Below are 115343 nucleotides of genomic sequence, written 5' to 3'. Positions count from 1 at the left end.
AGTCACCTCGTACACGGGCACCGAGCGACCCGCACGCTCCACGTCGGCCACGGACTCGCTGTGGTGCCGTTCGACCACGGCCAGCTCCCGACGCGCCCACCGCCGCGCCGGCCGCGGCGACAACGAGTGCCGACGCCACCAGTACAGCTCGCCGGCGCCGTACTGCGCCACGCCCGGAGACCACGGGCCCCCGGGCCGACGCTGCACCGAGCAACGGAACGAACCCACCCTCCGGTCCAGGGTGTGCGTCCGGGACAACCACAGCCCGGCCGCGAGCAGCACGACCAGGGCGACGCCGCACACCAGGACGATGGTCAGCCCGCGCACCGGACGGCAGACCTCAGTGCGTCCGGTGGGAGGCGGGCGTCGCCTCGTCCACGACGACCGTCACCTGGTCGGAGTCGACGGACAGGAACCCGCCGTCCACGTGCCACCGCATCGGCTCGCCGCCGTCGGTCGGCTGCACGCGCACCTCACCGGCGCGCAGCACCGACAGGATCGGGGTGTGCCCGATCAGGATGCCGATCTCACCGTCGGCCGCCGGCGCCGAGACCCGGCGAGCCGGACCCGACCAGACCTTGCCGCCGGCGGCGACGAGGTCGACCTCGAGATGTGCCACGGGAATCCTCCTGGACGTTCACGACGGCCCGGCGGGAGCCGGGACGGATCAGGGACGGGTCGGACGACGGATCAGACGCCGTAGTCCTTCTGGATCCGCGCCCAGTTCCGCTCGAGGTCCTCCAGACCACCGATGTTGAAGAACGCCTGCTCGGCCATGTGGTCGAACTCGCCGTCGGCGATCCGCTTGAAGGCCTCGACGGTCTCCGCGACCGGCACGGTCGAACCGGACACACCGGTGAACTTCTCGGCCATGTACGTGTTCTGCGAGAGGAACTGCTGGATGCGACGCGCACGCGCCACGACCGTCTTGTCCTCCTCGCTGAGCTCGTCCACACCGAGGATCGCGATGATGTCCTGCAGCTCCTTGTTGCGCTGCAGGATCGACTTCACGCGCGTGGCCACGTCGTAGTGCTCCTGGCCCACGTACCGCGGGTCGAGGATGCGCGACGTCGAGGCCAGCGGGTCCACGGCCGGGTACAGACCGCGCGAGGCGATCTCGCGGGACAGCTCGGTCGTGGCGTCCAGGTGCGCGAACGTCGTGGCCGGGGCCGGGTCGGTGTAGTCGTCGGCGGGCACGTAGATGGCCTGCAGCGACGTGATCGAGTGACCGCGCGTGGAGGTGATGCGCTCCTGCAGCAGACCCATCTCGTCGGCGAGGTTCGGCTGGTAGCCCACCGCGGACGGCATGCGACCGAGCAGCGTGGAGACCTCGGAGCCTGCCTGCGTGAACCGGAAGATGTTGTCGATGAACAGCAGCACGTCCTGCTTCTGCACGTCGCGGAAGTACTCCGCCATGGTCAGCGCCGACAGGGCGACGCGCAGACGCGTGCCCGGCGGCTCGTCCATCTGGCCGAAGACCAGGGCGGTCTTGTCGAAGACACCCGCCTCCTCCATCTCGACGATGAGGTCGTTGCCCTCACGCGTGCGCTCACCGACACCGGCGAACACCGACACACCGCCGTGGTCCTGCGCAACGCGCTGGATCATCTCCTGGATGAGGACCGTCTTGCCGACGCCCGCACCGCCGAACAGGCCGATCTTCCCGCCCAGCACGTACGGCGTCAGCAGGTCGATGACCTTGATGCCGGTCTCGAACATCTGCGTCTTCGACTCGAGCTGGTCGAAGGCCGGCGGCTTGCGGTGGATCGGCCAGCGCTCGGTGACCTCGAACTTCTCACCCGGCTGGAGGTTGAGCACGTCACCGGTCACGTTGAACACGTGGCCCTTGGTCACGTCTCCGACCGGCACCGAGATCGGCGCGCCCGTGTCGGTGACCTGCGCGCCACGGACCAGGCCGTCGGTCGGCTTGAGCGCGATGGCCCGCACGAGCGAGTCGCCCAGGTGCTGGGCGACCTCGAGCGTCATCGTGAACGAGTTCTCGTCCTCGCCCTGGCCGGACAGGTCGATGTCGACGTGGAGGGCGTTGTAGAGCTCGGGGATCTGGTCCGCCGGGAACTCGATGTCCACGATCGGACCGATGACCCGGGCGACCCGACCCACGCCGGGCGTGCCGGCGGTGCTGGCCGTCGCGTCGACGGTGGTGGCGGTCATGTGTGGCCTCGCTTCACTCGTCCGGAGCGGCGCCCCGGCGTGGTCGGTGTCGTGCTGAGCTGCGTGCTGTGCAGAGGTGCAGGTTCAGGAGGCGAGCGCGTCGGCGCCCGACACGATCTCGCTGATCTCCTGGGTGATCTCGCCCTGACGGGCCTGGTTGGCCAACCGGGTGAACGTGCGGATGAGGTCCTCGGCGTTCTCCGTCGCGGTGTGCATCGCCCGCTGCCGGGCCGCCAGCTCGGAGGCGGCGGCCTGGAGCAACGAGGCGTGGATCCGGCTGCGCACGTACCGCGGCAGCAGCGCGTCCAGAACCACCTCGGGGCTGGGCTCGAAGTCGTACAACGGCAGGGTCTCGTGCTCGCCGGCCTCGGCGACGCCCTCCACGACCTCGAGCGGGAGCATCCGCACGACGCGCGGACGCTGCGTCACCATGTTGACGAACTGCGTGTACACCACGTGCAGCTCGCCCACGCCGCCGTCGGCGACGTCCGCGGTGAAGGCCGACAGCAGGGTCTCGGCGATCTCGTCCGCGATCTCCACGGTCGGGGCGTCCGAGTGACCCACCCACACCCCGGCCAGCTCACGCTGCCGGAACGTGTAGAAGGACACGGCACGACGCCCCGAGACGTACAGGACGACCTCCTTGCCCTGCCCCTCCAGACGCTCGATGAGCCGCTCCGTCTCACGAATGACGCTCGCCGAGTAGGCACCGGCCATGCCGCGGTCCGAGGCGACCAGCAGAACGGCCACCCGGTTGGTGTCGTTGCGCTCGGACAGGAACGGGTGCGAGATGTCGGAGTGCGTGGCGACCGCCGAGACGGCGCGGGTGATCGCCCGCGAGTACGGCGAGGCCATCGAGACCCGGTCGCGGGCGCGCCCGATGCGCGAGGCGGCGATCAGCTCCTGGGCGCGGAACATCTTCTTCAGCGCCTGGGTGGACTTGATCCGCGCCTTGTAGACGCGCTGCTGACCGGCCATCGTCAGGCCTTCTTCTGCCGGACGATCTGCTCCTGCTCGACGACGACCTCACCGGACTCGTCCTCGGCGGCGATCAGCGGGGTGCCGTCGGCCTTGAGGAACCCGGCGCGGAACTCGTCGACCGCAGAGGTCAGGGCCGCCTCGGTCTCCGACTCGAGCTTGCCCGTCGACGCGATGGTCGCCAGGACCTCCGTGTTGCGGCGCAGGTGGTCCAGCAGCTCGGTCTCGAACCGGCGCACGTCCTCGACCGGGACGTCGTCGAGCTTGCCCTTGGTGCCGGCCCAGATCGAGGCGACCTGGTCCTCGACCGGGTACGGGCTGTACTGGCCCTGCTTCAGCAGCTCCATGAGCCGCGCACCGCGGGTCAGCTGGGCACGCGAGGCGGCGTCCAGGTCGGAGGCGAACATCGCGAACGCCTCGAGCGAACGGAACTGAGCCAGGTCGAGCTTCAACGTGCCCGAGACCTGCTTCATGGCCTTGACCTGCGCGGCGCCACCGACGCGCGACACCGAGATGCCCACGTCGACGGCCGGACGCTGGTCGGCGTTGAACAGGTCCGACTGCAGGAAGATCTGCCCGTCGGTGATCGAGATGACGTTGGTCGGGATGTACGCCGAGACGTCGTTGGCCTTGGTCTCGATGACGGGAAGGCCCGTCATCGAGCCGGCACCGAGCTCGTCCGACAGCTTCGCGCAACGCTCCAGCAGGCGGGAGTGCAGGTAGAAGACGTCACCGGGGTAGGCCTCGCGGCCCGGCGGGCGACGCAGCAGCAGCGAGACGGCACGGTAGGCCTCGGCCTGCTTCGACAGGTCGTCGAACACGATGAGGACGTGCTTGCCGCCGTACATCCAGTGCTGGCCGATGGCCGAGCCGGTGTAGGGGGCCAGGTACTTGAAGCCGGCCGGGTCGGAGGCCGGGGCGGCGACGATGGTCGTGTACTCCAGGGCGCCGGACTCCTCGAGCGCGCCGCGCACGGCCGCGATGGTCGAGCCCTTCTGCCCGATCGCGACGTAGATGCAGCGGACCTGCTTGGACGGGTCGCCCGACTCCCAGTTGGCCTTCTGGTTGATGATCGTGTCGATCGCGATGGCCGTCTTGCCGGTCTGGCGGTCGCCGATGATCAGCTGACGCTGGCCCCGGCCGATCGGGATCATCGAGTCGATGGCCTTCAGGCCGGTCTGCAGCGGCTCGTGCACCGACTTGCGGGCCATGACACCCGGCGCCTGCAGCTCGAGGGCACGGCGGCCCTCGGTGGCGATGTCGCCGAGCCCGTCGATCGGCTGGCCGAGCGGGTCGACCACGCGGCCGAGGTACCCGTCGCCGACCGGCACGGAGAGCACCTCGCCGGTGCGGCGGACCTCCTGGCCCTCCTCGATGCCGGTGAACTCGCCGAGGACGACCACACCGATCTCGCGCACGTCCAGGTTCAGCGCCAGGCCCAGCGTGCCGTCCTCGAAGCGCAGCAGCTCGTTGGCCATGGCGCCCGGGAGGCCCTCGACCTGGGCGATGCCGTCGGCGGCGAGGGTGACGCGGCCGACCTCCTCCGCCACGGCACCGGACGGCTCGTAGGACTTCACGAAGCTGTCCAGCGCGGCGCGGATCTCCTCCGGCCGGATCGTCAGCTCAGCCATTGCTTCTCTCCTGTCGTGACGCACGCGGTGCGTGCGGTCTCACACGTGTGGGGTGGACGGGCGCCGGGCGGGCCGGCGCCACGTCAGCTGGCAAGTCGTCGTCGTGCATCCATCAGGCGCGACAGCATCGTCGAGTCGACGACCTGCGCACCGACCTGCACCCGCAGGCCGCCGAGCACGTCGGGGTCGACGATCACGTTGACCTGGACCGCGCTGCCGTACGCCTGCTCGAGGATCCGCCCGAGACGGTCGCGCTGGGCGTCCGACAGGGGCTGCGCACTGGTCACCGTGGCGACCTGGCGGCTGCGTCGCTCGGCGACCAGGTCCGACAGCCGCACCAGGGCGGCCACGTACCGCCGGCCGCGCGGGGCGGTGGCGGCACGGCGGGCCAGCTGGGCGGTGGCCGGGGTGGCCCGTCCGCCGAGGATCGCGTCGATCAGGCTGCCGCGGGCCTCCGCCGGCACCGTGGTGTCGACGAGGGTCCGCCGGACCTCCCGCTGAGGGATCAGCGCGCGGTTCAGGCGGAACAGCTCGTCCTCGACCGCAGGCAGGTCGCCCTCGTGCTGCGCCGAGGCGAGCACGGCGTCCAGGCCCACGGTCTCGACCGCATCGGCCAGGTCGACGTCCGCCGACCAGCGCTGGCGGACGAGGTCCTGCGCCACGGCGACGGTCCGCGGGTCGGCGGCGGCCAGCACCTGGGCGACGACCGTCGCCTTGGCCTCGGCCTCGACCGACGGGTCGGCCAGGACGCGACGCAACGAGCCGGAGCCGTCCAGCGCGTCGACGAGCGCGAACAGCTGTGCGCCCAGCGCCGCGGACTGCGCCCCGGCGGCGGTCAGGACCGGCTCGAACCGCTCCCGCACACCCGCCAACGACGCCCGACTCGTGCCCCGCATCAGTTCCCCTTACCCGCGTTCGCCGTGGTGGTGGCCTCGAGGTCGTCCAGGAAGCGCTCGACGACGCGCGAACGGCGCGCCTCGTCCTCCAGGGACTCCCCCACGATCTTCGAGGCGAGCTCGGTGGCCAGCGTGCCGACGTCGGCCTTGAGCGTGACGGCCGCCTGCTGGCGCTCCGCCTCGATCTGCCGCTGTGCCGTCTCCGCGATCCGCGCCGCGTCCTCGTTCGCCTTGGCACGCAGCTCGGCGACGATCTGCCCACCCTCGACACGTGCATCCTCGCGGATGCGCGCGGCCTCGGTGCGGGCGTCCTGCAGCTGCTGGTGGTACTCCGCCAGTGCGGCGGCCGCCTCCGCCTGCGCAGTCTCGGCCTGCGCCAGACCACCCTCGATCTTGGCCGTCCGCTCGTCCAGGACGGCCTGGAACTTCGGCAGCACGAAGCGGTAGAACGCCACGGCGATCACCACCAGGACCACGGTCGACCAGAAGAGGTCGTACGTCTCCGGCAGCAGGAGCCGGACGCCCTCGATCTCCTCCGACCCGGACTCCGCGGCGGTCAGGACGGCCGCGGTCAGCGCGGCCGTGGTCACGAGAAGAGGAACCCGGTGATGAGGCCGAGGAGGCCGAGGACCTCGACGAAGCCGATACCGATGAACATGGTGGTGCGCAGCTGGCCGGCGACCTCGGGCTGGCGAGCCATGCCCTCGAGCGTCTTGCCGATGAGGATGCCCAGACCGATGCCCGGGCCGAGCACGGCGAGGCCGTATCCAACGGTCGCGATGTTGCCCGAGACCGCGTCGGCTGCGGCGAGGATCATGGTGGTGTCTGCCACGGTGGCTCGTTCCTTCCGTTGTGCACCAGGCCGGTCGACCGGGTGCTCGATCGTGGGCGGGAGCCGGACGGCCCCCGCGCTTGCGCTGTCAGTGCTCGTCGCTGATCGACAGGCTCAGGTAGACCGCTGCCAGGACGACGAAGATGTACGCCTGCAGTGCGGCGACGAACATCTCGAACAAGGTGATGGCGAAGCCACCCACGAGGGTCAGGGCGCCGAACGCCTTCATCGCCGGTGCGGCCTCGACCAGGAAGTACTGCGTCGCCGAGAAGCACAGGACGAGCATGAGGTGCCCGGCGACCATGTTCGCCATGAGTCGGATGGCAAGCGTCGCGGGCCGGATGATGAAGACGGTCAGGAACTCGACCGGCGTCAGCAGCACGTAGAGGAACGGCGGCACCCCGGGCGGGAACAGGCTCGCCTTGAGGAAGCCGCCCACGCCGTGCGCCTTGACGCCCGCGCCCAGGTACATCACGTACACCCACAGTGCGAGCATCACCGGAAGCCCGACGAGCGAGGTGCCGGCGATGTTCAGGCCGGGGATGATCCCGGTGATGTTGAACGCGAGCACCGCGCAGAACACCGTGGTGAGCATCGGGACGTACTTGTGCCCCTTGTCCTTGCCGATGATGTCCTCGGCCACGTTCACGCGGACGAAGTCGAGGAGCATCTCGATCGCGCCCTGGAACCGGCCGGGCACCAGCTTGGCCCGACGGGCCGCCATGACGAACAGCACGATGAGCGCGAGCGCCGCGACGAAACGGACCAGCTGCAGCCGGTTCAGCTCGAAGAAGGTGCCCTCGAACAGGACGGGCGGCGGGAAGAAGTCGGCGATCGTCGGAGCGTGGAATCCGCCGCCCTCGTCACTGGAGAGCGGCAGGATCATCGCGAGGCTGGACAGTGCGAGCTCCTGTGGTCGAAGGGGCCGGGAACCGCGTCGTCGCGTGCAGGCAGGAGGGACCCGGGCCGTCTTGGATGGCGAAAGCCTAACCTATGCATCCGGAGGGTCCTGACGTCGTGTCGGCTCGATGTACGGGATCCGACCGGAGGCCACCGCACGGTAGTCGAGCAGCGCCGAGCCGATGGTACCGGCGGCCACGACGACCAGCAGGACGACCCGGTCGTAGAAGGTCTGGCCGCGCAGCACGGCCAGGACGACCATCACGACGACCAGCTTGGCCAGCCACGAACCCATCACCGCCACGGCCATGGTCTGCGGGTTCGCGTGCGCGGTACGCAGCATCACGACCACCGTCGTGCCGCAGAACACGAGCGCGAAGCCCACGCCGATCAGCGCACCCCACACGCCGGGCGTGCCGGCGAGCAGCGCACCGAGCCCCACCCCCAGCACGGTCAGCGCCGCCAGGAGCAGCAGGGTGTCGCGCAGCGCGCGCCGGAACACCGCGTCGACGGCGGTGCCCGTCGCGGTGGGCCCGCTCGTGGGGTCGACCGGGGACGACGGGTCTGCAGCGCCGGCGGTGCCGGCCGGGTCGGTCGTCATACGGTCGTCTCCCGTGTCGGGGCGGGGGCAGGTGCCGGGGCAGGTGTCGGACCGGGCGCCCCGGGTCCGGCCGCGCCGGGCGGGCCCTCCTCGGGCAGACCGGCACGCAGCGGCCCGAGGGTCAGGGCCGTCGCGACGAGCACGCCGACACCGGTGAGCACCAGGGCCGTGGTCGTCGAGACGACGACCAGCGAGGCGACACCGTACGCCGCCACGGCGGTCCACACGTACATGATGGCCACGGCGCGTCGGTGCGAGTGCCCGATGGCCAGCAACCGGTGGTGCAGGTGCATCCGGTCGGGGTGGAACGGCGAGTGCCCCTTGCTCAGCCGTCGGAACACCGCGAGCGTCATGTCCAGCAGCGGCAGCACGATCACCGCGAGGGGCAGCAGCACGGGGACGAACGCCGGGAAGCGCTGACGATCGGTCACGGCCTGCGGGTCGATCTGCCCGGTGACGATGATCGCGGCCACCGCGATCATGAAGCCGAGCAGCAGGGCACCGGAGTCCCCCATGAAGATGCGCGCCGGGTACCAGTTGTGCGGGAGGAACCCCAGGCACGCACCGACGAGCACCGCCATGACGAGCGTCGCCAGGCTCGCGTAGTCGCCGTTGCCGCCCTGGCGGGCCAGCAGGTACGTGTACAGGAAGAACGCCGATCCGCCGATGGCCAGCACACCCGCGGCCAGGCCGTCGAGACCGTCGACGAAGTTCACCGCGTTCATCGCCACCACGACCGTGACGATCGTGAGGAACGTCCAGATGCGCGTGGACCCCAGGGTCACGCCACCCAACGGCAGCTGGTACAGCTGCACGCCCTGCCAGGCCAGGAACCCGGCGGCCAGCACCTGCCCCATGAGCTTGGTCAGCCAGTCGAGGTCCCAGATGTCGTCCGCGACACCCAGCGCGCACACCAGACCCGCACCACCGAGGATGCCGATGATCGGGCGCGGGTTCTCGTACACCCCGGCCAGGAACGGCAACCGACTGGCCAGAAGGATCGCCACCGTCATGCCGGCGAACATGGCCATCCCGCCCAGCCGGGGCGTGGGGATCGCATGCACGTCCCGGTCGCGCACCGCCGTGATGGCACCCCACCGCAGTGCGCACCACCGGGCCAGGGGCGTGGCCAGGAACGCGACGAGCGCCGAGACGAGCAGGACGAGCAGGTAGACCCTCACCGGCCCGATCCGCCCTCCGCCGCAGGGGCCACCACGGGCGCCACCTCGCGCAGGCGTTCCAGGGTGATCGCCCCGGCGCGCACGAGCCGCAGCACCTCGCCCGTCGCGTCGACGATGGTCGAGGCGACCTGACCGGGTGCATCCCCCGCATCGAGGTACACGGCGACCGACGCGGCCAGCTGCTCGTACGCGTCGGTGGCGCTCACCGCGGCCGCACGACCGGTCAGGTTCGCGCTCGAGACGGCCAAGGGACCCGTGCGACGCAGCAGCGCGAGGGCCGCCGGATGGTCGGGCATGCGCAACGCGACCGTGCCGTGCGTCTCGCCGAGGTCCCAGGCCAAGGACGGCTGCGCGTCGAGGATGAGCGTGAGCCCCCCGGGCCAGAACGCCTCGGCCAGCGCACGGGCCCCCTCGGGCACGTGCGTGGCCAGACCGTCGAGCGTGCGCACGTCGGGGATCAGCACCGGTGGGGGCATCTGGCGACCACGACCCTTGGCATCGAGCAGCGCCTGCACCGCGGTCGGCGCGAACGCATCGGCGCCGATGCCGTACACGGTGTCGGTCGGCAGCACCACGAGCTCGCCGCGCGACAACGCGTGCACCGCCTCGTCGATGGCCGGCCCCCAGGTCGCCGGGTCGGTCGCGTCCTTGATGCGGTCCACGCTCACGGCTGCGAGTCTCCCACGCGTCGGGCCACCAGCATGCGCGCCCGACCCGTCAGATCCGGCGCGGTGCCGATGGCGGTGAACGCACCGGTCGCCGCGGCCGCCGCGCGGGCCGACTCGGCCTGCACCTCGGCGTGCTCCATCACCAGCAGGCCCCCCGGTCGCAGCAGTCGTGCCGCTGCCTGCAGCACCGCGCGGGGCACGTCCAGACCGTCGGCTCCCCCGCCGTAGAGCGCCAGGTCGGGGTCGTGGTCACGGACCTCCGGGTCGACCGGCACCGCGTCGGGCGGGATGTACGGCGGGTTGGAGACGAGCACGTCGACCTGCGCGTCGAGGTCGGCCAGCAGGTCCGGGTCACGCACGTCGGCCAGCTCGACGCGCAGCGCAGGCCCGTCGACCGGGTGCGCCGCGTGGTTGGCCGACGTCAGCGCGACGGCCTCCGGCGAGGCGTCCACGGCGACCACGCGCGAGGACGGCACCTCGGTGTCGACCGCCAGAGCGATCCCCCCGGCCCCGCAGCACAGGTCCACCACCAGCGGCTGGTGCCCGGCACGCACCAGACGGACCGCCTCGTCGACGGCCACCTGGGCGACCATCTCGGTCTCGGGGCGCGGCACGAAGACGCCCGGCCGGACCTCGAGGGTCAGGTACCGGAACGTGGTGCGCCCCACGATGTGCTGCAGCGGCTCACGGCGACGGCGACGGTCCACCACCACGGCGTACCGCGCGGCGAAGTCGTCCGGGAGCGCCGGGGGCAGCGCGAGCTCGAGCCGGTCGACGCCGAGCACCGACGCGGCCAGCGCCGTCGCGTCGTGGCGTGCGGAGGGCACACCCGCCTCGTCGAGGAGCCTGGCTGCCGCCTCGACGGCCGCCCGCAGCGTGAGCGCCGGACGCGCCGGGCCGCTCACGCCTCGCCTGCCGCCGCCAGGCGTGCGGCCTCGTCCGCGTCGATCGCCGACTGCACGACCGGGCCGAGGTCACCCCCGAGCACCGCGTCGAGGTTGTACGCCTTGTACCCGGTCCGGTGGTCCGCGATGCGGTTCTCGGGGAAGTTGTAGGTGCGGATGCGCTCGGACCGGTCGACCGTGCGCACCTGAGAGCGACGGGCCTGGCTGGCCGCCGCGGCGGCCTCCTCCTGGCGTGCGGCCAGCAGCCGGGCGCGCAGCACGCGCATCGCCTGCTCGCGGTTCTGCAGCTGGGACTTCTCGTTCTGCATCGACACGACGATGCCGGTGGGCAGGTGCGTGATGCGCACCGCCGAGTCCGTCGTGTTGACGGACTGCCCACCGGGGCCCGACGAGCGATAGACGTCGATGCGCAGGTCGTTCGGGTCGATCTCGACCTCGCCGGCGTCCTCGACCTCGGGGAACACCAGCACGCCCGCGGCCGAGGTGTGGATGCGACCCGCCGACTCGGTGACGGGGACACGCTGCACGCGGTGCACGCCGCCCTCGTACTTCAGGTGCGCCCACACGCCGTCCTCGGGCGGTCCGGCCGTACGCGCCTTGACGGCGACCTGCACGTCCTTGTAGCCGCCCAGGTCGGACTCGGTGGCCTCGAGCACCTGCGTGGACCAGCCCTGCCGCTCGGCGTACCGCAGGTACATGCGCAGCAGGTCGCCGGCGAACAGTGCCGACTCCTCCCCGCCCTCGCCGGCCTTGATCTCCAGGATCACGTCACGCGCGTCGTCCGGGTCACGCGGCACCAGCACGCGGCGCAGGCGCTCGGCGGCCAGCGCCGCCGCCTCGACCAGCGCGGGCAGCTCGGCGGCGAAGGACGCGTCGTCCTGCGCCAGCTCGGAGGCCGCCTCGGCGTCGTCCTGCGCGGTGTGCCATGCGCGGTACGCGGCGACGACCTGGCCCAGCTCGGCGTAGCGACGTCCGAGGCGACGAGCCCGGTCGGCGTCGGCATGCACCCCCGGGTCGGCCAGCTGCGTCTCGATCAGCGCGTGCTCGTCGAGCAGCGGCCTCGCGGCGTCGAACGCCTCGCTCATGGGTCCTCGTTCCGGCGGGGTGCGGGGTCGCGGTGCCGGCGGGACGGGCCCGCACCACGGCGTGGGAACGACACAGCGCCGGTACCGGGCGCGACCACTGCCATGGAGGGCAGTCGGCCGCACCGGTACCGGCGCTGCGAAGGTGCTACTGGGGCTTCTTGCCGTAGCGGGCCTCGAACCGGGCCACGCGGCCACCGGTGTCGAGGATCTTCTGCTTGCCCGTGTAGAACGGGTGGCAGGCGCTGCAGACGTCGGCGCGGATCTCGCCGGACGTCACGGTCGAGCGCGTGACGAACGTGCTGCCACAGGTACAGGTCACCTCGGTGACCACGTACTGCGGGTGGATGTCAGCCTTCACGGGGGTTCTCCTTCAGGGATGTCTCCGGGTCGTGCGACGGATGGCGCACGTGAACCGCAGACCAGCAGGACATTGTGCCAGAACCACGGCGAGGTCCGAAATCATCCGCGGCTCCTCCGATCTGCCGAGCTGCCGACGCACTGCCTACGCTCTCCCCATGTCACGGTCCGAGCAACCCGCCACCGCCACCAGGACGAACACGGACCGCGGGTTCGCCGGACCGCCGGCCACGGAGGTCGGCGTGCCGGCAGCGGTGGCACGCTTCACGGTCGGCGCGCCGCTGGAGCCGGTGTGGCAGAACCAGGCCGGCGGGCTGACCTGGCGCTCGCTCGGCCCGGACGGACGCGCCCACCTGTACCTCAAGTGGTCGCCCACCGGCGGCCCGGACCTGCACGAGGAGCTGCAGCGACTGGCCTGGGCGGCCGGACGCGTCCCGGTCCCGCCGGTCGTCGCACACGGTCAGGACGGCGACGGGCAGTGGCTCGTCACGCGCGCCCTGGACGCCCGCTCCGCCGTCGACGCACGGTGGCTGCGCGAGCCCCGGACCGCGGCGCGGGCCATCGGGACAGGTCTGCGCCGGCTGCACGAGGAGCTGCCCGTGGCCGACTGCCCCTTCTCGTGGTCCGTCGAGGAGCGCACCCGGCGCGCCAGGGCGCACCTCGACGCCGGCGACGGGCCGGCGGCCTGGCAACCCGAGCACCGCGCGCTGAGCCCGGCGGACGTGCTGGACCTGCTCGGCGAGGCACCCGCGGCGGACCTGGTCGTCTGCCACGGCGACGCGTGCGCACCGAACACGCTGCTCGACGACGACGGAGAGTGGGCAGGGATCGTCGACCTGGGTCGGCTCGGCGTCGCGGACCGGTGGGCCGACCTCGCGGTGGCCACCTGGTCGCTCGCGTGGAACTACGGCCCCGACACGGCCGATCTGGAGACCGAGCTGCTCGACGCGTACGGGATCGAGCCCGACCCCACCAAGATCGCGTACTACCGCCTGCTGTGGGACGTCAGCTGACGCGCACCGCCGTCGGCGGACGCACACGCAGCGACGGCCCCGGCTCCCGAAGGGGCGCAGGGCCGTCGCACCCCACCGGGGAGCATGGACCGATCAGATGACGACGCGGCCGGACTTCTCGTCCGCGCCCGGCCCGCTCGGGGTCGTCTTCTGCACCTGGAGCAGGAACTCCACGTTGGACTTCGTGTCGCGCAGCTTGCCGATCAGCAGCTCGATCGCCTGCTGCTGGTCCAGCGCACCCATGACCCGGCGCAGCTTCCACACGATCTTCAGCTCGTCGGGCGCGATGAGGATCTCCTCGCGGCGCGTGCCGGACGCGTTGACGTCGACCGCAGGGAAGATCCGCTTGTCGGCCAGGGACCGCGACAGGCGCAGCTCCATGTTCCCGGTGCCCTTGAACTCCTCGAAGATGACCTCGTCCATCTTGGAGCCCGTCTCCACGAGCGCCGAGGCCAGGATCGTCAACGAGCCACCGTGCTCGATGTTGCGCGCCGCACCGAAGAACCGCTTGGGCGGGTACAGCGCCGAGGCGTCCACACCACCGGACAGGATGCGGCCCGAGGCGGGCGCGGCCAGGTTGTAGGCCCGCGACAGACGCGTCAGCGAGTCGAGCAGCACCACGACGTCCTGACCGAGCTCGACCAGGCGCTTGGCACGCTCGATGGCCAGCTCGGCGACGATCGTGTGGTCCGAGGCGGGGCGGTCGAACGTCGAGGCGATGACCTCGCCCTTGACCGTCCGCTCCATGTCGGTGACCTCTTCGGGCCGCTCGTCGACCAGCACGACCATGAGGTGGACCTCAGGGTTGTTGGTCGTGATGGCGTTCGCGATCTGCTGCATGATGATCGTCTTGCCGGCCTTGGGCGGCGCGACGATGAGGCCGCGCTGACCCTTGCCGATCGGCGCCACGATGTCGATCACGCGCGGTGTCAGACGGGTCGGGTCGCTCTCCAGGCGCAGACGCTCCTGCGGGTAGAGCGGCGTGAGCTTGGTGAACTCCGGGCGGGTGCGCGCCTCCTCCGGCGTCTGACCGTTCACCGAGTCCAGGCGCACCAGCGCGTTGAACTTGCTCGGCCGGTTGCCCTGCTGCGGCGCGGGCTGCTCACCCTCGCGCGGCTGGCGCACCGCACCGGTGATCGCGTCACCGCGGCGCAGACCGGCCTTCTTCACCTGGCCGAGCGAGACGTAGACGTCGTTCGCCCCGGGCAGGTAGCCGGACGTACGCACGAACGCGTACGAGTCGAGCACGTCGAGGATGCCCGCGACGGGCAGCAGGATGTCGTCCTCGGCGACCTCGATCTCGTCCAGACCGGCCAGGTCGGGTCCCGTGCGTCCACCACGGCCGCGCTTGCGGTCACGGTCACGGTCACGGAACCGGTCGCGCGAGCGACGACGACGGCCACCGCGCTCGTCGTCCTCGTAGCCACCCTGCGGCGCGGCACCCGCCTGGGTCGCCCCCGGCTGGGTCTGGCCGCCCTGGTTCGACTGCCCGGCCTGCGCCGAGCCCTGGCGCGAGGCGTCACGGGGCGGGCGCTGCTCGCGCGAGCCACGCCCCTCCCCCTGCTCGTCACCGCGCACGGGCGCCGACGGCTCGGTCTGCTCGCCCTCGCCCCTCGGCGCGAGCGGGGCACCGACACCACGGCCGGCCCGACGCGAACGACGCTCACCGGTCACGGAGCCGACCGCCTCGGCCGCACGCGCGGCCCGGTCGTCCTCGCGGCGCTCGCCGCCCTCGGAGGTGCGGGCGTCCAGCGCGGCCTCGAGACCGGCCAGGACGTCACCGCGGCCCGCCGTGGCCCGGGTGCGCTGCGGCACGAGGACCTCGTCGGCGACGAGGCGCTCGGAGGCGACCGTGCGCTCCGGCTCGGCGGTGCGCTCGGGTACGGCAGCGGCCTGCTCAGCTGCGGCACTCACCGCACGACGGGAGGTGCGCGGTGCGCGTTCCTGCGCGGGGGCGTCCGCCTCCGCCGCGGCGACGGGCGCCTGTGCCCGGGTGCGCGTGCGGCCGGTCGTCTCGGCGACGGCCACGGTCTCGCCGGTGCGTCGCGGCTCGAGCGCCTGCGGGCGCGAACCGCCCCGCGCGGCGGCGATGGCCTGCACGAGGTCGCCCTTGCGCATCTTGGAGGTGCCCTTCACGCCCAGCTGGGACGCGAGCGCCTGCAGCTCCGGCAGGCGCATGGCGGCGACGGAGCCGCCCTGGGCGGAGCCACCGGAGGTGCTCACGGTGGGCTCGATGGTGTCAGTCACGAAGGACCCTTCCCTCGTCGGAGGCACGCGCCCTGCCTGGGCGGCGGCCTGACCTCGGAATGGTCCGAGGTGGTGTTGGGGGCCCGGGTGCGGCGTACGTCGTCCACGCACACGGGCTGGGATGCTCCCGGCTGGTCAGCTCTCACTGGTCCACCGTCCCGGACACGGGCGACGCGAGTCGGCCAGCGGGAGGAGGGGCGCAGGGACAACGCGAGCCCCGGGGAACGCCCCGACAATAGCACCGCCGCGCACGCGATCGGTCAGCCGACCACGTGGGCCTGCGCGCCCGTCTGGTCGACAGGCAGCGGCAGGATCTGCCATCCGGCCATCACCCCGCCGAACGCCTCGGACAGCGCCGAGTCCGCGTCGGTCAGCGGTGTGCCGTCCGGCGCAGTCCCCGTGCGACGGGCCAGGACGAGGACCGTCGGGCCGGCACCCGAGACGACCGCGGCGACCTCGTGCCGCCGCAGCGTGTCGACCAGGGCGAGCGAGTCGGGCATGACCGCGCGGCGGTACTCCTGGTGCAGGCGGTCCTGCGTGGCGGGCAGCAGCAGGTCGGGGCGTCGTCCGAGCGCCTCGACCAGCAGCGCCGAGCGGGCAGCCTGGAACGCGGCGTCGACGTGCGGCACCGAGGCGGGCAGCACGCCGCGGGCCGTCCGGGTCGACAGGTGCACCGAGGGCACCACCGCGATCGGCACGATGTCGGGGTGCACCGTCAGCGCTGCCGCGCGCACCTGCGCGGTGGGCGCCGAGCCGCCCGCGGACTCCTGCGTCCAGGCCAGCGTGGCGCCGCCGAGCAGCGCCGGTGCGGCGTTGTCGGGGTGACCCTCCATCGCGGTGGCCAGCTGCAGCACGACGTCGTCGTCGAGAGCGCCGGGCTCGCTGACCAGCGCACGCGCGGCCACCAGCCCGGCGACCACCGCGGCGGCCGACGAACCCAGTCCCCGACCGTGCGGGATGCGGTTGTGGCAGATCAGGTGCAGGCCCGCCTGGGGTGCCCCCACGTGGTCGAGGGCCGTGCGCAGGGCACGCACGACCAGGTGCTGCTCGTCGTCGGGCACCTGACCGGCACCCTCGCCGGTCACCTCGACGCGCACACCCATCGTGCCCAGCGCCCGCACCTCGAGGTCGTCGTGCAGGCCCAGGGCCAGGCCGAGGGCGTCGAAGCCCGGGCCGAGGTTGGCGCTGGTCGCCGGGACGCGGACGCGGACGTGGTCCGCACGCAGCCGCACCGCGGGCCGCCCTACAGACCGAGCGCGTCGGCGATGGACACGACGTCCGCCGTGACACGCACCGGGGTGACCTCGCTGCCGTCGGGCGTGCGCAGCGCCCACTGCGGGTCCTTCAGGCCGTGCCCCGTCACCGTGATGACGATGCGCGCACCGGAGGGCACCCGGCCCTCGTCCGACAGGCGCAGCAGACCCGCCACGCCGGCGGCGGACGCCGGTTCGACGAACACGCCCTCCTGGGCGGACAGCACCCGGTGCGCGGCGAGGATCTCCTCGTCGGTGACGGCCTCGATGAGGCCACCGGAGACGTCCCGCGCCTGCTCGGCCTGCTCCCACGAGGCGGGGTTGCCGATGCGGATGGCCGTGGCGATGGTCTCCGGCTCGGTGATCGGGTGACCGGCGACGATCGGCGCCGCACCGGCCGCCTGGAAGCCCCACATGATCGGGGTCCGCGTCGACACGGCGGCATGCGCGGCACCCGCGTCGAGGCCCGCGTACTCGCGGTAGCCGCGCCAGTACGCCGTGATGTTGCCGGCGTTGCCGACCGGCAGCACGTGGATGTCGGGGGCGTCGCCGAGTGCGTCGACGACCTCGAACGAGGCGGTCTTCTGGCCCTCGATGCGGTCGGGGTTGACCGAGTTGACCAGCTCGACCGGGTACGCCTCGGCGAGCTTGCGGGCCGCGACCAGGCAGTCGTCGAAGTTGCCGTCGACCTGCAACAGGCGGGCACCGTGCGCGACGGCCTGGCTGAGCTTGCCCATGGCGATCTTGCCGTCGGGCACCAGCACCGCGCAGACCATGCCGGCGCGCGTGGCGTACGCGGCGGCGGACGCCGAGGTGTTGCCCGTCGAGGCGCACACCACCGCCCGCGCCCCGCGGTCGGCCGCGGCCGAGATCGCCGTCGTCATGCCGCGGTCCTTGAACGAGCCGGTCGGGTTCATGCCCTCGACCTTGAGGAACACCTGCGCACCCGTGCGCTGCGACAGCACCGGTGCGGGTACGAGCGGCGTGCCGCCCTCCCCCAACGTCACCACGGTGCGGCGGACGTGCTCGGGCAGGCGGTCGGCGTACTCGGCGATGATGCCGCGCCACTGGTGGGCCATCAGGCTCCTTCGACTCGCAGGACGGAGAGGACGCGACGCACGACGTCGAGCCCCTCGATCGACTCGACCGTGCCGCGCAGCGCGCGTTCGGTCGCGGCATGCGTGGTGATGACCAGGCGGGCGACGTCCCCGGCGGCCAGGGAGTTCTCGAGCGGGTCGTCGCCCACGGGCGTCTGGCGCACCGCCTCGATCGACACCCCGTGCTCGGCCAGCACCGCGGCGACCTGCGCGAGCACGCCCGGGCGGTCGACCACGTCGAGACGCATCTGGTAGCGGGTGCGGGCCGCCTCGGCCGGCAGGACGGGCAGGTCGGCGTACGACGACTCGACCGGCCCCCGACCGCCGAGCACACGGTGACGGGCGACCGAGACGACATCGCCGAGCACCGCCGACGCGGTCGGGGCACCGCCTGCCCCACGGCCGTAGAACATGAGCTCGCCGGCGGCCTCGGCCTCGACGAACACCGCGTTGAAGGCGCCGCGCACACCGGCCAGCGGGTGCGAGGCGGGGACCAGCGCGGGGTGCACCCTGACCTGCACACCCGGGGTGCCGTCCTCGGCCTGACCACGCTCGGCGATGGCCAGCAGCTTGAGCACGTGCCCGGTGCGGGCCGCCCAGGCGACGTCGTCGGCCGTCAGGGCGGTGATGCCCTCGCGGTCGACGTCGTCGAGCGAGACGCGCGTGTGGAACGCGAGCGAGGCGAGGATCGCGGCCTTGGCCGCCGCGTCGTAGCCCTCGACGTCCGCCGTGGGGTCGGCCTCGGCGTAGCCGAGCGCCTGCGCCTCCTTGACGGCCTGCTCCAGGTCGAGGCCCTCGGTGGCCATCTTGTCCAGCACGTAGTTGGTGGTGCCGTTGACGATGCCGAGCACGCGGCGGATCTTGTCGCCGACGAGCGACTCGCGCACGGGGCGCACGATCGGGATGGCCCCGGCGACAGCCGCCTCGAAGTACAGGTCCACTCCGGCGGCGTCGGCTGCGGCGTACAGCGTGGGGCCGTCCTGCGCGAGCAGCGCCTTGTTGGCCGTGACGACCGCGGCACCGTGCTCGATGGCCCGCAGGATCAGGGACCGGGCCGGCTCGATGCCGCCCAGGACCTCCACGACGACGTCGGCCCGGGTGACGAGCTCGGCGGCGTCGGCGGTCAGCAGCGCCGGGTCGACGACCGGGTCGCGCTCGACGGTGGTGTCGCGCACGGCCACGCCGACCAGCTGCAGCGGTGCACCCACACGGGCGGCCAGGTCCTCGGCCTGCGTCGTCAGCAGCCGCACGACCTCGGTCCCGACGACACCGCAGCCGAGCACGGCGACGCGCAGCGGCGCGTGACGATCACCCTGGGGGGCGGTGGCGGTCACAGGGGGCCCTCTCGACGACGGATCTCACGCACGGCGGGCCCGGACGCGGGGTCGACGGGTGCCGGGGCAAGGATAGAGCGCGAGCCCCGCCGGCGCGGGCGTGTCCGGTCGATGGGCGCGGGTGCGCCCTGCCTGCTCAGCGACGCCGCACCCGGGCGAGGACGCGGGGGCCGAGGAGTGCGCCGACGACCACGAGGAGCACGAGCACCACGGCGCTCCACGGCACGGCCCAGGTGCCGGCCTCTGACTGCACGGCCCGACCGGCGGTCTCACCGATGCCGACGGCCTGCGGCACGAGCTCGACCCGCGCGTGCAGCCGACCCAGCGGCCACACCCCGGCCACCTCGACCTGCTGGGTGTGCACGGAACCCGGCAGCAGCTCGGGCAGGGCGGCCGCACTCACCTGCACCGGGGCGAGACCCCCGGGCCCGGCCAGGACGACCCGCACCGCCGCGGTGGTACGGGCGTTGCCGGTGTTCTCGACCGTGAACGTCACGGTCGACGAGCCGCTGCGGAACGGGTCGAGCCCGCCGTGGTGCACGACCTGCACGTCGCCGACCGCGAGCGCGGGGTGCAGCTCGCCCTGAACGCGCACGTGCATGCGCGAGCCGAGCCGGCGGTCGAGCACCACGGTGGAGCCGGCCCCGGCCGTGCTGACGGAGGTGACGACGCCGCCGGTGTGGTCGCCGGGAGCGGCGTCGGCGGGCACGGTGAGGGTGAACGGCACGACAGCGACCTCGCCGGGTTGCAGCGTCAGCTCGGTGCGCTCGAGCGTCACCCAGGTGCCGACGTCGGTCGAGGGTTCGCCTGCGGCGAGCAGGTCGAGCTGCCCCTCGGGCGTGGTGAAGCCGTCGGCGGCGTACAGCCGCAGGGTGAGCGGTGTCGCACCGTGGTTGGTCACCTCGAACCCGTCGTGGACCACGTCGCCGGCCGCGAGCGCGTACTGGTAGTTGGGGCGCGCGGTGCCCTGCTCGCCGTCGGCGGGGCGCACGCTCCAGCTGAGGGTGTCGTCGGCCGTCGCGGCGGGCATCGTCGGTCCGAGCAGGCCCACCAGGGCCAGGGCGAGGACGGCGAGCGTGCGCCGGGTGCGCGGTCGGGTCACGGTGCGGGGCATGCGGGTCCTTCGGTGCGTGCCGAGTCCCCCGGCCGCCAGACCGGGGGACTCGACGTGTGCGGGGCGTCGGGGTCAGCCGAGCGCCGTGAGGGTGAGCGTGGCCGTGTAGGCGCCCGCGGGGGTGTCCGCCGGGGCGAGCAGGGACAGTGCGGCGTCGACCGCCACGGTGCCCTTGGCGTGCCCGGCGGCGGCGGAGACGAGCGTGCGCGAGGGTGCCAGGCCGTCGTCGGTGCCGACGCCCGGGGCGACGCTCGCTCCGGCGACCGCTCCGACGGTGTTCTGCGTCAGGGCGGGGGCCCAGCCCAGGGACTGGCCGCCGAACTGCTGACCGCCGGTGGCCGTGAACGCGCCGACCTGACCGGTGAGGGTCCAGGCCGGGGTGTCCGCGCGGGTGTCGGTGACGGTGACGGTGCGCAGCGCGCCCGCCGCGGCGAAGCCGGCCGCGGTGGCCGTGGCGGTGCCCAGGTCGACCGCACCGGTGCCGCCGTCGATCGTCCACGCGAACGTGCCCGGCTCCACGGGGGCCTCGGGCACGACGACGGTGATCGGCAGACCCTGCGCGTCGACGAACGTCAGCGGCGTCACCGTGTCGAGGGTGCGGTTGGTCGAGCCCTGCGCCGCGAAGGTCAGCACGTTCAGCGGGGTCACCGCGGCGTCGTACGTCGTGGTGCCCTTGGTGTAGACGGGTGCGACGTCCTGGAACGTGAGCGTGAAGGTGCCGTCGGCCTGCAGGCGGGCACCCGAGGCGGTCTCGGTCTCCGGACCGGTGGTGCGCACGTACTTGGCGTACTGGAAGCGCGAGGCGTCCAGGTACCAGGTCTCGCCGACCTTCGGTCCGACGGCCACGTAGATGCCGGGCACCGTGCCGTCGGCGGCGGCCGTGAAGCCGGTGCCGGTGACGGTGATGTCGCTGGTGCCGTCGGCCTGCAGCGTGGTGGAGGAGACGACGACCTGCGGCGTGGCCGGGGCGACGACGTCCTGCACGGTGTAGGTCACGTCGACCGGCAGGGATGGCTTGGCGTCCTGCATGCCGCCGCAGCCCGTGGAGTAGAAGTGCGGGCGGACGGAGGAGGGCAGGGCGTTGACGAACTCGGGTGCCCACGAGCCCCACCAGCCGGTCGCGGTGCCGGACGCGGTGCACGTGGTCTGCGCGCTGCTGTCGGCGACGGTCACGGCGACGCCCTGGTAGTCCGGCGTGAACCGGACCTGGCCGTCGGCGAGCACGTCGATCGAGCCGGGGCTGAACGTGACCAGGTCGAGCCGGCCGAAGGACTGCTCGGCGACGGGGTTGCCGGACATGTCGGTGCCGGCGCCGAGCGTGAACTCGAACGACAGGCTGCCGGAGCCGTCGGCGGCGACCTCGAGCTCGGGGTCGGCGTAGATCTCGTTCGGGGCGCTGTACTGCGCCGGGTAGGCGTTGACGGTGTAGCTGCCGTCCCAGGCGAGCGTCGCGGCGCCCGAGTCGGGGTCGACCGCGCCGGTGCCGGCCACGAAGTGCACGGCGTTGGGGGTCTTGCCTGCCTTGGAGATCGGGAAGGACGTCGCGGGCGTGGGTTCGACGAGGTAGGTGCTCTGCGTGCCGCCGGACACGCTGCCGGTGAGCACGGAGGCGTTGCCGGTGAGGTCCTTGTAGGTCCACGGGCCGAAGATGCCGACCTGCGCGTACCCGTTGAGGCCCCAGGTGAACGTGGCGTCGTCGACCTGCTGGGTGGCAGCGGCGGCGGGGGTGGCGCCGGTCAGCGCGACGGCCGCGGCGAGCGCCAGGGCACCGGTGACGGCACCGGCGCGCCGGGCGCGGCCTGCTCCTGCGATGTTCACAGCTCTCCTTCCGTGGCGGGTGCGCCCCGCCGGGCGTGACGACTCCGTCGTCTTAGGTAAGGCTTACCTTACCGTGCATCTCGGGCACAACACCCGTCTCACCTGCGTCATCGCCACGGCAGGACCAACCAGCCCTTCGAGACACCGAGGAGCAGACCCGCGGCCAGCGTCAGCACCCCTGACACCCCCCACAGCACGGGTGCGTGCACGGCGCGCCCCGCCGACGCGACGCCTGCCGGGATCAGCCCGGGCTCCCCCGCGACCAGCGTCACCGGCGAGCCCGCCCAGGGCGGCCCCTCGTTGCCGGGCAGCCCCTGCGGGGTCGCCGCGCTCACCACCCCTGGGGCCGCAGCCGGAGCGACCCGCAGCGGGTTCGAGACCGCCGCAGCCGGGACCGGCACCGCCGCCGGCGGGCGCGTGACCGGCATCGCCGCGTCGAAGCTGACCAGCACGGGCGAGGCAGGCTTGGCCCGGTCCCGGGCCGCCCCGCTCGAGTACCAGTAGGAGGCCAGCCCCGTCTGCCCGTGGAAGTCGACGAACGACTGCGGGAACGACCCCCGGTAGCTCGCGTTCGTCGCGTCCGCCGCGACCTGGGCCGCCGACCCCGTGGGCACCACGACGTCGACACCGAGGTAGTCCGGCGTCACCACCAGACCGGTGGCCGTCACCTCGACCCCGCTCAGCCTCGCGAGCGTCACCTGCCGGGCCGGCAGCCGCGCCCAGTGCGACAGGTCCGCCATGTCCGCGCCGAAGCCCGAGGCCGACGCGGTCAGCGTCCCCGAGCCGTCGGCCCGGACCGTCAGCACCGGGTCCGTGAACGACCAGTACGCCATGCCGCCGTAGAACGCCGACGTCACCGACCCGGTCCACCGCACGGTCGCCGTCCCGGCCTGCACGTCGACCTCGCCCACACCCCCGCCGAACACGGCCTCCGCGCGCGTCGAGCTGAGCACCGACGAGGAGCTGACCGGAGCACCGTCGGCGTCGAGGCAGCGCGTGGCCCAGTCAGCCTCGACGTAGGCGCCCGTCGCGTCCGGGCGCTCGATGCGGACCTCCCCGTCCTCGCTGCGGTACAGCGTGTCCTGGTCCGTCCACACCCGGGCGGAACCGGTGTCGCCCGCCAGGCCGGCCGACAGGAAGTTGCAGCCGCCGATGTACGCACCACCCGTGGACTCGACGTTGATGCCCCAGCGCAGCTGCGCGTCATCGACGCCTCGCCCGCCCGTGTCCGGGATGGTCACCGTCACGGGCACTCCGGGAGGCGCGGGGTCGACAGCCCACGCCGCACCGGCAGGCAGCAGCACCGCCGCACCCAGGCCCACCGTGACCAGGGCGGATCGCACCGCGTGGCTGCTCACCGTGCCCCCTGCGGGTCGAGGGTGCGCGCCGCACGGGCCCGACGGCGCCGCAGCGCGGTCGAGGCCGACGAGACGGTGGTCGCCAGCAGCAGCAGGCCCGCGAGCGCCACCGCGACCAGCGCCGGGTCGAGACCCGTCGTCGCCTGTGGCGCGCCGAGGGCCGCCGCGGCGGCGACCGGGTCGGCGACCGCCTCGAACTGCAGCTCGGCGAGCGCACCCGAGGCCGCCCCGGTCAGCCGGATCACCTGCGTGCCCGGCCGCAGGTCGGGCGGCAGCTGGAGCACACCGGCCACCTCACCCTGGGCGCCGGCCGTCAACGGCCCGACGGCCGCCAGCCCGGCCCCCAACGACCCGACGACCTGCTCGCCCGGTGTGAAGCCCTGCCCGGTGAAGCTGATGACCCGGCCCACCACCGGCGCCGACGGCGAGATGCCCAGCGTGGCGAGGGCAGGTGCCTGCACTGCCTCAGCACCGTCCGCCGCAGCGCCGTCGGCGGCCGCTGCACCGGCACCTCCGGACCCATCCACCGCGGCGGCGCCCAGCACCTCGCCGAACGACACCGGGGTGAACGTCTCGTTCGCCGCGTTGACCACACCGTGCGCGCCGATGGTGATCACGCCGCACGTGACCTGCAGACAGTCGACGGTGGTCGCCGCACCCGAGCGGTCGAGTGCCTGGAACTGCGGTCCGGGGACGGTCAACGTGACCGACCAGCTGCCGTCCGCCGCGATCACCCCGCCGTTGGCCGACCCCTCGGTCTGCGAGCCCGGGAACGAGACGAACCGCTGGTAGCCCTGGTTCTGCGCCTGCTCGGAGTCGGGCACGTACCGCAGGTCCTCGCCGGTCACCCCGCCCTGGCTGGGGCGCCACACGCCACCCTGGTCGTCGACCCAGCCGAAGAGGACGTAGATGCCGCCGAACCCGCCGTCGATCGACTGGAAGCCCGTGCCGCTCACGGTCAGCGGCGTGGACCAGCGGGTGTCGGCCTGCGCCGTCCCGGCCTCGTTGGTCACCGTGACCCTCGCCGCGGCGCGGGCCGGAGCCGCCGTGGCACCGACCAGTCCCACGGCCGCCACCGCGCACGCCAGCACCACCGTGACGGCTGCCACCGACCTGCTCATGCCACTCCCTCCGTCGGCGCACGTGCCGGGCGGACCGGCAGCACCACCACCTCGTCCGTCCCGGGCCTGGTCAGCACCTCGACCGGGTGCCCGTACACCTCGCCCAGCAGGTCCGCCGTGAGCACGTCACGCGGTGTGCCGTCGGCTCGCACCTGCCCGTCGTGCAGGACCACCACCCGGTCCGCCCACGCGGCGGCGAGCGAGAGGTCGTGCAGCACGACCACCACGGCAAGCCCCTCGTCGGCCAGGGCCCGCACCCGGGCGAGCACCGACTCCTGGTGCCGGATGTCCAGCGCCGCGGTGGGCTCGTCGAGCAGCAGCACACCTGGCTCCTGGGCGAGCGCCCGGGCGAACCCGGTGCGGGCCTTCTCCCCGCCCGACAGCGTGCCGAACCGTCGGTCGGCGAGGTCCACGACATCCGCCTGCGCCAGGGCACGGGCGACGACGTCGTCGTCCTGGTCCTCCCGGTCGGTGCCGGCCCACGGTGCGCGGCCCATGCGCACCACGTCGAGCACCGCGAACGGGAACGAGACCCGCTGCTCCTGCAGCAGCACCGCGCGGCGGCGGGCCAGGTCGCGCAGCGACCAGTCGCGCAGGGCACGGCCGTCGAGCAGTACCCGACCCTCGTGCGCGGCCAGGTCACCGGACAGCGCGGCCAGCAGCGTGGACTTGCCGGCGCCGTTGGGACCGACCAGGGCGACCAGCTCGCCGGCGCGGACGCTCAGGTCGACGCGGTCCAGCACCCGGCGCGCGCCGTAGCGCACGCTCACGCCCTGCACGTCGACGACCGCCCGCGTCCGTGCGCCCACCGCGCGCGCGACCTCCGCGAGCCACGGTCCGCCGCTCATGCCCAGCCCCCGGCCGAGCGGCGCGTGCGGCGGATCAACCAGAAGAAGAAGGGTCCGCCGACCACCGCGGTCAGCATCCCGATGGGCAGGTCGGCGTACGGCACGGCGGTGCGTGCCACGAGGTCGGCGCCCACCAGCAGCACGGCCCCGCCGAGCGCACTGGCGGGCACCAGCACCCGGTGCCCCGGGCCGACGGCCATCCGCACCAGGTGCGGCACGACCAGCCCGACGAACGCGATGATCCCCACGAACGCGACCGCGACCGCCGTCAGGAGCGCGACGAGCACCACCGTGCCCAGCCGCAGGCGCTCGACGTCGACCCCCAGGTGCCGGGCGGCCCGCTCGCCCAGGGCCAGCAGGTCCAGCCGGCGGGCCACGACCATCGCGCCGACCAGCCCGACCAGGACCACGGGCGCGACGACGGCCACGTACGGCCAGCGGGTGCCGTTGAGGCTGCCGAGCTGCCAGAACACGATCTGCTCGCGCGCCTGCGTGTCGCCCAGGAACGTCAGCAGCCCCAGCAGTGCACCGGCGACCGCGTTGACGGCCACCCCGGTGAGCACGAGCGTGACGACCTCGGTGCGTCCGCCGTCGCGGGCGGTCGCGTAGACGAGCAGCGTGGTGATCAGACCGCAGACGAACGCAGCCACGGCCACGGTCCACGGCCCGAGGAACGAGGCGCCGGTGACGATGACGGCGCACGCCCCGACGGCCGCCCCGGAGGACACCCCGACGACCCCCGGTTCGGCGAGCGGGTTGCCGAACACGCCCTGCATGAGCGCGCCCGCGGTAGCGAGGGCCGCGCCGACCAGCAGCGCCATGGCGACACGCGGGAACCGGATGGTCCACAGCGCTGCCTCGCCCTGCGGGTGGCCGGGCATCGGACCGATGTCGAGCCCGAGGCGGTGCAGCACCGAGCCGAGCACCTCCGCGGGTGGCACGCGCAGCTGGCCGACGCCCGCGGCGAGGAGCACGAGCGCGATCAGGGCGAGCGTCAACCCGGTGAACAGCGCACCGACGGTGAGCGCCCGCCGTGCCGACCTGGGGGCCTGCGCCGGGGCATCCTGCTCGGTGTGCGGCGGCGCGGCGCGGTCGAGCACGCTCATGCGCGCGCCTCGTCGGGCGCGTAGAGCGCGACGGCGAGCGCGTCGAGCACGTCGGCGGTGCCGGGGCCGAAGCTGAGCACCTCGGTGTCGGCCATGTCGACGATCCGTCGGTGCTGCCCGGCGGGGGTGCTGGCGATGGCGGGCAGCCGTTCGATCAGCCCGTCGACGCCTCCGGCGGACTCCAGGCCCTTGGTCATCACCAGGATCACGTCGGGCTGCGCGGCGACGAGCCCTTCGTCGTTGACCGGGCGCATGCCCTGCCAGCCGATCTCGGTGGCCACGTCGACCGCGCCGAGGGCCGTGATCAGGCTGTCGGCGCCCGAGCCCTGGCCGAACAGGTAGTACACGCCGGACTGGCCGCGCACGTACAGGAACAGGACGCGCAGCCGTTGGGCCGGGTCGGCGGGGGCGATGGCGGCGATCTGCTCGACCTTGGCGGCGATCTCGGCCTCGGCCCGCTCGGCCAGCCGCTCGCCCGTGTCGGGGACTCCGAGGGCGGCGGCCACGGTACGGACGAGGTCACCGACGCCGTCCATGCTGCGCGCGGAGTCGACGACGACCACGGGGATGCCCGCGTCCCTCATCTGCAGGATCACGTCCCACGGCCCCAGGCTCGTGTCGGTGAGGATCACCGTGGGCGCCAGCTCGAGGATCGCCTCGCCGTGGAGCTCATGGCCGTTGGTGGTGACCAGCGGCTTGTCGAGGATCTCGGCGAACGCCGAGGAGGTGTCGCGGCCGACGACCCGGTCGCCGAGCCCGAGCTCGTAGACGGTGCGGGCGAGCGTGCCGTAGACGTCCAGGGCGAGGATCCGGCTGGTGTCGGTGACGGTGACCACGGTGCCCTGCCGGTCGGTGACGGTGGCCGGGAGCGTGACTGCCGGGTCCGTCTCGACGGGGCGCAGTGCGGTGTCGGCCAGCACGGCGGTGGACGGGCCGGTGGCGACCCGGGGGTCCTCCAGCGGGGTGACGTCGGCGAGCAGGACGCCGCCGCCGGATCCCCCGATGGTCTCGGCGCTGCCTGCGACGGAGCACCCGGCGAGTGCGAGCAGGACGACGACGGCCCCTGCACGCCACCGGCCCGCCTGGCTGCGCCACCCCGACCTCGTCCGTGCGTGCGCCGCGCGCATCTCCACCCCGCCCCGTGATGGACCTGCTGGCCCGACCTGACCCGGACGGACGTCCTAGGCAGGCACACCTTACTTTGGTTAGGCATGCCTTAGTCAACCGGACGGGCACGACGCAGTGCGACGAGCAGCAGGGACGACGAAGGCCCCGTGAACGGTGGTCCACGGGGCCTTCGGCCAGGTCAGCGGCGCAGCAGCGCCGAGGCACCGTCAGCCGAGGTCGAGCGCGAGCAGGTCCTCGACGGTCTCGCGGCGCACCAGCACCCGCGCCCGCCCCTCGCGCACCGCCACCACCGGGGGGCGCGGCACCAGGTTGTAGTTCGAGGCCATCGAGCGCCCGTACGCACCCGTGGCGGCCACGGCCAGCAGGTCGCCCGCCTGCACGTCGCCGGGCAGCTGCACCTCGTGGACCACGATGTCGCCGCTCTCGCAGTGCTTGCCGACCACGCGTGCCAGCACGGGAGCCGCCGACGAGACCCGGTTGGCCAGCTCGGCGTGGTAGTGCGCGCCGTACAGGGCGGGCCGGATGTTGTCGCTCATGCCGCCGTCGACCGAGACGTACGTGCGCACCCGGCCGTCGTCGAGACGCACCGGCTTGACCGTGCCGACCGTGTAGAGCGTCATGCCGGCCGGACCAGCGATGGAACGGCCCGGCTCGATGGAGAACCGCGGCAGCGGCGTGCCCAGCTCGGCGGCCACCGCCTCGACCGCAGAGGCGACCTCCTTGGCGATGCGGTCCGGGTCGAGCGCGACCTCACCGGGCAGGTACGCGATGCCGTACCCGCCACCCAGGTCCACCTCGTCGACCAGCACGCCCGTGCGCGCCGCCAGTTGCGCCCGCAGGGTCAGCACCGCCCGTGCGGCGACCGTGAACCCCGAGGGGTCCAGGATCTGCGAGCCGATGTGCGAGTGGATCCCCAGCAGCCGCAGCTCGGGGTGGGCCAGCACCGCCAGCAGCGCCGCCATCGCCGGCGAGTCACCGGGTTCCCCGTCGAGCCCGGGCGCGCCCGGGGCGATGGACAGGCCGAACTTCTGGTCCTCGTGCGCCGTCGAGATGTACTCGTGGCCGCCCGCGTGCACACCCGTGGTCACCCGCACCATGACCGGCGCGGGGGCGACCCCCAGCGCCCGGACAGCCGCGGCCACCCGGTCGATCTCGACGAGGGAGTCGACGATGATCCGACCGACGCCCGCCTCGAGCGCCACGTCGATCTCGGCGTCCGACTTGTTGTTGCCGTGCAGGCCCAGGTCCGCACCGGGCACGCCCGCGCGCAGCGCCGTGGCCAGCTCGCCCCCGGTGGAGGTGTCGACCCGCAGGCCCTCCTCGTGCACCCAGCGCGCGACCGCGACCGACAGGAACGCCTTGCCGGCGTAGTACACGTCGACACCCGTGCCGACCTGCGCGAACGCCTGCTCGAACGCCTCGCGGTAGTGCCGGGCACGCCGGCGCAGATCCACCTCGTCGAGCACGTACGCCGGGGTGCCCTGCTGCGCCGCGAGCGTGCGCACGTCCAGGCCCGCCACCCGCAGCGCACCGTCGTCGCCCCGGGTCACCCCGGTCGACCACGGCTCCCCCAGGCTCACATGCGCTCCGGGGCGCTGACGCCCAGCAACGCCAGGCCGTTGGCCAGCACCTGACGGGTCGCGTCGTTGAGCCACAGGCGCGTGCGGTGCACGTCCGAGACCTCCTCGTCGCCGAACGGCGTGACCCGGCGCTGGTCGTACCACTTGTGGTACGCCCCGGCCAGCTCCTCCAGGTAGCGGGCCACGCGGTGCGGCTCGCGCAGCTCGGCGGCCTGCGCCACCACCCGCGGCAGCTCGGCGATCTGCCCCAGCAGGACCGACTCCGTCTCGTGGTCCAGCAGCGAGGCGTCGAAGCCGTCGGTGCGGCGCACCCCGGCCTGCGCCGCGTTGCGCGCCACGTTCACCGTGCGGGCGTGCGCGTACTGCACGTAGAACACGGGGTTCTCGTTGGTCGCCCGGGCCAGCAGGTCCAGGTCCAGGTCGATGCTCGAGTCGGCCGACGAACGAGCCAGCGCGTACCGCGCCGCGTCCACGCCGACCGCGTCGACCAGGTCGTCGATCGTGACGACCGTGCCCGCACGCTTGGACATGCGCACCGGCTGACCGTCGCGCACCAGGTTCACCAGCTGGCCGATGAGCAGCTCGAGGTTGACGTGCGGGGTGTCGCCGAACGCCGCGCACACCGCCATCATTCGGCCGATGTACCCGTGGTGGTCGGCGCCCAGCATGATCAGGACCCGGTCGAACCCGCGCTCGCGCTTGTCGAGGTAGTAGGCGATGTCGCCGGCGATGTAGGCGGCGTTGCCGTCCGACTTGATGATGACGCGGTCCTTGTCGTCACCGAAGTCGGTCGTGCGCAGCCACGTCGCCCCCTCGGACTCGTACACGTGCCCCAGCTCGCGCAGGCGGGCCACGGCCCGCTCCACGGCACCCGACGCGTGCAGCGAGTCCTCGTGGAAGTACACGTCGAAGTCGACGCCGAAGTCGTGCAGCGACTGCTTGATCTCCCCGAACATCAGGTCGACCCCACCGGCACGGAAGGCCTCCTGCGCCTCGGCGTCCGGCAGCGTCTTCGGGTCCGGGCGGCCGTCCGCGAGCGCGATCGCGGTGACCCGCTCGGCGATCTCGGTGATGTACTGCCCGCCGTACCCGTCCTCCGGGGCCTCCAGGCCACGGGCACGGGCCAGCAACGACCGCGCGAACCGGTCGATCTGCTCGCCGTGGTCGTTGAAGTAGTACTCGCGCTCGACCTGCGCGCCCGACGCGGCCATCACGCGGGCCAGCGAGTCGCCCACGGCCGCCCACCGCACACCACCGATGTGGATCGGGCCGGTGGGGTTCGCCGAGACGAACTCCAGGTTGATCCGCAGCCCGGCGAACGTGTCGTTGTTGCCGTAGGTGGCGCCCTGCTCGACGACCGAGCGGGCCAGCTCACCGGCGGCGGCCGCATCGAGGGTGATGTTGAGGAACCCGGGGCCGGCCACGTCGACCTTCGCCACACCGGGGAAGTCCGCCAGGCGCCGCGCGAGCTCCTCGGCGAACGCGCGCGGGTTCACGCCGGCCTTCTTGGCCAGCTGCATCGCCACGTTCGACGCCCAGTCGCCGTGCTCGCGCTGACGGGGTCGCTCCACCCGGACCTCTGCCGGGACGTCCTCGACCGCGAGGGTGAACGTGCCGTCCTCGACGGCGGACAGCAGGGCGGCACGCAGTGCCTGGGAGAGCTCGGCGGGAGTCACCTGACAAGGGTAGGGGAACGCTGGCGCGCACCCTTCGCCGTCGTGTTGACTGCAGGCCATGCCCGCACACCGAGACGACCAGGCATGACGCGCCGCACCGGGCTGATCGACACCACCGTCGGCGAGATCCGCTCCCGCATCGTCTCGGGCGAGTGGCCCGTCGGTTCCCGCATCCCGCCCGAGCCCGCCCTGGTCACCCTGCTCGGCGTGGGTCGCAACACCGTGCGCGAAGCCGTCCAGTCGCTCGTGCACGCCGGGCTGCTGGCCCGCCGCCAGGGGTCGGGCACGTTCGTGCTGTCCACCTCGGAGATGGCCGTCAGCATGGGACGCCAGATCGCCGAGGCCCGCCAGCGCGACGTCATCGAGGTGCGCCGCGCCCTGGAGATCGAGGCCGCACGCCTGGCCGCCCGCCGCCGCTCCGCCGACGACGCCAACGCCCTGCTGCACCGCCGCGACGAACGCGCCGCCGCCTACCAGGCCGGCGACCTCGAACGCATGGTCACCACCGACCTGGACCTGCACCGCCTGATCGTGCGCACCGCCGCCAACCCCGTGCTCAACAGCCTGTACGAGAACCTGCTCGACGCGATCGGCGAGAACATCCGCTTCAACTTCGTCGCCGACACCCACGGGCACGACGCGCACGACGGCCTGGTCGACGCCATCGTGGCCGGCGACGACGACCGCGCCGTCGAGGAGACGTCCCAGTACCTGTCCGCGCTGCTCGGGGACCGCTGATCGGCTGGTAGTGTCGTGCACCGCGCAGCACCGTCTCGACGGTCCGCGTGAAGGCCCGCGTAGCTCAGTGGATAGAGCGTCTGCCTCCGGAGCAGAAGGTCGAAGGTTCGAGTCCTTTCGCGGGCACCCATCACAGCCGGTCCCAGTGGTGCGCCTGCACGCTCGTCGGGAATCGTGCGCGATCACTGTGCATGAGGTCGCCGCGGGTCGGTCGTCAGCCGCCGGGGATCAGGCCCGCAAGGAGGAAGTACCCGGCCAGCACGGGCAGTGCCACGGCCAAGCTCCAGGTCACTGTCTCGCGGACACCGAATCGCCGCTCTGGCGAGCCACCGTCTCCAGGTGTCGCGTCCATCACTCAGACGTGCCGCCACGCGAGGGCGGCGTCTGAGCAGCCCATCGGCGGGCTACACCGGCCCCGGCAGGAGGGTGCGCAGGTAGACGCGGTTGCCGTCGGGGTCGGCGACGACCAGGTTGCGGGCGCCCCACGGGCGGGCCGTGGGTGGTTCGAGGACCTGCACGCCCAGGCCGAGGAGTCGTTCGTGCTCGGCGTCGACGTCGTCGACCGCGAACGCGACGACCAGGCGCTGACGACCCTCGGGGTCGGTGGAGTCGTCCTGCTGGATCGAGAGCTGCAGGCCGTGCTGCTCGAACGTCTGGTGCACGGGGTCGTCGCTGTCGCTGAGGGTGCCGAGCAGGTCGCGGTAGAAGGCGGCGAGCCGCCGGACGTCACGAGTGAGGAAGCAGACCTCGGCGAGCTCGACGCTCATGCGCTGTGCCCCTGTTGCCGCGACTCCGCCGGGCGGCGCATCGGCAGGTGCGGGATGGCGTCCTCGTCGTACGGTTCGCCGTCGACGGCGAACCCGAACCGGGCGTACCAGGGCGCCAGGTGCGCCTGGGCGCCCAGGACGATGTCGGCGGTGGGGTCCAGCTCGGTGCAGCGTTCGACGGCTCGCCGCATGAGCTCACCGGCGACGCCGCGAGACCGGGCGGCGGGGGCGGTCGCGACGCGTCCGATGCGCAGGGCGGTCGCGTCGTGCAACACACGGACGGTGGAGAGGACCTCGTCGCCGTCGGTCGCCCACAGCAGCTCGGTGCCGGGTTCGACGTCGCGGCCGTCGAGGTCCTCGTAGGCGCAGTGCTGCTCGACGACGAACACCTGCACACGCAGACGCAGCAGACGGTAGAGCACCAGCGGGTCGACCTGCGCGGTCGGGGCGCGGTGGTAGGTCAGGGTCACGGGTGGTGAGGCTACTGGGTGGCTACCGGGTGGCTACTGGGTGGCGCATGCCGTCAGCAGGGTGGACGTGGCGGCCGTGAGGGTGTCGGCGTCGACGGGCTCAGGGGCGTCGTCCTCCTGGCCCTGCGCCCACCGGTCCACCTCGTACGGGGTGGTGTAGGTGGCCAGGGCGGCGGTGACCTCCGTGTCGTCGGGGGCGGAGGCGCGCAGGGCGGCGACGTAGCTCGCGGCGACGTCGCGGACGGGGGCGGTCACCTCGGTGCCGTCGATGACGGCGGAGGCGAAGTCCGTGTAGTCGGCCACGCCGGCGATGAGCTGCGTGCAGAAGTCGGGGTGCGACTCCACGAGCGGCTCAGGCTGCGAGGTGCACCCCGCGGCGGCGGCACCCAGCAGCAGCGTCAGGGCGATCAGCGCGCGGCGCGTCATGACGGCCGCCCGGCGTGCAGCAGCGCAGGGTCGGCGAGCACCCGCACCGGGCGCACCCGGTACTGCGCGCACCAGGCCAGCAGCTCGGTGAGCAGGGCCGCCACGACGAGGACCACGACGACGAGCACGGGCGCAGCGAGCGCACCCATCGCGCTCCACGTGCCCAGCAGCGCCTGACGTGCCGCGAGCGCGACGAGCAGCACCCCGCCGACGGCCGCACCGATACCCAGCAGGCCCAGGGCGTGCTCGGCCAGGAACAGGCCCGGTCGGCGACGTCCGCGGTGCACCTGGTCGACGTGCGCGGCGCCGAGCAGCACCGCGAGCGCGGCGGACCAGGTGAGCACCACGGGGTACGGGAAGCGCACGGGTTGGGCGACGACGATCAGGGTGAGCCCGAGGCAGGAGCCGACGAACACGGCCAGCGCGGACCACAGGGGCGCGTCCAGGCGCAGGCGTTCGCGTCCGCGGGTCAGGCGGGCCACGGTGGCGCGGCGGGTGCGGGGGACGCGCACGAGCACGGCCAGCAGCAGGGCAGGGCCCAGGCCCACGGCGACGGTGAGTGCCAGGGCGGCCACGACCAGGCCGCTCACACCCGCACCTCGTCGGTGGCCGCGGCCGTGCGCGGGTGGGGCAGCACGTCACCGGCACCGGTGCGTCGCGCGGCGCGGGTGGGTGGCGGCGCCACGGGGGTCGGGGGGTTCAGGCGGGCCGTCTCGATGGACGCGATCAGCTCGTCGAGCTCCTGCTCGCTCTCGCCGAAGCCCAGGGCGACCAGGGCCACGTCACCGTCGAGCACGTGCACGTAGCCGTACGCGGCCCACAGCTCGACGGTGCGCTGCTCGAGCTCGCCCGGGTCGAGGACCACGCGCACGCACGAGCGGGAGAACAGGCCGATGAACGCCGAGTGCCCGTCGAGGATGGTCTGCTGGCCGGTCGAGGTGTCGACCGTGAGGGAGTCGATGACGTCCTCGAGCCGCACCCCGGCGGGGCTGATCGCCCGGATGCGCATCACGCACCTGCCGGCGGCAGCTGCTCGACGTAGAGGAAGTCCTCGTCGTCGCGGTCGTCGTAGCTGCCCTCGCAGATGCCCTCGAGCACGTCGAGGCTGGTGGCCAGGTCGGCGACGACACCGGGTTCGCCGGTGTACCGCTCGGAGACCACGAGGCGCTGCGCGAGGTAGTTGCGGATCATGCGGGCGCGCCGCACGGTCTTGCGGTCCGACTCCCCCAGCTCCTCCAGACCGACGATCGAGACGATCTCCTCGATCTCGGAGTACCGCTGCAGGCACGCACGTGCGGCCGTGGCGACCTGGAAGTGGCGGTGGCCGACGAGGGTCGGGTCGAGACCGCGCGAGGTGGAGGCCAACGGGTCGATCGCCGGGTAGATGCCCGAGGCTGCGACAGCCCGTGACAGCACGACCGTCGAGTCCAGGTGCGCGAACGTGGCCACCGCGGACGGGTCGTCGATGTCGTCGGCGGGCAGGAACACCGCCTGGACGGACGTGATGGCCGCCTTGGTGGTCGAGGCGATGCGCTCCTCGAACCGGCCGATCTCGGCCGCCAGGGTCGGCTGGTAGCCGCCGATGATGGGTGCCTTGCCCAGCTGGGTGGACACCTCCGCACCGGCCTGCAGCATGCGGAACACGTTGTCGACGAAGAACAGCACGTCGCGGCCCATGTCGTCACGGAAGTACTCGGCGACGGTCAGCCCGGCGTACGCGGCCTGGATGCGCACACCGGGTGCCTCGGACATGCGGCCCAGCACGATCACCGTGGACTCCATGGCCCCGGTCTCGGTCAGCTCACGGTGCAGCTCGACGCCCTCACGGCCGCGCTCGCCGACCCCGGCGAACACCGAGACGCCGCCGCTGGTGCCGATGCTGGCCATGAGCTCCTGGATGAGCACCGACTTGCCCACACCGGCACCGCCGAACAGCCCGGCCTTGCCGCCGCGCAGGATCGGGCACATGACGTCGATGGCACGGATGCCCGTCCGGACGATCTCACGTCGGCTGGACAGGTCGGCCAACTCGGGCGCGGGCCGGGCGATGGGGCGCAGCTCGGTGAACTGCAACGGGCCACGGTCGTCGGTCGGGGTGCCGCGCGCGTCGAGGCGGCGCCCGAGCAGGCCCTCGCCCACCGGGAAGCACATCGGTGCCCCGGTGGCCAGCACCTCCTGGCCACGGCGCACCCCGCTCGTCTCGCCGATCGCGTTGGCCCGCACGGTGTCCAGACCCACGTGCGCGACGACCTCGGCGGCGTACGTGCCGGCCGGGCCGGTGTACTCCAGCGCGGCGCCGATCTCGGGCAGCTCCTGGTTGGCGAACAGCGCGTCGAGGATGAACCCGTTGACGCCCGTCACGGTTCCCCGGCGCACCGCCGTGGACTGCTCAGTCATCGCGTGCTCCCCTGCTGGTGCGCCGTCCACGGACGGCCTGCTGGCTGCTCATCACGTCCAGCAGCTCCGCCGACTCGGCGGCCATGCGGACCTTGCGGTAGTGCCGACGCCGCTCCGTCAACGAGTCGCGCAGCGCCCGCTTGGACAGGTTGGTGGTCATGCGGCGCATGCCGTACTCGGAGGCCACCGCGTGCCGCACCCACGCGAACAGCTGGCCGATGGCGTAGCTGTCGACGAACTGGGTGAGCACCTCCGCCGGTTCGAGCTCGAAGTCGACCACGGGGGCGTGCACGTCGACGGGTCGCGGTGGCGGCAGGTGCAACGGGTACAGCTGCACCACGCGCGCCGTGAACGTCACGACGTCCTCGTAGTGGGTGTAGACGACCAGGACACGGCGGTTGTGACCGGCTCGCACCCGGTCGACGGCCGCGGCGGCCAGGCCGGCGACCGTGGCCACGTCGACGCTCTCCAGGGCCAGGTCGTACGCGCCCAGCACGGCCTGCCGGCGGTCGGTCAGGTGGCGCAGGCCACGGCTGCCGATGACGAGGTAGTCGGCCTCGACCGTGCGCTCCGCATCGTCGCCTGCGCCCGCGCCCGCGCCCACGTCTGCGCCCTCGGACTGCAGGTGCTTGTCCAGCGCGGTGAACACGTCCTGGTTGTACGAGCCGCACATGCCCATCGAGGAGGTGATCAGCACCACCAGGTCGCGGCGGCCCTGCCCCTCGGCCTCCACCGAGTAGCGCAGCTCGCCGTGCTCGGCGATCTCCGCGATCGAGTGCAGCACCGCCTCGGTGTACGCGTGCACGGCGTCGACCTGCCGGCGCAGCTCGGGCAGGTGCACCATGGCCAGCAGCTCGAACGCGTGCACCACCTGGCTCGTGGCCTCCAACGAGTCGATCTCGTCGGCCAGGGCCTTCAACCCGGTGGTGCTCATCCGAGCCTCGCCCGGGCGGCCTCGACCACGCCGCGCAGGAACTCCAGGTGCGGTTCGGCGAGCTCGTCGATCTGCCGGATCGAGTCCTCGAAGTCCGGGTAGTCCTCCGACTCGTTGGCGACCTTGACCAGCAGGTCGCGCATCACGGTCATGTCCCATGCGGGCAGCGCCGCCAGCACGCCCTGCTGCAGCGCCCACAGCAGCACCACCAGCTCACCGAGCCGGACCGGCTGCCACGCCCGCTGCGCCAGGACGGCACGGATGGCGCGCGCCTGCGCGACCTGGTGCCGCTGGTGCGCGCTGAGGGCGTTGTCGTACATCAGCATCGGCTTGAGGTCCTCGTACGCGGCCAGCACCCGACGCAGACCGCCGGTGAGCCGGGCGACCACCGGGTACTGCGCGTCGCGGCCGATGCGGGACACCGAGGGTCCCAGGTCGATCGGGGGCATCTGCCCCTCGTTGGCCAGCGTCGAGGACAGCACGATCTGCCCGTCGGTGATGGACATGACGTTCGAGGCGATGTACCCGGTAACGTCACCGGACAGCGTGTCGACCAGGGCGAGCATGGTGATCGACCCGCCGCCCTTCTCCTCGGTCATCTGCGCGCCACGTTCCAGCAGGCTGCCGTGCAGGTAGAACACGTCACCGGGGTACGCCTCACGGCCCGGGGTGCGGCGCAGCAGCAGCGCGATCGAGCGGTACGCGTCGGCGTGCGCGGTGAGGTCGTCGAAGACCAGCAGCACGTCCTCGCCGGCGTCGCGCAGCTGCTCGGCCAGGGCCGCGGCGTAGTACGGGGCCAGGTAGATCTCCGCCAACGAGGCGTCCGCCGGGGCCAGGACCACGGTCGTGTACTCCATGGCGCCACGCACCCGCAGCTGGTCGCACAACGCCGAGACCTCGCTGATCCGCGACCCCAACGCCACGTACAGGCAGCGCACCCGCTTGCCACGCTGGTTGACGATGATGTCCATCACCAGCTGCGTCTTGCCGGTGGCCCGGTCTCCGAGGATCTGCTGGCGCTGGCCCTTGCCGATCGGGGTGACCGCGTCGATCGCGACGATGCCCGTCTCCAGTGGCCGGTCCACGCGGGCGATCGCGCTCAGCTCCGGCGGTTCGGCGAAGGCCGCGCGACCGACCGTGCCGGCCAGCCGGCGGCCGCCGTCCACGGGCGTGCCCGAGCAGTCCAGCACCCGACCGGCGATGTCACCGCTGACGGTGGCCGTGAACAGCTCACCGGTCAGCTCGACCGTCGACCCCTCGCGCACCGTGTCACGGCCGCGCGCCATCACACCGATGCCGACGAAGTCCTCGGTGAGCAGCACCACCACGCCACGGTGCGTGCCGTCGATCAGCACCACCTCGTTGAGGCGCGCCTTGAGCAGCCCCGAGCAGAACACCACACCGTCGGCGACCTCGGTCACCGCACCGAGCTCGCCGTACACGTCGCCGAACCCGCCGAGGGCGGCCTGGGAGAGATCCACAAGATGCGTCACACGCTCACCTGCCTGGTCAGACCGGGGTGGCCGCCGTCCCAGGCGGACGTGGTGGCCAGCTGCCGCAACGACAGGTCGACGTAGCCGAGCTCGGAGTCGACGACCACACCGGCCAGCAGGTGACGGTCGACCTCGCACCGCGCCGCCGGGTCGGCACCGGCCTCGGCCAGCAACCGCCGGACCGTGTCCACACCGTCGCTGCTGGGCACGCGCACCACGGGGCGCGCACCGCTGCGGGCCAGCTGCGCGCACCGGCGCAACCGGTCGACGAGGTCCTCGACCGCGACATGGCTGTACCGGTGCACCAGCACCGGGGCGGAGTGGCGGAACTGCTCGTCGCACCCGGCCAGCAGGTCCAGCCGGTCCAGCACCGCACCGGCCTCGGCGGGCGAGGTGCTCGTCGCGAACAGGCGGGTGCGCAGACCGAAGTCACGTGCCCGTGCCAGGAACAGCTCGGCGGAGCCCAGGTAGGAGTCGACCTCGCGCGGCGTCAACGCGGCCAGCAGCGCCGGGATCTCCCGGTACGGCAGCGCCAGGCTCGCGATCCGGGTCGCCACGATCCGCTGATGGGTGTCGATGGCCTCCCGGAACAGCGACTCCTCGTCGTCGAGGTAGCGGGGCACCAGGTCGTCGAACAACGACTCGAGCTCCACGGCGCTCTGGCCGGCCACACCGCCGACCGCCCGGCCGGCCGCCACGGCATGCTCACGCAGGTCCCGGACCTGCTCCTCGAGCGTCTCGGCCCGGTTCGACGCGAACACCGCCGCCGCGCGTTCGCGCTCACCGGCCGACCGCGCCTCGTCGAGCTCGGCCAACGCCACCTCGAGCTGCCGGGTCAGGTCCCGCTGTGCCGCCGAGGCGCTCGTGTAGCCCGCACGGAAGAACGCCAGGTCCGCGTCGTGCGTACGGTCCACGGTGTGCAGCAGACGCCGGGCGACGGCCGTCGAGGCCACCGAGGTCACCGCGAGCACGAGGACCACGACGAGCTGCGTCGTCAGGTCACCCATGTCACCGGCCTCCGGGTCCGCCGCGCCGCTCAACCGACGAACGGGTTGACGTAGAGCAGGACGACGGCGATGGCCAGCGCGAACAGCATCAGCACGACCATCGTCACCAGCCCGATGATCAGGACGTGCATCACGACGCCACGCGCGTTGGGGTTGCGCCCCAACGACTCGATGGCCCGCGCGACCGCGTGACCCTGCCCGAGGCAGGCACCCAGGACGCCGAGCCCGACGACCAGGGCCGCGCCCAGCACGCTGGCCGCGACGACGCTCTCGTTCATGCTCGACCTTCCACCTCGTCCGTCCGGGATCTCCCGGCACCTCCCTATCGCCCGGACCCGCGCGTTGATGAGCGGGTGACCGGGCGAAAGCCGCGCATCACGGCACGGCAGGCCGGTCGGCGCCCTGCACCAGCTGGTACAGCGCGGTGCCGGCGTCGGCGACCACGACCCGGTAGGTGTACTGGGTCGCGAACTGACGCTCCTCCGGTGCGAAGCCGAGCGACCCGGCGAAGCGACCGGCACCGTCGTCGGCCAGCACGAGCGCGGGCTCGATCGTGGTCCAGGCCACGTCGTCCGCCGCACCCGTCGCCCGGCGCTGCAACGCCACGCGCGGCGCGTCGGTGCCCGACCAGGCCGGCAGGGTCGTCGACACCCGCACCACCGGGTCGGTGGTCTCCGCGATGTCGAGCACCACCTGCGCGTCGCTCGTGTACGGCACCCGGTCCAGGTCGTACCGGAACGTGCGCGTGCCCTGCCCGTCGGACGCGGTGAGCACCAGCTGACCGGACAGCGTGCGCGCCTCGGCGGCGAACGGCAGGTCCGGCAGCACCTCGATCAGCCCCGCCGACCGCCGCAGCACGCTCACGGGCACCGAGTCGGCGAACAGCCGCGAGTCGTCCAGCTGCACCTGCGCGTCGGTGAGCGTGTACTCCTCGGACGTCCACGCGTACTGCACCAGCAGGGTGTTCCAGTCCGTCACGGACAGCGTCGCCGTGCTCAGCCGTGTCGCCGCCGGCGTGACCACCTGCGCGGACGTGCCCAGGTCCAGCACCGTGCCGTCGCTCAGGGTGATCTGCGCCCGCACCGTGTACGTCGACTCCGGTTCGAGGTCCGTCAGCCGCAGCGTCGCGGCGCCTGCGGCGAGGTCGTCGACGGGCAGCGTGAACGGGCCCAGGTCCTTGGCGCCCAGACCGAGGAACCCCCCGGCCTTGTGCAACGTCAGCTGCGCCGAACCGACGCCCAGCACCGGTGAGTCGAGGCTCGTGGTGACGGTGAACGAGTCGGACTTCACCGCCGTGGTCGTGTACAGCGCCGAGACGGTCAGGGTCCGGAAGCTGCTCTCCTGCGCGGCCGCCAGCTCGACCACGCCGGCACCGTCCTGCAGGTCGTACGACAGGTGCAGCGCCAGCACGTAGTCCGTGCCGGGCATCAGCGCATCCACCACGACCCGGTTGGACCCGAGGGTCAGGCCGAGCGTGCGCACCACGCTCCCCTGCGCGTCGGTCAGCTCCAGCCGGGGTGCCCCGACCAGGGTGGTCGTCGGGTCGAGCAGCGTGACCGACGCGGACACCGACGTCGCCGAGACCTCGATGTCGGTCAAGGCGACCTGCGGCACCTGCCGGCCGTCGACGTGCGCGGCGTTGTACTCCTGGATCGCGGCCAGCAGGGCACGCAGCTCCTCGATCTGCGCCAAGGTCGGGCCGTCCGACGCACCCGATGCACCCGACGACGAGGCCGCACGGCCGGCCGAGCCCGAGCCGCTGCCGGAACCCGCGGCCGCCGTGGCACCGGCGGCCGCCTGGGACGGCGTGGCGGACTCCTCCGGGGCGGACGGGCTGCCCTCGGGGGCGGGGGTCTCGTCGAGCACCGACATGGCGTTGTCGGTGCCGCCGAACGACGTCAGGTCGATGTCGACCCCGTCCGCGCGGTACAGCTCGGCGGACACGTCCAGCACGTGCTCGGCGTCGACGACGAGCACCACGTGCCCCAGGTAGCGGTGCCGGCTGCCGTCGCCGGACAGCAACGTCGCCGAGCCGGAGCGGTCCACCAGGATCTGCGTGTCGGTGGTGGTGCCCTTGGCCACGTCGTCCACCCACACGGTCGCCGCAGCCGGCAGGTAGTAGCGGCGCGTCGCCAGGCGCAGCACGCTCTGGCTGGTCACACCCGTGCCGTCCTGCGCGCGGTAGCCGTCGTCGACGTGCGTGAGCAGCGTGCGGGAGTCCAGGGCGGTGGGCCGCCCGTCGGGTGCCACCGCGACCGCGTCGGCGGTCAGCAGCAGCCGCTGGTCCTCGAACCGCACCAGGGCGCCGGTGTCCAGGGCGACCACGCGGCCGCCGTCCCGCTGCAGCTGCTGCGAACCGTCCCACGAGGAGAAGAGCAGCTCCCCGGGGTGCACCTGCACGGTGTCCTGCGCGGCGCCGAGCGTGGTGCCCTCACCGTCGAGCGTGACCTGGTCGAGACGGACCTTCGCGTCGGAGGCGTACCCGACCACCGCCGCCGAGACCCCGGCCGCCACGACCAGCACGCCGGTGAGCAGCCACACGCCGAGACGACCGGCGCCGCGACCACCCGTCCGTGCACCGCCCGTGCGCGCACCGCCGGCGCGTCGGCCGGTCACGACGTCGCCCCGGCGAGCATCGCCGTGAGGGTGCTGCCGGCCGCCGAGGCGACCCGCGTGCCGGTGTCGGTCACGACCAGGGTCATCGCCTGGCCGGTGTCGGCCGGCAGCGCGAGCAGCACCGGCGAGGCCAGCGACGCCTTCGGCACCGAGGCCGTGACCGGGGCGAACGCGGCCGTCGGGGAGCTCAGGGTGAACGTGGCCGTCCCGGTGAACGCGGCCGGGTCGAACGCCACCCGCAGGTCCGACCCCGCTCTCGTGAGCGTGATCGGCACGCTGTCGTCCCCGATGTACCGCAGCGGCACGGTCGACTCCTTCACGGACTGGTAGGACGTCGGGGCACCGGGGGTCTGCGTGTACGTGAGCGTGACGCGCCCGACGTAGTAGCCGGAGTACGACTGCGCCGCACCGAGCGTGAACGAGCGCGACACGTCGGTCGTCGCCGTGGTCCCGCTGGTGCGCCCGGCCAGCGCGCCGAGGATGTCGACCGTGTCCACGACCACCGGCGTCGGCAACGTGCCGCTGGCCGCGGCCGCCTCGTACGCGTCCTTGCCGTACTTGACCAGCGACAGCGTGGCCCCGGTGATCACCCCGCTACCGGGGGCGATGCCCGTGGCGTTCACCGTCACGGTGGTGCCGCTCGTGGCGACCGTCACCGCGTTCGTCGTCGCGTACTTCTTGTCGGTGGTGAAGCTCACCGCCCCGGCCGTCCACGTCCAGGAGCCCGCCTGCGTCAGGTTGTCCACGACGACGTTCGGCGTGATCGTGTACGTCGTGCCGGGCTGGAGCGCGCCGGCCACGTCGAGCGTGGTGATGCGACCGGAGTCGAGCACCCGGTCCGTGCCGCCGATCGCGGACATCGAGTCCGTGAAGGTGCCCGTGGCGACCACGGTGGTGCCCTGCTTGACGGTCCACCCGGGCGTCACGTTGCCCGCGCCGCACAGCATCATGCCGAGGTTGTCGGTCAGCGTGATCTGGAACGAGACCTGGCTGGTCGCCACGGACCGGACCACGACCGACGACCCGTTGCCGCCCAGGGCCGCGAAGTTCTTGTTCACCGCGGAGACGACCTTGACGGGCACCGTGGCCAACGAGGTGTTCAGCGAGGCGACGACCACGTAGTTCTGGTTGGCCAGGTAGTTCTTGCCGCCGGCCTTGCGCATGGCCAGCGTGGAGGCCACCTGGTACACCGAGTCCTGGCCGCTCACCGGCACCTTCGCGGCGCTGTCCGTGTACGTCCACACGGGCGTCTTGCCGGTCAGCAGCGTGCTGATCGTCCCGTCGGTGACCGCCGCCGCCAGGGCCGCGTCGGTACGCGAACCCAGGTCGGTCGCCCGGTAGATGCGGTACGTGACCGACCCGGTGACGTCGGACTTGTCCTGGAACTGGATCGTGGACGTCGCCGCGGGCTCGGAGCACCGGGCCGTCCAGCTGTACGTCGGCCCGGAGGTCAGCACCGGCTCGGACTTCGAGGTCGTCATCCGCACGCTCGCCGGCCCGCCGCTGGTCCACGCCAGCTGAGCGCCGGTCACCACGGACTGCCCACCCGGCTGCCGCACGCCCAGGTCGTAGCTGCCCACCACCCGCAGCTCGTAGGTGGTGCCCGCGGCCAGCCCGGACACGGTCACGGGCGACGACGGGGCCAACGCCGCGGTGCGGGTCACCCGGTCGTCCGCCGCCGTGGTCGCCGACAGGCACGTCGAGGCCGGGTACGACGGGTCGGCCGGCTTGGTGAGCACCGGCTGGTCGTCGGAGCCGACCTCGTACGCCACCACGCACGTCGAGTACGACGTGCGGGTGCCCTCGACGACCGGGACGGCCGTGTGGTTGGCGTCGGCGACGGCCACCGTCACCTGCACCCGGGTGTCCGTCGGGATGCCCGAGGCGGCCAAGGTGCCGACCGTCGGCGCCGCCAGCGTGCGCAGCTCCACACCCGCCTGGTCACGGGTGACGCTCAGGTGTCCCGCGGACAGCATCGTGAACGCCGTGGCAGGCACCGACACCGACGACAAGGAGTTGCCCAGCGCACTGAACGCCACACCGGTGGAGGTCCCCCACGTCCACGAACCGTCCGGCTGCCGGGCGAACGTGCTGCCGTACGGCGCGTCGCACGGGCCCTCGACCAGGCCGGACGCGGACAGCAGGCACAGGCCGGACTGCACGTTCCGCAGCTTCACGCCCACCAGGTCGCCGCGGGCGTCCGTGGCGGAGGCGAGCACCTCGAACGCGGTGCCCGCCGTGCCGGACAACATCGGCCGGGCCCCGGTGCCGCCGGCGCTCACCACGTACTGCGCCGGATCGGTGGGAGCCGTCCGGGCCACCTCGAGGTAGACGAGCTCACCGGCCGGGGCCGGGTTGGACCCGCTGATCGTGCCCGTGCGGTAGTAGGCGTCGGCCACCAGGCGCAGCGTGCGCAGCGACCCGTCGTGCGCCAGCTCCCCGACGGGCAGCGTGAACGTGCTCGCCGCGAACGCCTGCGCCGTGGTGCGGTTCGACACGTACGACGGCACGCTCGACGTCGGGGCGGCGAACACCTGGTACCCGGTGCTGAGCACGCTCGAGCCCAGCGTGGAGCCCGGCGGCAGCGCCCCCGGGTCGAGCCGGGCGGCCGCCGTCTGGGCCGGGGTGGTCGCGGTGGTCGACACGGTCTGCACCGCCAACGCGTCGAACACACCGTCGGCGCTCTCGCCGATCAGGGGCGGCAGGTACGTGCGCTGCAGCACACCCTGCGTGACCGGTTGGGCGTCGATCAGCGCGTAGCTGGCGCTCACCTGCACGGCGACCCCGGTGCTGCCCGTGATCGGCACGTCGAGCGAGACCAGCCCGTCGGTGCGCAACGTGTCCTGCTCCGCCTGCGTCAGGGACACCCCCACCGCGGGACGCCCGTCGCCCGTCCACGTGATCCGCACCGGGTCGGCGACGTCGAACAGCACCGAGTGGTCCGGGTCGGCGATCGTCACCCGCACCGTGGACCCCGCGGCCGACCGGGACGACCACGCCAGCGCGGCCGACACGCTGGTCCGGGCGATCGTCACCTCACCGGGGAACGGGTCGTTGGACAGCTGCGTGAGCGTCTGCGTGTCGTAGTGGTCGTCGTAGCTGACCAGCGCCCGGGTCCAGTACGTCTTGCCGTGACCGGCCCCGGGGATCGTCGAGACGTCGAAGGTCGCCGAGCTGGTCAGCTGGGCCTTGTTCATCGTGACCGACGCCAGGGGGGTGCCCGGGTCGGCGTCACCGACGGGCCGCTCCCCCGCGAACAGCTGGTAGACGATCCGCGTGAGCGTGGCGTGCGTGTCGGTGTACCCGCTCAGCCGGGTCCGCACCTGGTCACCGTCGGCGCTGATGCTCAGCCGTGTCACCGTCGGTGCGGTGGCCCGGGCGTAGAAGGTCGTCGCCCCGGCGTTGAGGATCGGCACCACGTTGACGCCGTCCGTGCCGTTCTCGAACTTCACCTGGTAGCGCTGGTTCGGTGTCAGGCCCTCGAACTGGCGCCAGTCGTTGCCGGGTGCGGTGAGCTGGGTGATCTCGTCAGCGTCGAGGTGGATCGTCGAGACCTTCGTGCCGGCACCGCCGTACAGGTACAGCGACAGGTCGACCCCGGTCAGGGCCCGCGCCTCGGTGCTCAGGGTCGCGGTGACCCGCGCCGACGTCGTGGTCACGTCGGCGCTGCGAGGGGTCAGGAACGTGGCCGTCACCGGTGTGACCTCGAGGGTCCGGTACGGCGTCGTCGACGTGCCGATCACGGCCCGGACGGGGCCGTCACCCAGGTTGTACGTCGCGGTGATCTCCACCTGGTACGGCGTGGACTTCGTCAGCCCGGTCAGGTGCAGGGTGCCGGTCAGGCTCTGCTGCGTGAGGTCCAGTCCGTCCAGCGTGAGGGTGCCCACCGGCTGGTCGCTGACGCGCTGCCCGGAGGGGTCGAGCTCGTACACGGCCGCGAGCGGCGGTGTGGCCAGCAAGGACAGGTCGGTGTTGGTGATCGCGTAGTTGACGTCCAGCCACGAGGGCGCCGCCTCGTTCAGCGCGAACACCGCCGTCGGCGCCGAGCGGGACACCACGCCGACCTGGGCCGAAGGGCCGGAGGCGACCTGGTAGTCCTCGAACAGGTCGTTGCCGGTCAGCACGCCGACGAACACGTAGCTGCCCTGACCCATCGAGGCCGGCAGCGCCAGTGCCGTGGGCAGGTGGGCGGACTCCCCCGCGACGCTCACCGAGGCCTTGACCGTCGCCGAGGTGCCCCGCAGCGCGTAGTCCTGCGCCTCGAACGCCACGTAGCGCACCTGACGGACCGTGTCGTCAGGGTCGTCGAAGCCCACCTGGGTGATCGTGAACACCTTGCTGCGGGCGTCGAAGGTCGCCTCGACCGACTCCAGGGTCGCCCGCCGCGCCGCGGTCTGCAGCACGGCCGTCCACGTCGAGGTCAACGTCGCCGACCCCGCCCCGGCGTGCTCGACCCGGAACACGTAGGTGCGGGCCGGGTCCAGGCCCGGCACCGTCACGGTCGTCGACCGGGCACCCGAGAGCAGGTCGGAGACCTCGACGTCGACGGTGCCGTGGGCGCCGCCCGTGCCCGACCCGTTGTCCGCCCACGACAGCCGCAGGCTGTCCAGTGCGGCGGGCACCGTGGGTGCGGTGAGCGTGAAGCGGATCCGGTCGGCCGTCCGCGTCACGTCGCGCGCGCTCAGGCTCAACGTGCCGGGCTGCACCAGCTGCTGGAAGTACACGGCCTCCGTCGCGGCGCCCGCCGAGTCCAGGTAGCTGCCGCGCGCCTCCACCACGTAGGTGCGTCCCGGCGTCAGCGGCCCCGAACGCCACGGCAGGGACGCCGTGAGCAGGTCGACGGTGGCCACCGGCTCGCCGACCCCCTGGGAGGTGACCGTCAGACGCAGCGACTGCAGGCGGTGCGCGGCGTCCACCACGGTGCCGTCGACCACGATGCCCAGCGCGTCGTCGGCCGCGGCGGTCAGCACGACCTGCGGGGCGAGCACGTCCGCCGCAAAGCTCGGCAGCGCGGTGGGCAGCTCGCCGGCGCCGCCCGCACCCGTGCCGGCGGCGCCCGACCCCGCCGAGCCGCCGGACCCGGTGGACCCCGCGGACCCCGCGGCGGAACCCGCCGAGGAACCCGCGGCACCCGCGCCCTCGGGGGTCGGTGTCGCGGCGTCCTCCGCGGTCGGTGACGCCGTGCCCGGCATCGCGACGGCCGCCCGGTCCGCCGAGCCCTGCGGTTCTCCGTCGGGGTCGACGAGCAGCTGGGTCAGCATCATCGGTGCGGCGTCCGCGGTGGCCAGCAGCTGCTGGGAGTCCCAACGGACCAGCGCACCCGTCGAGTCGAGCCGGGCGAACAACCCGTCCGTCGTCGGGAAGTCGGCGCACACCTTGGCCTGGCAGAGGCGGATCCGCTGCGTGTCCGGCTCGACGACGACCAGCGCACCGGCAGCCACGGTGGCCACCGGGGTGTCGCAGCCGGCCCCGGTGCACAGCAGCGCCGAGTCCAGCAGCAGGTACCGCTCGTCGGCGAGCTTGAGCACGGTGCCCGGCACGAGCGTGCTCGGCAGCCCGCCCTCACCCGGAGGGGTCGCGACGTAGCCCTCGAGCCCCTGCGCCCGCAGGTTCGTCCCGGCAGGCAGGTCGGTCAGGGACTGGTCGGGGGCGATCGCGACCGAGCGGCCCAGCAGCGTCGTCGTGGAGTCGGACAGCTGCAGCACGCGCGCCTGGTCGATCGGCGACGGCTGGTGGTCGACGACGAGCGCGGGGGTGCCCGCCGTGCCGTCGTAGGTGGCCCCGGGCGGGAACTCGACGACCGTGCCGTCGGCCGCGTACGCGTACCCGGCCAGCGGTGCGGCGTACCCGGCGGCCGACTCGTGCATCGACTGCACCACCACCACGACCGTCACGGCCGCCAACGCCACGGCCGCCATCACGGCGTACACGAGCTTGAACATCACACGACCTCGAATCGGGCGGGCGGAGCAGGGTCGAGCGGGGCGCCGCTCACGGAAGATCGAGGCAGGGACGATCGGGCCAGGGGTGCGCGGCGGCGGCGCAGCGAGTACCAGCCGGCCCCGCCGACCGACCCGACGCCCAGCAGACCGAAGGCACCGAGCACCACGGCCTGCCGGAGGTTGCCCCACAGGGCGTACAGGGTCACCGGCCCGGTCACGGGGGTGCCGCCGTCACCGAGGGCGAAGCTGGTGCCCGATCCGTCGGGCGCGGTGTTCCACCCGGTCAGCCAGTAGCCCTCCGCGCCGGGTGCGTCGACCACGTCGACCGTGTCGCCGTAGGCGACCTTCTGGGAGGCAGGGGGTGCGTCCGTGACCGCCTTGGGCCGGCCGTCGTGCCCGTTGCCCGGGTTGGTGCTGAACGAGACCGTGAACTCGCGGCGCTGCCACTGCGCGTACAGCACGGTGTCTGCGGTGATCGGGTCGGCGGCGCCGAACCCGTAGAAGTCGTCCGGTCCGCTCGCCACGGCGTGCCGCGACCAGCCGAGGAACACGTGCGAGTACGGGGCGGCCAACGGGTCTGCCGGCCGGTCCTGCGCGCCCAGCGTGCTCCCGTACGACGTGGTCGGTCCCTCGACCGCGTACGCCTCGCCGTCCGCGGTCTGCACGGCCAGCGGCCCGGAACCGAAGTCGTCGGCGGCGGTGCCCTGCGGGGCGGTGCCCAGCACGAACGTGACCTTCAGCGCGGAGGTCGACCAGATCGCCTCGAGGTCCAGCACCCCGCCGGGCGTCGCCGGTGCCAGGCTCTCGCCCGGCACCACCGCGGGCCCGCCCCCGGCCACCGCCCAGCCGCCGAAGTCCAGGCCGTCGACCACCGGCTCCCGGTACCCGTCCGGCACCGGCACGGTCCGCCCGTACGCCACGGTGCCGCCCTGCGCGGGCGCCTGGACGCGCACCCGGTCCGCGTCCACGCCCTCGGGCAGAGCCAGGTGGTACTCGACACGATCGATGTCGCGGGCCCAGGTGGCGCGCCAGGTCAGGTCCGCCGCCGGCATCGTGGCCTCGACGTCCAGGGTGGGGCACGGCCCTTCGGCGCACACCCAGCCGGTGAACGTGAAGCCGGTGGCGCGGGGCGTCAGGCTCCCGGCGGGCAGTGCGTCGACCAGGCGTCCGGAGACGGCCACGGTCGTCGTCGACGATGCGGACCCCGACCACGGACCGGCACCCCCGGCCAAGTCGGCGGCGGACGGCACGTCACCGCTGCCGACCAGCAAGGTCACCCGGAACCCCCGGGGCACCCACGTGGCCGAGACGAGCAGGTCGGAGCGGACCCGCTCACCGGTGAGGTCGAACGGCTCCCAGGTGCCCTCGCGCAGCACAGCCCACCCGGAGGTGTCCCAGCCGAACGGACCGATGACGGCAGCGCCCGCCCCGGTGTCCGCCAACCGCGCTCCGTGGTCCACACAGACCACATCGGCCCGCGCGGCACCGGCGCAAGCGTCGTTGCTGCCTTTCACCACCCTCAGCGACACCTCACCGACGGCGGGGGCCGGGGTGCGGCCGGTGCCGTCGAGGATCGCGACGTTCAGCACCCGCACGCGCCACCGCGCGTGCAGGTCGACGGAGGCGACCGGGTCGGTCCACACGGTGCCTGCCGTGACCGGGCGGCCACCGGAGGCGGCCGTCCACCAGCCGAGGAACTCGTGGCCCGCACGCGAGGGCACGGGCAGGTCCGTCACGGGCGCGCCGTACGTGACGGAGACCAGGGCGGTGGGCTGCCCGAGGACGCTCGCGTCGTCACCGGCGTGCAGCACCAGGGTGGTCCGGACGGGCTCCCACTCGGCATACAGGGTCAGGTTGTCGGGCGTGCCCCAGGTGCCGGTGGCCGCCGGGGCGTAGGCGGCGCCCGTGGCCTGCCCGGCCGCCGGGTCGTACCCCGTGCGCCACGCCGTGAGCCGGTAGCCGGTCCGGGTCACCCCGGGCAGCGGACCGTACGTCGCGCCGTACGTCACGGCCAGGGTGTCCGGACCGTCGACCGTGCCGCCCAGCGCGTCGAGCCGCAACGTGTACGTGCGCGGGACCCACCGGGCGTAGGCCAGCACGTGCGTGCCGTCGGGCACCACGCGGGTCCACACGGTCGCGGCGGTCAGCTCGGGGTCGTCGTCCTCGGTGCCCGGGTCGCCGTCGGGCAGCCACCACCCGGCGAAGTCGTACCCGGTGCGGCTGGTCAGCGCACCGGTCAGGCTCGGTGAGCTGCCCAGGGCGACCGTCGAGGACCAGCCGACGGCGCTGCCACCGCGCGCGTCGAAGTCGATGACGACCTCGACGGGACGCCACTGCGCCACGAGGTCCAGATCACCGAGCGCGGTCGAGTCGGCCGTCAGACCGGTGGTGTCCGTGAAGGCCGTCACGCCGGGCGCGTACACCGTGCCGTCCGCCGCCTTCCAGCCCGTGAAGACCGCGCCGGCGCGGGTGGGGGTGGGCAGCGCACCCGGGCACGCCGGGTCGACCAGCCCGGCGCAGATGCTCTGCCCGAACGTCACGGCCCCGGGCACGTCGACGACGGTGCTGGCGTCGTGCAGGTGCAGGTCGCCGACCAGCGGCTGCCACGTCGCGGCCAGCTGCCAGCCGAACAGCGCGCGGTCGCCGGTCCACGGGTAGTCGCCGTCCGGCACGGTGGCGCCGGACGGCTGCTCGGTCCACCCGGTGAACCGGTAGCCCAGCCGGCCGACGGCGGCCGTGGCGGGCGTGCCCTGCACGGCGGAGACCGTCCGCCCGGCGATGCTCACCGTGGACCCCTCGTCGGGGCGGCCCGAGGCCGGAAGCGCACCGCTGGTCGTGCCCCCCGCAGGGTCGACCACCAGCGCGCCCCGGTGCACCCAGCGGGCGGTGAGCACCAGCGTGTGGTCGGTGCTGGTACCGACGCCGACCACACCCGTGCCGCCCAGGTTCGCCCAGGTCAGCGCCGTCCCGCCGCTCACGCGCGCGACGGGCACCCCGGCCTGCGTGGTGTACCAGCCGGCGAAGACGTAGGGGTCCGCGTGCGCGGGCGGGGCCAGGTCGGCAGGGTCGGGCCAGGTCAGCCCGGAGTCCGTCGCGCTCGCACCGTAGAGGACCTCCGTGCCCGCCGGGGGCGTGGTCGAACCCCGGTAGGTGCCGCCCGCCAGCGCGAAGCTCAGCGCGAACGTGGCCGTGCGCCACTTCGCGTACAGCGTGGTGGCCGCGGTGGTGGTCTGCGTGTAGGCCATCGACCCGGGCACGTAGGTGGTGCACCCGTCGAGCACGCCGGACCCCGAGCGGGACGTGCACCAGGCGACGAACACCTGCCCGTCCCGCGTCGGCGTGGGCAGCTGGACGGTGCTGCCGTAGGCGACGGCCCGGGTCTGGGAGCTCTCGCCCGTGGCGCCGTCCCAGCCGGCGACGGTGCCGCCGTTGGCGTCCAGGGTCACCGGCGCCTGCACCGGGACCCACACCGCGTGGTAGGTGGTCGAGGCCCTCGGGACGGGGGTGGTGGTCAGGTCGACCGCCGCGGCCGGGTCCGTGACCGCACCGGCACCCCAGCCCGCCAGCGTGTGGCCGACGCGGGTCACGGCGTCGGCGGACGAGCCGACGACCCCGCCGAGGTACTGGTACCGCACCCGGTTGCGGGTCGTGGAGTCGTCGACGAACCGGCCGCCCTCGGGGACGAGCGTGATCAGGGTGGGCCGGATGACGGCCGCGTCGACGTCGTCGAACTGGTAGGCGCTCGTGCCGGTGCCGGTGGTGGCGCCACGCGCCTTGGAGGGGTACACCCCGGAGGTCGTCGCGAAGGCCTGGTCCGCCGCCGGGGTCGGTGAGGTGACCCCGACGCCGAGGCCGGGGTCGGGGTGGAACCGGGCCGAGGGTGTGGTCGGTTCGCCGGACGGGTCCGGGGTGACCAGCAGGGTGAACCGCACGTCGACGGGGTCGAGGGAGTCCAGGTAGATGGCCCACCGCCCCTGGTCGTCGCTGGTCACCGGGTCGCCCACCGCCGTCCCGGCGCGGAACGCCTGGACCACGGCGCCCGGCCACCCCTCGTCCCCGGTGGTGCGTGCCCCGCTGCGGTCGGCGTCGAGGAACACCTGACCGGCCACGACCCCGGTGCGCAGCACCATCCGCACCGGTGCCGTGGTCGCGTAGCCGGTGTACGTGGGCACGCTGCGGTACACGCGGGCGGCGAGCAGGTCCGTGGCGCCGGCCAGGTCCAGCAGCTCGCCCGCCGAGTGCGGCACCGTGAGCGGCAGGTCGACGGTGACCACGGCGTCGGCGGGCAGGTCCGCGTCGATCGCCACGTGCACCATGCGTACCTGCGCGGCGTCGACGCCCGCCCACGGCCGGTAGTCGGACCCGGCACCGGACTGCTCCACGGTGGCCCACGCGTAGTGCGAGCCGGCGGCGTCGGGTGCGCTGTTCGTGGTGGCGTAGCCGACGCTGACCTCGTCGACGGCCGCGTCAGGCGCGGTGACGCTCACCGGCGCGTCCAGCGCGAGCGACCACTCGAACGGGCCGGCCTGCAGGTCGCACGCGGTGTTGAAGGGACCTTCGGGGGTGCCTGCGTCGAACGCGGGGTCGCACCCGCCGCGGTTCTGCGTGTACGGCGTCGACTCACCCTGCTTCGGCACGGGGATCCACACGTGGGTCGTCCCCGTCGACGGTGCCCCGGACACGTTGCGCAGCACCACCCGCATGCTCACGGTGTCGCCCGCGAGCGCTGCGGCGTCGACCAGGGTGGTGCCGATCGCGGAGTGCACGTCGTAGCCGGAGCCGTACGTCAGGCCGTCGTCGGTGGAGGCGACCAGCGCCCCCGACAGGTCGAGGGCGGCCCGGAAGTTGTACGAGGCGGTGTGCGCGCTGGGGGCACCGAGCCAGGAGGCCGTCGCGACGTCGTGCTCGTCGGCCACGCACCCGCCGCCGAGGCAGTCCAGGCCGTCGACGCCGAACGCGACGTACCGCGCGGCGGGCAGCACGGTCGTGGAGACGGTGGCACCCACCTGGAACCCGTAGGTGACGCGCGGGCACGCGTCGGCGGCCAGCAGCGTCGAGCTCGAGACCCGGCAGGTCACGGGCGTCGTGGAGGCGACGTCGTAGTAGGCGAACGTGGTGCCGTCGGCCTGGTAGGTGCGTTTGGTGATGCTGAACGGTCCACCGGGCTGGTCGGCGCGCACGGTCGACCCGGCGAACGTCACCTCGACCTGAGACGGGTCGACGGTGACGTCCTCGTGCTCGAACAGGTAGGTGTGGAAGATGCCGTGCAGGTACTTCACGCCGCCGGTCCCGGGGTCGGTGCCCTGGTAGGCGACGGTGACCCCGGAGACCGCGTCACCGGCGTTGAGGTAGTCGGGCAGGCCGCTGAGCTGCACGGCGGTGCTGGACACCTCGGTGTGCGCGGCCGGGCGCAGCTCGTGCTGCGAGGTGACCGTGCACTGCGTGCTGTCGCTCGCGGAGTCGCCGCACTCCAGCGTGCCGTTGACCCGCAGGGGGGTGTTGTCGGCCACGCGGTACGGGTGGGTCAGGGTGTAGGCCAGCTGGTAGTCCATGCCGTCGACGTAGTCGGCCTGGGGGCGCAGCGGGGTGCCCTGCACGAGGATCCGGGCGTCGGCGAGCGAGTACGCGCTGGTCGGGGCTGCACCTACGGGCCAGGGGCGGGCGTAGGTGAACGTCAGCGACGTCAGGTACTGCGCCGAGGTGCCGCCCAGGCCGGTCACGGTGACCTTGGTGCTGGTGGCCCCGGCGGCGGTCGCGACGAAGGCGACCGTGCGCTGACCCGACGGGTTGCCGGCCGCGTCGGACGTGGTCGCCGTGACGTCGAGCAGCCCGCAGGCCGAGGTGCCGCACACGCCGCCGCTCTGCGCGGCCGGGTGGCGGATCGTCACGGCGGTCACCCCGACGGTGCCCGGTGAGTCGTTGCGCACCGTGACGGTCAGCGGGCCGCTGTCGGCCGAGCCGGTGTTCTCCAGGTGGACCGCGTCGAGCCAGTTGCCCTGCTGGTCGGCGTAGACCTCGTTGGGGCCCTGGGCCAGGGGGGTCACGGTGAAGGCCGGTGCCTGGTACCCGCCGACGGTCAGGGTCGGGGTGGCACCCCACGTGCGCAGGCTCGTCGTCTCGGTGCTGCCGTCGAGCACGGTGGTCGTGATCCCGCCGGTGCCGTCGAGCTGGGTGTCCAGCGCGGTGAGGGCGGGTGCGAGCACGTGGTCGGCACCGGAGGCCTTGGCACTGCTGTAGGTGAAGGTCACGGTGATCGTGGTCGGCGCCTGGTGCACGCGTTGGCGGACCTCGAGGTGCTGCCAGCCGTCGGCCTGGCACCCTCCGACGGCGCTCACCTGGTAGCCGCCGTCGTCGGTGATCGCCCAGTCCGCGTACTCGCACGCGACGCGCAGCCAGAACGTGCGGTCCAGCACGGCGGCGTCGTCGTCGGTGACCCGCAGCCCGTCGGTGGCCCGCACCAGGGTCACCCGTTGGGTCACGGGCCCGGAGTCGGCGGTGAGCGTGGCCGACGGGCTGGAGTAGGCGACGTGGTACGACGGGGTGTCGGTCACCCGGATCCGTGTGACCTCGGCGCTGCGGACGGTGTGCCACTGGGCGGCGTCGTCCTGGTAGGTGCTGCTGACCACGATCGGCGCGCCGGTGTGCGGGGACGCCCCGGGCACGAGTGCGGAGTCGACGGTGCCGGCGCCGGCGCCGAACGCCAGGCCGGCCGCGACCTTGAACGCCACGGCCGCCGAGGTGGTTCCTTCGGCGAACGTGTACGTCACGGTGCCGGTGGGCAGGGTGGTCGACGTGCTGGTGCCCGTCCCGGTCTGCGCCCCGTAGGTCAGGGTCTCCACGTCGGGGGTGTAGAGCCCGTCGACGACGACTCCTTCGAGGGCCGCCCCGAGTCCGGCACCGGTGTACGTCCACCCGTCGGCCGTGGGCTCGAAGCCGGGCAGGTCGGCGGCCGTCACGACGTTGCGCAGCCGGATGGTCAGCGTCGGGGTGTTGACCGCGTCGGAGTCGTCGGGGAACTCGGCCAGCACCTGGACGGTCTTGGGTGCGTCCCGCAGGTCGCCGAAGTCGTACTCGAAGACGTCACCGGCGCCGACGGCGCTGAGCACCGCGTCGGCGCCCTGCAGGCACAGGTAGTCCTCGCCGGTGACGCAGTCGCCGCTGCCGGAGGCCCACGCGGACCCGGACGGGGAGAGCACGAAGGCGGCGCCGGCCACGAGCACGCCGGCCAGCAGCCCGACCGACAGCCACGAACGCCACCCGAGCCGTCCCCGGTGCCGCCCGCGCCCCGACCCGGTGCGTGCCACCCGGCGCCGCACCACGTCGGGCAGGTGCACACGCGTCACGGGTCGGAGCTCCTCAGGCCGGGCGGCCCTCGCGGGGGGCGGGGACGAACGCCCTATCGGGCGCGGTGTCCTCGTCCTGAGGGGACGTCGGGGGTGCGGCGACGCCGGTGAGGAACTTGTGGGTGCGAGCACCCAGACGGGCGCCGCGGCGGGCGTCGTCGGAGGTGCGACGCAGGTCCGCGCCGGCGTTGGCGCCGCGCCGGTTGGGCGCGGCCGGGGCCGCGCTGAGCTCCTTGAGGTAGAGCCGCGCGTCGTTGACGACCCGTTCGGGGTCGGCGCTGCCACGCGCCGAGACCGAGGCTCCGGAGCGGACCGTGGGCCACCGCACCCGCGACAGGTGGGCGGGCAGCTGGGTGGGTGTGCTGGCGGCTGCCATGAGCGCCTGCCGCAGTGCCTCGACCTCGGCGCCGACGCGGTGCGGGGGTGTGTCGGGCAGGACGCCCAGCACGACGATCTCGCCACCGCCGACGCGGCCGACGAACGCACCCGCCGGGGCGGCGGCGACGATCTGCGCGACGACCTGGGCCACGACGACGTCACCGGCGGCGCGGCCGGCGATCTCGTTGACGACCTCCAGGCCTTCGGCGCGCAGGACGACCGCGACGATCCGGTTCGGGGTGTGCGCGATCGAGCTGCACCACGCCTCGAGGGTCAGGTCGAGCGAGTCGCGGTTCATCACGCCGGAGACGGCGTCGCACGCGGCGGCGTCGCGGAACGTGCGCACCAGGTGGTCGAGCAGGTCCGAGGCGGGGACCCAGCCCCATTCCTCGCCCCGCACGACCAGGTCCGGTGCGGGCGATCCCTGGGCGGCCAGGTGCTGCGCGGCGGCGAGCAGCGGCAGCTCCGCGTCGACGACGAGCGCGGGTGCCGTGGTCAGGTGCCGCACCTTGCGGAACGCCGACCGGAGCTCGAGGCCCGGCCCGAGGCGGTCCCGGGTCAGCACGCCGGCACGGTCGGTCCGCGGGTCGTCCGTCACCACCAGCGCCTGCAGGTCGGGCTGGTCGCGCAGCAGCCGGACCACGTCCGAGGCGGGGGCGTCACGCCGCACCACGCGCGCCGGGCGCGCGATCGACCCGACGGCCGAGGACGCCGGCTCGGCGCCGACCACGGGCACCTCGACGAACGTCGGCAGCGGTCGGGCCATGACTCGTCCGATCGGCAGCGGCCCGCCGGTGGTGAGCACCCGACCGGGAACTCACCCGGTCGCCTGCGGCGCGCGGCGGGGCTCTCAGCCCAGGATGCGCAGCACGCGCTCCAGCCGGGCCGCACGCACGTCGTCGTTCGGTGCCGTCATCAGGGGGTGCAGCACCGAGTAGCGGTCCTGCCTGCTCAGGGCCTCGAACCGGGCGCGCGCGGCGGGGGCGTCCTGCAGCGCGGCACGCAGGTCGTCGGGGACCTGCGCCGTGGCCGACCCGGCGTACGCCCGGTCCCATCGCCCGTCCTGCCGGGCCCGTTCGACCTCGGCGAGCCCGCGCGGCCGCATCCGGCCCTCGGCGTCGAGGCGGGCGACGTGCACCTGGTTCTGCTGCGACCACAGCGAGCGTGCGCGCCGTGGGCTGAACCGTTGCAGGAAGGTGGTCGCGTCCCGTGCGCGCTTCTGGCCGTCGATCCACCCGCTGCACAACGCCTCGTCGAGCGCTGCGGCGTAGGTCAGCGACGTCGGCTGGACGACCCCCTTCTTGGCCAGGACGAGCCAGACGGCGTCGGTGTCGTCCTCGTGCACGTCGAGCCAGGCGCGCCAGGCGGCCGCGTCGGCGACCGTGAGGGTGCTCAGGACGGCGTCACCCATGCGGTCCCCCTTGGTGCGGTGGTCCCGACGCCGTCGGGGGCGGCGCAGGTGAGCGCACCGCCTGAGGAAGCATGGCAGAGCGTCCGACGGCGGCAACCTCGGCGACCGGAACGTGCGACCGCGACACACTACCGAGCATCCGGTAGGTATGTCGTACGATCGTCCCGACCGCACCCGGTCCCGATGACGAGACCCCTCCCCCGAGCCCGACCCGCCCGGTCGCTCGGCAGGTCCGGCGACGAAGGAGACACCGATGACCCCGCGTCCGCACGAGCACGACCAGGCCGCCCCCGCCGAGGTGACCTGGGTCGTCACCACCGCGACCGCCCCCTGGCAGACCCGCGAGAACCTGGCGCTCGGCCCCGTCACCGCCATGCCGGACGTGTTCGTCGAGACGGACAAGGCCGCGCAGGTCGTGGAGGGCTTCGGGGCGTCCTTCAACGAGCTGGGCTGGACGTCGCTGGCCCTGCTCACCGACGGCGAGCGGGCGCAGATCCTCGACGAGCTGTTCACCCCGGGCGTCGGCGCGAACCTCACACTGTGCCGCATGCCCGTGGGCGCCAACGACTTCTCCCGCGACTGGTACTCCTACGACGAGGTCGACGGCGACCTCGCACTCGAGCACTTCTCCGTCGAGCACGACCTGGACACCCTGGTCCCCTTCATCCGCGCCGCGCAGGAGCGCCAGCCCGCGCTGCGCCTGTGGGCCTCGCCGTGGAGCCCGCCGAGCTGGATGAAGACCAACGGCCACTACGCCGGCGCCCTGCCGATGCCCGGCATCCAGGACGTCGACAACGGCCTGCGGCCCGACCAGGTGGGCCGCGAGGGCACCGACATGTTCCGGCTCGAGGAGCCCTACCTGCAGGCCTACGCCGCCTACTTCGGCCGGTTCGTCGACGCCTACCGTGAGCTCGGCATCGACATCGGCATGGTCATGCCGCAGAACGAGTTCAACTCGCCGCAGGTGTTCCCCAGCTGCACGTGGACCCCGCAGGGCCTGGCCCGGTTCATCCGGCACCTGGGCCCGCAGATGCGTCGGCGCGGCGTCGAGGTGTTCCTCGGCACGCTCGAGCGCGGCGACGACGCCCTGGTGCAGGGCGTGCTGGACGACCCCGAGGCGGCAGCCGAGCTGGCCGGCGTCGGCATCCAGTGGGCCGGCAAGGCCGCGGTCCCGTTCGTGCACCGTGACCACCCCGAGCTGCGGATCTACCAGACCGAGCAGGAGTGCGGCGACGGCCTCAACGACTGGCGGTACTGCCGGTACGCCTGGGGGCTCATGCGCCACTACTTCAGCCACGGCGCCAGCGCCTACATGTACTGGAACGTCTCCCTGCTGCGCGGCGGCCTGAGCCGGTGGGGCTGGGCGCAGAACTCGTTCGTCACGGTCGACGCGCAGAGCCGGACGTACGTGTGGAACCACGAGTACCACCTGCTCAAGCACGTCAGCCACTTCGTGCAGGTCGGCGCGCAGGTCGTCCCCACGGTCAGCTACACGGGGTTCGAGAACCAGCTGGTCTTCCGCAACCCGGACGGCACGCTCGTGGTCGTCGTGCACAACCCGGAACCGCACGAGCAGGCTGTGCGCGTGCTCGTCGGCGGCCAGGTGCTGACCCCGACGCTGCCCGCGGACTCGTTCAGCACGTTCGTCGTCCCCGCGCCGGCCGCCGACTGACCACCTGTCCGCAGCGACCCTCGAACGGGACGGGGCCCGACCGGTTCGTCCGGCCGGGCCCCTGGCTCACCTCGCGCCCGAGGTGCCCTCGTCGTACGACCTCACGGCGCGGTCGTGTACGCGGTCAGCTCGCCGATCGACCACCACTCCGGCGCCGAGCCGGTCTGCACGATCCGCACGTAGCGGGCCGTCGTGGTGGTGAACGAGATCGGCCGCTTCCAGCCGAAGCCCGGTCCGGTGGCCACCGTCGTCCACGTGGTGCCGTTCGTCGACAGCCTCACCTCGAACATCCGCGGGTAGTCCCACCGGTCGTTGCTGCGGGTCTGCAGGACGATCGAGCCGATCTGCCGCGCCGAGCCCATGTCGACCTGGAACCACTGGCCCGGTGCCTGCGAGGTGCCGGTGGCCCATCGCGTGCCGGTGCTGCCGTCGATGGCCCCGGCGGCCGACCCGCCGGGTTCGGTGACCGAGGCGGAGGCCGTCCAGCCGCTGGTGCTGATGGCCGTGCGGTTCACCGTGTCCAGACCGCCCGCGTAGTGCTGGGCGGTGGCGATCATGCGGGTGTTGGCCGAGAACGCCGACGTGCCGAACTTGGCCAGGCGCGACCGGAACGAGTCGGCGTCGTCGCTGTTGATGATCGGCACCGGGTTGAGGTTGGTGTTGTAGAAGCCCCAGTACCCCCCGCCGCCGTCCTGCGGACCGCGCACCTTGTACGCCCAGTTCGTCCACGAGACGTCGACCGCGTTGAGGCCCGCCATGAACCGGGCCCAGATGTCATCGAAGTAGTACCAGGAGTACTCCCCGTAGAGCACGGGCACTCCCGGGTTCGTCAGGCGCCCGACGACGTCGGCCAGCTGGGTGGTGACGACCGCGTTCTGGGCATCCCAGTCCTGGCCGTTGGGCATGTCGTACGGGTGCAGCTGGTACATGACGTTCGTCCAGCCGTAGGTGGACGGCATCGCGACCTTGTCCCAGCCGAAGAACGCGCCCAGGACGACCAGGTGGTCGGGGTCGACGGCACGCACCGCGTCGTACAGGCGGTCGTAGACGGCGCTCTTCTGGGCGACGTCGTCGGCGTCCTCGCCGTAGTCGAGCAGCGGCTCGTTGATGAGGTCGTACCCGGCGACCGTCGGGTTGCCCTCGTACCGCGCGGCGATCGCCGACCAGATCTGCACGGCCCAGTCCTGGTACGTCGAGGAGCCCCAGAAGCCGTTCGGGTTGGGTCCGACCCGACCGCAGCTGCCCCACGGGCACCCGCCGCCGGGCACGGTGTGCAGGTCGAGCAGCACGTAGATGCCGCGCTCCCCCGCCTCCTGCACCAGCCAGTCGATCCGCGACCACGGGTCCGCCTTCCACGTGCCGTCGAGCTCGAGCAGCTCGTTCCAGCCGATGGGCAGACGGATCGTGTTGAGCCCGATGGCCGCGATGTTGTCCAGGTCGGTCTCGGTGATCCAGGTGTCGCGGTGGGTGTCGATGATGTCCTGCGCCTCGGCGGCACCGAACCGTTCGTCGAGCGCGAGCCGCAACGAGTAGTCGTCGTTGTTGAGCGCGACGGTGAGCTCGCCGATCGACCACCAGGAGCCGGAGGTGCCGGTCTGGGTGACGCGCAGGTAGCGGCCGCTGGTCGCGGAGAAGTTCACGGTCGTGGCCTTGACCGTGCCCGTGCCGGTCGCCACGGTCCGCCAGGTGGTGGCGTCGTCGGAGACCGCCACGGTGAACGCGCGCGGGTAGTCGGTCTCCGAGGAGGTGTTCTTCTCGGTGTCGAGCGTGACGTTGTTGAACGTGAGGCGAGCACCGAGGTCCACCTGCACCCACTGCCCGGGGGCCTGCGGTGCGCCGGTGGTCCACCGGGTGCCGAGGTTCCCGTCGGTGACGGCGCCGGTGGCACCCCCGGGCGCGGTGGTCACGGACCAGCCCGCCCGGTCGATCGCGCTGCCGCTGGTCACGGCGATCTCCGAGATCGACCACCAGTTGGCCTTCACGCCTGTCTGCGTGATCCGCAGGTAGCGCATCCAGGTCGACGTCCACAGGTCGCTCGTCACGATCCGGTTGGTGCCGAACCCGGAGCCGATCTTGGTCCAGGTGCTGCCGTCGGTGGACCCGGCGAGCTCGTAGCTGGCCGGGTAGTCGTTCGGGTAGGCGGCGCCGGAGTCGAACAGGACCTTGCTGACCTCGGTGTTCGTGCCGAGGTCGAGCGTGTAGCTCTGGCCGGCGACCTGGCTGGTGCCGGTGGTCCAGCCGGTGGTGACCTGGCCGTCGATGGCGGCTGCGGCCGTGGTGCCGCCGCCGGTGACGCTGGCGGACGCCGTCCGGCCGTTGTTGTTGAGCACGGGGTCGGAGAACAGGTTGAGCTCGGCCACGGACCACCAGGGCGCCGCGCTGCCCTGCTGGACGACGCGCACGTGGCGGGTCACCTGGGGGGCGAACCGGGTGGTGGTGATCTCCGCGGTCACGCCGGTCTGGGCCGCACCGGGGGCCGCGGCGACGCTCGCCCAGGTGACGCCGTCGGACGAGACCAGCACCTCGTACGCCGCCGGCCGGTCGGTCGTCGAGCCCCCGGCGTCGAGCGTGATGCGGTTGACCAGGGTCGGCGCACCGAGGTCGACCTGCACCCATTCCCCGCCGGTCTGCGCGGCGCCGCTGGTCCAGCGGGTGTCGAGGTCGCCGTCGAGGATCGCGGCGGCCGAGCCGCCGGAGGCGGTGGCGCTCCAGCCGGTGCGGTCGAGGGCGAACTCCCCCAGCGGCGACATCCAGTCCTCGAAGGTGAGCCAGCCGCCGAGGTTCGTGCCCCGCAGGTTGACGACCTCTCCGGTGCCGTGCCCGGTGCGCAGCACGGCCCCGTTGGCGGCCAGGAAGTCCGAGTCGTCGAGCGCGACCGCCTGGGCGGGTGCGCTCGCGCCGGGCAGGAGGGCAGTAGCCGTGAGGAGCCCGGCGGCTGCGAGCGCGCCGAGGGTCCGGCGTCGGGTGGTGCGGGGTGGCCCGAGGGGTTCTCGGGACAGGTGTCGCTTCATCATGTCTCCTTTGACATCGACCGTGCTTCACCGCGGGTCTCCGCCGGCGGGTGCTTGCGGAGACTTATAGCGCGACATACGATAAGCACTGAAGGAACCGATGTGAAGACCCACGGGCAAGGACGCCCGACTCCGTACCCGCCCGCGTGCCCACCTGCGACGGGCACGGTCGGGTCGCTCCACGCAGGAACCTGCGCGCACCACCGCGTCGCCGCCCCGCCCGGGCGGCCGCGTGACCCCCAGAGAAGAGGAATCTCGATGAAGAGAACCCCGACGACGGCCCTCGCGCTCGTCTGGCTCGGCGGGCTGGCCCTCGGCCTGACCGCCTGCTCCCAGCCCTCCGACGGCGCAGGCGAGGGCGCCGCCGACGAACCCCTCACCGTGTGGATCATGGGCGACTCCGGCGCCAACTTCGAGAAGCTCGTCGCACCGTTCACCGACGAGAGCGGCGTCGAGGTCGACGTGGTGGCCATCCCGTGGGACGGCATCGACGAGCGGCTGACCACCGCCGTCGCCTCGGGCGACGGACCCGACGTGCTGCAGGTCGGCCTGTCCAAGCTGCGCACGTTCGCCGACGCCGGCGCACTCATGCCGCTCGACGACGCCATCGCCGACCGACCCGCGCTGGCCGCGACGAACTTCGCCGACGGCGTCGCCGGCGAGGCCACCGCGATCGAGGGCGCGACGGTCGCCATCCCCTGGGTCAGCGACACGCGGGTGCTGTTCTACCGCTCCGACATCCTCACCGCGGCCGGCATCGACACCCCGCCCGCCACCTGGGACGACCTGCGCGCCGACGCCGCCACCCTCGCCGCCCGCGGCGAGGGCCAGTACGGCTACTACATCCCCCAGTGGGACAGCGCACTGCCGGTCATCATGACCTGGTCGCAAGGCGGGGACATCCTCGACAGCAACGGCACCATCGACTTCGACACCCCGGAGTTCGAGGCCGCGGTCGACCTCTACACCGGCCTCTACGCGGACGGCAGCGTGCCCGTCAACGGCGACTTCGACCAGACGCAGGGCTTCGTCACCGGCGTCACCCCGATGCTGATCAGCGGGCCCTACCTGGCCAAGTCGATCGCCGACGCGGCACCCGACCTCGAGGGTGACTGGGGCGTGACCACCGTCCCCACCGCCGAGACCGGCACCTCGCTGTTCGCCGGCTCGTCCATGGGCCTGTGGAAGGACACCCCGCAGAAGGACGCCGCCCTCGACCTGCTCGAGTTCCTGTCCGACCCGGCCACCCAGGTCGACTGGTTCGAGATCAACGGCGAGCTGCCCACCGTCAAGGCCGCCCTGGAGGACCCCGCCCTCACCGGCGACCCGCTGGTCGCGGTGTACTCCGCCCAGCTGGCCGACGCCGCGGTGCTCCCCCTCGTGCCGAACTGGGACGGCGGCACCGGCGCCGACCTGCTCACCGCCCTGAACTCGATCGCCCTGCAGGGCGCCGACCGCGACGAGGCGCTCGCGGCCCTGCGCGAGGCCACCGCGGACGTCAGCGTCGGATGAGGTCGCGGGTGGGGCGGTCGGACCGGTCGCCCCACCCGTCCCACCCAGCCGCCGCCACCCGTCCGCGACGTCCACGTCGACCACGACCACGAGCTGAGAGGTCATGAAGAAGCACTCGCTCGCCCCGTACCTGTTCGCCTCACCGGCGATGCTCCTGCTGGTGGCCTTCGGCGTCCTGCCGATCGGCGTGGCCGCCGTGGTGTCCCTGACCGACATGGACATCTCCGGCCTGGCCGACCGGTCGAACGTCACGTTCATCGGCCTGGCCAACTACACGGCCCTGCTCGACGACCCCGACTTCTGGAAGGCCCTGGGCAACACGGCGTTCTTCGTGCTCGTCGGCGTCCCGGCCGTCGTCGGGTTGTCGCTGGCGACCGCGCTGCTGCTGCACCGCAGCGACGGCCGCCTGGCCCGGGCCCTGCGCTCGTTCTACTTCGTCCCGGCCGTCACCGGCATCGTGGCCATCTCGCTGGTGTGGGGGTACCTCTACAACACCCAGTTCGGGCTGTTCAACTGGCTGCTCGGCGAGGTCGGCATCGCACCCGTGCAGTGGCTCTCCGACCCCACGCTGGCCAAGTTCTCCGTCGCGCTCGTGGCCGTGTGGCGCGGCACCGGCCTGAACATCATCATCTTCCTCGCCGCACTGCAGGCCGTCCCGCGCGAGTACCTCGAGGCGGCCTCGCTCGACGGCGCGGGCGAGTGGCGGACCACCCGCTCCATCGTGATCCCGCTGCTGGGCTTCGCGATCTTCTTCGTCACGATCACCACGGTCATCGCCTGGTTGCAGTTCTTCGACGAACCGTTCGTGCTCACCGACGGCGGCCCGCTCGGGGCGACCACGTCCATGTCGGTGTTCCTCTACAAGGAGGGGTTCCGGCTCAACCAGTTCGGGTACGCCAGCGCAGGGTCGCTCGTCCTGTTCGCGATCATCGCGGTCGTCACCGTCATCCAGCTGCGTGTGAGGAAAGCCGATGTCGAGTACTGAGACGACCGTGGCACCGGCGCCGAGCGCCCCGCGCACGCCCACCCCCCGGCCGAGCGCCCCGCGCAGGCGGCGCAAGGACAGCTCCTCGCGCCGCACCCTCAACGTCCTGGTCCTGACCGCGCTCACGTGCGGCGCCGTGCTGACCGCGTTCCCGCTGCTGTGGATGCTCAGCGGGTCGGTGAAGAGCCAGCGCGAGTCCATCACCCCGCCGCCGAGCCTGATCCCGCGCGAACCCACGACCGAGAGCTACGTCCGGCTGTTCACCGAGCTGGACTTCGGGCGTTACCTGCTCAACACGATCGCCGTCGTGCTCATCGGGGCGGTCGGGCTGCTGCTCATGGCCATGGCCGGCTACGCGTTCGCGAAGTTCGAGTTCCGCGGCAAGAAGACGATGTTCTTCCTGGTGCTGGCCACGCTGATGATCCCTGTACAAGTCACCATGATCCCGACGTACCTGATCCTCAACAGCCTGCAGCTGACCAACACGCTGCTCGGCATCGCACTGCCGACCCTGGTCAGCGGGTTCAGCATCTTCCTGTTCCGGCAGTTCATGACCACCATCCCCACCGAGACGATGGAGGCCGCCCGGCTCGACGGCGCGGGCGAGGTCCGGCTGTTCGCGCAGATCGTGCTGCCGCTGTCCAAGCCGATCCTCGCCGTGCAGGCCGTGCTGACGTTCATCGCCGGCTGGAACAGCTTCCTGTGGCCGCTGGTCATCGCCGGCGACCAGCGCCTCTACACGCTCTCGGTCGGGCTGTCCCTGCTCAACCAGCAGATCGCGGTCGACCCGCCGCTGCAGATGGCCGCCGCCTCCGTGATGGTCGTGCCCGTCCTCGTCGTCTTCGTCGTCTTCCAGCGCTACGTCGTGCAGGGCTTCGCGCTCTCCGGCCTCAAGTGACCCAGGAGCCCTCCGTGACCACCACAGCCACCACCGCCACCGCCGCCACCACCGCTGGCATCCTCGCCACCACAGCCACCGTCGGCAGCCGGTTCGCCCCCCGTCCTGCCCACCTCGACGGGTTCGTGCACGCCCACGACGGGCACCTGGTCGACGGTGCCGGCCGCCAGCTGCTGCTGCGCGGCATCGGGCTGGGCAACTGGCTGCTGCCCGAGGGCTACATGTGGCGGTTCGGCGCGGGCGCGCAGTCCCCCCGGCAGATCGAGACCCTCGTCGACCGCCTCGCCGGTGCGGACTACGGCGCGCAGTTCTGGCCACGCTTCCGCGAGGCGTTCCTCACCGAGACGGACGTGGTCGCCATCGCCGCCGCCGGGTTCGACCACGTGCGCGTGCCCATCAACGCCCGCGTCGTCCAGCACCCCGACGGGCGCCCCCGCGAGGACGGCCTGGCCCTGCTGGACCGTCTCATCGGGTGGTGCCGGACGCACCGCCTGTGGGTGCTGCTCGACCTGCACGGAGCACCCGGCGGGCAGACGGGCACGAACATCGACGACTCCCCGCGCGGGCTGCCCGAGCTGTTCATGGACGCCACCTACCGCGAGCGCACGCTGCGCCTGTGGCGTGACCTGGCCGAGCGGTACGCCCGCGAGACCACCGTGCTGGGCTACGACCTGCTCAACGAGCCCCTGCCTCACGAGTGGCAGCACCGGTACGCCGACGAGCTGGTCGACCTGTACCGCGACCTGACCACGCAGATCCGCGCGGTCGACCCGGACCACCTCATCGTGTACGAGGGATCGCACTGGGCCACCAACTGGGACGTGTTCACCCAGGTGTGGGACGAGAACTCGCTGCTGCAGTTCCACAAGTACTGGTCGTCGCCGGACCGCCCGAGCATCGCCCGGTACCTGCGCACCCGCGACGAGCTGGGTCTGCCGATCTACATGGGCGAGGGCGGGGAGAACACCCTGGAGTGGATCTACACCGCGTTCCGGCTGTACGAGAGCGAGGGCATCGGTTGGAACCTGTGGCCCTGGAAGAAGATCGACACCCGCACCTCCCCCGTGTCGGTGGTGGCCCCCGAAGGGTGGGCGCAGGTGGTGGCGGCCGCCGAGGAGCCCGAGGGCACCCCGGCGATCAGCCCCGCGACGGCCCAGGGAGTGCTCGACGACCTGCTGGAGGCGATGCGGTTCGAGCACGCGACCTGGCAGCCCGACGTGGTCGCGGCCGCCACGGGCTGCGCGCCCGCCCGCCTGCCCGCCTGGGGCTTCGGGTTCCGGGGCGCCGGCCGGTCCTACGCCACCGCCGCTGCGCACCCGCTGCCGGGGATCCGCGAGGATGACGCCGTGTCGATCCGCTTCACGAGCGACCAGCCCCACCCCGAGAACCCGTTCCAGCAGACCGACGGACGGCCCTACGCACCCGAGGAGCAGCTCATGGTCGAGCTCGGCCCCGGCGACTGGCTCGAGTACGAGCTGGAGGGCGACCTCGACCCGTCCGCCGTGCGCGTGCTCGGACCGCAGGGCACGCCCGCGCCCGTGCGGGTCGAGCGCGTCGAGCGCGGCCTGCGCGTGAGCGCCACGGCACCCGCGTCGCTGTGCACGCTCCACCTGCGCGGGACCCACCGTCCATGACGAGCCCCGACCTGCCCCTGCGCCGCGCCGCGGTGCTCGCACCCCGACGCGCCACTGTCACCTCGTTGCGTCGGCACAACCGTGCGCTCGTGCTCACCCATGTCGTGCTGGCCGGCCAGACCTCCCGGGCCGACATCGCCCGGGACTGCGGGCTCTCGCTCGCCTCGGCGACGAACCTGGTCACCGAGCTCGTCGAGGAGGGGCTCGTCGAGGAGGTCGGCACGGTCTCCTCGCAGGGCGGCCGACCCATCACGCTCGTGGCACCCCGGCCCGACGGCGCCTACCTGGTGGGTGCCGACGTCGGCGAGCGCGGGGTCGCCGTCGAGCTGTTCGACCTGCGGATGCGCCGCGTGGACCGTGAGTTCCGGGGCGGGCACGCGCAGGAGCTGCCCGAGATGATCGGCCGCGACCTCACCGAGGCGCTCGCCGCGCTGCAGGAGCGCAACCCGCAGGCGTGGACCCGGCTGGCCGGGATCGGCCTGGGGCTGCCCGGCATCGTGGAGACCGACGCCGACGGGCGGCAGGTGCTCTACGCCCAGAGCCTGGGCTGGGACCCCGTGCCGATCACCGATCTGGTCCCCGGGCGTCCCGACGTCGTCGCGGACAACGGCGCCAAGACGCTCGCCAAGGCCGAGCAGTGGTTCGGCGCCGCGCGCGGCGTACGGCACGCGCTGGTCGTGCTGCTCGGCCGCGGCGTGGGCCTGGGCATGGTCGTCGACGGCGTGCTCCAGCAGGGGGCGCACAGCAGCGCCAGCGAGTGGGGGCACGCCAAGGTGGAGCGCGCCGGTCGCCCGTGCCGCTGCGGGGGGCACGGCTGCCTCGAGGCGTACGTGGGCGCCGACGCGATCCTGGAGGCCTGGGCGGCCACCGGTGCCCAGTTCGAGGGGTCCGGGTGGCGTGCGCTGGGCGAGCTGCTCGAAGCCGCCGAGCGGGGGGAACCCGGGGCGACGGCCGTGGTCGACGACGTGGTCGACACGCTCGGTCCGGCTCTGGGCAGCCTGGTCAACCTGACGAACCCGCAGCGCATCGTCATCGGCGGCTGGGTCGGTCTGCGGCTCATGCCGACGCTCGGGCCCCGCATCGAGGCGGCGGTGCGCGCCAGCGCGCTCAGCCGGCCGGCCGGCCAGTTCACGCTGCTGCCGGCCACGTTCGGTGGGGACACGGTGGCGGTCGGCGCGGCGCTGCTGCCGCTCGAACGGCTCATCCACGGCGACGAGCCGGAGCCCCGGTGACGGTGGTGGGCGCGACTCACCCGGACGCCGCCACCACGCGGCACGTACCGCAGGTACGGTATCGGCACACGTCGCCGGGCTGACGACAGGCGAGACCGACTCCGCGAAGACTGGTCACCGCACGCGCCGCCGGCTGCGTCGTGACCGCAGAAGGAGTCGGGAATGAGGCCACACCGACCGGAGCCCACCACGGGCCAGGTCGCGCGACGCGGCGTGTGCCGCACGACCGCGAGCGCGTGATCCGATGAACGGTTCCCTCAGGGTCGCCCTGGTGCTCGACGACTCCCTGGACCGCCCGGACGGCGTCCAGCAGCACGTGCTGACGCTCGGGCGCTGGCTCACCGAGCAGGGCCACGACGTGCACTACGTCGCCCCGTCCACCACCCGCGAGGACCTGCCGCAGCTGCACCGGGTGGGGCGTTCCCTGGCGGTGCGCGCCAACGGCAACCGGCTCAGCACCCCGACCTTCACCCGCCGCCGCGAGCTGCGGACCGTGCTGGACGACCTGGTGCTCGACGTCGTGCACGTGGCGATGCCGTGCAGCCCGTTCCTGGCCGGTCGGCTCGTCACGCAGGTGCCGGCCACGACCGCGGTCGTCGGCACGTTCCACATCGTGCCCGCCGGCCCCGTGATCGCGGTGGGTGCCCGGGTGATGGGCCTGACGCAGCGCCGCCAGCTGCGTCGCTTCGACCGGATGCTGGCCGTCTCCGACCCGGCCCGGCAGTTCGCCGACGAGGCGTTCGGCCTGGACGCCGTGGTCGTGCCGAACCCCATCGACGTCGAGGCCTTCGTCACCGAGCGGCCCGCCGAGCCCGGCTCGGACCCCGTCCGCATCCTGTTCCTGGGGCGGCTCGTCGAGCGCAAGGGTGCACCTCACCTGCTGCGCGCCGTCGCCGCGATGCGCCGTGACGAGCTGACCCAGGTGCCGTTCCGGGTGACCGTCGCCGGGCGAGGACCGCTGCTGGAGGAGCTGCAGGCGTTCGTGCGCACGGAGGGCCTCGACGGTGTCGTGGACTTCCCGGGGTTCGTGGCCGAGGACCAGAAGGCCGCGCTGCTCGCCGAGGCGGACGTCGTGGCGCTGCCCAGCCTGGGCGGGGAGAGCTTCGGCATCAGCGTCGTCGAGGCCCTGGCCGCCACGCACGGCACCGTGCTCGCCGGTGACAACGCCGGGTACCGCGAGGTCATGGGCCCCCTCACCGACCAGCTGGTCCCCGCGCAGGACACCGCACGGTTCGCCCGGTTGCTGGCCGCGCACGTCGACGGCCCCCGCCGCTCGCCCGAGGTCCGCACCCGCCAGCTCGCGCAGGCGCGGAACTTCGACGTCGAGCTCGTCGGGCCGCGCGTCGTGGCCACCTACCGCGACGCGCTCGCCGCCCGCCGTGGGCGCCCCGTCCCGGTCGCGGTCCCGGTCGACGTCGACGTGGCTGCCGGCTGAGCGTCGACACCGGCCCGGGCTTCGGGCCGAGGACCGACACCGGGCAGGGCATCGACACCGGCGGCGGGCGCCCGCTAGCCTGCGAGCGACGAGGTGGTCACGCGCGTCGTCGCAGGTGAGGACGTCGATCCGGACGGTGCGCAAGCTCCCCTCGCACCTTTCGTGGCCTGTCCCGTACCGCTCGCTCCTCCCCCTGACTGAGGGCTGATGCCGCACAGCACCGTGTTCGAACGTTCCGCTCCGTCCCCCGCCGCCGTGCGCGATGCGTTGAGCGAGGTGCGCGCCTCGGCCTTCTGGCTCGACGACGTCGCCGACGAGCGCGTGCTGCACCCCCCGCTGGCCGGTGCGGTCGAGGCCGACCTCGTGGTGGTCGGCGGCGGGTACGCCGGGCTGTGGACGGCGCTGCGAGCACTCGAGCGTGAGCCCGGCCGCACCGTCGTGGTGCTCGAGGGGCAGCGGATCGCCTGGGCGGCCTCCGGCCGCAACGGCGGGTTCTGCGAGGCCAGCCTCACGCACGGCGAGGAGAACGGGCAGCGCCGCTGGCCCGAGGAGCTGGACACGCTGGAGCGACTGGGCGCGCAGAACCTCGACGACATCGAGTCGACGGTGGCCCGGTACGGCTGGGTCTGCCACTTCGAGCGCACGGGCACGCTGACCGTGGCTGTCGAGCCGCACCAGGTCGACTGGCTCGACGACCCGCTCGACCAGGACCAGGTGCGCGCCGAGGTGGACTCCCCCACGTACCTGGCCGGTCAGTGGGACCGCCGCTCCACCGCGCTGGTGCACCCGGCCCGGCTGGCCCTGGAGCTGGCCCGCACGGTGGTCGACCTCGGTGGGACCCTGCACGAGCGGTCGGTGGTGCGGGCGCTGGAGTCCGACGGCGACCGGGTCGTCGTCCGCACCGACGACGCGCAGGTCCGAGCCCGTCACGTGGTGCTGGCCACCAACGCGTTCCCGTCCTTGCTGCGCCGCAACGCCCTGATGACCGTGCCGGTGCACGACTACGCGCTGATGACGCAGCCGCTGACCCCCGAGCAGCTGGCCTCGATCGGCTGGACGCACCGGCAGGGCATCGCCGACCTGGCCAACCAGTTCCACTACTACCGGCTCAGCAGCGACAACCGGGTCCTGTTCGGCGGCTACGACGCGATCTACCGTTTCGGGCACCGGTTGCGCGCCGGTCAGGATCAGCGCCCCGCGACCTCGGCACTGCTCGCGAGCCACTTCCTGACCACGTTCCCGCAGCTGGAGGGCGTGCGGTTCTCGCACGCGTGGGGTGGTGCGATCGACACCTGCACACGGTTCTGCGCCTTCTTCGGCACCGCGCGCGCAGGCCGTGTCGCGTACGCGGCGGGATTCACCGGGCTGGGGGTGGGTGCCACGCGGTTCGCGGCCGACGTCCTGCTCGACCTGCTGGACGGCCACGAGACGGAGCGCACCGCGCTGCGGATGGTGCGTGAGCGCCCGCTGCCGTTCCCGCCCGAGCCTCTGGCGGCCATCGGCGTCGGGATGACCAAGTGGTCCCTGGACCGCGCCGACCACCGGGAGGGCCGGCGCAACCTGCTCCTGCGCACGCTGGACGCGATGGGCCTCGGGTTCGACTCGTGAACGACACGTCACCGTGCTCCGCCCTGCTGGACACGGTCGGCGCGGAGGTCGTCCTGCCTGATGTCGTCTCCGCGCAGGGGTGCGTGCTGCGCACCCGTGACGGCCGCGAGCTGGTGGACCTCGAGGCGGGCGTGTGGTGCACACCCCTGGGGCACCACCATCCCGCGGTCGACGCGGCCGTCCGCGGGCGGTCCGACGCCCCGGCGCACACCGGCTACCGCTGGTCCTCACCCGTGGTGCAGCACGCGGCACGGCGTCTGTGCGAGATCGCCGGTCTGCCTGACGGGCGTGCCTTGCTCCTCTCCTCGGGCAGCGAGGCGGTCGAGCTGGCCGTGCGGATCTCCCGTGAGGTCACCGGTCGCGAGCTCTTCGTGCGCCTCGGCGGCCACTACCTGTCGGCGTACGGCACGGCCGGCGCCCCGGGCGGGGGTCGGTGGACCACGACTGCCGAGCTGGCCGCGATGGAACCCGCCCGGCGCACGCAGGTGCTGCGGGACGTCGCGGCGTTCGTGCTGGAGCCGGGCAACGCCTCCGGCCTGGTCGACCTGCCCGACCCCGCGCACGTGCAGCAGGTGTGCGCCGCGGTGCGGGCGAACGGCGGGCTCGTCGTGGTCGACGAGGTCACCACCGGTTTCGGCCGCACCGGCGCATGGTTCGGGTACGAGCACCTGGGCATCACCCCGGACGTGGTCGCGATCGGCAAGGGGTGCGGCAACGGGTACCCGGTCAGCGCGGTCGTTGCTGCGGGGCCCGTGGCGCAGCGCCTGGCCGGGACGGGTCTGCGGTACGCGCAGTCCCACCAGAACGACCCTGCTGGCGCCGCGGTGGTGCTCGCGGTGATCCGGGCCTTCGAGCAGGAGGACCTGCTCGCGCGTGCGTGCGCCCGGGGCGCGCAGCTGCTGGCGGGCCTGTCCGCGGTGGCCGCCCGCTCGGGGGCCGTCGGGCGGGTGCGCGGTCGTGGCCTGCTGTGCGCGTTCGACGTCACCCCGGGGACGGCAGCGGCCGTGCAGGCGGGGCTGCTCGCGCACGGCTACCTGGTGGGCGCTCACGTGGTGCACGACACGATTCGCGTGTACCCGCCGCTGGTGATCTCCGAGCAGCAGGTCGAGGCGTTCGTGCAGACCGTCGAGGCCGTCGTGGCCGCGCCGGGCGCGGGTTCGCACCCCGACCCGTGCTGAGCGGAGCCGTCCCGGGCGGGCAGGGGATGTGCGTCGGGCCCGGCCGATGTGTGAGGCTACGTCCCCATGGGATACGCGCTGGCCATCTTCGACCTGGACGACACGCTCGCCCCGTCCAAGAGCAAGGTCGACCCGACCATCGTCGACATGATCGTCGACCTGACCCGTGTGGTGCAGGTGGCGATCATCTCCGGGGGCCGGTTCGAGCAGTTCGACACCCAGCTGCTCGCCTCGATCGACGACCCGGAGGCGCTGCGCGCCCTGCACGTGCTGCCCACGTGCGGCACCCGCTACCTGGTCAGCGACGGGCAGTCGTGGCGTGAGGTCTACTCCGACCCACTCACCGAGGACGAGCTCGCGCGTGCCGCGGCCGTGGTCGAGGAGGGCGCCCGGGCCCTGGGCCTGTGGGAGGAGGACACCTGGGGTGACCGCATCGAGCTGCGCGGCAGCCAGGTGACGTTCTCGGCCCTGGGTCAGGCCGCCCCGGTCGACGCCAAGAAGGCCTGGGACCCGGACGGCCGCAAGAAGGAGTCGCTGCGCGCCTATGCCGCCGACCGCCTGCCCGACCTGGAGGTCCGTTCGGGCGGTTCGACCTCGGTCGACATCACCCGCAAGGGCATCGACAAGGCCTACGGCGTGAACCGTCTGCTCGAGGGACTGGGCCTGACCCCGCAGGACGCGGTCTTCTTCGGCGACCGGCTCGACGAGGGCGGCAACGACTTCCCGGTGATCGCCACGGGCGTGCCGTGCATCGCGGTCGAGGGCTGGGAGGACACGCCGGCCAAGGTGCGTGCCGCGGTCCCCGCGGCGTTCGAGCTCAGCGACGCCCGGGACTGAGCCGGCTGCACGATCAGCGCAGGGCGACCCCGTCGACCTGCCAGCCGGTGGCGGTCCGTGCGACCGAGAACGCGAAGACGTACGTCTGCGCGGACACCAGGTCGAGGACCGCCACACCGTCCACCTCGCGCGAGCTCAGGTAGCTCTCGTCGGTGGTGAGCTCGACGACGTAGGTGCCGTCGGCGTTGTCCTGCGCGGTGGCGGAGGTCGGGGTGTGCACCAGCAGGCTCGAGCCGCGCGAGACCACCGTGCCACCGCCGAGCTGGTCGGCCATCGACCGGCACCAGCCGCACCCCGGCCCTGACAGCGCGAGCAGCGGTGCGGTGTCGCCGCTGGCGTAGGCGTGGTCCAGCAGGGCGAGCAGGTGGACGCCCGCCGCGATCGCACCGTCGACGTCGGTGCGCGCCAGGTCGGCCGGCGGCGCGGGTGCGGGTGCGGGTGCGGCCACCGTCTCCTCGACGGGTGCGGCGCTCGGCCGACGGCTCACCGTCGGGACGGGTGTGCGGGTGCCGGCTCCCTGCGGCGCGGTGCGGGCGGCCTGCGGCCGGTCCGCCGCCTGCGAAGCGCACCCCCCGAGCACCAGCACGGTCGCGAGCGTGGCACCCAGGGCGAGGGCTCGCCGTCGCCGCCGGGACGGGCGGCCGCCGCGCGCGTCGGCCCTGGCGCGGGGACAGGGGCAGGCCGGTGTGCGCGGACGGGAGCGGGGGCCGTTGCAGGCGGTGCAGGTCATGGCCGGGACGCTAGGCATGCGTACCGGGCGCGGGGTGTCGCAGCCTCGACCCGCGCGAACGCGAGCGCACAGCGCAGGGCTGTGGGCGGTTCAGGCGGGCGTGCCCTCGGCGGCATAGCCGAGCGCCGCCATGCGCCCCTCGGGGTCGAGCCGGGTCAGCAGCGCCGCGGTGATGTCGCCGAGCTGGCCGACCTGCTCGGGCGTGAGTGCGTCCACGACGTGCTCTCGCACGGTCGCCACGTGCCCGGGCGCGGTGGCCACGACCTTGTCCCAGCCGGCCTCGGTGAGCACGGCGTTGGTGGCACGGCGGTCCTGCGCGCAGGGTTCGCGCCGGACGAAGCCGCGTGCCTCGAGGCGGGAGACCACGTGCGAGAGTCGCGGGAGGGTGGCGTTGGTGCGGCTGGCCAGGGCCGTCATCCGCAGCGTGCGATCCGGCGCCTCGGAGAGCATCGCCAGGGTGAAGTACTCGAAGTGCGTCAGCCCGGCGTCGCGCTGCAGCTGCGTGTCCAGCACCCCGGGCAGCAGCTCGACGACGGCGGCCAGGCGGACCCAGGTGCGTAGCTCGTGGGGTGTCAACCAGCGCGTCTCCGCCGGCTCGTGCGGAGCGTCGGGGTGCTGCTCGTGCGGCGCGGGCCGTGGCAGAGGGCTGTCGGTCATCGAGAGGTCTCCCGTCGGGGCGCGCGGCGGGCGGTGCCGCCCCGAGCCTAGTTCGTCGTGCTCCTTGCGGTCCGGGTGTTGACACCGCGTCCCGCCGTCCGCAAACTACTTGTAGCGACAAGTAAACCACTGCCGCACGGCTCACCACCCAGGAGCAGAACCATGAGCAACGTCACCATCATCGGCACCGGCACCATGGCCCACGCGATCGGCGGCGTCCTCGCCGGCGGCGGCAGCACCGTGACCTACCTCGGCCACGGGGAGCCCGGCACCGTCGACGGCGACATCGTCGTCCTCGCCGTGCCCTACCCCGCCGTCGCCGACGTGCTGGCCACCTACGGCCCGCAGCTGGCCGGCAAGGTCGTCGTCGACATCACCAACCCGCTCGACTTCGCCACGTTCGACTCGCTCGTCGTCCCGGCCGGGTCCTCCGCCGCGGCCGAGATCGCCGCCGCCCTGCCCGACTCGCGCGTGCTCAAGGCCTTCAACACCACGTTCGCCGCGACGCTGACCAGCGGCACCCTCGGAGGCACCGTCCCGACCACCGTGCTCGTCGCCGGGGACGACGCCGACGCCAAGGCCGCCCTGGCCGCCGCGGTCGAAGCCGGCGGCCTGCGGGCCCTCGACGCCGGCTCGCTGGCCCGCGCGCACGAGCTCGAGGCGCTCGGATTCCTGCAGCTGACGCTCGCGGTGTCCGAGAAGATCGCCTGGACCGGCGGCTTCGGCCTGGTCAAGTGACCTCGCTCGACGCGGCCGCCGTCCTGCGGGGCGACGGCCGCGTCGGCACGCCCGGACCCGACAGCTCCCCCGGGCACCGCCGACCGCTCCTGCTCCTGCTGCACGGGTACGGCTCGTCCGAGCGCGACCTGCCCGGCCTCGTCGACCAGCTGCCCCCCGGGCTCGACTGGGCCTCGCCGCGCGCACCGCTGCGCCTGCCGCAGGGCGGGCACGCCTGGGTGCCCATCACCGTGCCCGGCCGACCCGACCCGCAGGCCACGGCCCGCGCCGCCGACGCCGTGCTCGCCTGGCTCTCCGCGCACGTGCCCGCCGACGTCCCCGTCGTCCCGCTCGGCTTCTCCCAGGGCGGGCTGATCGCCACCCAGCTGCTCCGGCACGCCCCTGCACGGTTCGCCGCAGCGGTCGTGCTCTCCGGCTTCGCGCTCGAGGGCCGCCACCCCGGTGACGAGGAGCTGGCACGACGCCGACCGCCCGTGTACTTCGGGCACGGAGACGCCGACCAGGTCATCACGGCCGAGGCGACCGCCCGGACCTCCGCCTGGCTGCCCACGCACACCACACCCACCGATCGCCTGCACGCCGGGCTGGGCCACGGCATCGACGCGGCCGAGCTGGCGGAGGTGGCCGAGTTCCTCACGCACACCCTTGCGCTCGCGCCCTGACCGACGCCCGACCCCACCGCACGCCCGGCGCGCAGCACGCACAGACCGCGCCCAGCCACCGCGCAGGTGCGCGTCGGGCGCGCGTCCGTAGGGTCGACCCAGGAAGCCGACACGACCGGGAGGGGCACCCGTGCACCACGTCCACGTGTTCACCCTCGTGGCGATCGCCGTGCCGGTCGCCGCCCTGTGCCGACGACGCGGTTGGCCGGCGCCGCTGGTGATCGTCGCCGTGGGTCTGGTGGCCTCGTTCGTCCCCGGCGTGCCGCGGTTCGAGATCGACGCCGAGGTGATCCTCGAGTTCGTCCTACCTCCGTTGCTGTACTCGGCTGCGCTGTCCAGCTCGTACCGCGACTTCCGCTCGTCGTGGAACGCCATCACCCGCCTGGGCGTGGGGCTCGTGCTGGTCACCGCACTGGCGGTCGCCCTGGTCGCCGTGGCCGTGCACCCCACGATCTCGTTCGCCGCCGCGCTCGTGCTCGGCGCGGTGGTCGCCCCACCGGATGCGGTCGCCGCGGCCGCGGTCGGGCGCCGACTCGGGCTGCCCCGCCGGGTCATGACCCTGCTGTCCGGCGAGAGCCTGATCAACGACGCGACGTCGCTGACCCTGTTCAAGGTCGCGCTCGCCGGGGCCGCCACCGGCACCTGGCTGCTGGGGGACGGCCTGGGCACGTTCGCCCTGGCCGTCGGTGTCGGCGTGGCCGTCGGGCTCGCGCTGGGCTGGCTCGTGCACGCCGTCCGGATGCGGCTCGACGACCCGGTCGTCGCCTCCGCCATCGGCCTGCTCACCCCGTTCGCCGCGTACTGGGGTGCCGAGGCACTGCTCGGCTCGGGCGTGCTGGCCGTCGTGGCGGCCGGGCTCTACCTGGGTCACACCGCCCCGCGTGCCGGGTACGCCACCCGGCTGTACGAGGGGCCGATCTGGTCGACGGTCGACCTGGTGCTCGAGGCGTTCACGTTCGCACTGGTCGGGGTGCAGCTGCCGTGGGTGGTGCGTGACGTCATCGCCTCCGACCAGGGCCTGCGCACCGCCCTGGCACTGTCGGTGGCCGTGCTCGCCACCGCGGTCCTCGTCCGGCCCGCGTACGTGTTCGCGACCGCGCGGTTCGACAACCTGCGGCTGCGCGGCAGCCACCGACCCGTGCAGGACGCGCTCACCGCCCGCGAGTCCGCGGTCGTGTCGTGGGCGGGCATGCGCGGCGTGGTCACCCTGGCCGCCGCGTCGGCCATCCCGGCGACCGTCGGCGGCCTGGCGTTCCCCGAGCGGGCGTCGCTGCAGCTGGCCGCGTGCACGGTGGCACTGGGCACGCTGCTGCTGCAGGGGCTGACGCTGCCCGCCGTGATCCGCCGGCTCGGCGTCGGGTCGGCGGCACAGGCCGAGGCCGCCGAGGACGCCACCCAGGAGGCCCAGGCCCGCCTGGCGATGGCCGACGCGGTGCAGCAGATGCTCGAGCGGGAGCGCACGGCGTGGCGTGCCGAGCTGGGCGCGCAGCAGGCGGATGCGGCGATCGACCGGCTCACCCGGCTGACCCGCGAGCGTGCCGCGGCGGCCGCCGTGGTCATCGACCCCGACAACGCCGAGGACCTGCTCGACGACGGCCTGACCGCCTGGGCGCCCGAGCACCAGCACCGCGCCGACCTGGCCGCACGGACCGCCCGCGTGCGCCGCGCCGTGATCGGTGCGCAGCGTGCCGCGCTGGTCCGCCGGCGGGACGCGGGGCAGATCGACGAGGCGGTGCTGCGCCGCATGCTGCACGAGCTGGACCTGGAGGACGAGTCCCTCAGTGCGTCCTGGATCACGCGCGCCGGGTCTTGACCGTCTGGGACCTCGCGCCCCCCTGACCTGCGGCACACGCGCTGACCTGCACCGATGCAGCGAAGACGATGGCCAGAGGGTCCGTGGGTCCCGGTCGCGCACGAATTTTCACGCCCTCTGCGCAGTCGTGGGACTCATTCGGGACTTTCGGCACACGATCGTGGGACGACCGCCCCGTAACTTCGTGGGCAGAGGTCAACGAGGACTTCCCACCCCCACCATCGAACGCAGGGAGAACATCCCGTGACCACGACACCGAGCACCGACGCCCCCGTCGACACCACGCTCACGATGATCGACGCACTCGTCGCGAACGCCTCCAAGGCGCTCGAGGAGTACTCCCGCTTCACGCAGGAGGACGTGGACCGTCTGGTGAAGAAGGCGTCCGTCGCGGCGCTCGACAAGCACGGCGTCCTCGCCCAGCACGCGGTGGCCGAGACCGGCCGCGGCGTCTTCGAGGACAAGGCCGTGAAGAACATCTTCGCGTGCGAGCACGTCACCAACTCGATGGCCAACCTCAAGACGGTCGGCGTCATCAACCGTGACGAGCTGAACGGCATCACCGAGATCGCCGAGCCCGTCGGCGTCATCTGTGCGATGACCCCGGTGACCAACCCCACCTCGACCGCGATCTTCAAGTCGCTCATCGCGCTGAAGACCCGCAACCCGATCATCTTCGCGTTCCACCCGAACGCGCAGGAGTCCTCGGTCGCCGCCGCCCGCGTCGTGCGTGACGCCGCCGTGGCCGCCGGTGCCCCCGAGCACTGCATCCAGTGGGTCACGGCCCCCTCGATGGAGGCCACCGGCCTGCTCATGAACCACCCGGGTGTGGCGCTCATCCTGGCCACCGGTGGCAACGCGATGGTCCGCGCCGCGTACTCCTGCGGCAAGCCGGCCCTCGGCGTCGGTGCGGGCAACGTCCCGGCCTACATCGAGAAGACCGCCAAGCTCAAGCGCGCCGTCAACGACGTGGTGCTGTCCAAGGCGTTCGACAACGGCATGATCTGCGCCTCCGAGCAGGCCGTCATCATCGACGACGAGATCTACGACGCCGCCATGGCCGAGTTCGCCATCCTGCACGCGTACCGCGCGAACAAGAAGGAGAAGGCGCTCCTCGAGAAGTTCATCTTCGGGGTCGACGCCAAGGCCAAGAACTGCGCCGACGCCAAGCTGAACCCGACGGTGGTCGGCAAGTCCCCGCAGTGGATCGCCGAGCAGGCCGGCTTCTCGGTCCCCGCGGACACCTCGATCATCATGGCCGAGGTCTCCATGGTCGGCCCCGACGAGCCGCTGACCCGCGAGAAGCTCGCACCGGTCCTGGCCGTGCTGCGTGCCACCACCACCGAGCAGGGCATCTCGCTGGCCGAGCAGATGGTGGAGTTCGACGGTCTGGGTCACTCCGCCGCGATCCACACGCAGGACGAGGAGCTCATGGAGCGCTTCGGCAGCCGCGTGAAGGCCATCCGCGTCATCACCAACGCCCCCTCCACCCTGGGTGGCATCGGTGACATCTACAACGCGTTCCTGCCGTCGCTGACGCTGGGCTGCGGCTCGTACGGCCGCAACTCCGTGTCGAACAACGTCAGCGCCCTGAACCTCATCAACATCAAGCGCGTGGGCCGGAGGAACAACAACTTGCAGTGGTTCAAGGTCCCCGCCAAGACGTACTTCGAGCCCAACGCCATCCGCTACCTGGCGGACATGGCCGAGGTCGAGCGCGTCACCATCGTCACCGACGCGACCATGACCCAGCTCGGGTTCGTCGACAAGGTCATCGACGTGCTGCGCCGCCGCTCCAACAACGTGGCGCTGCAGATCATCGACCAGGTCGAGCCGGAGCCCTCCGTCAAGACCGTCCAGGCCGGTGCCGCGCAGATGCGTCACTTCAAGCCCGACACGATCATCGCCCTCGGCGGTGGCTCGCCGATGGACGCCGCCAAGGTCATGTGGCTGCTGTACGAGCACCCGGAGATCGTCTTCTCCGACCTGAAGCAGAAGTTCTTCGACGTCCGCAAGCGCGCGTTCAAGTTCCCCACCCTGGGTGACCTGGCCAAGCTCGTCTGCATCCCGACCACGTCGGGCACCGGCGCCGAGGTCACGCCGTTCGCCGTCATCTCCGACCCCGACGCGGGCAAGAAGTACCCGCTGGCGGACTACGCGCTGACGCCGACGGTCGCGATCATCGACCCGATCCTCACCGCGAAGATGCCGCGCTCGCTGGCCGCCGACTCGGGCTTCGACGCCCTCACGCACGCCACCGAGGCGTTCGTGGCCGTCTACGCCAACGACTTCACCGACGGCATGGCCCTGCAGGCCATCCGCCTGATCTTCGACAACCTGGCGCAGTCGGTGAACGGCGACCCGGCCGACCCGGCGACCAAGGCCGCCCGGGAGAAGATGCACAACGCGGGCACCATCGCCGGTATGGCGTTCGGCAACGCGTTCCTGGGAATCGTGCACGCGATGGCCCACGTGATCGGCTCCACGCACCACCTGGTGCACGGCCGCACGAACGCCACGCTGCTCCCCCACGTCGTGCGCTACAACGGCACCATCCCGACCAAGCTCACCAGCTGGCCGAAGTACGAGCACTACATCGCCCCGGAGCGCTTCCAGCAGATCGCGCAGATGCTCGGCCTGCCGGCGGCCACCCCGGCCGAGGGCGTCGAGTCCTACGCCCTGGCGCTGGAGTCGCTGCGCGCCAAGGTCGGCATCCCCGCGTCCTTCCAGGCGCAGGGTGTGGACGAGAAGGCCTTCATGGACCGCCTCGACGAGGTCGCCATGGGTGCGTACGAGGACCAGTGCGCCCCGGCGAACCCGCGCATGCCGATGATCGACGACATGAAGGACCTCATGACTGCGGCCTACTACGGCACGTCTCTCCAGGACGTGCGCGGCCGCCGCGAGCAGGCGTAAGGAGTCGACCGACTCCCCGACGGTCGCTCCCGGCATCCCCTAGCGGAGCTCGTCGCCTGCTCGTCCCGACGCCCCGTCCGGCTCACCCAGCCGGGCGGGGCGTCGCCCTGTCCGCGGTCGCGCGGCACACTGGTGCCGTCCACCTCGACAGCTCCCACCGGAGGATCCCGTGCGCCGTCCACCCCGTGCCGCCAGCACCCTCGCCCTGACCGCCGTGCTGAGCGTCTCGCTGGCGGCGTGCTCGGCCGTCGACGACCTGCGGGCCAGGGTGGACGACGCCCGCTCGCAGGCGGAGGACGCCCTGAGCCGGGTCGACGACGTCCGTGCGCAGCTCGAGTCGCTCGACGCCGACACCCGCGCGCAGGCCGAGGACGCCGTCGCGCAGGCGCAGGCGGCGCTGACCGAGGCGCAGGCCGCCCTGGAGGACGCCGAGCAGGCCAAGGACGGAGCCGAGCAGTCGCTCGCCGACGCCCAGGCTGCCGTGGACGCGGCGCGGACTCAGGTCGAGGAGCTGCAGCAGGCTGCCCCGGAGGCCGCCTCGGACGCGCTGTCGTCCCTGTCGGACTCGCTCGACAGCCTCTCGTCCGACCTGGACAAGGCCGCCGCCGAGGGCTGAGGACGGCGGACCCGGGTGCGGGTGAATCCGCGCCGGGTCGCCACGGACGCCTTGTGACCCTGCTCACGCCTGCCGATGGTGGTGGGTATGACGACCAGGGACCCGCAGCGCACGTTGCGCCGGCACCACGTGGAGTGGTGGGTCGTCGCCGCCTGGGCCTCGCTCGCGCTGCTCGTGGCTGCCGGCATCGCCGCGGCCGCCGGCCTGGGCTAGGTTCCGCGGCCCTATCCTCGCGGCATGACAGCCGACCCTGGCGCCCGGCACGGCGCACCGCCCTCGCGTGACCGCACCGACCGCTGGCGGCAGGTCGCGCACGCAGCCGGCCTGCTGGACGCCGACGGGTCGGTGCGTCCGACGATCTTCGCCGAGATGTCTGCCCTGGCCACGCAGACGGGTGCGCTGAACCTCGGCCAAGGGTTCCCGGACGTCGACGGACCGGCCTCGGTGGCGCGCGCCGCGGCCCAGGCGATCGCGGACGGGGCGAACCAGTACCCGCCCGGCTCCGGCATCCCGGCCCTGCGCGAGGCGATCGCGGCGCACCAGCACCGCCGGTACGGCCTCGTGGTGGACCCGGGCAGCGAGGTGCTGGTGACCGCCGGGGCGACGGAGGCGCTGGCCGCCGCCGTGCTCGCCCTGGCCGGCCCCGGGGACGAGGTGCTCACGCTCGAGCCGTTCTACGACGCGTACGCGGCGGTCATCGCGCTCGCCGGGGCGACCCACACGACCGCCGGGTTGCGCGCCGCACCCGACGGGTTCCGGCTGGACGTCGAGGCGCTCACGGCGGCGTTCACCCCTCGCACCCGACTGGTCCTGCTGAACACGCCGCACAACCCGACCGGTGCGGTGCTGACCCGCGAGGAGCTGGCCGTCGTGGCCGAGCTGGCCACCCGGTACGACGCCCTGGTCGTCACCGACGAGGTGTACGAGCACCTGGTGCTGGACGCCGACCGCACGCACGTGCCGATCGCGACCCTGCCGGGCATGGCGCAGCGCACCCTGACCGTCTCGTCGGCGGGCAAGACGTTCTCGTTCACCGGCTGGAAGATCGGCTGGGTGTGCGGTCCTGCACACCTCGTCGACGCGGTGCGGACCGTCAAGCAGTTCCTCACCTACGTCTCGGGGGCACCGTTCCAGCCGGCGGTGGCCTTCGCGCTGCAGGACGAGGACGTGGCCGCCTGGGTCGACTCCCTGGTGGCCTCGCTGGCGCACCGGCGCGACCTGCTCTGCGAGGGTCTGCGTGCTGCGGGGTTCACGGTGGCACGCCCGCAGGGCACGTACTTCGTGCTCGCGGACGCCACCGCGCTGGGTTTCGACGACGGAGCCCGGCTGTGCCGGGAGCTGCCGGCCCGCGCCGGGGTGGTCGGGGTCCCGGTCAGCGCGTTCACGCACCCCGGCTCGGCCGTGGACGACGCGCTGCGCCCGTGGGTGCGGTTCACGTTCGTCAAGCGGGAGGACGTGCTCGTGGAGGCCGTGGCGCGGCTGCAGCAGCTGCGCGGGTGACGACTCAGACCTGCGCGGTCCAGGCACCGCCGCGCCGGTAGGCGGGTGTGGCCAGCGCCAGCACGAGCAGCCCGGCCGCGGCAGCCACCACCATGACCAGTGCCATCGCGACCGCGTCGCCGCCCAGCAGACCGGACAGCGGGCTGATGACACCGGAGACCCCGGCCTGCAGGGCACCGATGAACGCCGCGGCCGTGCCGGCGATCTGCCCGTGCCGCGACAGCGCGAGCGCCGAGGCGTTCGGCGGTACGAAGTTCACCAGCGCGAGGATCGCCCACAGCACGACGAGCAGGGCCGGCAGGCCACCGGCCCCGGTGAGCGCCAGGAGCAGCAGCACGAGGGTGAGGGTCACCGACAGCGGCTGCACCACGCGCACGATGCGGATCGGGGACACCCGCCGCACGAGCGCCGCGTTGACCTGCGCACCGCCGACCAGCCCGAGCCCGTTGACCGCGAACAGCACCGAGAACTGCGCCGAGCTGAGCCCGTACCCCTCGCGCAGCACGAACGGCGAGGCCACCACGTAGCTCATGAGCACGGCGACGCCGAGGCTGGGCAGCAGTGCCAGCGCGACGAAGTGCCGGTCCCGGACCAGCCGGCCGTACCCGCCCAACGCGGTGCGCAGGCCACCGTGCCGCCGGTTCGCGACCGGGAGGGTCTCGGGCAGTCGGCGCCACACGACGACCCACAGCCCGGCCCCGAACAGCGCGAGCGCGCCGAACACCGCACGCCACCCGGCCTGCCCGGCGATGAGACCACCGATGGACGGCGCGAACAGCGGAGCGACGCCGATGACCAGCATGAGCCGGGACAGCAGGCGTGAGGCGGTCGAGCCGACGAACCGGTCGCGGATGACGGCCATGGCCACGACGCTCGCCGAGGCGTTGAAGAACCCCTGGGCGGTGCGCAGCCCGATGAGCAGGCCGATCGTGGGCGCGACCATGCAGAGCAACGACGTCACGATGTGCGCCGCGACACCGACCAGCACAGGGCGTCGGCGTCCGAACCGGTCCGACAGGGGGCCCACGACGAGCTGTCCGACGGCGGCGCCGATCAGCATGCCCGTCATGGTCAGCTGGGCGGCGGTGCTCGAGGTGTGCAGGTCGCGGGCGACCTCGGGCAGCGACGGCAGGTAGATGTCGGTGGAGATCGCGGGCAGCGCGCACATCGAGCCGAGCAGCAGCACGTACTTGGTGAGCGACCGGGGTGCCGTCGCTTCGGGGACCGCCCCGTCCGTGGGGGTCGCGCTGGTGGCGCCCGCGGCGGCGGTCCGGGTGCTGGGGTGCTCGGTGGGGGTGCTCATCGGGGTCCATGGTCGCATCGCGCGGACGTGCCTCGCGAATCGATTCGACCTTGCGGTCGACCTGCTCGCCCGCGACCCCGACGCCGGTGTGGGCGTCGCGTGCGAGGCTGGCGGCATGTGCGGTCGCTACGCGTCCTTCCGCGAGGATCAGGCCCTGGCCGACGAGTTCGCCGTCGCCCAGGTGGCCGACGACGTCCGGCTGCTGCCCCCGTCCTGGAACGTGGCCCCCACCGACGGCGTGCGCATCGTCGTCGAGCGAGCCGACCGGACGACGGGCGAGATCACCCGCCAGCTGCGCCTCGCCCGGTGGGGGCTGGTCCCCTCATGGGCCAAGGACCCCACGATCGGCTCGCGGATGATCAACGCCCGCGCGGAGTCGCTCACCGACAAGCCGGCCTTCGCCCGTCCCTTCGCGGCGCGGCGCACGCTGCTGCCGGCCGACGGCTACTACGAGTGGCAGGCACCCTCACCGGCGGGCGGCACACGCCGCAAGCAGCCCTTCTACCTGCACCCGGCCGACCGCGGCGTCGTCGCGCTCGCCGGTCTCTACGAGTTCTGGAAGGACCCGACCAAGGCCGACGACGACCCGTCCCGCTGGCTCGTCAGCGCCACGGTGATCACCCGACCGGCTGCGCCCGAGCTCGCCCACATCCACGACCGTCAGCCGCTCATGCTGGTCCGCGACGACTGGGCCGCCTGGCTCGACCCGGCCCGCGGCGCCGAGCAGACCCTCCCGCTGCTGCAGGCCGACGGCCCACGGCTCGTCGCGACACCGGTGTCCACGGCGGTCAACGCCGTGGCCAACGACGGCCCCGAGCTGGTAGAGCCCGTCGAACCGCCCGCTGAGCCGCGGACCGCACCGGTCTGAGGTCACGCCGAGGCGTGTCAGTGCAGCGGCTCGCCCACCAGCTCGAGCCGGACCGGGTCCACCTCACCGAGCCCCTGCAGCTCGTGGGCCGGCAGCGCCGTCGCCTCGAACCGCGGGTCACCCTCGAGCGCCGCCGCGGTCACCCGGTCGGTCAGCACGGTGCTCGGCTCGGCGATGTCCGTCAGCCGCGCCGCGAGGTTCACCGACGGGCCGAACACGTCCCCGAACCGCGACAGCACCCGCCCCCACACGAACCCCACCCGCACCGGCGTCACGCCGCGCGCCCCCTCGGCGAGCCCACCCGCGCGCCGTTCGCGGTCCACGTCGAGCTCGTGGCCGAGCACCTCCGCCAGGCCCAGGGCGACCAGCGCACCCGTGCCCGGGTCGTCGGCCACGAACAGCACGGCGTCGCCGATGGTCTTGACCACCCGGCCACCGTTGGCCGTCACCACGTCGCGGGCGGCCGCCTCGAACCGTTGCACGAACTCCGACAGGTCGGTCGATCCGAGCCCCGCCGTGCGCCGCGTGAACGAGACCATGTCGGCGAACCCGACCGCGCGGGCCAACGGCAGCGCCGACCGGTCGACGCCGGGGCCCCGAGCGCCACCGAACTCGGCGGCGTAGCGGCCGGCGATCGAGGCCAGCTGACGCCGGTAGGAGTGCAGCAGCTGCGCCTCGAGGATCGGTGCGAGGTCCGAGAGCCGGTCGAGCACGAGCAGGCGGGCACTGGTGTCGTCGAGCTCGTAACGCATCGCCATGTCCTCGGCGAGGGCTTCGACCTGCCACAGGGCGAGGCGGTCGGAGGTGTGCCCGAGCGCGCGGGTCAGGCTCGTCACGGTGCGCAGGTCGAGGCCGTGCACGCGCATGAGGCGGGCCGCCCGGGCCACCGCGTCGGCGTCGGCGTCGGTGTAGACCGCGTCGTCGAGGTCGGCGTGCGGCAGGCCGAGGATCCGCCAGAACGAGCGCACGAACTCGGTCTCCACGTCGGCGCGGGCGGCCAGGTCACGGGCGCTGAGGGTGCGGGCACCGCCGAGCAGCGCCGTGTCCAGGTCGCGGGCGACCGACTCGCGCCAGGCGGCCCGTGCACGCGCCTCGGCGGCCGGGTCCACGGGGTCCAGGGACGGCGCCGCAGCCCCGGCCGGGTCGTCGACGGCTGGGCCGGTGGGCACCCGAGGTGCGTCGTCGGACACTCGACGAGGGTAGTTCACCGGGCGGCGCGCACGTGACGTACGTCACCGGCAAGCACGCGGTGGTCGACACCCTGCTCATCGCGCACCACGAGCGACCCGTCGGGTCCGAGCCCGGTCGCCACCCCCACCAGAGCGCGGTCGCCGGGCATGTCGACCCGCACGTCCGTGCCGAGCGTGACGCACACGGCCGCCACCCGGTGCGCCAGGCCCGAGGCCAGCGTGTCCCCGTGCGCGGCCCGCCACGCCGCGGTGACCTGCTCGAACGCCTCGACGAGCGCGATGACGAGCCCGTCACGGTCCAGGTGCTCGCCGCCGGCGAGCGCGAGCGAGGACGCGCTGGGCACGGGCAGTTCGTCGGGACGCTGGGCGACGTTGACCCCCAGCCCGAGCACCACCGCCGGACCGCCGGCGAGCGGGACCAGCTCGGTGAGGATGCCGCCGACCTTGCGCCACGTGCCCCACTCCTCCAGGTCGTCCCGAGCAGGGACCATCAGGTCGTTGGGCCACTTCAGCTGCACCGGCACACCGGTCCGGGCCCGCAGGGCGGTCACGGCGGCGAGGCCGGCCAGCAGCGGCAGCCAGCCCAGCTGCGCCAGGTCGACCGCCGGACGTATGACGAACGTGCAGGTCAGCGCGGTCCCAGCGGGTGTCTCCCAGGTCCGGCCGCTGCGTCCACGCCCGCCCACCTGGTGCTCGGCGACGAGCAGGCTGCGGTCGGGCCACGACGTGGGGTCCGACCGCAGCGCCTCGACGACGTCCGAGTTGGTCGACCCCGTGCTCGGCACGACCTCGAGGCGTGCGAGCGGCCCGGCAGGCTCGAGCAGCAGCGCCCGCAGCACCTCGACGTCCAGTGGCGGGCGGTCCGCCGGTCGGTCGGACGGCCCGTCTCCCGCGTGCTCGCTCATACCCCCATCCTGGTCCGGTTGTGGGAACCCGACGACACGAACCGGGCAACACCGTCCCGCGTCCACACCGATCCGGGGTGCTCCGACAACTAGCCTCGGTCGGGTGACCCAGACCGATCCCGCAGGGACCGTGCCCTCGACGCCCCCGACCGCCGCGCCCCGCACCACGGCGGCCAAGCTCGCCGACCTCGAACGACGCACCGCTGCGACGCAGGACGCCGAGCAGCAGGCGCTCGACCGGCAGCACGCACGCGGCAAGAAGTCCGCCCGCGAGCGCATCGAGGCCCTGCTCGACGAGGGGTCGTTCACCGAGCTCGACGCGTTCGTGCGGCACCGCTCGACGAACTTCGGCCTGGATGCCAAGCGCATCCCCGGCGACGGCGTCGTGGTCGGCCACGGCACCATCGACGGGCGCCCCGTGTGCATCTACTCGCAGGACTTCACGGTCTTCGGCGGCAGCCTCGGCGAGGTGCACGGCGAGAAGATCACCAAGGTCATGGACCTGGCGCTGCGCACCGGGGTGCCGCTGATCGGCATCAGCGACGGCGGTGGTGCACGCATCCAGGAGGGTGTGGCCGGGCTGACGCAGTTCGCGGAGATCTTCCGCCGCAACGTGGCGGCTTCCGGGGTGATCCCGCAGATCTCGCTGATCCTGGGGCCGTCGGCGGGCGGCGCCGTGTACTCCCCCGCGCTGACGGACTTCATCGTGATGGCCGACGGCACGTCGAACATGTTCATCACCGGTCCCGACGTCATCCGTGCGGTGACCGGTGAGGACGTCGGCTTCGAGGAGCTGGGCGGCGCGCAGACGCACAACTCGCGCTCGGGCGTCGCGCACTACATGGCCACCGACGAGGACGACGCGCTCGACTACGTGCGCTCGCTGCTGGGGTACCTGCCGCAGAACAACCTGGCCGACCCGCCCGCCTACGCGCACGAGGCGCCCGTGACGGTGACCGACGACGACCTCGCGCTCGACACGCTGGTGCCGGACTCGGACAACCAGCCGTACGACATGCGCACCGTGCTGGAGCACGTGCTCGACGACGGCGTGCTGCTCGAGGTGCAGCCGCTGTACGCGCAGAACGTGCTCATCGGCTTCGGGCACGTCGAGGGGCACGCGGTGGGTGTGGTGGCGAACCAGCCGCAGCACATGGCCGGCACGCTCGACATCAACGCCGCCGAGAAGGCCGCGCGGTTCGTGCGCACGTGCGACGCGTTCAACATCCCGGTGCTGACGTTCGTCGACGTCCCCGGGTTCCTGCCCGGCACCGACCAGGAGTGGAACGGCATCATCCGCCGCGGCGCCAAGCTCATCTACGCCTACGCGGAGGCGACCGTCCCGCTCGTCACGGTCATCACCCGCAAGGCGTACGGTGGCGCGTACATCGTCATGGGCTCCAAGCAGCTGGGGGCCGACGTGAACCTGGCCTGGCCGACCGCGCAGATCGCCGTGATGGGTGCGGGCGGTGCGGTGAACATCCTGCAGCGGGGGGCCCTCAAGGCCGTCGCGGAGGCCGGTGGGGACGTCGAGGCCGAGCGTCGGCGCCTGACGGCCGAGTACGAGGAGGCGATCGTGAACCCCTGGGACGCTGCCGACCGTGGCTACGTCGACGCGGTCATCGCGCCGTCGCAGACGCGCGCGGAGATCACCAAGGCGCTGCGGCTGCTGCGCACCAAACGCGCCAGCCTGCCGCCCAAGAAGCACGGGAACATCCCGCTGTGAGCGGCCACGAGCACGACGAGCACGGGCACGACGACCACGGCGGCGCCGCCCACGGCCCTCTGCCGCTGCACGGCGTCGAGGCGGGTGACCTGCACGCGGTGGTCGACTCCTTGGCCCTCACACTGCACTCGTACGTGGACACCGCGCTGGGCGTGCGCGCGGAGTTCGGTGCGGCGGAGGCCGACGAGGACCCGCGCATCCTGGCGATCGAGGCCGAGGTCGGCTCGCTGAACGCCCGCCTGTACGACTTGCTGCACGAGCGCCTCGGGCTGCACGCCGACCTGACCGGCATGGCGTGGGACGGCGAGGAGAGCGCCGACGAGGACGCCCCGCCGGAGGTCCTCGAGCTCGACTCGTTCCACCTGGGGTTCCTGGTGGGCCCCCCGACGGGCACCTCGGACCTGTCGCTCGACTCGGTGCTGGGCCTGGTGGACGACGCCGGCGCGCAGGTGGCGCAGTCGTTGGCGGAGGCCGGGTTCGAGGTCGTCGAGTGGACGGCCGCCCGCGGCGCACCGGTGCCGTTCGACGAGGACACCGACGACGAGGACGACGACGCGTGAACGTCCCCCCGCCCCCACCGCCGCACGTGCAGGTGGTCCGCGGCGTGCCGGACGACGTGGAGCTGGCCGCACTGGTGGCCGGGCTCGTGGCGGCCGCCGCCGAGGCTCCCGACCACGACGCGCCGGCGAGGACCTCGGCGTGGTCGGACCGCGGCCGCCGGCTGCGCGGGGAGGCGCTCCCGGCACCGGGCCAGGACGCCTGGCGGTGGAGCCTGCGCGGCTGACCTGCGCCGACACGCGCGCGGGGCTCCGGCGGAAATCCACCGGAGCCGGGACCGTACCGGCCGGTAGTGTCGAGTGGTGACGACACGACCGAACCCTGCCGCTCCCCCGACCCGCGCGACGACCCCCATCGACCAGGTGGCCGACGCGCACGTCACCCGCTACGCCGCGCTGGACCCCATCGCCGCCACGTCGATGGGTGTCGCCGGGCACGACCACGAGATGACGGACTTCTCGCCCGCGGGCCACGCCGCCCGCACCGAGGCGGCCCGCGCGACGCTCGACGCGCTCGCCTCGCTGACCCCGGTCGACGAGACCGACGTGCTCACCGTGGCCGCCATGCGCGACCGTCTCGGCCTCGAGATCGAGATGGACGAGGCCGGCGAGTCGCTGCGCGACCTGAACAACATCGCCTCGCCCCTGCAGGGCATGCGCGACGTGCTCGACCTGATGCCGACGGCGTCGACGGCGGACTGGGAGGTCGTCGCGGCCCGTCTGGGCGGCCTGCCCGGTTCGATGGCCGGGTACACGGAGTCCTTGCGCCTGGCGGCCTCGCGCGGCCACGTCGCGGCGCTGCGTCAGGTCGAGGAGGGCGTGCGGCAGGCGGAGGAGCTGGCCGACGCCTCGACGTCGTTCTTCACCGGGTACGTGCAGGGCGCCGCCTCGGTCGGTGCGCCGGCCGCACTGGTCGCCGAGCTGGAGGCCCGCGCTGCGGCGGCACGCCAGGCGTACGCGGACCTGGCCGCGGTGCTGCGTGAGGAGCTCGCACCGAAGGCTCCCCGGGACGACGCGTTCGGCCGTGAGCGCTACGCGATGTTCTCCCGCGCGTTCCTCGGCGCGACGGTCGACCTGGAGGAGACGTACGCCTGGGGTCTGGAGGAGCTGGACCGGGTGGTCGCCGAGCAGACGGCCGTCGCGGCCCAGCTCGCAGGCCCGGGAGCCACCGTCGAGCAGGCCGTCGCCGCGCTCGACGCCGACCCGTCGCGCACCCTGCACGGCACGGCCGCGCTGCAGGCCTGGATGCAGGAGACCTCCGACGCGGCGATCGCTGCACTGAACGGCACGCACTTCGACATCCCCGGTCCGGTGCAGACCCTGGAGTGCTGCATCGCCCCGACGCAGAGCGGCGGCATCTACTACACGGGGCCGAGCGACGACTTCACCCGCCCGGGCCGCATGTGGTGGTCGGTGCCGCCGGAGGTGACCACGTTCAACACGTGGCGCGAGAAGACGACCGTCTACCACGAGGGCGTCCCCGGCCATCACCTGCAGGTCGGCGGTGCGGTCTTCGCACGCGACACGCTCAACAGCTGGCGCCGGCTGGCGTGCTGGACCTCCGGGCACGGTGAGGGCTGGGCGCTGTACGCCGAGCGCCTCATGGCCGACCTGGGTTTCATGGACGACCCGGGCGACCGGCTCGGCATGCTCGACGGCCAGCGCATGCGGGCCGCACGTGTGGTCTTCGACATCGGCGTGCACCTGGGGCTGCCGGCACCGGAGCGGTGGGGCGGGGGCACGTGGGATGCCGACAAGGGCTGGGAGCTGCTGCGGGCGAACGTGAACATGCCCGAGGCGTTCATCCGCTTCGAGTTCAACCGGTACCTGGGCTGGGCGGGGCAGGCGCCGTCGTACAAGATCGGCCAGCGGCTGTGGGAGCAGTTCCGGGACGCCTCGGCCGCTGCGGCCGCCGCCCAGGGTGAGGCGTTCGACCTGCGCGCGTTCCACGCGCGGGCGCTCGGCGTCGGCGCGCTGCCCCTGGACGTGCTGCGTCAGGCGTTGGCGGGCTGATCGACGGACCTCTGAGTCGACGAGAGGGGCCCGGTGGGACGATCCACCGGGCCCCTCTCGTCGTGCCGGCCGTCAGGAGACGAGCGAGGGCCCGTACTTGACGGCCAGGACGGACACGAACAGCACCAGCGCCGCCACCGTCACGAACCAGTCGTTGCCGGCTGCGACGAACCTCCGGGCGCCGGGCCCGGCCGCACCGGGCAGGCGTAGGTGGCCGTCGCGCACGTTGATGCGAGTCAGACCCGCCCACACGAGGGTCGTGGTGACTGTGATCAGCAGGCACCAGGGGCACAGCGCGCCAATGTCGGTGGCCGACTCGTAGAACAGCCAGTACGCGAAGACCAGCCCGGCGGTGTAGATGGTCTGCGCCGCGAGCATGAACCACCGCGGGAAGACTACGCCGCCGATGAGCGCGACGGCCACGGTGATCACGACCGCCTCGGCCGCGATGCCCAGGAACGCGTTCGGGAAGCCGAACAGGGTCGCCTGCCAGCTGGTGCCCACCTTGCCGCAGCTGATGACGCTCGACAGGTCGCAGGCGAGCTTCGCATCCTCGTCGGCGGCCAGGGTCAGGGCCTCGATGGAGAGCACGAACGAGGCGTAGATGCCGATCAGGCCCGAGATGACCATCTCGATGGCGGTGCGCCGGCGCCAGGCCAGCGGCGCAGGACGCAGCAGGTCCGGGTCGTCGTCGAGGTCCTCGACGTCATCGGGTGTCGCGTCGTCGGGAGTCGTGCGGTCCCCCGCCTCGTCGTGGAGCGTGCCGCGGTCCTGCACGTCGAGCGCTCCGTCGTCGTCGATTGCGTCGTCGGTGGTCGTCCTGGCCACGCGGACCCCCTCTTGTGCCGTCGCCCGGTGGGCGCGTGGCTGTCGTTGCGTGCCCGCAGCCGGATGGTGGCGCACGGCACGGCGCCCACGGCGCCCTTCCATTGTGCGCCACCGCGCTGGGAGATCCCTGGATGTTCGTCCCAACCCTCGTGCTCGCCCGCTCGGCGGGTCGCGGGTGGCGCCGATGCACATATCGGTGGTGTCACTACATATTCCTTTCTGTAGTGCTACTACAGATGGCGGTAAGGCCGGCAGGCCGCCCGGACGGGCGCCGCGCTCGGCCTGACCAGGGGTCGCGCACCGCCGAGCCGCCCCGCTCCACTGCCTCCGCAGGGCGTCGACCAGCCCAGCCCTGCTCGACCCAGCCCGACCCGGCCCGGGCCCGGCGGCGTCACCACGGAACCCCGACACTTTCTGTAGTCACGCTATGGTTTTCTCGTGAACGCCGAGCAGGAGTCCCCTCCGGGCGCCCAGAGCGCCTCTGGGGCGGCCCCGCGTCTCGACGAACCACTGAGCACGCACGAGCGTCTCGGCGCCCGGCTCGCCGAGGCCACCGCCGTGCGCGGGCGACCGGCCACCGACGGGCGCACGCGCCGTGCGATGGCCACCCGCGCCCGGATCACCGCCGCCGCACGCGAGCTGTTCGTCCGCGAGGGGTACGCCGCCACCGCCGTGACCACCGTGGCCCGGACCGCCGGGGTGGCCGAGCAGACCGTGTACTACAGCTACCCGACGAAGGCCGAGCTGCTGATCGGCTGCCTCGACCACGCGACGGACGGGATCGACCGGGTGCCGGGGCAGGGACCGGGCGACCTGACGCGGCTGCCGTGGGTGCGTGGCGCCCTCGAGGAGCCGAGCGCGTCGCAGCGACTCTTCCTGCACGTGCGGGGATTCGTCGACCTGATGAACCGCGCCGGGCCGCTGCTCGACGTCGTCCGGCTCGCGGGCGCGGGCGAACCGGCGCTCGCGCACGCGTGGAAGCAGGACGAGGCCCGCCGACGCGCCGTGCACCGCACGCTCCTCACCACGTACGCGCAGGACACGGCCGCCACGCTCGCTCCGTCGCTCACCACCGACGAGGCGGTCGACGTCGCCGCGCTCGTCCTGGGGCCGGAGACCTGGAACGCCCTGGTCGGTCGCGCCGGCTGGTCCGCGCTGGCCTGGGCGCGGTGGGCTCACCGTTCACTCCTCGCCGAGCTGATGCCGGAGAAGATGCCCGAGCAGCCCTAGGCTCGGGCCGTGACCCGACTGCTGCTCGCCTCGGCCTCCCCCGCCCGCCGCTCCACGCTGTCCGCCGCGGGGATCGACGCCCTGGTGCACGTGTCCCAGGTCGACGAGGACGCCGTCCTGGCCGAAGCCCGCGAGCGGTACGGCCACCTGGAGCCCGCAGACGCCGTCCTGGTGCTCGCCCGGGCCAAGGTCGAGGACGTGGCCGCCCACCTGCCCGACGAGCTGGCCGACGCCGACGACCTGCTGCTGCTCGGCTGCGACTCGATGCTCGAGATCGACGACGAGGTGCTCGGCAAGCCGCGCGACGCGCAGGAGGCCGTCGCACGCTGGCGGGCCATGCGTGGACGGACCGCCGTGCTGCACACCGGGCACTGGCTCCTGGACGAGCGCCCGCTGCCGGCCGAGGGCGGCCAGGGCACGGGCGGGACGCACGGCGCGACCTCCTCGACGGTGATCCACTTCGCGGCCCTGACGGACGACGAGATCGACGCGTACGTGGCCACGGGCGAACCGCTGGCCGTCGCCGGCGCCTTCACGATCGACGGGCTCGGAGGGCCGTTCGTCGAGGCCATCGAGGGAGACCACCACGGTGTCGTCGGCCTGAGCCTGCCGCTGCTGCGCGCACTCCTCGGCGAGGTGGGCGTGCGCGTGCACCAGCTGTGGCGCACCGCCTGAGGTTGTCCGCACCGGACAACGACCGCCCGGGATGTCGGGCCGAGCCCCAGACGACACGCCGTGTCGTCGTCTGAACCCTACAAACGGCCCACCGAGGACCTTGGTCGGTTCCCCAATCTTCGGCGTGTGCCGTCCACCCGCAGCGGCCGGGCACGCGGTGGGCGTTACGGTGAGCCGTGCCCGTGATCTCCAAGGTCCTCATCGCCAACCGCGGTGAGATCGCCGTCCGCATCGCCCGCGCCTGCCGCGACGCCCGCATCGGGTCCGTCGCCGTCTACGCCGACCCCGACCGTGAGGCGCTGCACGTGCGCGTCGCGGACGAGGCGTTCGCGCTGGGCGGTGCACGGGCCGCAGAGACGTACCTGGACATCGCCAAGCTGCTGGACGTCGCGCGTCGCGCCGGCGCGGACGCGGTGCACCCGGGCTACGGCTTCCTCGCCGAGAACGCCGGGTTCGCCCAGGCGGTCATCGACGCAGGCCTGACCTGGATCGGTCCGCCCCCCTCGGCCATCGAGCAGCTGGGCGACAAGGTCAGCGCACGGCACATCGCCCAGCGCGCCGGCGCACCCCTGGTCGCGGGCACGCCGGACCCCGTCGAGCACGTGCGCGAGATCCACGCGTTCGCTGCCGAGAACGGGCTGCCCATCGCGATCAAGGCGGCGTTCGGCGGCGGGGGTCGCGGCCTGAAGGTGGCGCGCACCGCCGACGAGATCGACGAGATGTTCGAGTCCGCGGTCCGCGAGGCCACGGCGGCGTTCGGCCGCGGCGAGTGCTTCGTCGAGCGCTACCTGGACCGCCCCCGGCACGTCGAGACGCAGTGCCTGGCGGACGCGCACGGCACGGTCGTGGTGGTCTCCACCCGCGACTGCTCGTTGCAGCGCCGGCACCAGAAGCTCGTCGAGGAGGCCCCCGCCCCGTTCCTGTCGGACGAGCAGCGCGCCCTGCTGGTCGAGTCGTCCGTCGCGATCCTGCGCGAGGCGGGGTACGTCGGCGCGGGTACGTGCGAGTTCCTGGTCGGCGCGGACGGCACCGTCTCGTTCCTCGAGGTGAACACCCGTCTGCAGGTCGAGCACCCGGTCAGCGAGGAGATCAGCGGAATCGACCTGGTCCGCGAGCAGCTGCGCATCGCGGCGGGTGAACCGCTCGGCTACGACCACGTGGTCACACGCGGGCACTCGCTGGAGTTCCGGCTCAACGGCGAGGACCCGGCGGACGGGTTCCTGCCCGCCCCGGGCCGCATCACCCGGCTGCGGTTCCCCTCCGGCCCGGGGGTGCGTGTGGACTCGGGCGTGGTCGAGGGCGACACCGTCTCGGGGGCGTTCGACTCGATGATCGCCAAGCTGGTCGTGACGGGTGCCACGCGGACGCAGGCCGTGGAGCGGGCCCGTCGGGCGCTGGCCGAGCTCGAGGTCGTCGGGATCCCGACGGTCGCACCGTTCCACCGCGCCGTGCTCGAGGACGAGGCGTTCGTGCCGGCCGACCCGACCCAGCCGTTCGCCGTGCACACGCGGTGGATCGAGACCGAGTTCGCCGACACGCTCGCCACGCTCGGCAAGGCCCCGGTGGCGACGTCACCGGAGGCCGAGGAGCCCGCGGACTCGCTGGAGCGTGTGGTCGTCGAGGTCGGCGGCAAGCGTCTGGAGGTCGTGCTGCCCACGGCGCTCGCGCTGAGCATGAGCCGCGGCCGCGCCGGCACCGGTCCGGCCCGTCGACCCGTCCGGCGCGCGTCGACCCGCAGCAACGGGAACGCGTCCGGGGCCACCCTGACGTCGCCGATGCAGGGCACGATCGTCAAGGTCGCGGTCGAGGACGGGGCGCAGGTCGCCGAGGGCGACCTGGTCGTGGTGCTCGAGGCGATGAAGATGGAGCAGCCGCTGCTGGCGCACCGCTCCGGGGTGGTCAGCGGGCTCGCGGCGGCGGTCGGCTCGAGCGTGAGCGCCGGCACCGCGATCTGCGAGATCGTCGGCTGACGCCATGAGCGACCCGGCCGACGGCACCCCGCAGGTCCCGCCGGCGGGACCGCACGAGCACGTGCACCGGCACGGTGGCGACGGCTGGGTGCAGTGCCGCTGCGGGCGCCGGCACTGGGGGCTGCACGGCGCCGCGGGCCTGCTGCTGGCACGCCGGGACGCCTCGGGTGCGGCCACGCACGTGGTGCTGCAGCACCGGGCGACGTGGAGCGACCAGGGCGGGACCTGGGGCGTGCCGGGCGGGGCCTGCGCGCCCGGGGAGTCGGCGGTGGACGCCGCGCTGCGCGAGGCGCACGAGGAGGCCGGCATCGACCAGGGGTCGCTCGGCGTCCGTGGGGTGCATGTGCTCGACCACGGCGACTGGGCGTACACCACGGTGCTCGCCGACGAGCTCGTCGAGATCCACCCGAGCGAGACCGACTCGGAGAGCATCCAGGTGGTGTGGGTCGCCCTCGACCAGGTCCCCACGCATCCGCTGCTGCCGGCGTTCGCCGAGGCGTGGCCGACACTGCGGGCGCGGCTCGAGTCCCGGTGAGCGGTCGCACAGACCGGTCCCTGGTCAGGGTCTCGCGGGGCGTGACCGACCCGAGGTACGCTCGCGCCAGGTGAGGCAAGCCTGTCCTCAGATCCGCACAGTGCGCGGGTCGCCGCCACCCTCGGGTGACGGACCTTCCCGGCGTCGGAAGTGCCCCCATGCTCGCGAACTACCTGATCGGCCTGCGCGAAGGGCTCGAGGCGGCACTCGTCGTCAGCATCCTGGTGGCCTACCTGGTCCGCATCGGACGCCGTGACCTGCTGCCCGCGCTGTGGACCGGCGTCGCCGTAGCCGTCACGGTCTCGCTCGCGTTCGGCGCCCTGCTCACGTGGGGGCCCTCCCGGCTGACGTTCGAGGCGCAGGAGGCCATCGGCGGCACGCTGTCGATCCTGGCCGTGGGCCTGATCACCTGGATGATCTTCTGGATGGGCAAGATGGCCCGCCACCTGAAGGCCGACCTGCACCACAAGCTCGACGACGCCGTCGCCGCAGGACGCGCCGCGGTCGTCACCATGGCACTGCTGGCCGTGGGGCGCGAAGGCCTCGAGACAGCCCTGTTCCTGTGGGCCGGCGCGCAGGCCACGGGCCGGACCACGGCGCCGCTGCTCGGCGCGGCACTGGGCCTGCTGACGGCCGTCGGTGCCGGCTGGCTCATGTACCGCGGGGCGATCCGCATCGACCTGCGCCGCTTCTTCGCGTGGACGGGCGTGTTCCTCATCATCGTCGCGGCCGGCGTCCTGGCCTACGGCGTGCACGACCTGCAGGAGGCCGGCCTGCTGCCCGGCCTGGGGGCACTGGCCTTCGACGTCTCGGCCACGATCCCTCCGAGCTCCTGGTACGGCGTGCTGCTCAAGGGCATCTTCAACTTCTCGCCCGCCACCACGTGGCTCGAGGCGATCGTGTGGATCGCCTACGTGGTGCCCACGATGACGCTGTTCGTCCGCATGGCGTTCGCCGCCCCTCCCGCCCGGCGCCCGGTCGCGAACCCCGCACCGGTCGTCGCGCCCGCCAGCCCGGCCTGACCTGCGGCCCCGCTCCGCACCCCCTTCCCGACCCCCACCCGACCGACGCCGCGCCGTCGGCCCCTGCCGCCCTGCCCGAGGAGACCCATGTCCTTCCGCCGCCCCGCCACGATCGCGCTGGTCGCGCTCGCCCTGCCGCTCGCCGCGTGCGTGCCGAACGACCCGGCGCCCACCCAGGGCACCGCTGCCGCCGTCCCCGGGGTCCTCACGGTCAGCTCCACCGCGGACGCGTGCTCGGTCTCCGCCGACGAGGCCCCCTCGGGCACCCTGACGTTCCAGGTCGCCAACGACGGCTCGGACATCACCGAGTTCTACCTGCTCGCCGAGGACGGGCTGCAGGTGCTGTCCGAGGTGGAGAACATCGGTCCCGGGCTGTCCCGCGACCTGGTCGTGCAGCTGCGGCCCGGCACGTACTGGACCGCGTGCAAGCCCGGCATGGTCGGTGACGGCATCCGCGCGCAGTTCACGGTCACCGACTCCGGCGTCGAGGTCGGCCCGACCGGCGACACGGCCGACCAGCTGGCCGCCGCCGAGGCGTCGTACGTCGCCTACGTCAAGGACCAGGTCGGCGCGCTGATCACCGGGACGCAGGAGTTCGCCGCCGCCTACGCCGCGGGCGACGACGCGACCGCCCGCTCGCTGTACGCGGCCACCCGGGTGCACTGGGAGCGCGTCGAGCCGGTCGCCGAGTCGTTCGGCGACCTCGACCCGCTGCTCGACCTGCGCGAGGCCGACCTCGAGGCCGGTGCGACGTGGACCGGCTGGCACCTGGTCGAGAAGGACCTGTGGCAGCCCACCCCCGAGGCCAACGGCGGCATCGCCTACACGCCGCTGACCGCCGAGCAGCGCGCCACGGCCGCCGAGCAGCTGGTCACCTACACCCAGCAGCTCGTCGACGCCGTCACCGCCGAGGACTTCACGTTCGAGGCGTTCCAGATCGCCAACGGCGCCAAGGAGCTGCTGGACGAGGTCGCCACCGGCAAGGTCACCGGCGAGGAGGAGATCTGGTCGCACACCGACCTGTGGGACTTCCAGGCCAACGTCGAGGGCGCGCACGTCGCCTACGAGGTGCTCGAGGACGTCGTCGTGGCGGCCGACCCGGACCTCGCCGAGCAGCTGACGGCCCAGTTCGACGCGCTCGACGCCCTGCTCGCGCAGCACGGTTCCTACGAGGCGGGGTTCGTCACCTACGACCAGCTGGACGCCACGCAGGTCAAGGAGCTGGCGGCGGCGGTCGACGCCCTGTCGGAGCCCCTGTCGCAGCTGACGGCGACCGTCACCGGCGCGTGACGACCGGCTCCTGACACCCGGCGCTCGCCCCGTCCCCCGCCCCGACCCACGCACCCGAGGACCACGATGACCGACGTCACCGACGCAGGCCCGGCACAGGCCGGGCAGCCCGCCGCACCCGCACGCGGGCTGTCCCGGCGGGCGCTGCTGGGCTGGGGCACGGGCCTGACGGCGGGGGTGGCGGCGGGAGCGGCCGCGGGGTTCGGTCTGGGCCGCGGCACCGCGCCGGCTCCGCCGGCTGCCACCCCGAGCAGCACCGGGACGTACCCGTTCACCGGGGTGCACCAGGCCGGCATCGTCACCCCGGCGCAGGACCGCCTGTACCTCGCGGCGTTCGACCTGACCACCGACTCGCGCGAGGAGCTCGTCGACCTGCTGCGCCGCTGGACAACCATGGCTGCGCGACTCACGCAAGGCCTGTCCGCAGGGCCCACCGGACCGGCGTCAGGCCCGTACGACGCCCCGCCGGACGACACGGGCGAGGCCGCGGACCTGCCACCCGCCGGGCTGACCATCACGTTCGGCTTCGGCCGGTCGCTGTTCGTCGGCACGCCCTCCCCCGACGGCACCCCGGGCACCGACCGGTTCGGCCTGGCCGACCGGCTGCCGGGCGGGCTCATCGACCTGCCGCACTTCCCGCAGGACGCCCTCGACCCCGCCCGCAGCGACGGGGACCTGGTGGTCCAGGCCTGCGCCGACGACCCGCAGGTCGCGGTCCACGCCGTACGGAACCTGTCCCGAGCCGCGTTCGGCACGGCCACGATCCGCTGGACGCAGCTGGGCTACGGGCGTACGTCGTCGACGTCGAGCGCGCAGCAGACACCGCGCAACCTGTTCGGGTTCAAGGACGGCACGGCGAACGTCAAGGCCGAGGAGACCGCGGCGCTCGACGAGCACATCTGGGTGCCGGCCGCCGACGCGCAGGCCGACACGACCGACTCCGCCTGGCTCACCGGCGGCAGCTACCTGGTGGCCCGCCGCATCCGGATGACCATCGAGACGTGGGACCGCACGTCCCTGCGCGAGCAGGAGGCCGTGGTGGGCCGCACCAAGGGCGAAGGGGCGCCGCTGTCCGGCGGGACGGAGTTCACCGAACCCGACCTCACCCTGACCGGCCGGGACGGCGCACCGCTGGTGCCCACCGCTTCGCACGTGCGGCTCGCACACCCCAGCACCAACGGCGGGGTGCGCATGCTGCGCCGCGGCTACAACTTCACCGACGGCAACGACAGCCTCGGCCGGCTCGACGCGGGCCTGTTCTTCCTCGCGTTCGTGCGCGACCCCCGCACGCACTACGTGCCGATGCAGACCGTGCTGTCCCGCGACGACGCCCTCATGGAGTACCTGCAGCACACCGGGTCCGGCCTGTTCGCCGTCCCGGCCGGGGTGCCCGACGGGGCGCTGGTGCTCGGAACGGACGGGACACCGACCACCACGGACGCCAGCCCGTTCGTCGGGCAGGCCCTGTTCACCTGACCGCGCTCAGTCCTCGGCGCGGTGGTGCAGCATGCGGGCGACCTCGGCGACGGTGCCCGACATCGACGGGTACACCGTCGATGCCTCGGCGAGCTGGTCGGTGGTCAGCCGGTGCGTCACGGCGAGCGTCAACGGGTACACGGCCTCACTGGCGCGCGGCCCCACGACCACCGCGCCGAGCACCGTGCCGGCCGTCGCGTGAGCGAAGATCTTGATGAACCCGTCGCGCACGCCGAGCATCTTCGCGCGCGGGTTGCGGGCCAGCGGGAGCACGCTGACCCGGTACGGCACGTCACGCGCCGCCAGCTGCGACTCGCTCATGCCCACCGTGGCGATCTCCGGTGCGGTGAAGATGTTCGCAGCCACCCCGCGCAGCGACAGCGGCGTGACCGCGTCACCCAGTGCGTGCGACATCGCGATGCGCCCCTGCATGGCGGCCACGGAGGCCAACGGCAGCACGCCCGTGCAGTCGCCCGCGGCGTAGATGCCGCGGACGTTCGTGCGTGAGACCTTGTCGACCTCGACGTGCCCCGACGGCGTCAGTCGCACACCGGCCTCCTGCAGCCCGAGCCCGGCGGTGGTGGGCACCGACCCCACGGCCAGCAGCACGTGGGACCCCTCGACGACCGTCCCGTCCGCGAGCGTCACCGTCACGCCGTCGGCCGTCCGCTGGGCCGCCTGCGCCCGCGAGCGCGACATGACCGTCATGCCGCGCGCACGGAAGATGCCCTCGATGAGCTCGGCGGCGTCGGCGTCCTCGCCCGGCAGCACCCGGTCACGGCTCGAGACGAGCACCACGTCCGCACCCAGCGAGGTGTACGCCCCGGCGAACTCGGCACCCGTGACACCGGAGCCGACGACGATCAGCCGCTGCGGCAGCTCGGTCAGCTCGTACAGCTGGGTCCAGGTCAGGATCCGCTCGCCGTCGGGGCGCGCCTCCGGCAGCACGCGAGGGGTCGCTCCCGTGGCGACCAGCACCACGTCGGCGTCGAACCGGGACTCGTGGCCGGTCTCGTCGGTGGCGACCACGTGCGAGGGGCCGTCGAGCCGGCCGTGGCCCACGACGACCCGCACGCCTTCGCGCTCGAGCCGCGCCCGGATGTCGGCCGACTGCGCGGCCGCGAGCGCCTTGACCCGGGTGTTGACCGCCCCGAGGTCGATACGGTGCCGCACCTGCTCGGGCGAGCCCAGCCCGCCGATCCGGATGCCCAGCTCGGGCGCGCGGTCCGCGATGGTCATCCACTCGGCGGTGGCGATGAGGGTCTTGGACGGCATGACGTCGGTGAGCACCGCCGCGCCGCCCAGACCGACCTTCTCGACGAGCGTCACGTCCGCCCCGAGCCGGCACCCGACGAGCGCCGCCTCGTACCCGCCCGGCCCCCCGCCGACCACGACGACGCGACTGGGCTGCGGGTCCGGCGTGGGGGCGCTCACGCCTCCCATTGTGCAGGCTCGCGCGGCGATAGCCTCGGTGCATGACCGACACCGTTGCCGCTGCCAGCTCCGCCCCCGTGCCCGACCTGGACGACCCCACGACCGACCCCTTCGAGGTCGCCCGCCTGGCCGCCGCCCACCTGGCCGAGGCGACCGGTGTGGCCCGCCACGACGTCGCGCTGGTGCTCGGCTCCGGCTGGGGTGGCGCCGCCGACCTGCTGGGCGAGACCGTCGCCGAGGTGCCCAGCCACGAGATCCCCGGGTTCTCCGCCCCGGCGGTCGTCGGCCACGTGGGCACCATCCGTTCGATCCGGATCACCCCCGGCCCGGACGCCGCCCCCGACGCCGAGCCGCGCCACGCGCTGGTCCTCGGCTCACGCACCCACCTGTACGAGGGCCGCGGCGTGCGCCGGGTCGTGCACGGGGTGCGGACGGCTGCCGCGGCGGGTGCCTCCACGATCGTGCTGACCAACGGCTGCGGCGGCCTGGACCTGGCGTGGGGTCCGGGCACGCCCGTGCTGATCAGCGACCACATCAACCTCACCGCGACGTCCCCGCTCGAGGGCGCCACGTTCGTCGACCTCACCGACCTGTACTCCCCGCGCCTGCGCGAGCTGGCCCGCCAGGTCGACTCCTCGCTCGACGAGGGCGTGTACGTGCAGTTCCGCGGCCCGCACTACGAGACGCCCGCCGAGGTGCGCATGGCCGGGGTGATCGGCGGCACGCTCGTGGGCATGTCGACCACGCTCGAGGCGATCGCCGCCCGCCAGGTCGGACTGGAGATCCTCGGCATCTCGCTGGTGACGAACCTGGCCGCCGGCATCAGCCCGGACCCGCTGGCTCACGAGGAGGTCCTCGAGGCCGGCCGCGCCGCGGGCCCGCGCATCAGCGCGCTGCTGGCCGAGATCGTCAAGCGCCTCTGACCGGCGCTCCCGCGGTGCACCGCCGCGGGACGAGCCCCGGACCGACCTCGCACCCCTCGACCCGCTCCCGGGCCCGGCGGACCACCCGCTGGATCACCCGCCGGGCAGCGCGTCGAGGGGTGCGCGCGTTCGTGCGGGGCTGTGACGGCCGATACCGTGGTGGGCATGACCGGCCAGGACGCATGGGCCGCGCTCGCTGAGCGCGTGCAGACGTGGATCGACGACGACCCCGACGAGCGCACCGCAGCACAGCTGCGTGAGCTGCTCACGACAGCGCGGTCGTTCCCGCCCACGGCGCACGCCGCCGACGAGACCGACCCGACACGCCGTCAGCAGGTCGAGGCGGCCCACGCGGCCCGCACCGAGCTCGAGGACCGGTTCCAGGGACTCCTGCAGTTCGGCACGGCAGGTCTGCGCGGCGAGCTGGCAGGTGGCCCGCACCGCATGAACCGCGCCGTCGTCATCCGTGCGGCCTCCGGCCTGGCGGACTTCCTGCTCGGTGAGCTCGACGGCGTGCACCCCGCACCGCGCGTCGTCATCGGGTACGACGCCCGGCACCAGTCGGACGAGTTCGCGCGTGACTCCGCCGCCGTGCTCACCGCCGTCGGCATCGAGGTGTTCCTGATGCCCTCGCCGCTGCCCACACCCGTGCTCGCCTTCGCGGTGCGTCACCTCGGTGCGGACGCCGGGATCATGGTCACCGCCTCCCACAACCCGCCGCGCGACAACGGCTACAAGGTGTACCTCGGCGGACGGGTCGTCACCGACTCGGGCCAGGGCGCCCAGATCGTGCCGCCGACCGATGCCGCGATCGCCGCCGAGATCGGCCGCGTGCCCTCGGTGGCGTCCGTGCCGCGCGCCGAGTCGGGCTGGACCGTGCTCGGTCAGGCCGTCCTCGACGCGTACGTCGCCTCGGTGACCGCACTGGCCGACGAGGACGCCGCGTACCGCACCCGTGCGGCCGACCTGCGGATCGTGCTCACCCCGCTGCACGGCGTGGGCGGGGCGACCGCGGCCCGGGTGCTGGCCGAGGCCGGGTACACCGACGTGCACCTGGTGCCCGAGCAGGCCGAGCCGGACCCCGACTTCCCCACCGTCGCGTTCCCCAACCCCGAGGAGCCCGGCGCGATCGACCTGGCGCTCGGGCTGGCCGGCGACCTGCGGGCGGACCTTGTCATCGCCCTCGACCCCGACGCCGACCGGTGCGCGGTGGCCGTCCAGGACCTGCGCGCCCGCACGCACCGCGGGCCCGACACGGCGGGCGCCGACGGCTGGCGGATGCTGCACGGCGACGAGACCGGGGCCCTGCTGGGCGCCACGTCCGCGCAGCACGTGCTGGCGTCCGGCGCCGCCAGCTCCACCGCGACGGCGTCCGAGGACGCGCCCGCCCTGGCTTCCTCGATCGTCTCCTCACGGCTGCTGGGGCAGATCGCGCAGGCGGCCGGGCTGCGGCACGTGCCCACGCTGACGGGCTTCAAGTGGATCTCCCGTGTCGACGGTCTGGTGTTCGGCTACGAGGAGGCGCTGGGCTACTGCGTCGACCCGGCGCACGTGCGCGACAAGGACGGCATCTCGGCCGCCCTGACCGTCGCCGGGCTGGCCGCCCGGCTCAAGGCCGAGGGACGCACCCTGGTCGACGCGCTCGACGACCTCGCCCGCGCGCACGGGCTGTACCTCACCGACCAGGTCTCGGCCAGGTTCGCCGACCTGACCCTCATCCCCTCGACCATGGCGCGGTTGCGCGAGAACCCGCCGACGCACCTGGGCGGCTCGCCCGTCACGACCGTCGTCGACCTGGCGGCGGGCACCGAGGACGACCGGGGCGGCCTGCCGCCCACGGAGGGTCTGCGCCTGCTCGCCGCCGACGGCACGCGCGTCGTGGTGCGCCCGAGCGGCACCGAGCCGAAGGTGAAGTGCTACCTGGAGGTCATCGAACCCGTCGCCGCCGACGCCGACCACGCAGCGGTCGGCGCGGCACGCACCACCGCACGGCACCGGTTGGACGCCGTGGCGACCGACGTGCGGTCCGCGCTGGGCATCTAGGCACCGTTCGGTGCTCCGGAGGCCACTCGCCGCCGGAGCACCGACCCGGAGTCAGCGGGTCTTGGTGCAGGTGACCGCGGGCACCACGGAACCCGAGGAGCCCTTCGCGCTGCCGTTGAACCCCAGCGTGATCGAGCCCCCCGGTGCGACCACGCCGTTCCACGACGTGTTCTCACCCGTGACCGTCGAGCCGCTGGTGCCGAGCATGATGCCCCACGCCTCCGTGATCTGCTGCCCGTCGGGCAGGGTCCAGGTCAGGGTCCACGCCTGCAGCCCTTCGGGCCCCGCGGTCACCACGATGGTGCCCTGGAACCCCTCGGGCCAGGTCTTCGCCGTGTAGCTGGCCGTGCAGCCGGCGGCCACCGGGTCGGGGGGCGCCACCCCACCCGAGGTCGCGCCGTCGCGCGGCCGACCGTCGTCGCGCACCGCCGGCGGTGCGGGGGTGGCGCCGGCCTCGCCGTCGGGCTTGCCGGCGGGCTTGCCGGCCTCCTCGAGGCTCTCGTCGTCACCCGGCTCGGCCGTGGCCGACGGGGCCGACGGGGCGGACGTGGGCTCGTCCGCCTGCGGGGCCGTCACCGGCACGCTGATCGCCAGGTCGCTCGCGGCGAACGGCTGCACCGGGGCGTTGACGTCGTCCGCCGCGGTCCGCCCGTCGCACGTGCGGCCCGGCTCGTAGGTGAGGAAGCTGCCCTGCGTGCACACCAGGTCGACCACGGCGTCCCCGCCCACGACGACGTCCCCGCCGAGCCGCGCCGCGGACCCGACGACGGCCGCGTCCCTGACGACCGCACGGTCGGTGAGCACCGCCCCGTCGGCGACCCACGCCCGTCCTTCGACACGGACGTCACCGCTGAGGTTCGCCGCCCCGCGGACCACCGCCCCGGGGGCCACGTACACGGTGTCGGCCACGGTGGCCCGGTCGTCCACCCAACCGCCCCCGTTGGGGTGCCGGTGAGCACCCTCGACCGTGACCGTCGCGTCGGCCGGTTCGACGCTCGCGCCGCTGACGGCGAACTCGAAGGGGTACCGGTAGGTGCTGCCGGACCCGGACCGGGACTCGTAGGCGTGCGACGCGGCCGGCGCGCCGACCACCACCAGGTAGATCTCCTGCTCGCGCTCCCGGAGCGTGAACTCGATCTCCGCGTCGGCGCTCTCGGTGACCGTCGTGTACCGCGCGGCCCCGTCACCGACCGCCACGAAGCCGTACGCCCAACCGGCCGCCGAGGCGGTGTCCTCGTGACCGCGCAACCGGACGCGCACCGTGCCGCCGGCGGTGTCCGGGACCATCCGCACGATCGTGAAACCCTGGTCGGACGGGGCGAACACCCCTGGCACCCGGTAGATCCCCGGGGTCGTCGGGTCCGCGTCGACCGGCGTGGCGCGCTCGCGCAGCACCAGCGGATCGACCTGGTCGAGGGCCGCCCCCAGACCTGGCGTCCCCGCGAAGTCCCACGTCACGGTGCGCATCGCGTACTCCGCGACCCGGCGGTGCAGCGCCTCGATCGACAGCCCTGTCAGGCGGCGGTAGGTGTCCAGCGGCTGCTCACCGGCCCGAGCGTCACGCCACAGGTCGCCGAGGACCTGCGGCCCGTCACGCTCGGCGAGGTACTGCAGGAGCAGCCGACCGCCGGTACCCAGCCGCGTGCTGGACCACGCCAGCTCGGGTGACCGGACCAGGTCGATCAGGTCGCCGGTGTGCCCCGGGACCGCCAACGAGGCCAGGTACCCGGCGCTGGCATCCCAGAACGCCGACGCCGGGCTCGTCGCCCCGTACTCCCCCGTTCCCGAGGTGCCGCGGTCGAGCAGGGCGAAGTGCTGCACCACCTCGGCGAAGCCGCGGGCAACCTCCCAGCCGTCCCCCCGCAGGTGCTCGGGCGCCAGACGCACCACGCCGACCCCGTCCGTGCCGACCGCACCGACCGCCGGCGTCACCTGGACGGCGGGGTCGGCGGACCGCAGCACCTGCGCCAGACCCGAGGTCCCGTTGTCCGTCGCCGCGGGCGCACCGGGGCCCGCGGTCCAGGTGCCGTCGACCACCACGACGACCTTGTGAGCACCAGCCGGACCGTCCTCGAGCGCCACGGCCAGCTCGTCGACGTCGAGCCGGTACAGCTCGTCGAGCCGGTCGAGCACGGGGTCCGGGTCGAAGCGCAGCGCGTCGGGCGCGAGCGTGGGGTCCGCGCCGGCCGCGTCACCCCAGACGAGAGCGACGTCCTGGCCCTCGAGCACGTGTCCCGCCGACCAGGCGGACTCCCACCCGTCAGGGACCCGCAGGTCCTTGGCGCCGTCGTCGCCGAACGACAGGGCGGCACCCGCGCCGAGGCCGAGGGCGAACGGCAGGGCGAGCCCGAGCGCCAGCGTGCCACGACCGACACGTCGCATCCCCGGACCGCCCCCTCCTGTCGCACGGCCCGCTCGACCCGGATCGGTCGACGGCATGCGCGCGCTCACCCTTCCCGGTGCAGGCAGCCGTCGTCAACGTCTGCTCCGCCCCCGTCGGGGTGAAACCCGCGTCAGTACCCGGCGTCGGCCTCCAGCCCACCGAGCACCGCGGCCGTGCCCGACAGGCCCAGCCGCGTCGCGCCCGCCTCGATCATGGCCAGGGCGTCCGCGGCCGTCCGCACACCACCGGACGCCTTCACCCCGAGCGCGCCGCCGACGGTCTTGGCCATCAGCCGCACCGCGTGCACGGTGGCGCCACCGGCCGGGTGGAACCCCGTCGACGTCTTCACGAAGTCGGCACCCGCGGCGCGCGCCGCCTCGCACACCGCCACGATCTCCTCGTCGGTCAGCGCGGCCGACTCGATGATGACCTTGAGCACCGTCGGTGCGGGCGCTGCCGCCCGCACCGCGGCGATGTCGGCCTCGACTGCGGCGAACTGCCCGGCCTTGGCGGCCCCGACGTCGATCACCATGTCGACCTCGTGCGCGCCGTCGGCCACCGCACGCGCCGCCTCGGCGGCCTTGACCTCGCTGTGGTGCTTGCCCGAGGGGAACCCGCACACCGTCGCCACCAGCAGGCCCGGGGCCTGGGACAGGTCGACCGGCAGGAACGAGGGCGAGATGCACACCGAGTACACGCCCAGCGCGGCACCCTCGGCGATGAGCGCCTCGACGTCGGCGCGGGTCGCCTCGGGCTTGAGCAGCGTGTGGTCGACGAAACGGGCCAGGCCCGTCGCGTCCAGCGGTGCGTGGCCGGTGATGCTGCTCGGGTCGAGATGGCTGGTCATGCGCGGTGCCTTCCTCCGGTTGCCGCCGCATAGGCGGGCTCGATGACGTCCACGACGAGGCGGGTGCGCTCGTCATGGTGCAAGAAGCTGTGCTGCGCGGCGGTCACCGTCACGTCGCACAGGTCGGCGGGTGTCCAGCCGGCCTGCTCGACGAGGAGCGCGAGCTCCCGGCTGAGGGTCGTCCCGGACTGCAGCCGGTTGTCGGTGTTGACCGTCACGGCGAACCCGAGCCGCTTGAGCCGGGTCACGGGGTGCTCGGCGACCGAGCGGGCCGCACCGGTCTGGACGTTCGACGTCGGGCACGTCTCGAGCGGGATCCGCCGGTCGCGCACCCAGTGTGCCAAGGGCCCCAGGCGCGGACCGGACGCGGACAGGTCGTCGTGCACGTCGTCCAGGATGCGCACCCCGTGGCCGAGCCGGCACGCACCCGCCAGGTGCACCGCCTCGGCGACCGAGTCCAGGCCGGCGGCCTCGCCGGCGTGCACGGTCGTCGGGAAGCTCGCGTCGCGCAGCATCCGGAACGCGGACGCCTGCCGTGACGGCGGGAACCCCGCCTCGGCGCCGGCGATGTCGAACCCGACGACCCCGGCCTCACGGTTGGCCAGGGCCAGCGCGGCGATCTCGTCGCCGCGGTCCGCGTGCCGCATCGCGGTCAGCAACGTGCGGACCTGGATGGTTCGCCCCTGCGCCGCGGCCTGCGCGACACCCTCGGCGAGACCGACCTGCACCGCGTCGACGACCTGCTGGAGCGTCAGCCCTCCGGCCAGGTGCTGCTCCGGGGCGTAGCGCTGCTCGGCGTACACGACGCCGTCGGCGGCCAGGTCGAGCACCGACTCACGGGCCACCCGCTGCAGGTTCTGCGCGGTCTGCATGACCGCCACCGTGTGCACGAACGTCTCGAGGTACAGCTCGAGGCTTCCCGAGCTGGCTGCGCGGACGAACCAGGCCCCCAGCGCGTCCGGGGTGCTCTCGGGCAGCACGTGCCCGGCCCCGGCGGCGAGCTCGATGATGGTGGCGGGGCGCAGGCCCCCGTCGAGGTGGTCGTGCAGCAGGACCGTGGGCAGCGCCCGGACCTGCTCGACGAGCCTCGGGTCCGGCTCACCCTCCACGCCTGCCGGCGTGCCGTCGCTCTGACTCACTCGTCCCCGTCCTTCTCGTCCCCCACGGGGATCTCGGTGTCCTGCTCGAGCACGTCCGCCTCGTCGGCGGCACCTGCTTGGTCGGCACGGGCGAACCCCGGCTCGTACTCCTCGGGGTCGGCCAGCTCGGCCGGGGTGTCCGGCACGTCATCGGTCAGCCGACGCGGCTGGTCCGGGTCGACGGGCGCCAGCCCTGCGTCCCGCCAGGCGTCAGATCCAGGGACGGTGCTCATCGCTCCTCCAGGGGACCGTGCCGCCGACCGCTCCGGCGGGCACTGCCATCCTGCTCCGCGCACCTGCGGCCCGCCACGCGTGCGACCGGCCCCGCGTGCGACCCCGGCGCGGAAGGCCCGCCCGGACCGGCCCGTCACCGACCGGCGCCGCCGACATGCGGCGCCGGTCGGTCGACGTCAGGCCGTGATGCGGTCGATGACCAGCGGCCGGGTCACCACGGTGGAGCCGGCGGGCTCGACGACGATGCCCCCCTCGAGCGCCTCGCGGGCACGCCCGAACCGCTCCGGGGTGTCCGTGTGCAGCGTGAGGATCGGCTGGCCCGCACGTACGGTGTCGCCCGGACGCGCGTGGATCTGCACACCCGCACCGGCCTGCACGGGGTCCTCCTTGCGGGCACGCCCGGCACCCAGGCGCCACGCCGCGATACCCACGGCGTAGGCGTCGAGCGTGCTCACCACACCGTCGTGCTCGGCGACGACCGTCTCGGTCTCGCGCGCCCACGGCAGGGTCGCGTCCGGGTCGCCGCCCTGGGCGGCGATCATGCGCCGCCAGGCGTCCATCGCCCGCCCGTCCGCCAGCGCGGCGGCCGGGTCGGCGTCGGGGCGCCCTGCGGCGTCGAGCATCTCGCGGGCCAGCGCGATCGTCAGCTCCACGACATCGGCGGGACCACCACCGGCCAGCACCTCGACCGACTCACGCACCTCGAGGGCGTTGCCGGCCGTCAGGCCCAGGGGTGTGGACATGTCGGTCAGCAGCGCGACCGTCGTGACGCCGGCGTCCGTGCCCAGCTCGACCATGGTGCGGGCGAGCTCGGCGGCACGGGCCTCGTCCTTCATGAACGCGCCCGAGCCGACCTTGACGTCGAGCACCAGCGCACCGGTGCCCTCGGCGATCTTCTTGCTCATGATCGAGCTGGCGATCAGCGGGATGGCCTCGACCGTGCCGGTCACGTCGCGCAGCGCGTACAGCTTGCGGTCCGCGGGAGCCAGGCCCGAACCGGCCTGGCAGATGACGGCGCCGACCTCGTCGAGCTGACGCATCATCTCCTCGTTGCTGAGCGCCGCGCGCCAGCCGGGGATCGACTCGAGCTTGTCGAGCGTGCCGCCCGTGTGACCCAGGCCACGCCCGGACAGCTGCGGCACGGCCACGTCGAACACCGCGACGAGCGGCGCGAGCGGCAACGTGATCTTGTCGCCCACGCCACCGGTCGAGTGCTTGTCCGCGGTCGGGCGCGACAGCCCGGAGAAGTCCATGCGCTCGCCCGAGGCGATCATCGCGGCGGTCCAGCGGGCGATCTCCGCCCGGTCCATGCCGTTGAGCAGGATCGCCATGTTCAGCGCCGACATCTGCTCGTCGGCCACCACGCCGCGCGTGTACGCGTCGATCACCCAGTCGATCTGCGCGTCGGACAACCGGTGCCCGTCCCGCTTCGCGACGATGACGTCGACGGCGTCGAACGACTCACTCATGCCCGCTCCTCCAGGTCGTCCGGCCCGAACGCGTCGGGCAGGACCTCACTCATCGGCTTGATGCCGCTCACCGTCTCGACGAGCAGCCGCGGCCCACCGTGCTCGAACAGCAGCTGACGGCAGCGCCCGCACGGCATGAGCACGTTGCCGTGCCCGTCCACGCAGGTGAACGCCACCAGCCGCCCGCCGCCCGAGACGTGCAGCCCGGACACCAGCGCGCACTCGGCGCACAAGGTCAGGCCGTACGAGGCGTTCTCCACGTTGCAGCCCACGACGACACGACCGTCGTCGACCAGGGCCGCGACGCCCACCGGGAACTTCGAGTAGGGCACGTAGGCCCGCTGCATGACCTCCGTGGCGGCGGCCCGCAGACCGTCCCAGTCGATCGTCGTCTCGCTCATCCCCGTCTCACTTCTCGTAGGGGATGCCCTCGGCGGCAGGTGCGCGCACCCGGCCGACGAGCCCGGCGACGGCGAAGATCGTCACGACGTACGGGGTCATGAGCATGATCTGGCTCGGGATCGGCGTGCCGATGATCCCGAGGACCACCTGCAGGTTGTCCGAGAAACCGAACAGCAGCGCGGCGGCCAGCGCACCGGTGGGGTTCCACCGGCCGAGGATCATGGCCGCCAGGGCGATGAAGCCCTTGCCTCCGGTCATCTCCTTGCCGAACGCCAGCCCCGCGGCGACCGTGAAGAACGCCCCGCCGAGCCCGGCGACCGCCCCACCCAGCACCGTGGACTTCATGCGGGTCAGGTTGACCTTGATACCCACCGTGTCGGCCGCCTTCGGGTGCTCACCGACGGACCGCAGACGCAGGCCCCAGCGGCTCTTGAACACCATGACCTGCAGCACGGCCACGACGACGTACATGATGTAGACGAGCGCCGTCTGGCGGAACAGCACCGGGCCGATCACCGGGATCTGGCTCAGCACCGGCACCGCGATGGTGGGCAGCTTCGGCGGGGAGTTGAACGTGGCTGCGTCGACCTTCAGCACCGTCGAGAACAGGTAGCTCGTCACACCGACGACCAGCACGTTGAGCACCACACCGACGATGATCTGGTTCACCACGTAGCGGATCGAGAAGAGCACCAGCAGCAGCCCGACGAGCGCACCGGCGATCGGCGCGGCCACCAGGCCTGCGTACGCCGAGTGCGTGATCGAGGCCACGACCGCCGCGAGGAACGCACCGGCGAGCAGCTGGCCCTCGATGGCCACGTTGACGATGCCGGAACGCTCGCAGAGCAGACCGGCCAGCGCACCGAACACCAGGGGCACCGCAAGGAACAGCGAACCCTGCAGCAGACCCGTCAGCGGCAGCGGCGAGGCCTTGCCCGCGTCGGCCCACGTGAGGAACGCCAGGACGACGGCGACACCGAACAGCGACGGGAGCCACACGCCCACCTTGCGGCGCGAGCGTGCAGCCAGGAACGAGACACCCGCGAGCGCGAGCGCCACGAGCGAGAGCACGATCGCGGTCGCCTTCGAGGGCACGGTGATCGGGTCGATCTGGAAGAAGTCGTTCGCCGTCGAGACCGTGAACGTCGACGTACGACCCGAGGGTGCCATCAGCCCGAACAGCACCAGCGAGATCAGACCGACGACGCCGTAGCCGATCGGGGCCTTCCAGCTGATCGGTGCGAGCGGCTTGCCGGTGCTGGCAGCGGGACGTCCGGATGCAGGAGCCGGGGACGTGACCGTGGCGGCGCTCATGCGGTCACCTCCTTGGTGGCGGCGCGACGCTCTCGGCGCGCGCCCGGTGCGGGCAGACGGAAGATGGCGCGGACCAGGGGCGGCGCCGCGATGAACAGCACGACGAGCGACTGGACCACGAGCACGATGTCGATCGGGGTCCCGGTACGCGCCTGCATGGCGAACCCGCCGGCACGCAGCGCCCCGAACAGCAGACCGGCGAAGAAGGTGCCGAGCGGCTTGGAGCGGCCCAGCAGCGCCACGGTGATCGCGTCGAACCCGAAGCTCGCGGCGACACCGGCGGTCAGCACGCCCTCGGTGCCCAGCACCTGGGCGGAGCCGCCCAGACCTGCCAGCGCACCGGCGCAGACCATGACCCACACGTACGCGCTGTTGACCGAGATGCCGGCCGTCCGGGCGGCGTTCGGGTTGGAGCCCACCGCGCGGAAGCGGAAGCCGATCGTGGAGCGACCCATGAGCCACCACACGAACACCGCGGCGAGGATCGCCAGGATGAACCCGCCGTGCAGCCGGAAGCCGTCACCCAGGAGGAGCGGGTACAGCGCGCTCTCCTTGATGTCCGGCGAGATCGGGTTGGAGCTGCCGGGCTTCTGGAACTGCGAGGTGGTCAGCAGGAACGCAATCAGGTAGACCGCGATGTTGTTGAGCATGATCGTGACGATGACCTCGTGCGCGCCCGTGCGCGCCTTGAGCACACCGGCGATCCCGGCCCACAGACCGCCACCGATCGCCGCGGCGACCATGGCCACCAGCAGGTGGAGCCCGGGCGGCAGCGACAGCGAGAACCCGACCCAGCCGGCGAAGATCGCGCCGAGGATGATCTGGCCCTGCGCACCGATGTTGAACAGGCCCGCACGGAAACCGACGCCCAGGCCCAGACCGGCCAGGATCAGCGGCACGGACGTCGTCATGGTCTCGGTGAGCGGCTTGATGGCCTTCTGCCACGTGTCGGCGCGGAAGTCGACGACCGCGCCCTGGAACAGGGCGATGTACGCCTCGGACACCGACGTCCACACGGCCGAGAAGAAGTCGCTCGGGCGGGCGAACAGGTAGGTGGCGGCGTCCTGCACGGCCGCGTCGGCGGCCGCGATCAGGACGCCGCTGATCGCCAGCGCGAGCACGACGGCCAGGACGGTGACCAGCCAGCTGCTCGAGAGGATCTCGTGCAGCACCGACTGCCCGCGGGGGGCCTCGGTCTCGGCGGCCGGCGCCGGCGCGGGTGCGGCGGCGGGGGTGGACTGGCTCACAGAAGTCCCTCCTCGGAGGCGGTGGCGCCCGTGCCGGGGGCATGGCCCCGGTCGGCCTGGCCGAGCGCGGTGTGGTGGGCGGCGGCCTGGGCCTGGGCCTCGGCGAGCGGCACGCCGGCCATCATCAGGCCGAGCACGTCGCGGTCGGTCCCGCCCGGGACGACGCCGACGATGCGGCCGCGGTAGAGCACGAGGATCCGGTCAGCCAGGGCCAGGACCTCGTCCAGCTCGGTCGACACGATGATCACGGGGGTGCCGTTGTCACGCTCGGCGACGATCCGCTGGTGCACGAACTCGATGGAGCCGACGTCCAGACCGCGGGTGGGCTGCGAGGCGATGAGCAGCCGCAGCGGGCGGCTGAGCTCGCGGGCCAGGACCACCTTCTGCTGGTTGCCGCCCGAGAGCGTGCCCGCGTGCGCCTCGATGCTGGGGGTGCGCACGTCGAACTCGACGATGCGCTGCTCCGCGTTGGCCTGGATGCTGCCCAGGTCGAGCGAGATGCCCTTGGCGAACGGGCTGCGGTGGAACAGGTCGAGCACGAGGTTCTCGGCGACGGTGAAGTCGGCCACCAGGCCGTCCTCGGTGCGGTCCTCGGGCACGAAGCCCACGCCCGCGGCCAGCACGTCGGAGACGCTGCGACCGACCAGGTCCTCGCCGTCGAGCTCGACCGTGCCGGCGACCGGCGTGAGCAGGCCGAGCATGACCTCGGTGAGCTCGGTCTGGCCGTTGCCCTGCACTCCGGCGATGGCGAGGATCTCGCCGCGCGCCACGTCGAAACCGACCTGGTCGAGCTGACGCACACCGGCCGCGTCGATGACGCTCAGGTCGCGCACCTTGACGGTGACCTCGCCGGCCCGGGCCGGCGCCTTGTCGACGCCCAGCTCGACCGAGCGGCCGACCATCAGCGAGGCCAGCTCCTTCTCGCTGGAGGACGGCTGCGCCGTGCCGACGACCTTGCCGCGCCGGATGACCGTGATGCGGTCGGCGACGGCACGGACCTCACGCAGCTTGTGCGTGATGAAGACGATCGACGTGCCCGCCTCCTTGAGCTGGCGCATGATCCCGATCAGCTCGTCGGTCTCCTGCGGGGTGAGCACCGCCGTGGGCTCGTCGAGGATCAGCACGGAGGCGTGGCGCGACAGCGCCTTGATGATCTCGACGCGCTGCTGCGCACCGACCGGCAGGTCCTCGACCAGCGCGTCGGGGTCGACGTCGAAGCCGAAGCGGTCGGAGATCTCGCGCACGCGGCGTCGCGCCTCGGCGAGGTCGATCAGACCGCCGCCCTTGACGGGCTCGTGGCCGAGCACGACGTTCTCGGCCACGGTGAAGACGGGCACGAGCATGAAGTGCTGGTGGACCATGCCGATCCCGGCGGCCATCGCGTCGCCCGGGCCTGCGAACGTCGTCGGCACCCCGTCGACCGCGATCTCGCCCTCGTCGGGGTCGTACAAGCCGTACAGCACGTTCATCAGCGTGCTCTTGCCGGCACCGTTCTCGCCCAGCAGCGCGTGGATCTCGCCCGGCTCGACCACGAGGTCGATGTGGTCGTTCGCCACGAGGCTGCCGAAGCGCTTGGTGATCCCTCGGAGTTCGAGCCTCACACCTGTCACGCTCCTCAGTCACACCATCGTCGTTGTCAGTCCCCGCTCCATCGTGGCCGGGGACTCCTGTTCATGCACGTCACGCGGATCCCCGCGGCGGGGTACGGCGTGCGCTGTGGCGCACGTCGCTGTGCGCACCCCGCACCGTAGCGGTTCCGGAGCGGGTGCCCGTACACAGCACGGTGGCCCGGGCGTCATCCTGTCTCTTATACACATCTCGCAGGGGATAGTCAGATGACGCTGCCGACGACTCCGCGAGAGTGT

93 protein-coding genes and 1 tRNA gene (1 of these 94 running past the window's edge) are annotated in these 115343 nt (G+C 73.1%); 34 read left to right on the top strand and 60 right to left on the bottom strand.

Translation table 11 applies throughout. The annotated features are described in order from the left end of the window. The 15 genes from ACTHAM_RS13295 to rpmE form a co-directional block, all read right to left on the bottom strand. Positions 1-327, bottom strand: the 5' portion of a protein-coding gene (locus tag ACTHAM_RS13295) for a DUF2550 family protein (RefSeq protein ID WP_440688223.1). 108 nt of this gene lie to the left of the window's left edge; 327 of the gene's 435 nt are visible here — the first part of the coding sequence; it begins with the start codon at positions 325-327; its stop codon lies off the left edge, out of view. Between the two features lie 13 nt (positions 328-340). Next, positions 341-619, bottom strand: coding sequence for a F0F1 ATP synthase subunit epsilon (locus tag ACTHAM_RS13290; RefSeq protein ID WP_440688221.1), 279 nt, complete (start codon positions 617-619; stop codon positions 341-343). 71 nt (positions 620-690) lie between these two features. Beyond that, positions 691-2172 (bottom strand): F0F1 ATP synthase subunit beta, encoded by a 1482-nt coding sequence (gene atpD / locus ACTHAM_RS13285; RefSeq protein WP_440688219.1) that lies wholly within the window; start codon positions 2170-2172, stop codon positions 691-693. Between the two features lie 84 nt (positions 2173-2256). Continuing rightward, complete coding sequence (locus ACTHAM_RS13280; RefSeq protein ID WP_440688217.1) at positions 2257-3150, bottom strand: F0F1 ATP synthase subunit gamma; 894 nt, start codon at positions 3148-3150, stop codon at positions 2257-2259. Positions 3151-3152: 2 nt separating this feature from the next. After that, the gene (gene atpA / locus ACTHAM_RS13275) at positions 3153-4781 is read right to left on the bottom strand and encodes a F0F1 ATP synthase subunit alpha (protein WP_440688215.1); all 1629 of its coding nucleotides are present in this window, start codon (positions 4779-4781) and stop codon (positions 3153-3155) included. Positions 4782-4864: 83 nt separating this feature from the next. Further along, complete coding sequence (locus ACTHAM_RS13270; protein ID WP_440688213.1) at positions 4865-5677, bottom strand: F0F1 ATP synthase subunit delta; 813 nt, start codon at positions 5675-5677, stop codon at positions 4865-4867. Continuing rightward, the gene (locus ACTHAM_RS13265) at positions 5677-6267 is read right to left on the bottom strand and encodes a F0F1 ATP synthase subunit B (RefSeq protein WP_440688211.1); all 591 of its coding nucleotides are present in this window, start codon (positions 6265-6267) and stop codon (positions 5677-5679) included. Before ACTHAM_RS13265 ends, ACTHAM_RS13270 begins: the two co-directional genes overlap by 1 nt. Continuing rightward, on the bottom strand, positions 6264-6494 hold the full coding sequence (atpE, locus tag ACTHAM_RS13260) for an ATP synthase F0 subunit C (RefSeq protein WP_440688255.1): 231 nt from the start codon (positions 6492-6494) through the stop codon (positions 6264-6266). The genes ACTHAM_RS13265 and atpE overlap by 4 nt, the downstream gene beginning before the upstream one ends. 103 nt (positions 6495-6597) lie before the next feature. Continuing rightward, complete coding sequence (gene atpB / locus ACTHAM_RS13255) at positions 6598-7395, bottom strand: F0F1 ATP synthase subunit A (RefSeq protein ID WP_440688209.1); 798 nt, start codon at positions 7393-7395, stop codon at positions 6598-6600. Between the two features lie 105 nt (positions 7396-7500). Beyond that, positions 7501-8010 carry a hypothetical protein gene (locus tag ACTHAM_RS13250; RefSeq protein ID WP_440688207.1) on the bottom strand — a complete coding sequence of 170 codons (510 nt, stop codon included), beginning with the start codon at positions 8008-8010 and terminating at the stop codon, positions 7501-7503. Next, entirely contained in the window at positions 8007-9191 is a 1185-nt protein-coding gene (locus ACTHAM_RS13245; protein WP_440688205.1) for an MraY family glycosyltransferase, read from the bottom strand. The genes ACTHAM_RS13250 and ACTHAM_RS13245 overlap by 4 nt, the downstream gene beginning before the upstream one ends. Further along, positions 9188-9859 carry an L-threonylcarbamoyladenylate synthase gene (locus ACTHAM_RS13240; RefSeq protein ID WP_440688203.1) on the bottom strand — a complete coding sequence of 224 codons (672 nt, stop codon included), beginning with the start codon at positions 9857-9859 and terminating at the stop codon, positions 9188-9190. The genes ACTHAM_RS13245 and ACTHAM_RS13240 overlap by 4 nt, the downstream gene beginning before the upstream one ends. Further along, on the bottom strand, positions 9856-10764 hold the full coding sequence (prmC, locus tag ACTHAM_RS13235; RefSeq protein WP_440688201.1) for a peptide chain release factor N(5)-glutamine methyltransferase: 909 nt from the start codon (positions 10762-10764) through the stop codon (positions 9856-9858). The genes ACTHAM_RS13240 and prmC overlap by 4 nt, the downstream gene beginning before the upstream one ends. After that, positions 10761-11849: a peptide chain release factor 1 gene (gene prfA / locus ACTHAM_RS13230; protein ID WP_440688199.1), complete on the bottom strand. Its 1089-nt coding sequence runs from the start codon at positions 11847-11849 to the stop codon at positions 10761-10763. Before prfA ends, prmC begins: the two co-directional genes overlap by 4 nt. Before the next feature lie 145 nt (positions 11850-11994). Continuing rightward, positions 11995-12207, bottom strand: coding sequence for a 50S ribosomal protein L31 (gene rpmE / locus ACTHAM_RS13225; RefSeq protein WP_440688197.1), 213 nt, complete (start codon positions 12205-12207; stop codon positions 11995-11997). Between the two features lie 157 nt (positions 12208-12364). Between rpmE and ACTHAM_RS13220 the strand changes: the two genes are divergently transcribed. Then, a complete protein-coding gene (locus ACTHAM_RS13220; protein WP_440688195.1) occupies positions 12365-13219 on the top strand; it encodes an aminoglycoside 3'-phosphotransferase in 855 nt (284 codons plus the stop codon). Between the two features lie 93 nt (positions 13220-13312). Here the strand turns inward: ACTHAM_RS13220 and rho are convergent, their stop codons facing one another. The 13 genes from rho to argS all read right to left on the bottom strand — a co-directional run bounded on the left by rho (position 13313) and on the right by argS (position 30899). After that, on the bottom strand, positions 13313-15466 hold the full coding sequence (rho, locus tag ACTHAM_RS13215; protein WP_440688193.1) for a transcription termination factor Rho: 2154 nt from the start codon (positions 15464-15466) through the stop codon (positions 13313-13315). Positions 15467-15726: 260 nt separating this feature from the next. Then, a complete protein-coding gene (gene thrB, locus ACTHAM_RS13210) occupies positions 15727-16698 on the bottom strand; it encodes a homoserine kinase (RefSeq protein WP_440688191.1) in 972 nt (323 codons plus the stop codon). Between the two features lie 11 nt (positions 16699-16709). Continuing rightward, positions 16710-17798, bottom strand: a complete 1089-nt coding sequence (thrC, locus tag ACTHAM_RS13205) for a threonine synthase (protein WP_440688189.1) — start codon at positions 17796-17798, stop codon at positions 16710-16712. After that, positions 17798-19150, bottom strand: coding sequence for a homoserine dehydrogenase (locus tag ACTHAM_RS13200; RefSeq protein WP_440688186.1), 1353 nt, complete (start codon positions 19148-19150; stop codon positions 17798-17800). Before ACTHAM_RS13200 ends, thrC begins: the two co-directional genes overlap by 1 nt. A gap of 136 nt (positions 19151-19286) precedes the next feature. Then, the gene (locus tag ACTHAM_RS13195; protein ID WP_440688185.1) at positions 19287-20264 is read right to left on the bottom strand and encodes a WxL protein peptidoglycan domain-containing protein; all 978 of its coding nucleotides are present in this window, start codon (positions 20262-20264) and stop codon (positions 19287-19289) included. Positions 20265-20336: 72 nt separating this feature from the next. Next, the gene (locus ACTHAM_RS13190) at positions 20337-22082 is read right to left on the bottom strand and encodes a hypothetical protein (RefSeq protein WP_440688183.1); all 1746 of its coding nucleotides are present in this window, start codon (positions 22080-22082) and stop codon (positions 20337-20339) included. A gap of 107 nt (positions 22083-22189) precedes the next feature. Further along, positions 22190-23440: a hypothetical protein gene (locus ACTHAM_RS13185; RefSeq protein WP_440688181.1), complete on the bottom strand. Its 1251-nt coding sequence runs from the start codon at positions 23438-23440 to the stop codon at positions 22190-22192. Continuing rightward, positions 23437-24561: a hypothetical protein gene (locus tag ACTHAM_RS13180; protein WP_440688179.1), complete on the bottom strand. Its 1125-nt coding sequence runs from the start codon at positions 24559-24561 to the stop codon at positions 23437-23439. The genes ACTHAM_RS13185 and ACTHAM_RS13180 overlap by 4 nt, the downstream gene beginning before the upstream one ends. After that, on the bottom strand, positions 24558-25409 hold the full coding sequence (locus tag ACTHAM_RS13175) for a heme ABC transporter ATP-binding protein (protein ID WP_440688177.1): 852 nt from the start codon (positions 25407-25409) through the stop codon (positions 24558-24560). Before ACTHAM_RS13175 ends, ACTHAM_RS13180 begins: the two co-directional genes overlap by 4 nt. Further along, positions 25406-26515, bottom strand: coding sequence for a FecCD family ABC transporter permease (locus ACTHAM_RS13170; RefSeq protein ID WP_440688175.1), 1110 nt, complete (start codon positions 26513-26515; stop codon positions 25406-25408). Before ACTHAM_RS13170 ends, ACTHAM_RS13175 begins: the two co-directional genes overlap by 4 nt. Then, a complete protein-coding gene (locus ACTHAM_RS13165) occupies positions 26512-27642 on the bottom strand; it encodes a heme/hemin ABC transporter substrate-binding protein (protein WP_440688173.1) in 1131 nt (376 codons plus the stop codon). The genes ACTHAM_RS13170 and ACTHAM_RS13165 overlap by 4 nt, the downstream gene beginning before the upstream one ends. A 207-nt stretch (positions 27643-27849) precedes the next feature. Next, positions 27850-29223: a diaminopimelate decarboxylase gene (gene lysA, locus ACTHAM_RS13160; RefSeq protein ID WP_440688171.1), complete on the bottom strand. Its 1374-nt coding sequence runs from the start codon at positions 29221-29223 to the stop codon at positions 27850-27852. Further along, positions 29220-30899: an arginine--tRNA ligase gene (argS, locus tag ACTHAM_RS13155; RefSeq protein ID WP_440688169.1), complete on the bottom strand. Its 1680-nt coding sequence runs from the start codon at positions 30897-30899 to the stop codon at positions 29220-29222. Before argS ends, lysA begins: the two co-directional genes overlap by 4 nt. A gap of 84 nt (positions 30900-30983) precedes the next feature. Here argS and ACTHAM_RS13150 point away from each other — a divergent pair, with 84 nt between their 5' ends. Both ACTHAM_RS13150 and ACTHAM_RS13145 read left to right on the top strand, forming a co-directional pair. Continuing rightward, positions 30984-31637: a FadR/GntR family transcriptional regulator gene (locus ACTHAM_RS13150; protein ID WP_440688167.1), complete on the top strand. Its 654-nt coding sequence runs from the start codon at positions 30984-30986 to the stop codon at positions 31635-31637. A 53-nt stretch (positions 31638-31690) separates the two neighbouring features. After that, positions 31691-31763, top strand: a tRNA-Arg gene (locus tag ACTHAM_RS13145). Between the two features lie 278 nt (positions 31764-32041). Here the strand turns inward: ACTHAM_RS13145 and ACTHAM_RS13140 are convergent. From ACTHAM_RS13140 to ACTHAM_RS13070, 15 genes are all read right to left on the bottom strand, one after another. Further along, positions 32042-32404, bottom strand: a complete 363-nt coding sequence (locus ACTHAM_RS13140; RefSeq protein WP_440688165.1) for a VOC family protein — start codon at positions 32402-32404, stop codon at positions 32042-32044. Continuing rightward, positions 32401-32874 (bottom strand): GNAT family N-acetyltransferase, encoded by a 474-nt coding sequence (locus ACTHAM_RS13135; protein WP_440688163.1) that lies wholly within the window; start codon positions 32872-32874, stop codon positions 32401-32403. The genes ACTHAM_RS13140 and ACTHAM_RS13135 overlap by 4 nt, the downstream gene beginning before the upstream one ends. Before the next feature lie 33 nt (positions 32875-32907). Further along, on the bottom strand, positions 32908-33300 hold the full coding sequence (locus ACTHAM_RS13130) for a hypothetical protein (RefSeq protein ID WP_440688161.1): 393 nt from the start codon (positions 33298-33300) through the stop codon (positions 32908-32910). Continuing rightward, positions 33297-33890, bottom strand: coding sequence for a hypothetical protein (locus ACTHAM_RS13125; RefSeq protein ID WP_440688159.1), 594 nt, complete (start codon positions 33888-33890; stop codon positions 33297-33299). The genes ACTHAM_RS13130 and ACTHAM_RS13125 overlap by 4 nt, the downstream gene beginning before the upstream one ends. Then, on the bottom strand, positions 33887-34309 hold the full coding sequence (locus ACTHAM_RS13120) for a hypothetical protein (protein ID WP_440688157.1): 423 nt from the start codon (positions 34307-34309) through the stop codon (positions 33887-33889). Before ACTHAM_RS13120 ends, ACTHAM_RS13125 begins: the two co-directional genes overlap by 4 nt. Next, positions 34309-35697, bottom strand: a complete 1389-nt coding sequence (atpD, locus tag ACTHAM_RS13115; RefSeq protein ID WP_440688155.1) for a F0F1 ATP synthase subunit beta — start codon at positions 35695-35697, stop codon at positions 34309-34311. Before atpD (ACTHAM_RS13115) ends, ACTHAM_RS13120 begins: the two co-directional genes overlap by 1 nt. Further along, positions 35690-36631: a F0F1 ATP synthase subunit gamma gene (locus ACTHAM_RS13110; RefSeq protein WP_440688153.1), complete on the bottom strand. Its 942-nt coding sequence runs from the start codon at positions 36629-36631 to the stop codon at positions 35690-35692. The genes atpD (ACTHAM_RS13115) and ACTHAM_RS13110 overlap by 8 nt, the downstream gene beginning before the upstream one ends. Then, a complete protein-coding gene (locus ACTHAM_RS13105; RefSeq protein WP_440688151.1) occupies positions 36628-38124 on the bottom strand; it encodes a F0F1 ATP synthase subunit alpha in 1497 nt (498 codons plus the stop codon). The genes ACTHAM_RS13110 and ACTHAM_RS13105 overlap by 4 nt, the downstream gene beginning before the upstream one ends. Next, the gene (locus tag ACTHAM_RS13100; protein ID WP_440688149.1) at positions 38121-39131 is read right to left on the bottom strand and encodes a hypothetical protein; all 1011 of its coding nucleotides are present in this window, start codon (positions 39129-39131) and stop codon (positions 38121-38123) included. Before ACTHAM_RS13100 ends, ACTHAM_RS13105 begins: the two co-directional genes overlap by 4 nt. 29 nt (positions 39132-39160) lie before the next feature. Then, positions 39161-39409: a hypothetical protein gene (locus ACTHAM_RS13095; protein WP_440688147.1), complete on the bottom strand. Its 249-nt coding sequence runs from the start codon at positions 39407-39409 to the stop codon at positions 39161-39163. A 97-nt stretch (positions 39410-39506) separates the two neighbouring features. Next, the gene (locus tag ACTHAM_RS13090; RefSeq protein ID WP_440688145.1) at positions 39507-41747 is read right to left on the bottom strand and encodes a hypothetical protein; all 2241 of its coding nucleotides are present in this window, start codon (positions 41745-41747) and stop codon (positions 39507-39509) included. After that, positions 41744-47689 (bottom strand): hypothetical protein, encoded by a 5946-nt coding sequence (locus ACTHAM_RS13085; RefSeq protein WP_440688143.1) that lies wholly within the window; start codon positions 47687-47689, stop codon positions 41744-41746. Before ACTHAM_RS13085 ends, ACTHAM_RS13090 begins: the two co-directional genes overlap by 4 nt. Further along, the gene (locus tag ACTHAM_RS13080; protein ID WP_440688141.1) at positions 47689-55032 is read right to left on the bottom strand and encodes an InlB B-repeat-containing protein; all 7344 of its coding nucleotides are present in this window, start codon (positions 55030-55032) and stop codon (positions 47689-47691) included. The genes ACTHAM_RS13085 and ACTHAM_RS13080 overlap by 1 nt, the downstream gene beginning before the upstream one ends. Positions 55033-55045: 13 nt before the next feature. Then, positions 55046-56176, bottom strand: coding sequence for a diguanylate cyclase domain-containing protein (locus ACTHAM_RS13075; protein ID WP_440688139.1), 1131 nt, complete (start codon positions 56174-56176; stop codon positions 55046-55048). A gap of 84 nt (positions 56177-56260) precedes the next feature. Beyond that, complete coding sequence (locus tag ACTHAM_RS13070; RefSeq protein WP_440688137.1) at positions 56261-56821, bottom strand: YdeI/OmpD-associated family protein; 561 nt, start codon at positions 56819-56821, stop codon at positions 56261-56263. Positions 56822-57074: 253 nt separating this feature from the next. On the opposite strand from ACTHAM_RS13070, the gene ACTHAM_RS13065 reads away from it, so the two are divergent. Beyond that, a complete protein-coding gene (locus ACTHAM_RS13065) occupies positions 57075-58493 on the top strand; it encodes a glycoside hydrolase family 30 protein (protein ID WP_440688135.1) in 1419 nt (472 codons plus the stop codon). Positions 58494-58594: 101 nt separating this feature from the next. Here the strand turns inward: ACTHAM_RS13065 and ACTHAM_RS13060 are convergent, their stop codons facing one another. Next, positions 58595-61504 carry a discoidin domain-containing protein gene (locus tag ACTHAM_RS13060; RefSeq protein WP_440688133.1) on the bottom strand — a complete coding sequence of 970 codons (2910 nt, stop codon included), beginning with the start codon at positions 61502-61504 and terminating at the stop codon, positions 58595-58597. A gap of 258 nt (positions 61505-61762) precedes the next feature. On the opposite strand from ACTHAM_RS13060, the gene ACTHAM_RS13055 reads away from it, so the two are divergent. The 9 genes from ACTHAM_RS13055 (at position 61763) to ACTHAM_RS13015 (ending at position 72823) form a co-directional block, all read left to right on the top strand. Then, a complete protein-coding gene (locus ACTHAM_RS13055; protein WP_440688131.1) occupies positions 61763-63016 on the top strand; it encodes an extracellular solute-binding protein in 1254 nt (417 codons plus the stop codon). A 103-nt stretch (positions 63017-63119) separates the two neighbouring features. Beyond that, positions 63120-64001, top strand: coding sequence for a carbohydrate ABC transporter permease (locus ACTHAM_RS13050; protein WP_440688129.1), 882 nt, complete (start codon positions 63120-63122; stop codon positions 63999-64001). Next, positions 63988-64899, top strand: coding sequence for a carbohydrate ABC transporter permease (locus ACTHAM_RS13045; protein ID WP_440688126.1), 912 nt, complete (start codon positions 63988-63990; stop codon positions 64897-64899). Before ACTHAM_RS13050 ends, ACTHAM_RS13045 begins: the two co-directional genes overlap by 14 nt. A 14-nt stretch (positions 64900-64913) precedes the next feature. Beyond that, entirely contained in the window at positions 64914-66533 is a 1620-nt protein-coding gene (locus tag ACTHAM_RS13040) for a glycoside hydrolase family 5 protein (protein WP_440688124.1), read from the top strand. Continuing rightward, on the top strand, positions 66530-67765 hold the full coding sequence (locus ACTHAM_RS13035; protein ID WP_440688122.1) for an ROK family protein: 1236 nt from the start codon (positions 66530-66532) through the stop codon (positions 67763-67765). Before ACTHAM_RS13040 ends, ACTHAM_RS13035 begins: the two co-directional genes overlap by 4 nt. 244 nt (positions 67766-68009) lie before the next feature. Then, positions 68010-69200 carry a glycosyltransferase family 4 protein gene (locus ACTHAM_RS13030; protein WP_440688120.1) on the top strand — a complete coding sequence of 397 codons (1191 nt, stop codon included), beginning with the start codon at positions 68010-68012 and terminating at the stop codon, positions 69198-69200. Positions 69201-69407: 207 nt separating this feature from the next. Continuing rightward, positions 69408-70808 (top strand): NAD(P)/FAD-dependent oxidoreductase, encoded by a 1401-nt coding sequence (locus ACTHAM_RS13025; protein ID WP_440688118.1) that lies wholly within the window; start codon positions 69408-69410, stop codon positions 70806-70808. Further along, positions 70805-71986: an aminotransferase class III-fold pyridoxal phosphate-dependent enzyme gene (locus ACTHAM_RS13020; RefSeq protein ID WP_440688116.1), complete on the top strand. Its 1182-nt coding sequence runs from the start codon at positions 70805-70807 to the stop codon at positions 71984-71986. The genes ACTHAM_RS13025 and ACTHAM_RS13020 overlap by 4 nt, the downstream gene beginning before the upstream one ends. 66 nt (positions 71987-72052) lie before the next feature. Beyond that, complete coding sequence (locus ACTHAM_RS13015) at positions 72053-72823, top strand: HAD-IIB family hydrolase (protein WP_440688114.1); 771 nt, start codon at positions 72053-72055, stop codon at positions 72821-72823. A 13-nt stretch (positions 72824-72836) separates the two neighbouring features. Here the strand turns inward: ACTHAM_RS13015 and ACTHAM_RS13010 are convergent, their stop codons facing one another. Further along, a complete protein-coding gene (locus tag ACTHAM_RS13010; protein WP_440688112.1) occupies positions 72837-73553 on the bottom strand; it encodes a DUF6318 family protein in 717 nt (238 codons plus the stop codon). A 90-nt stretch (positions 73554-73643) separates the two neighbouring features. Further along, a complete protein-coding gene (locus tag ACTHAM_RS13005) occupies positions 73644-74210 on the bottom strand; it encodes a MarR family winged helix-turn-helix transcriptional regulator (protein ID WP_440688110.1) in 567 nt (188 codons plus the stop codon). Positions 74211-74372: 162 nt separating this feature from the next. Here ACTHAM_RS13005 and ACTHAM_RS13000 point away from each other — a divergent pair, with 162 nt between their 5' ends. From ACTHAM_RS13000 to ACTHAM_RS12970, 7 genes are all read left to right on the top strand, one after another. Beyond that, positions 74373-74948, top strand: a complete 576-nt coding sequence (locus ACTHAM_RS13000) for an NADPH-dependent F420 reductase (RefSeq protein WP_440688108.1) — start codon at positions 74373-74375, stop codon at positions 74946-74948. After that, entirely contained in the window at positions 74945-75610 is a 666-nt protein-coding gene (locus tag ACTHAM_RS12995) for an alpha/beta hydrolase (protein ID WP_440688106.1), read from the top strand. The genes ACTHAM_RS13000 and ACTHAM_RS12995 overlap by 4 nt, the downstream gene beginning before the upstream one ends. 130 nt (positions 75611-75740) lie before the next feature. Next, complete coding sequence (locus tag ACTHAM_RS12990; RefSeq protein WP_440688104.1) at positions 75741-77423, top strand: cation:proton antiporter; 1683 nt, start codon at positions 75741-75743, stop codon at positions 77421-77423. A gap of 243 nt (positions 77424-77666) precedes the next feature. After that, positions 77667-80339 carry a bifunctional acetaldehyde-CoA/alcohol dehydrogenase gene (gene adhE, locus ACTHAM_RS12985; protein ID WP_440688102.1) on the top strand — a complete coding sequence of 891 codons (2673 nt, stop codon included), beginning with the start codon at positions 77667-77669 and terminating at the stop codon, positions 80337-80339. 169 nt (positions 80340-80508) lie between these two features. Then, entirely contained in the window at positions 80509-80955 is a 447-nt protein-coding gene (locus ACTHAM_RS12980) for a hypothetical protein (RefSeq protein ID WP_440688100.1), read from the top strand. Between the two features lie 87 nt (positions 80956-81042). Next, on the top strand, positions 81043-81168 hold the full coding sequence (locus tag ACTHAM_RS12975) for a molybdopterin oxidoreductase (RefSeq protein WP_440688098.1): 126 nt from the start codon (positions 81043-81045) through the stop codon (positions 81166-81168). Between the two features lie 24 nt (positions 81169-81192). Next, positions 81193-82455 (top strand): pyridoxal phosphate-dependent aminotransferase, encoded by a 1263-nt coding sequence (locus tag ACTHAM_RS12970; protein WP_440688096.1) that lies wholly within the window; start codon positions 81193-81195, stop codon positions 82453-82455. A gap of 4 nt (positions 82456-82459) precedes the next feature. Here the strand turns inward: ACTHAM_RS12970 and ACTHAM_RS12965 are convergent, their stop codons facing one another. Next, the gene (locus ACTHAM_RS12965) at positions 82460-83758 is read right to left on the bottom strand and encodes a multidrug effflux MFS transporter (protein ID WP_440688094.1); all 1299 of its coding nucleotides are present in this window, start codon (positions 83756-83758) and stop codon (positions 82460-82462) included. 115 nt (positions 83759-83873) lie between these two features. On the opposite strand from ACTHAM_RS12965, the gene ACTHAM_RS12960 reads away from it, so the two are divergent. Then, positions 83874-84626, top strand: a complete 753-nt coding sequence (locus tag ACTHAM_RS12960; protein ID WP_440688092.1) for an SOS response-associated peptidase — start codon at positions 83874-83876, stop codon at positions 84624-84626. A 17-nt stretch (positions 84627-84643) separates the two neighbouring features. Here the strand turns inward: ACTHAM_RS12960 and ACTHAM_RS12955 are convergent, their stop codons facing one another. Together ACTHAM_RS12955 and ACTHAM_RS12950 are read right to left on the bottom strand one after the other, a co-directional pair. Then, positions 84644-85816 carry an adenylate/guanylate cyclase domain-containing protein gene (locus tag ACTHAM_RS12955; RefSeq protein WP_440688090.1) on the bottom strand — a complete coding sequence of 391 codons (1173 nt, stop codon included), beginning with the start codon at positions 85814-85816 and terminating at the stop codon, positions 84644-84646. Positions 85817-85830: 14 nt separating this feature from the next. Next, the gene (locus tag ACTHAM_RS12950; protein ID WP_440688088.1) at positions 85831-86721 is read right to left on the bottom strand and encodes a biotin--[acetyl-CoA-carboxylase] ligase; all 891 of its coding nucleotides are present in this window, start codon (positions 86719-86721) and stop codon (positions 85831-85833) included. A 103-nt stretch (positions 86722-86824) separates the two neighbouring features. On the opposite strand from ACTHAM_RS12950, the gene ACTHAM_RS12945 reads away from it, so the two are divergent. The 4 genes from ACTHAM_RS12945 (at position 86825) to ACTHAM_RS12930 (ending at position 91017) form a co-directional block, all read left to right on the top strand. Continuing rightward, positions 86825-88447, top strand: coding sequence for an acyl-CoA carboxylase subunit beta (locus tag ACTHAM_RS12945; RefSeq protein ID WP_440688086.1), 1623 nt, complete (start codon positions 86825-86827; stop codon positions 88445-88447). Next, complete coding sequence (locus tag ACTHAM_RS12940) at positions 88444-89007, top strand: hypothetical protein (RefSeq protein WP_440688084.1); 564 nt, start codon at positions 88444-88446, stop codon at positions 89005-89007. The genes ACTHAM_RS12945 and ACTHAM_RS12940 overlap by 4 nt, the downstream gene beginning before the upstream one ends. Further along, positions 89004-89231, top strand: coding sequence for an acyl-CoA carboxylase epsilon subunit (locus ACTHAM_RS12935; protein ID WP_440688082.1), 228 nt, complete (start codon positions 89004-89006; stop codon positions 89229-89231). Before ACTHAM_RS12940 ends, ACTHAM_RS12935 begins: the two co-directional genes overlap by 4 nt. A gap of 76 nt (positions 89232-89307) precedes the next feature. Further along, complete coding sequence (locus tag ACTHAM_RS12930; RefSeq protein WP_440688080.1) at positions 89308-91017, top strand: DUF885 domain-containing protein; 1710 nt, start codon at positions 89308-89310, stop codon at positions 91015-91017. A 72-nt stretch (positions 91018-91089) separates the two neighbouring features. On the opposite strand, the gene ACTHAM_RS12925 is transcribed toward ACTHAM_RS12930, so the two are convergent. After that, the gene (locus tag ACTHAM_RS12925) at positions 91090-91845 is read right to left on the bottom strand and encodes a vitamin K epoxide reductase family protein (RefSeq protein ID WP_440688078.1); all 756 of its coding nucleotides are present in this window, start codon (positions 91843-91845) and stop codon (positions 91090-91092) included. A 438-nt stretch (positions 91846-92283) separates the two neighbouring features. Between ACTHAM_RS12925 and ACTHAM_RS12920 the strand changes: the two genes are divergently transcribed. The 7 genes from ACTHAM_RS12920 to efeB all read left to right on the top strand — a co-directional run bounded on the left by ACTHAM_RS12920 (position 92284) and on the right by efeB (position 100043). Next, positions 92284-93075, top strand: coding sequence for a TetR/AcrR family transcriptional regulator (locus tag ACTHAM_RS12920; RefSeq protein ID WP_440688076.1), 792 nt, complete (start codon positions 92284-92286; stop codon positions 93073-93075). A 9-nt stretch (positions 93076-93084) separates the two neighbouring features. Continuing rightward, the gene (locus tag ACTHAM_RS12915) at positions 93085-93750 is read left to right on the top strand and encodes a Maf family protein (protein WP_440688074.1); all 666 of its coding nucleotides are present in this window, start codon (positions 93085-93087) and stop codon (positions 93748-93750) included. Between the two features lie 176 nt (positions 93751-93926). Further along, positions 93927-95720: an acetyl/propionyl/methylcrotonyl-CoA carboxylase subunit alpha gene (locus tag ACTHAM_RS12910; RefSeq protein ID WP_440688072.1), complete on the top strand. Its 1794-nt coding sequence runs from the start codon at positions 93927-93929 to the stop codon at positions 95718-95720. Between the two features lie 4 nt (positions 95721-95724). Next, positions 95725-96255: an NUDIX domain-containing protein gene (locus ACTHAM_RS12905; protein WP_440688070.1), complete on the top strand. Its 531-nt coding sequence runs from the start codon at positions 95725-95727 to the stop codon at positions 96253-96255. Positions 96256-96413: 158 nt separating this feature from the next. Then, positions 96414-97277 (top strand): iron uptake transporter permease EfeU, encoded by an 864-nt coding sequence (gene efeU / locus ACTHAM_RS12900; RefSeq protein WP_440688068.1) that lies wholly within the window; start codon positions 96414-96416, stop codon positions 97275-97277. An 87-nt stretch (positions 97278-97364) separates the two neighbouring features. After that, complete coding sequence (gene efeO, locus ACTHAM_RS12895; protein WP_440688066.1) at positions 97365-98567, top strand: iron uptake system protein EfeO; 1203 nt, start codon at positions 97365-97367, stop codon at positions 98565-98567. Positions 98568-98633: 66 nt separating this feature from the next. Continuing rightward, complete coding sequence (gene efeB / locus ACTHAM_RS12890) at positions 98634-100043, top strand: iron uptake transporter deferrochelatase/peroxidase subunit (RefSeq protein WP_440688064.1); 1410 nt, start codon at positions 98634-98636, stop codon at positions 100041-100043. Between the two features lie 6 nt (positions 100044-100049). Here the strand turns inward: efeB and ACTHAM_RS12885 are convergent, their stop codons facing one another. Beyond that, positions 100050-101486, bottom strand: coding sequence for an NAD(P)H-quinone dehydrogenase (locus ACTHAM_RS12885; RefSeq protein ID WP_440688062.1), 1437 nt, complete (start codon positions 101484-101486; stop codon positions 100050-100052). Between the two features lie 32 nt (positions 101487-101518). Between ACTHAM_RS12885 and ACTHAM_RS12880 the strand changes: the two genes are divergently transcribed. Beyond that, a complete protein-coding gene (locus ACTHAM_RS12880; protein ID WP_440688060.1) occupies positions 101519-102400 on the top strand; it encodes a purine-nucleoside phosphorylase in 882 nt (293 codons plus the stop codon). Positions 102401-102565: 165 nt separating this feature from the next. Continuing rightward, positions 102566-104443, top strand: a complete 1878-nt coding sequence (locus ACTHAM_RS12875; protein ID WP_440688058.1) for a phospho-sugar mutase — start codon at positions 102566-102568, stop codon at positions 104441-104443. A 51-nt stretch (positions 104444-104494) separates the two neighbouring features. Here the strand turns inward: ACTHAM_RS12875 and ACTHAM_RS12870 are convergent, their stop codons facing one another. From ACTHAM_RS12870 to ACTHAM_RS12830, 9 genes are all read right to left on the bottom strand, one after another. Then, positions 104495-106825: a DUF6055 domain-containing protein gene (locus ACTHAM_RS12870; RefSeq protein WP_440688056.1), complete on the bottom strand. Its 2331-nt coding sequence runs from the start codon at positions 106823-106825 to the stop codon at positions 104495-104497. A 131-nt stretch (positions 106826-106956) separates the two neighbouring features. Next, entirely contained in the window at positions 106957-107673 is a 717-nt protein-coding gene (deoC, locus tag ACTHAM_RS12865) for a deoxyribose-phosphate aldolase (protein ID WP_440688053.1), read from the bottom strand. Continuing rightward, complete coding sequence (locus tag ACTHAM_RS12860) at positions 107670-108812, bottom strand: adenosine deaminase (RefSeq protein WP_440688051.1); 1143 nt, start codon at positions 108810-108812, stop codon at positions 107670-107672. Before ACTHAM_RS12860 ends, deoC begins: the two co-directional genes overlap by 4 nt. Beyond that, complete coding sequence (locus ACTHAM_RS12855) at positions 108809-109045, bottom strand: hypothetical protein (protein WP_440688049.1); 237 nt, start codon at positions 109043-109045, stop codon at positions 108809-108811. The genes ACTHAM_RS12860 and ACTHAM_RS12855 overlap by 4 nt, the downstream gene beginning before the upstream one ends. Positions 109046-109222: 177 nt before the next feature. Continuing rightward, the gene (locus ACTHAM_RS12850) at positions 109223-110515 is read right to left on the bottom strand and encodes a thymidine phosphorylase (RefSeq protein WP_440688047.1); all 1293 of its coding nucleotides are present in this window, start codon (positions 110513-110515) and stop codon (positions 109223-109225) included. Beyond that, a complete protein-coding gene (locus tag ACTHAM_RS12845) occupies positions 110512-110916 on the bottom strand; it encodes a cytidine deaminase (RefSeq protein WP_440688045.1) in 405 nt (134 codons plus the stop codon). The genes ACTHAM_RS12850 and ACTHAM_RS12845 overlap by 4 nt, the downstream gene beginning before the upstream one ends. A gap of 7 nt (positions 110917-110923) precedes the next feature. Next, the gene (locus ACTHAM_RS12840; protein WP_440688043.1) at positions 110924-112231 is read right to left on the bottom strand and encodes an ABC transporter permease subunit; all 1308 of its coding nucleotides are present in this window, start codon (positions 112229-112231) and stop codon (positions 110924-110926) included. Then, positions 112228-113478, bottom strand: coding sequence for an ABC transporter permease (locus ACTHAM_RS12835; RefSeq protein WP_440688041.1), 1251 nt, complete (start codon positions 113476-113478; stop codon positions 112228-112230). Before ACTHAM_RS12835 ends, ACTHAM_RS12840 begins: the two co-directional genes overlap by 4 nt. Continuing rightward, positions 113475-115079 carry an ABC transporter ATP-binding protein gene (locus tag ACTHAM_RS12830; protein WP_440688039.1) on the bottom strand — a complete coding sequence of 535 codons (1605 nt, stop codon included), beginning with the start codon at positions 115077-115079 and terminating at the stop codon, positions 113475-113477. Before ACTHAM_RS12830 ends, ACTHAM_RS12835 begins: the two co-directional genes overlap by 4 nt. Positions 115080-115343: the final 264 nt, after the last annotated feature.

The organism is Cellulomonas soli, assembly GCF_052036975.1.
Lineage (GTDB): Bacteria > Actinomycetota > Actinomycetes > Actinomycetales > Cellulomonadaceae > Cellulomonas > Cellulomonas soli_A.
Note: the sequence above shows the minus strand (reverse complement) of the source record. Positions and strands in the feature narration are given on the sequence as shown.

What these genes read in the sequence shown, in the direction of transcription:
- atpD (WP_440688219.1), bottom strand. Translation starts at nt 2,172, where the DNA reads ATGACCGCCACCACCGTCGACGCGACGGCCAGCACCGCCGGCACGCCC.
- ACTHAM_RS13280 (WP_440688217.1), bottom strand. Translation starts at nt 3,150, where the DNA reads ATGGCCGGTCAGCAGCGCGTCTACAAGGCGCGGATCAAGTCCACCCAG.
- atpA (WP_440688215.1), bottom strand. Translation starts at nt 4,781, where the DNA reads ATGGCTGAGCTGACGATCCGGCCGGAGGAGATCCGCGCCGCGCTGGAC.
- ACTHAM_RS13270 (WP_440688213.1), bottom strand. Translation starts at nt 5,677, where the DNA reads ATGCGGGGCACGAGTCGGGCGTCGTTGGCGGGTGTGCGGGAGCGGTTC.
- atpE (WP_440688255.1), bottom strand. Translation starts at nt 6,494, where the DNA reads ATGATCCTCGCCGCAGCCGACGCGGTCTCGGGCAACATCGCGACCGTT.
- atpB (WP_440688209.1), bottom strand. Translation starts at nt 7,395, where the DNA reads ATGATCCTGCCGCTCTCCAGTGACGAGGGCGGCGGATTCCACGCTCCG.
- ACTHAM_RS13250 (WP_440688207.1), bottom strand. Translation starts at nt 8,010, where the DNA reads ATGACGACCGACCCGGCCGGCACCGCCGGCGCTGCAGACCCGTCGTCC.
- prfA (WP_440688199.1), bottom strand. Translation starts at nt 11,849, where the DNA reads ATGAGCGAGGCGTTCGACGCCGCGAGGCCGCTGCTCGACGAGCACGCG.
- ACTHAM_RS13220 (WP_440688195.1), top strand. Translation starts at nt 12,365, where the DNA reads ATGTCACGGTCCGAGCAACCCGCCACCGCCACCAGGACGAACACGGAC.
- thrC (WP_440688189.1), bottom strand. Translation starts at nt 17,798, where the DNA reads ATGGCCCACCAGTGGCGCGGCATCATCGCCGAGTACGCCGACCGCCTG.
- ACTHAM_RS13195 (WP_440688185.1), bottom strand. Translation starts at nt 20,264, where the DNA reads ATGCCCCGCACCGTGACCCGACCGCGCACCCGGCGCACGCTCGCCGTC.
- ACTHAM_RS13180 (WP_440688179.1), bottom strand. Translation starts at nt 24,561, where the DNA reads ATGAGCAGGTCGGTGGCAGCCGTCACGGTGGTGCTGGCGTGCGCGGTG.
- ACTHAM_RS13175 (WP_440688177.1), bottom strand. Translation starts at nt 25,409, where the DNA reads ATGAGCGGCGGACCGTGGCTCGCGGAGGTCGCGCGCGCGGTGGGCGCA.
- ACTHAM_RS13170 (WP_440688175.1), bottom strand. Translation starts at nt 26,515, where the DNA reads ATGAGCGTGCTCGACCGCGCCGCGCCGCCGCACACCGAGCAGGATGCC.
- ACTHAM_RS13165 (WP_440688173.1), bottom strand. Translation starts at nt 27,642, where the DNA reads ATGCGCGCGGCGCACGCACGGACGAGGTCGGGGTGGCGCAGCCAGGCG.
- ACTHAM_RS13150 (WP_440688167.1), top strand. Translation starts at nt 30,984, where the DNA reads ATGACGCGCCGCACCGGGCTGATCGACACCACCGTCGGCGAGATCCGC.
- ACTHAM_RS13140 (WP_440688165.1), bottom strand. Translation starts at nt 32,404, where the DNA reads ATGAGCGTCGAGCTCGCCGAGGTCTGCTTCCTCACTCGTGACGTCCGG.
- ACTHAM_RS13130 (WP_440688161.1), bottom strand. Translation starts at nt 33,300, where the DNA reads ATGACGCGCCGCGCGCTGATCGCCCTGACGCTGCTGCTGGGTGCCGCC.
- ACTHAM_RS13120 (WP_440688157.1), bottom strand. Translation starts at nt 34,309, where the DNA reads ATGCGCATCCGGGCGATCAGCCCCGCCGGGGTGCGGCTCGAGGACGTC.
- atpD (WP_440688155.1), bottom strand. Translation starts at nt 35,697, where the DNA reads ATGACTGAGCAGTCCACGGCGGTGCGCCGGGGAACCGTGACGGGCGTC.
- ACTHAM_RS13110 (WP_440688153.1), bottom strand. Translation starts at nt 36,631, where the DNA reads ATGAGCACCACCGGGTTGAAGGCCCTGGCCGACGAGATCGACTCGTTG.
- ACTHAM_RS13100 (WP_440688149.1), bottom strand. Translation starts at nt 39,131, where the DNA reads ATGGGTGACCTGACGACGCAGCTCGTCGTGGTCCTCGTGCTCGCGGTG.
- ACTHAM_RS13095 (WP_440688147.1), bottom strand. Translation starts at nt 39,409, where the DNA reads ATGAACGAGAGCGTCGTCGCGGCCAGCGTGCTGGGCGCGGCCCTGGTC.
- ACTHAM_RS13085 (WP_440688143.1), bottom strand. Translation starts at nt 47,689, where the DNA reads ATGTTCAAGCTCGTGTACGCCGTGATGGCGGCCGTGGCGTTGGCGGCC.
- ACTHAM_RS13075 (WP_440688139.1), bottom strand. Translation starts at nt 56,176, where the DNA reads ATGGCCCGACCGCTGCCGACGTTCGTCGAGGTGCCCGTGGTCGGCGCC.
- ACTHAM_RS13070 (WP_440688137.1), bottom strand. Translation starts at nt 56,821, where the DNA reads ATGGGTGACGCCGTCCTGAGCACCCTCACGGTCGCCGACGCGGCCGCC.
- ACTHAM_RS13065 (WP_440688135.1), top strand. Translation starts at nt 57,075, where the DNA reads ATGACCCCGCGTCCGCACGAGCACGACCAGGCCGCCCCCGCCGAGGTG.
- ACTHAM_RS13060 (WP_440688133.1), bottom strand. Translation starts at nt 61,504, where the DNA reads ATGAAGCGACACCTGTCCCGAGAACCCCTCGGGCCACCCCGCACCACC.
- ACTHAM_RS13055 (WP_440688131.1), top strand. Translation starts at nt 61,763, where the DNA reads ATGAAGAGAACCCCGACGACGGCCCTCGCGCTCGTCTGGCTCGGCGGG.
- ACTHAM_RS13050 (WP_440688129.1), top strand. Translation starts at nt 63,120, where the DNA reads ATGAAGAAGCACTCGCTCGCCCCGTACCTGTTCGCCTCACCGGCGATG.
- ACTHAM_RS13045 (WP_440688126.1), top strand. Translation starts at nt 63,988, where the DNA reads ATGTCGAGTACTGAGACGACCGTGGCACCGGCGCCGAGCGCCCCGCGC.
- ACTHAM_RS13035 (WP_440688122.1), top strand. Translation starts at nt 66,530, where the DNA reads ATGACGAGCCCCGACCTGCCCCTGCGCCGCGCCGCGGTGCTCGCACCC.
- ACTHAM_RS13030 (WP_440688120.1), top strand. Translation starts at nt 68,010, where the DNA reads ATGAACGGTTCCCTCAGGGTCGCCCTGGTGCTCGACGACTCCCTGGAC.
- ACTHAM_RS13025 (WP_440688118.1), top strand. Translation starts at nt 69,408, where the DNA reads ATGCCGCACAGCACCGTGTTCGAACGTTCCGCTCCGTCCCCCGCCGCC.
- ACTHAM_RS13015 (WP_440688114.1), top strand. Translation starts at nt 72,053, where the DNA reads ATGGGATACGCGCTGGCCATCTTCGACCTGGACGACACGCTCGCCCCG.
- ACTHAM_RS13010 (WP_440688112.1), bottom strand. Translation starts at nt 73,553, where the DNA reads ATGACCTGCACCGCCTGCAACGGCCCCCGCTCCCGTCCGCGCACACCG.
- ACTHAM_RS13005 (WP_440688110.1), bottom strand. Translation starts at nt 74,210, where the DNA reads ATGACCGACAGCCCTCTGCCACGGCCCGCGCCGCACGAGCAGCACCCC.
- ACTHAM_RS13000 (WP_440688108.1), top strand. Translation starts at nt 74,373, where the DNA reads ATGAGCAACGTCACCATCATCGGCACCGGCACCATGGCCCACGCGATC.
- ACTHAM_RS12975 (WP_440688098.1), top strand. Translation starts at nt 81,043, where the DNA reads ATGACGACCAGGGACCCGCAGCGCACGTTGCGCCGGCACCACGTGGAG.
- ACTHAM_RS12970 (WP_440688096.1), top strand. Translation starts at nt 81,193, where the DNA reads ATGACAGCCGACCCTGGCGCCCGGCACGGCGCACCGCCCTCGCGTGAC.
- ACTHAM_RS12965 (WP_440688094.1), bottom strand. Translation starts at nt 83,758, where the DNA reads ATGAGCACCCCCACCGAGCACCCCAGCACCCGGACCGCCGCCGCGGGC.
- ACTHAM_RS12960 (WP_440688092.1), top strand. Translation starts at nt 83,874, where the DNA reads ATGTGCGGTCGCTACGCGTCCTTCCGCGAGGATCAGGCCCTGGCCGAC.
- ACTHAM_RS12950 (WP_440688088.1), bottom strand. Translation starts at nt 86,721, where the DNA reads ATGAGCGAGCACGCGGGAGACGGGCCGTCCGACCGACCGGCGGACCGC.
- ACTHAM_RS12905 (WP_440688070.1), top strand. Translation starts at nt 95,725, where the DNA reads ATGAGCGACCCGGCCGACGGCACCCCGCAGGTCCCGCCGGCGGGACCG.
- efeU (WP_440688068.1), top strand. Translation starts at nt 96,414, where the DNA reads ATGCTCGCGAACTACCTGATCGGCCTGCGCGAAGGGCTCGAGGCGGCA.
- efeO (WP_440688066.1), top strand. Translation starts at nt 97,365, where the DNA reads ATGTCCTTCCGCCGCCCCGCCACGATCGCGCTGGTCGCGCTCGCCCTG.
- efeB (WP_440688064.1), top strand. Translation starts at nt 98,634, where the DNA reads ATGACCGACGTCACCGACGCAGGCCCGGCACAGGCCGGGCAGCCCGCC.
- ACTHAM_RS12885 (WP_440688062.1), bottom strand. Translation starts at nt 101,486, where the DNA reads ATGGGAGGCGTGAGCGCCCCCACGCCGGACCCGCAGCCCAGTCGCGTC.
- ACTHAM_RS12880 (WP_440688060.1), top strand. Translation starts at nt 101,519, where the DNA reads ATGACCGACACCGTTGCCGCTGCCAGCTCCGCCCCCGTGCCCGACCTG.
- ACTHAM_RS12875 (WP_440688058.1), top strand. Translation starts at nt 102,566, where the DNA reads ATGACCGGCCAGGACGCATGGGCCGCGCTCGCTGAGCGCGTGCAGACG.
- ACTHAM_RS12870 (WP_440688056.1), bottom strand. Translation starts at nt 106,825, where the DNA reads ATGCGACGTGTCGGTCGTGGCACGCTGGCGCTCGGGCTCGCCCTGCCG.
- deoC (WP_440688053.1), bottom strand. Translation starts at nt 107,673, where the DNA reads ATGACCAGCCATCTCGACCCGAGCAGCATCACCGGCCACGCACCGCTG.
- ACTHAM_RS12855 (WP_440688049.1), bottom strand. Translation starts at nt 109,045, where the DNA reads ATGAGCACCGTCCCTGGATCTGACGCCTGGCGGGACGCAGGGCTGGCG.
- ACTHAM_RS12850 (WP_440688047.1), bottom strand. Translation starts at nt 110,515, where the DNA reads ATGAGTGAGTCGTTCGACGCCGTCGACGTCATCGTCGCGAAGCGGGAC.
- ACTHAM_RS12845 (WP_440688045.1), bottom strand. Translation starts at nt 110,916, where the DNA reads ATGAGCGAGACGACGATCGACTGGGACGGTCTGCGGGCCGCCGCCACG.
- ACTHAM_RS12840 (WP_440688043.1), bottom strand. Translation starts at nt 112,231, where the DNA reads ATGAGCGCCGCCACGGTCACGTCCCCGGCTCCTGCATCCGGACGTCCC.